The organism is Bradyrhizobium sp. LM2.9 (assembly GCF_054056555.1).
The window spans coordinates 6601767-6715495 of record NZ_JBSRYJ010000002.1 but is presented as its reverse complement, the minus strand read 5'-3'; the positions used below and the strand labels follow the sequence as shown (position 1 = coordinate 6715495).

The following is a 113729-nucleotide window of genomic DNA, read 5'->3' as shown; positions in this document are numbered from 1 at the left end:
GTGATCGTCGAATGCGTCGCGCTCTCCATCATGGTCTCGAACGACCTCGTGATGCCGCTGGTGCTGCAACGACGGCCGGAAGGACGCACCGGCGGCGCCGATTTCAGCGACTTCCTGTTGCGCTCGCGCCGGCTCGCGATCTTCGCCATCATGGTGATGGCCTACTTCTACTACCGCGCGCTCGGCAACACCCAGCTCGCGGCAATCGGCCTGCTGTCTTTTGCCGCCATCGCCCAGCTTGCACCAAGCTTCTTCGGCGGGCTGCTGTGGCGGCGCGCGACCGCGCGCGGCGCCATCGGCGGCATGCTGGTCGGATTCGCGGTGTGGCTCTACACGCTGTTCATCCCGAGCTTCATGGATTCCTCGACTTCGGGCATCCTGCTGCTCCAGCACGGACCGTTCGGGATCGAGGCGCTGCGGCCGCAGGCGCTGTTCGGCGCCGACCTGCCGCCACTGATGCACGGCGTCATCTGGTCGCTGTCGCTCAACATCCTCACCTATGTGCTGCTGTCGCTGGCGCGCCGGCCGTCTTCGATCGAGCTGGTGCAGGCCGATCTGTTCGTGCCCAACACGCTGGCGCCGATCTCGCCGAACTTCCGCCGCTGGCGCACCACGGTCACGGTGCAGGACATCCAGACCACGGTGGCGCAATATCTCGGGCCGGACCGCGCGCGGCATTCGTTCGAGGCATTCACCGCGCGGCGCAATGTGCGGCTGGAGCACGGGGCACCCGCCGATCTCGAGCTGTTGCAGCACGCCGAGCACCTGATCGCCTCCTCGATCGGCGCAGCCTCCTCGCGGCTCGTGATGTCGCTGCTGCTGCGCAAGCGGACGGTCTCCGCCAAGGCTGCACTCAAGCTGCTCGACGATTCCCATGCGGCGCTGCATTTCAACCGCGAGATCCTCCAGACCGCGCTCAACCATGTGCGTCAGGGCATCGCGGTGTTCGACGCCGATCTGCAACTGATCTGCTCCAACCGGCAGTTCGGCGATCTCCTCAACGTTCCCCCGCATTTCATCCAGTTCGGCACGCCGTTGCGTGAAATCCTCGAATTCATGGGCGTGAGCGAGCCGAACGATCCGGTCGAGAGCGCGAGGCCATGCTGGAACGCCGGCTCGCAGCTTACACCACCGACGGCGAGCCTTATCTGGAGCGCCTGCCCGATCGCCACATGGTGATCGAGATTTTGACCAACCGCATGCCCGGCGGCGGCTTCGTCATCACCTTCACCGACGTCACCCCCACCTTCGAGGCGGCCGCAGCGCTGGAGCGCGCCAATGCGACGCTGGAAAAGCGGGTGCGCGACCGTACCGAGGAGCTGACCCGGCTGAATTCCGAGCTGGCTCAGGCCAAGAGCGCGGCCGAAGACGCCAGCATCTCCAAGACGCGGTTCCTTGCCGCCGCCAGCCACGACATTCTCCAGCCGCTGAACGCGGCGCGGCTCTATGTCACGAGCCTGGTCGAGCGCCAGCACAGCGGCGAGGAGACGCGGCTGGTCGAGAACATCGACGAATCGCTGCAGGCGATCGAGGAGATCCTCGGCGCGCTGCTCGACATCTCCCGGCTCGACGCCGGCGCGATGACGACCTCGATCTCGAGCTTCAAGATGGCCGATCTGATGCGTTCGCTGGAGATCGAGTTTGCGCCGATCGCACGCGCCAAGAATTTGGAGCTCGCCTTCGTGCCCTGCTCGCTGCCGGTCGAGTCTGACCGCTTGCTGCTGCGGCGCCTGCTTCAAAACCTGATCTCCAACGCGATCAAATACACACCGCGCGGCCGCGTGCTGGTCGGCTGCCGCCGCCAAGGCCCCTCGCTCAAGATCTGCGTCTACGACACCGGCGTCGGCATCCCGCCGGTCAAGCGCAGCGAGATCTTCAAGGAGTTCCACCGCCTCGAGCAAGGCGCGCGGATCGCGCGCGGCCTCGGGCTCGGGCTGTCGATCGTCGAGCGGTTGGCACGGGTGCTCAATCACGGCATCGCCATCGACTCCAATGTCGGCGGCGGTTCGGTGTTCTCCGTAACTGTGCCGACGGCGAAGGCGATCACCCACACCGCCGCGGTGACGAGCGCGACGCCGCTGGCGCGCGCGCCGATCTCGGGCGCGCTCATTGTCTGCATCGAGAACGACGCGGCGATCCTCGACGGCATGCGCACGCTGCTGAAGGCGTGGGACGCCGAGGTGATCGCGGTCGCCGATCCCGAAGGCGCGATCGCCGCGATCGAAAGTGCCGGCGGCCGCGTCACCGGCCTGCTGGTCGATTATCATCTCGACCGCGGCAACGGCATCGCCGCGATCCGCGACATCCGCCGCCGGTTCGGCGACGGCATCCCCGCAATCCTGATCACCGCCGACCGCAGCCCCGCCGTGCAAATGGCTGCGCGCGAGGAAAAGGTCGCGGTGCTCAACAAGCCGGTGAAGCCGGCATCGCTGCGCGCCCTGCTCGGCCAGTGGCGCACCCAGCAGATGGTCGCGGCGGAGTGACACGCCGCACTCACGGCGCGAGCCGCGTGAAGACGTAATCGCGGCTCCTGACTCGGGCTTCGTGGCAGGCAAAGCAGGTGCGATGCTGGGCCTCGTCGACCGGCTTGCCGTTGACGAAGCGGCCAAAACCCCAGCCGCCGGTCGAGGCATATTTTCTGGAATCCTTCACCATCACCTGGACGGTGGTGGGCTCTCCGGGAATGGTTGCGGACGAAAATTCGGGCGACTGTTTCCGCTTCCAGGCGCGCTTGACCAGAATGGTGCCGTCCGGGAACGGAAGCTTGTTGTCTTGATAAGCATCGATCGCAGTCTTGTTGCCGACGATGGCACGCAGCTCGTCCAAGGGAGCCGCCTCCTCGGCCGGTGCGATCAGCTGCCACTGCTTGTAGCCGGGCGGGACAGTGATGCCGAAGATCGGCGAGGCATCCGCCGGTTCCTCCGCGAAAGCGATCGTGACCAGATACGGCACGCATGTCAGGACAACGACGAGGAGGAGCGCAGCCAGCACAATCATCGTTGTGTAGGACAGAAATTTGGTCTTTTCAGATTTCATCGTCATGACGCTTCATCAAGCTGGGATCACGTGTGAGGCCTCGGCCCAGCCGCGCTGGACCGAAGTGTCGAGCAAATCCTCAGGCGCCGCCGTCGGCATCGATGACGGCCTTGGCAAAGGCTTGTGGAGCTTCCTGCGGCAGATTGTGGCCGATGCCGCCGGTGATCAGACGATAGTCGTACCGACCGGAGAATCTCTTGGCATAGGCGCTCGCGTCGGGATGCGGCGCGCCGTTGGCATCGCCTTCCATTGTGATCGTCGGCACATCAATGGCGGGAGCCGCCGCGATCTTCTTTTCGAGTTGCTCGTATTTCGCTTCGCCCTGGGCGAGCCCGAGCCGCCAGCGGTAATTGTGGATCGTGATCGCGACATGATCCTTGTTGTCCAGCGCCGCCGCGCTGCGGGCGAAGGTGGCGTCGTCGAACTTCCACTGCGGCGAAGCGAGCTTCCAGATCAGTTTTGCGAAATCATGCGTGTACTTCTCGTATCCGGCGCGGCCGCGCTCGGTCGCGAAATAGAACTGGTACCACCATTGCAGCTCGGCCGATGGCGGCAGCGGCGCGTTGCCCGCGGCCTGGCTGGAGATCAGATAGCCGCTGACCGACACCAGCGCGCGACAACGCTCCGGCCACAGCGCGGCGATGATAGCGGCGGTGCGCGCGCCCCAGTCGAAACCGGCGACGACCGCCTTCTTGATGTCGAGCTTGTCCATCAGCGCAATGATGTCGACGGCCATTGCGGCCGGCTCGCCATTGCGGGGCGTCTCGCCGGAGAGGAAGTGCGTCGAGCCGTAACCGCGCAGATAAGGGACGATGACGCGATAGCCGGCCTTTGCCAGGATCGGCGCGACATCGACGAAGGCGTGAATGTCGTAAGGCCAGCCGTGCAGCAGGATCGCGACGGGACCGTTCGCAGGACCGGCCTCCGCGTAGCCGACGTTGAGGACGCCGGCATCGATCTGCTTGATCGCGCCGAACGACGCATTCGTCGCGGAGGAGCGCGGCGCTTCCGATTCGGCGCGGGCGAGGCCGATCACGCCAAGGCCGGCGGCGACGGTTCCCGCCGCCACGCCGAAAAACTGACGCCGGTGCTGGTCAATGATCTGTTTCATGGTGTTGCTACCTTGTTGATGGTTGGTTGGTGTTGGTGCGTCAGATCAGCGCGACCGTGACGTCGATGTTGCCGCGAACGGCCTTGGAATAGGGGCAGGTCTGGTGCGCCTCATCGATGAGGCCGCGCGCGATCTCGCGATCGAGACCGGGAAGGCTGACATCGAGGCGTGCCCTGAGCGAATAGGCGCCCTCGTCGAGCACGAGGTCGATCTCCGCGTCGATCGCGCATTTCCTTGGAAGCTGGATCTTCCGCTTGCGGGCCGCGATCTCCATCGCGCCCTCGAAGCAGGCCGACCAGCCGGCCGCGAACAATTGCTCGGGGTTGGTGCCGATACCCGCGCCGCCCGGCGGCGACAGCTTGACGTCCAGGCGGCCGTCTGAACTGCGCGACATGCCGTCCTGTCGCCCGCCGCTGGTGTGGGTCCGGGCCGTGTAGAGCAATTTTGCCGCTTGGGTCATCGAGGTCTCCTTGCCGTCGCACAACTGACTAGCAGCGGCGGCCTCGGGACACCCGTTTGGACTTGTGAGAAGTTGTGAGGTCTCGGCTCGCACCCCTCGCAAGGCCTGCATCCGCGGTCTGATGCCGATGCAGGGACGGCCTTGCCGGATCGCGATCATCTGGCTATCCGGTCCCTTCGAAACGATCAGGATTCCGCCATGACCGAGCCGGCCGGCACCGCAACGGGAACCCTGTCGTTTGGACCATTCACCGTGATGCCGCATGAAAGACTCGTGATGCGCGATGGCGTCGCGCTGCCGCTCGGTGCAAAGGCCTTCGACACGCTGATCGCGCTGATGTCGCGGCCGAACGAGGTCGTCAGCAAGTTTGATCTGATGGCGCTGGTGTGGCCCGGCATCACGGTCGAGGAAGCCAATCTGCGCTTTCACGTCGCGGCGCTTCGCAAGGTCCTTGGCGACGACGGCACCCGCTACATCGCCACACCCCTCTCCGGCCGCGGCTATTGCTTCGTGGCGCCGATCTCGCGGGTGGAACTCCCGGCACAGCGGCGCGCCGCACGGCGAGCGGAATTGCCGCCCGTCAAACTGCCGAACCGGCTGCAACGGATGGTCGGGCGCGACGATGAAGTCGCCGCCGTCTCCGACAGGCTGATCGGCTCGCGCTTCGTCACGATCGTCGGCCCGGGCGGCGTCGGCAAGACTGCCGTTGCGGTTGCGATCGCTCACGACCTGCTCGAAACATTCTCCGACGCCGCGCACTTTGTTGATCTTGCCGCATTGAGCGATCCCGATCTCGTGATCACCTCGATCCTGCTGATGCTCGGCCTGCCGGCGCAAACCGACGATCCCCTGCCCGCGCTGCTCGCTCATCTCCGGGACAAGCGGATGCTGCTGATCCTCGACAATTGCGAACACGTCGTCGCAGCCGCAGCGCCGCTGGCCGCCGAGATCTTCCACGCCGCACCGCATGTCCATATCCTGGCGACGAGCCGCGAAGCGCTACGCGTCGAGGGCGAGCAGGTCTATCGATTGGCCCCGCTGGCCGTTCCGCCCGACAATCCCGGACTGACGGCGGCCGCGGCGCAGACCTACCCCGCGCTTCAGCTCTTCCTCGAACGTGCCACGGCCGGCGGCGCGCAGATTGCGCTCGACGATGCCAATGCCGCGATCGTCGCCGGCATCTGCCGCAAGCTCGACGGCATGGCGCTGGCGATCGAACTCGCCGCCGGCCGGGTCGAAGCCTACGGCCTGGAGCAGACCGCGACGCTGCTCGACGAGCGCCTCAATCTGCTCTGGCAGGGCCAGCGCACGGCGCCGCCACGACAGAAGACATTGCAGGCGACGCTGGCCTGGAGCTACGGGCTCCTGTCCGACATCGAGCGCGTGGTGCTGCGCCGGCTCGCGGTCTTCGCGGGTCACTTCACCATCGACGCCGCACTGGAGATCGTGCCGGACGAACGGGTCGACCGCTCCCGCCTGTTCGACGCCATCGACGGCCTCGTCGCCAAGTCGATGGTCGTGCCGCGGCCGATCGGCGCCATGATGCGCTATCGTCTGCTCGACACGACGCGCGCCTATCTGCGCGATGTCGAACCTGATGACGCAGCGCTCGCCGCCCGCCACGCAACCTACTACCGGCGATGGCTGGAGCAGGCCGGTACGACATGGGCCACGGTGCCGAGCGCCGACGAGCGCGCGATCCATTTCTCCGCGCTTCACAACGTCCGCGCCGCGCTGGACTGGTGTTTTGGCGTGAACGGCGATGCCGGCATCGGCGTTACACTCGCCGCTGCGGCGGCTCCCATCTTTCTCGCCATGTCGCTGCTGATCGAATGCCGGCGCTGGTCTGAACTGGCGCTGCTTGCAATCGATCCGGCCTCGCGCGGCAGTGCCGAGGAAATGCACATCCAGGCCGCGCTCGGACTGACCTTGATGTTCACGCGCGGCGGCAGCGAAGCGGCACGTGCCGCCCTGAGCCGGAGCCTTGCGATCGCCGAGGCGCGCGGCGACGCGCCGAACCAGCTCCAGCTGCTCGGCCGCGTGCATATCTTCCACGAGCGGATGGGACAGTTCGACGCCGCGCTCGGCTATGCGCAGCAAAGCCTCGCAGTCGCCGAGACACTCGGCGATGCCGCCTCGCTCGCCCTCGCCCATTCGCTGCTGGGTGTCTCCTTGCATCTGGCCGGCGAGCATCGCGACGCGTTGACCATGCTGGAGGCCGCCTGGCACGGGCCGGGCACGGAACGGATCAGCACCGTCTATGGCTTCGATCACCGCAACCGGGCCGGCATCTCGCTCGCACGAGAGTTTTGGTTGCAGGGCCGCCCCGCCGATGCGTTGCAACTGGCCCGGCAGACGGTCATCGAGGCCGCGCAGATGGACCATCCGATCACGCTCTGCATCGCGTTGATCTGGGCGGTCTCGATCGATCTCTGGAGCGGAGACCTCGATGGCGCGGAAGAGAACATCGACCGCTTCATCGCCCATGCCGAATCGCGCTCGATGGGCCCTTATCTTGCGGTCGGCCGCGGCGTCAAAGGCGAGCTGGCGATCCGACGCGGCGCCGCAGCTAGCGGCGTCGAGACGATCGAGGCGTGCCTGCGCGAGCTTCACGATGCCGGCTACGAGCTGCTCACCACGACGTTCAACATCGCGCTTGTGAACGGTCTTCTGGCGCTCGAGCAAGTCGAACAAGGTGCACGCCTGCTCGACGATGCGATCAGCCTCGTCGAGCAGAGCGGCGATCATCTGTACATGCCCGAGCTGCTGCGCATCAGGGGCAGGGTTCTCCTGGCCCGCCCGCAGCCCGAGGCCGATCAGGCAGAAGCCCACTTCGTGCAATCACTGGAATTGAGTCGCCGCAAAGGCGCCAAAGCCTGGGAGCTGCGGGCCGCGATCGATCTTGCCGGATTCCTTGCCGAACGCGACCGGCGCGAGGAAGCGAAACGATTGCTTCAATCGGCGCTCGAAGGTTTTATCGAGGGATTAGAGACTGCGGATATCAGAATAGCCAACGCTTTGCTGCAGACATTATAGGGCGCACCGCATCGTCATTGCGAGCAAGGGGCGGCATCGCCATCCTCCAATGCAGATTTGAACTCGCAGACACGCCTTCGCATCCTCGCGGCGGATTTCACCCGAGCTTTGCTTGGTCGCTTCACCCTCTTGTCCAGGAGGGCGCAGGGAAGGCCGGGTGCCGGCTGGCACCCGCGGTCCGCTGCGCGAAAGGTAGCGCAAGGAAACCGCACAGCAGCATACAGGTGTAGCCAATCACTCGGCCTTCCCTGCGCAGTGGCTTTACGGCTTATGCCGTGCTCTCCCGGGAGCCGAGTTCGTTTTGGCCTCCCTCGCCTTCACGAAAGTCGCGACGCCGCGCCGGTTAACGCAAGTGCCGCATCCGCAAAGGCTTGACCGTAGCAACGACGGCCAGGACCACACGGTTTTGCCGTACGCACGGCTCGCTGCTCACCGCATTATCTCCCGGCGTTGTCGACATTGCCGGAAGAATACTGGCGAGACGAACCTGACAGCGCCGCTCGTCGGCACGAAGTTCTGGGCTCACGAAGAGCAATCCGCCCTGCCCGGACTTTCGCGCCCGACGCTGTCGCGTCCACCGCAAGCCCGGCTCTACGACCATCACGACACATGGTCGCCCCTCAAGGGTGAGCCGGGATGGACGACACATACGTCAAAACCGAATTTCGGTAAAGTGGAATATTTTCGCGCTGGCGGATTGACAGGAGGGCGACACACACGCGGTCGCGCAGCTCGCTCAGGCTCACCCCGTCGGGGTGCCCTGCCTCCACTGGCCGCCGGCGATCTTCGCGGCGGCGATGACGGCTTGGGTGCGGCTTTCGACGCCGAGCTTTTGCAGGATGGCCGAGACGTGCGCCTTGATGGTGGCCTCGGAGACGCCGAGCTCATAGGCGATCTGCTTGTTGAGCAGCCCCTCCGACAGCATCATCAGGACCCGCACCTGTTGCGGCGTCAGCGTCACCAGACGGTCGCGCAGCTTCGTCATGTCCGGGTCGGCGGCGGCCGACAGGTCGGTGTCGGCGGGAACCCAGACGTCACCCTCCATCACCTTGAGGATGGCATCGCGCAGGGTCTCGACGCCGAACCGCTTCGGGATGAAACCCGAGGCGCCGAAATCGAGCGAGCGGCGGATCGTGGCGCTGTCGTCGGAGGCCGAGACAATGACCACCGGGATCGCCGGATATTGGGCGCGCAGATAAATCAGACCGGAAAAGCCGGAGATCCCGGGCATCGAGAGGTCGAGCAGGATCAGGTCGACGTCAGAGGCCTGTTCCAAAAGCTTGGTCAGATCCTCGAACGATCCGGCCTCGTCGATCCTGGCCGAGGTCAGGACGCCCGCCACCGCCTGCCGCAACGCGTCGCGGAACAGCGGATGGTCATCGGCAATGACGAGATGGGTGGAAGGAGCGTTCATCGTTCTCTTGCTGTCGTTCGCGCCGGGCGGCGAGTCAACGCCGCAGCACCCTAATTCTTCCCTGAGCGGCCGTGGCATGCAAGGGCGCATTATTCCTTTAAAGCAAAGGGGTTAATCCGGAGGCCACGCGGCGGCCCGATATCCGCCGTCAGCTGCGCGTCAGTGCGAAAGGCCAAAAGTCGTATTGGGGCGGGTTTCACGCCAATGTTACCTTGAGGGCAAGACCTAGGTTGATCCGGCCCGCCCGGACACCTAGGGCGTGAGGAAACGATTTTTCGGGGAGCGACTCAACATGTCGACAATGGCTGTGTCTCAAGCACGCGAGGGTGGGATGACGAAAGACGAACGGTTCGTCATTCTCGCCTCCTCGCTCGGTACCGTCTTCGAGTGGTACGACTTCTATCTTTACGGGTCGCTGGCCGGCATCATCGGCGCGCAGTTCTTCTCGGCCTATCCCCCGGCAACCCGCGACATCTTCGCGCTGCTGGCCTTCGCGGCAGGCTTCCTGGTGCGCCCGTTCGGCGCGATCGTGTTCGGCCGTATCGGCGACATCGTCGGCCGCAAATACACATTCCTCGTCACCATCCTGATCATGGGTCTGTCGACCTTCATCGTCGGCCTGCTGCCCAACGCGGCGACCATTGGCATCGCGGCCCCGATCATCCTGATCGCGCTGCGCCTCGCCCAGGGCCTGGCGCTCGGCGGTGAATATGGCGGTGCGGCGACCTACGTCGCGGAGCATGCTCCGAACGGCAAGCGCGGCTACTACACGTCCTTCATCCAGACCACGGCGACGCTCGGCCTGTTCCTGTCGCTGCTGGTGATCCTGTTCACGCGCTCCGCCCTCGGCGAACCCGAGTTCGCGGCGTGGGGCTGGCGCATTCCGTTCCTGGTCTCGGTGCTGCTGCTTGGCGTCTCGGTCTGGATCCGGCTTCGTCTCAACGAATCCCCGATCTTCCAGAAGATGAAGGACGAGGGGAAGAGCTCGAAGGCCCCGCTGACGGAAGCCTTCGGCAACTGGCAGAACGGCAAGCTCGTGCTGCTGGCGCTGCTTGGCGGCGTGATGGGCCAGGGCGTGGTCTGGTACACCGGCCAGTTCTACGCATTGTTCTTCCTGCAATCGATCCTCAAGGTCGACGGCTACACCGCCAACCTGCTGATCGCCTGGTCGCTGCTGCTCGGCACCGGCTTCTTCATCGTGTTCGGCATGCTCTCCGACAAGATCGGCCGCAAGCCGATCATCCTCGGCGGCTGTCTGATCGCGGCGCTCACTTTCTTCCCGATCTTCAAGATGATCACCACCAACGCCAATCCTGCGCTGGAAAAGGCGATCGAATCGGTCAAGGTCGAGGTGGTGGCGGATCCCGCAGGTTGCGGCGACCTGTTCAACCCGGTCGGCACCCGCGTCTTCACTTCGCCTTGCGACACCGCACGTGCCTACCTGTCGCAGTCGTCGGTCAAGTACACGACCACGCCAGGTGCGGCCGGCTCCGGCGTGAAGGTGATGGTCAACGGCAAGGAAGTTGCCTACGCCAACGCCAAGGACGGTAATCCGGCGCTCCTCGCCGCCGCGCAGGCAGCCGGGTATCCGAAGGCCGGCGATACGGGCATCGTGAAGATGGCGCATCCGTTCGACATCTTCCGTCCGCAGGTAGCCGCCGTTGTCGGACTGCTGTTCGTCCTGGTGCTCTTCGTCACCATGGTGTACGGCCCGATCGCCGCGATGCTGGTCGAACTGTTCCCGACCCGCATCCGGTACACCTCGATGTCGCTGCCCTACCACATCGGCAACGGCTGGTTCGGTGGCCTCTTGCCGGCGACCGCCTTCGCCATCGTGGCTTCAACGGGCGATATCTATGCGGGCCTCTGGTATCCGGTCATCTTCGCATCGATTACCGTCGTGATCGGCTTGTTCTTCCTGCCCGAGACCAAGGACGTCGACATCAAGGCGACCTGATCGGCGGCAGATCCAAATCAACACCAACCGGCCGCGGATCGCTCCGCGGCCGGTTTTCTTTTGGGCTCTACTGATTGCCGCCGATGAATTGCAGCATGACCTCGCGCCGGTGCGGGCGCTCGCGGTGCTCGATCAGGTAGATCGCCTGCCAGGTACCGAGCATGAGCTTACCGTTCAGGACCGGGACCTGAAGCGAAGTCTGCGTCAGCATGGTCTTGACGTGCGCCGGCATGTCATCGGGTCCCTCGGTATCATGCGTCCATCCGGCGTTCTCCGGCGCGAGCCGGGACAGCGCGGTGGTGAGATCGACGAGCACGGAGGGATCGGCGTTCTCCTGGATCGTCAGCGACGCCGAGGTGTGACGGATGAACAATGTCAACGCGCCGTCTCGCGCGCCCGCCTCGGCGACGAATTTCGCAGCTTCGCCGGTGAGATCGGTGAAGCCGCGGCCCGGCGTCTGCACGGTCAGCAGCGACGATGCGATGGCGGTGACTTGCACAGTCGACGGCGCAGAGCGTGCGAAGCGTTTCTCAGATGCCATTCAAACTCTCAAATCTTCCCCGACACGTCCTTCTGCACGCGGTTGGCCATGTCGATCAGCCGGCGCCAGGCCTTTTCCAGGAACGACATCACGCGATCGACGTCCTGGTCGCTCGGCAGGGGGATCTCGATCCTGCGGTCACCCTCGGCGGCCTTCGGCTCCGCCTTCTTGAACTGATCGGATTTCGGCAGCGCCTCGTCGATCTTGCCTGATACGGTCGGCCCCGCCGCGAGCCGTCCCTTCAGCGTCTCGACTTCAGCCTGGAGCCGGCCGATCTCGGCGTCGAGCGCGGTCCGCTCGTCGGGCACCGCGTAGCAGGCCCAACCTGCGCCGCTCCGGGTACAGGTCGATACCGTGCCGGTGCGGGTGTCGAGCCGCAGCACGCCCTCGGGGATGGGGGTCATGCTGTAGCGGCCGTTTTCACTGTCGGGTGCGGATTGCGCAGCGAGGCAGCCGCCGCTGATGGTCATCACCGCGGCAAACGCCGCAGCCGCAAGCCATGATGTTGTGGATGAATTCGCTGGTCTCATCGCGCTCTCCGCCACGACGCGAAAGGTGGCTCTCGCAAATTCTACACCCCCGCGAGGCGATCCGCCGCCCAAAACGCGCCCCTGATATCAACGAGGGCAGTGCCCTCTTTGATCCCGGCAGCGGGGCGAAATGGCGACGGCATCCGCCGATCATGCGGAGAGCTGCTGCGGTGCGGCGTCACGCTGTGTGCAGCGCTGCCGCGCGCGCCAATATTGTAAAATAAATCAGATACATAACAGGAATGGACACAATCGTGACTTGGCTTGACTTGATTATGGCCCATCAGTATGGTCCGCGCGGCTTTTGAGGGTGGCGGGCGTAATTTCCATTCAGCCGCGGCGTTTCGGGTCTTCGTTGCATGACACAGGGCACGGGACACGGCGAGAATGGAGATCGCGATAGATCGCCCGAGGAAGCTGCGCTTTCCGAACGGCTCGGAAATCTTGATCAGCGGTTGTCCGAATTTCGCGGCCGCCACGTCAAGACCGAGCAACCCGCAGGTGACGGTGAGGACAGAGCGGCCAGAGCCTCGGCGATGGCGCTTGGTTTCCGGTTATCCTCCGAGTTGGTCGCCGGGGTCGTTGTCGGAGCGGGGATTGGCTGGGGTTTCGACCGCTTGCTGTCGACGTCGCCTTTCGGATTTATCGTGTTCCTGCTGCTGGGCTTCGTGGCCGGCGTGGTGAATGTGGTGAGGACGGCAGGCGCGGGTCAAAACAGACGCGGTGGTTCTTAAGCGGTCCACACCAGGAGAGGAATGATCGTGCCGGCTTCGCCGGTACGGGCCGGCCCGACCGGCAGACCGAGACCCGCCGGCATTGCCCGGCAGACCAAGAGATGCTGCGCTGATGAAAATCGACCCGATCCACCAGTTCAACATCGAGCCTCTCTTCACCCTGGGCCATATCGGCAATCACACGATCGCCTTCACCAATTCGTCGCTCTACATGCTGGTGGCGGTCGCGATCATCTCGATCCTGATGCTTGCCAGCGGCACGCAACTGGTTCTCCGGGCGCCTTCAGTCGGTCGCCGAAATCTCCTACGAGTTCGTCGCCTCGACCATCCGTTCGACGGCCGGCGCGGAAGGCATGAAGTTCTTCCCGCTGATCTTCTCGCTGTTCATGTTCCTCTGCGTCTCGAACCTCGTGGGTATCATCCCCTATACCTTCACGATTGCGAGCCATCTGATCGTGACGGGAGCGCTCGCGCTGCTGGTGTTCTTCACCGTCCTGATCTACGGCCTCTACAAGAACGGCCTGAAATTCTTCAAGATTTTCGTTCCCCAGGGCGTCCCGATCTACATCCTGCCGCTGGTCATGTTCATCGAGATCCTGTCGTTCTTCCTGCGTCCGGTCTCCCACAGTGTCCGTCTCTTCGCCAACATGCTGGCCGGCCACATCGCGCTGAAGGTGTTCGCGGGCTTCGTCGCCATGCTCGGCTTCTCGCTCGGCGCCGTCGGCTGGGTCGGCGGCGTGCTGCCGCTGGCGCTCACGGTCGCGCTGTACGCTGTCTCGAGATTCTGGTCGCGTTCCTGCAGGCCTATGTGTTTGCGATCCTGACCTGCATCTACCTCAACGACGCCATTCATCCGGGACACTGAGCGGTCCGGGGAATTTCCACCCACAACCCAATCTTTCTTCCAAGGAGTCTAAAATGGATCCGGCAGCAGCAAAACTTATCGGCGCGGGCATCGCATGCATCGGCATGGGCGGCGCGGGCGTCGGCGTCGGCGTGATCTTCGGCAACTACCTCGCCGCAGCCGTTCGCAACCCTTCGGCTGCTCAGGGCCAGTTCGGCAATTTGATCTTCGGCTTCGCCGTGACCGAAGCGCTCGGCATTTTCTCGCTGCTGATCGCGCTGCTGCTGCTGTTCGTTCCGCTCTGAGGACGTGTTTCGCGCCGCTTCAACCGAAGCGGCGCGCATGACTGCAACAGGAGTACTCCATGGCTGAAAGTCATGGCGGCGCAAAAGGTCCGGCGGCGGGCGCCCACACCGAGGCTGACGGTAGTCACCACGGTGGCGGCTTCCCGCCGTTCGAGAGCAGCAGCTTCGCTTCACAGCTGGTGTCGCTCGCGATCTTCTTCGTCCTGCTTTACGTGATCGTGTCCAAGCTCGCTCTGCCGCGTATCGGCGGTGCGATCGAGGCGCGTCAGAACAAGATCGAGGGTGACCTCGCCGAAGCGCAGAAGCTGAAGGACCAGTCCGACGCCGCGCTGAAGGCCTATGAAAGCGAGCTCGCCTCGGCGCGCACGCGAGCACAGGCGATCGGCAACGAATCCCGCGAGAAGGCGAATGCGCAGGCGGAAGCCGAGCGCAAGACGCTGGAAGAACAGCTGGCGGCCAGGCTCGCCGGGGCGGAGAAGACCATCGCCTCGACCCGCACCGCCGCCATGAGCAACGTCCGCGGCATCGCAGCCGGTGCGGCCGGCCAGATCGTGCAGCAGCTTACCGGCGTCGTTCCCGACGCCGCGTCGGTCAATGCCGCGGTCGATGCGTCCTTGAAGGGTTAGTCGATATGTTCTTCGAACCTGAATTTTGGGTCGCCGTCGCCTTCGTCATCCTGATGCTCGTGTTTGCCTATCTCGGCATCCACAAGACCCTGCTGACGACGCTCGATCATCGCGCAGCCCGCATCAAGGCCGAGCTCGACGACGCGACGCGCCTCAAGCAGGAGGCGGCCAAGGTGCTCGCCGGCTACAAGGCGCGCACCGCGACGGCCGAGCGCGAGGCTGCCGACATCATCGCCAACGCCAAGTCCGAAGCCGAGCGCATCGCGACCGAGGCCAAGGCGAAGATGGAAGACTTCGTCGCCCGCAGAACCAAGACCGCGGAAGGCAAGATCGCGCTCGCCGAGGCCCAGGCGGTGGCCGATGTCCGCGCCGCAGCCGCGGAAGCCGCCGTCCAGGCCGCCTCCACGATCCTGTCGCAGTCGGTCAAGGGCAACGTCGCCGACGATCTGCTCGCCAAGGGCATCACCGAGGTTCGGCAGAAGCTGAACTGAGGGGTCTCGCTTCACCAATCAGAAAGCCGGCGCGATGAGTGCCGGCTTTTTTGTTTGTCGGGCACTGCATCGGCAAACCTGATGTCATCGCCTGAGAAGGCGGGCGATCCAGTATTCCAGAGACAGTCCTGATCAATCGAGAAGCCGCGGCGTACTGGATGCCCCGCCTTCGCGGGGCATGACAACTATCTTTTCGTGGTTACTTCTTCTTTCCTCGCGCCTTCGGCTCGGGCGAGAGCGCTTGCGGGTCGAAGCCGACATAGAAGATGTAGGAATCGGCGGCCTTGGCCGAAGGCATCGGATAGGCCAGATCCTCGGCGACGAACGTGAAGGGCACGCTGCCGCCCTCCGACATCTCGACCGTGGTCCGGTAGGCCTTCGAGGCGATCACCTTCTCGCCGACGCCGCCCTGCACCACGGCGATGCGCAAGGGCACCTCGACGGTCGCAGGCGCACCGGCGGGACCGGCGATGACGCGGCCCTGAATGCCGATCCGGGCCGTGATATCGGCACCGTTCCGGGTACATTCACGCGCCATCTTGGTGATCGTAGCCTGGAAGCGGATCTCATTGCCGACGGCCGGCTTGCCGGTGGCGCCAACCGCGTAGGTCGAGGCCCCCGCGCGCACCGTAACCTGCGGACAATCGATGTCGTCTTCAGCCGCCGGCTGGCCTGGCGCAGGCGCAGGCTTGGGCTGTGCCGGCTCGTCGGACTTGCCGCCGAACAGACCCTTGAATCGATCGGTCAGCGATTGCGCCGCGACCGGCGAGACGGAGACGAGCGCAACCGACAACGCCAGCGCGACCGCTGTCCCCCGCCGCAACGCACTCCGCGATGACCGAAACTTCTGCACCATCAACGCCCATACTCCACAACAACATTCCGGCCGATCGCCGGCCGGCCTTGCGCCGTTATATCGTCAAAACCGGCGAACCCAAGGCAAGCACAACAAGGCAGCAAACAAGGAGACTCTGGCCACATGAATGAACGGGCTCAGCCGCGGAAATCCTCGTGCAGCAGGCCGAACAGCAGATGGTCCTGCCAGACCCCGTTGATGCAGAGATAGCGGCGCGCCAGCCCCTCGCGGGAGAAGCCGCACTTTTCCAGCACCCGGATCGACGGCGCATTGGTCGGAATGCAGGCGGCCTCGACCCGGTGCAGATTGAGTTCGCCGAACAGCGTCGGCAGCAGCACCCGCAGCGCGGCCGTCATGTAGCCGCGCTGGGCGTTAGGCTTCCCGACCCAATAGCCGATGGTGCCGGCCTGGACGATGCCGCGCCGGACATTGGCGAGCGTGATGCCGCCGAGCATGGCGCCGTCGAGCTCGCGGAAGATCAGAAAGGGATAGGAACGGTCCGCGGCGATGTCCTCGGAATAGCGGCGCAGGCGGCGACGGAAGCCGGAGCGGGTGAGATCGTCCGACGGCCAGATCGGCTCCCAAGGCGTCAGATAATCGCGGCTGGACTCGCGCAAATGCGCCCACTGCAAGAAGTCCGACATCTGCGGCGCGCGTAGCAACAGGCCGTTGCCGCGCGGCGCGAGCGCGGCAGGTCCACTGGATGGCAGGCGAAAGAGGGCCATGGTGATGCTTCCCGGGACAGATCAGCCCGTGCGCGGCTCCTAATGCAGCCGCGCTTTGGCGCGTGCCCGGGTCAATCCTTCCGCAAAAGACACCGCCGTGTCCAGACCCCTGCCGCTGCCTAATGCGACAACCGCAGGGCGGCTGCGCGAAAGCAGCGCACGCGCCGCATCCCGGGTCGATTCGACGCTGACGGCGTCGATCCGGGCCACCAGCTCCTCGGCCGTCTGGGGCCGGCCATAGGCCAGCACATGGCGGGCGAGCTGCTCGGCGCGCGACGAGCAGCTCTCCAGCGCCATCAGCAGGCCCGCCTTCATCTGCGCCTTGGCCCGCGCGATTTCGACCTCGGTCAGGGTCTCCACCGAATCGTTCATGATGTCGACCACGACTTCCATCATCTCGGGCGCATCGGCCGGATCGGTGCCGGTGTAGAGGCCGAAGAATCCGGTGTCGGTATAGGGCGCGTGGAACGAGTAGATCGAGTAACAGAGGCCGCGCTTCTCGCGCACCTCCTGGAACAGCCGCGACGACATCCCGCCGCCGAGGATGTTGGTGAAGACCTGGAGCGAGAACAGCGACAGATCGCCCTGCGGCACGCCTTCCAGCGCCAGCGTCAGATGCGCCTGCTCGAGCTCGCGATGCACCACCTTGGTGCCGCCCTTGCCGAACTGTGCGGATTGCGGCTTGGGACCCGGCGTCCCCTCAAAACTGGCAAAGCGGTGCTCGACTTCGGCGACCACCTGCTTGTGATCGACCGCGCCGGCCGCCGCCACCACCATGTCCGGCCCGCGATAATGCGTCGACAGATAGTCGCGCAGCGAGTCGCGGCTGAAGGCACGCAAGGTCTTCGCGGTGCCGAGTAGCGAACGGCCCATCGGCTGGTCGGGATAGCAGAGCTCGTTGAGATGCTCGAACACCACGTCGTCGGGCGTGTCCTGCGCCGCGCCGATCTCCTGCACGATGACGTTCTTCTCGCGCTCGAGCTCGTCGGGCTCGAAGGCGGGATTGGCGAGGATGTCGGCGAGCACGTCGAGTGCGAGCGGCACGTCGGCCTTCAGCACCCGCGCGTAATAGGACGTGGTCTCGGTCGAGGTGCCGGCATTGAGGTCGCCGCCGACCGCCTCGATCTCCTCCACGATCTCGCGCGAGGAGCGTTTCGTCGTGCCCTTGAACGCCATGTGTTCGAGAAGATGCGAGATGCCGTGCTCGTTGGGCTTCTCGTCGCGCCCGCCGACGCCGGCCCAGACGCCGAGCGCCGCCGTTTCGAGATGCGGCATCTTGTCGGTGACGACGGTCAGGCCGGACGCAAGCTTGGAAATCTCGACGCTCATCCGGCAACTCCCTGTTTCGCGGCGCGGCTGACCGACAGCACGAACCGCTCGACCTCGGCCTGGTCGTTCTTCATCACCTTCATGTGTTCGGATTTGGTCATCAGACCGTCGAGCCAGGCCGGCAGTTGCGGCCGCTGGCCGCAGGCCGCCTCGACCGCGTCGGGGAATTTGGCCGGATGGGCGGTGGACAGCACGATGCTGGGAACCGTCGTGTCGGTGGTGTCGCGGTCGGCGACCGCGAGCGCGACCGCGGTGTGGGGATCGACCAGTTCGCCCGCCTCGCGCCAGGCGGCGCGGATCGCGGCCGCGGTCTCGGTCTCGTCGGCGCGGCCCGCGTCGAATTCCGCGCGGATCGCGGCCAGCGTCGCATCGGGCAGCACGAAGCGCCCCGACTGCTTCAGCGAATCCATCAGCCGGCGCACGCCGGCGGCATCGCGCCCGCCAGCCTCGAACAGCAGCCGCTCGAAATTCGAGGAGATCTGAATGTCCATCGACGGCGACGCCGTCGCGTGCACCTCGCGCACCTCGTAGATTCCGGTCTTCAGCGTGCGCGCCAGGATGTCGTTGACGTTGGCGGCGATGCCTAGCGTCCGCACCGGAAGACCCATGCGCTTGGCGACATAGCCGGCAAAGATGTCGCCGAAATTGCCGGTCGGCACGACGAAGTCCACCACGCGCGCCGGTGCGCCGACGGCAACGGCGGAGGTGAAATAGTAGACCACCTGGGAGACGATGCGCGCCCAATTGATGGAATTGACGCCGGACAGCGAGGTCGCATCGCGGAAGCGATGGTTGTTGAACATCCCCTTCACGAGCGCCTGGCAATCGTCGAAATTGCCTTCGATAGCGAGCGCGTGGACATTGGCCGCGCCTGTCGAGGTCATCATCCGCCGCTGCACCTCGGAAATGCGGCCGTGCGGAAACAGCACGATGAGATCGACATTCTCGAGCCCCGCGAACGCGTCGACCGCAGCACCGCCGGTGTCGCCGGAGGTCGCGACCACGATGGTGGTGCGCTGGCCGCGCTTGGCAAGCACATGGTCCATCAGCCGCGAGATCAGCTGCATCGCCACATCCTTGAAGGCGAGCGTCGGACCATGGAACAGCTCCAGCACGAACTGGTGCGCCGCCATCTGGCGCAGCGGCACCACCGCCGGATGGCGGAAGGTGGCGTAGGCCTCGTTCGCCATGCGACCGAGTTCGGCATCCGATATCTCGCCGCCAACAAAGGGGCGGATCACCTCGACTGCGACCTCCCAATAGGGACGACCGAAGAAGCCGGCGATGGCCTCAGTCGAGAGTTGCGGCCAGACGGCCGGCACATACAGGCCGCCGTCGCGGGCAAGCCCGGTCAGCATCACGTCGCAGAAGCCGAGTTCGGGGGCCTCGCCCCGGGTCGAGATATAACGAGTCAAACTGCCCTCCAAAGGCCGGCCGAGCCCGAGCTCGATCCGCAAGCCTTTGATTTTACGAAACTACTTGTTAACAGCCAGAGGCTTGGGCCACCATAAAGTGTTTTGCGGCATCGGGAAACCGCTTCGCGTCCCTGCCGATCCAACGAAAAAGGGCTGCCCAATAAAAAGGGCTGCGGCAATGCCGCAGCCCTCTCCTGGAAGGTCTGTCGTTGATGTGTGCAGACCAGTTTGCCTCTTGGGGTCGCTGACCCGCTAAAACTATTCGCGCAAGCTTTCGTCGCCTGTCACGACATCGTCAAGAGCCAAAACGGCCCGTGAGAGAAGATGTTCCTATTTTTCCCGGCAATGCCTCGGCGTCGACAAATGCTCGCGAGCGATTTCTTGGCGCACATTGCCATTATTTCCCGAATGACCGGACAGTTCCGGAACGAACTGCCGGCTCGGTCCATTGTGTCGGCGGATGGTATCGGCGCTATCCATGCATTGCCCGGCTCAGCGCCGAGACCGCTCCGCCCCGCCGAACCGGCAGCATCCTGGAGCAGCCGGTTCGGCGCTCTGGGCGTCAGCTCATCCCGATTTCCACCGCGATCCGGATCAGATCGGAATGGTTCTTGGCACCGAGTTTCTGCTTGAGCAGGGACGTGGTGTTGGCCACGGTCTTGTAAGAAATGCCGAGCGCCTCGGCGACCTCCACGATCTTGTCGCCTCGCCCCAGCAGGCGAAGAATCTCGAGCTCCCGCGGCGTCATCTGCGAGGCCGGGTTGGCCTTGATCGCCGCGCCGGAAAACGTCACGGCTTCCGCGAGCTGCGGCGAGATGAAATTGTCGCCCGCGACCACCTTGCGCACCGCCTTGAGCAGGATCCGGGGATCGTCGCCCTTGGAGACATAGCCCTGCGCCCCAAGCTCGACCGCCCGCACCACGAAGGCCGGATCGTCATTCATGCTGAACATGATGATCTTGGCGTCCGGATCGTCCTTGCGAATGCGCCGCATGAGTTCGAAGCCGGAGACATCCGGCAGGCTGATGTCGATCACGGTGACGTCGGGCCGCTTGCTGACATAGGCGCGATGCCCGGATTTGGCGTCGGCCGCCTCTTCGATCCGGATCGAATGGTCGGAGGCGAACAGGGTGCGGCAACCGGACAGCACCACGGGATGGTCGTCAACGATCAGGACTCGGGTTGCCGGCTTAGTGGAATCTTGCATCGCAGCTCTCTTGCTTTTCGACTCATAGACCCCCGGGAACAAATGGAAAGAGCAAATCCGGCCGATGCGCGTTAGAATTGACCTAATGTGGCAACGCCTCTCGTTCAGAACCCAACTGTTCCTGCCGCTCGGCACGAGCTTCCTCGCCGCGCTGATCATGGGCGGCGTGCTGCTTCAAACCTTCGCGGCCGGGCAACTGGCCGACGAGAACGAGCCAAGGCGGCGTTTGACCCAGACGGTTGCCGCCGCGCTCAACAACACCCTGCGCACCTCGAACACTCCGCGGCAGACCCTCGACGCCTTTGTCCATTCTCTGGACATCTCCTCTGATATCCAATTCCGTGCTGTGGACGCGGGTCCCGCATCTTCAGCGAAGGACGATCTGCGCAAGCCGCATGGCGTGCCGCAATGGTTTGTCGACCTGCTCACCATTCCGGATATGGACACGGCAACTCCGGTGATGATCGGCGGCCAGCGTGTCGGCGATCTCCTCTTCCTGCCGGACCTGTCGGCCGACCTGTTCGAGAAGTGGATCGGCTTTCTCGCGCTGACCACCCTCGTCGCCGTGCTGATGGTGCTCACCGGCACCATTGCCTATGTTTTCGCCGGATCGGCCCTGCGCCCGCTGCAATATCTCGGCGAAGGCCTCACGCGGATACGGCGCGGCGACTACGCGACGCCGATCCCGGTCGGAGGACCGCCGGAAATCCGGCAAAGCTGCGAGGAGGCCAATGCGCTGGCCGCAACGCTGGCCCAATTGAGCCAGGACAATCGCGACCTGCTGCACCGCCTGGTGTCGCTCCAGGACGACGAGCGGCGCGATCTCGCGCGCGAACTGCACGACGAACTCGGCCCGTTGCTGTTCAGCATTCGCGTCGGCACGATCGCATTGGTCGAGGCCTCGCCTACGGCGGGACATCTCGGCAATTCGGCGGAAGAGGTGTTGCAATCGGTCGAGGCACTCCAGCAGACCAACCGCCGCATCCTCGACCGATTGCGACCGCTCTACATCGAGGAATTGGGTCTGGAGACCAGCGTGCAGACGCTGCTCCGCAACTTTCGCAAGCAAGCCCCGTATGTCGGCCTGACGGACACGATTGATCCGGATCTCAACGGGATCGACGGGCCGCTGGCTCAGACCGTCTATCGCGTGATTCAGGAGGCGCTGACCAACGTGCTGCGCCATGCCGGCGCCAGCAATGCCCATGTGCAGGCGACCTTCGCCGGCGAGACGGTCGTCATCGAGATTTCCGACGACGGCGGCGGCTTTCCCGAAGGCGATTTGTTCGGCCGTGGCCTGACCGGCATGCATGAGCGCGTGCGCGCGCTCAGCGGATCGCTGTCACTGCTGCGCGCGGATGAACGAACCTATGTGCGCTGCCGCCTTCCCGCCGAACCGGCAGGCGAGGCACCGGTCACCGATTAGCACGCACAGCCAAGGTGCGTGTTCTGTCGCGCCGGCTCGCACAGCGTGGTGCGTATCTTGCCGTCCGGGCTGAAGCAAAACGAGGCGCGGATGCGCAGCGCGCCGGCGACGGAATATTCGAGATCGACGCCGTGGGGCGCGGGATGGATTTCCTCCAGCCCGAAACCTGCCGACGAGAAAGCGCTGAGCCGCGGCTGCCAATAGGCTTCGAGCTCGGTGCGGCCGCGATAGCGCTGCGTGCCGTTACATGTGCATTCGACCTGGCCGTCGTCCGCATAGAGGTCGAGCAGCGTCGCGAGATCGCCCTTCCTGCAGGCGTCCACCCAGTCGACGACAATTCCCATCTGGTCGAAATCGCTCACGCCGCAATCCTGTCTGCCGCGAAAAATCACTGGTGGCTTAGGACCACACTCGTGAATGTGCGCTGAATGGTAAACCCCGGGCGATACCGGGTTCCCTCGGGGTATCTGCGGAGCTCAGCTCTGTCGCCGCGCTTTAGCCCACACGGCGAAGGCGATCAGCACGGCGCCTGCGAGCGTGAACCAGGTGATGGCGTATTGCAGGTGATCGTCCTTGAGATGGATGTCGAGGGGCCCCGGCCGCGGAATGCCGTTCTCGGGTGCGGGCTGCTCGAGGTCGATATAGAATGGCGCAACCGCGCCCCAGCCCAGCGTGCTCGCGATCGCCACATGATCGCGCACGAACCAGAGCCGCTTGTCGCGGTTCTCCGCCGGGGTCAGCCAGCCAGGTGCCTCGGGAAAGCGAAGATAGCCGGTGAACGAGACCACCTGCCCCGTGATGAGCTTCTTGACCGCGCGATCCTCGACACTGCGATCCTGCATGGTGTTTTCGACGAAGCCCGCATCGATCACGACCGTTTCGCCGCTTGGCAGCCGCGCCGGCAGGAACGCCCAGGTACCGGGGCTTGCGGCATCCTTGCGCACGGCGGACCCGGGCGAATAGACCATCGCATCGGGCAACGGCGCATACGTCGCGGTAAAGCTGACACGGCGGAATTCATCGCGCGCGGGACTTAGCGCGGCCCATCGTGCTGGCGGCGGCAGCGCGACCGGTGCCTCCGCAAGACGCTCGGTGAGCGCTGTGATCAGCTCGTGCTTGGCGAGGCGGCGCTGCAATTGCCAGAGGCCGAGCGCGACGCAGACCGCGGCCAGGAAAAGCGTGAACAGCGCAAAGCCGGCCACGCGTGGCTTGCGCGCGGTCTCGTTCATTTCGCGCGGTCGACCAGCCGGCCCGGCGCCGCCTTGTGGTGGAATTGCAGCGCGATCAGCAGCGACTTCATCGCGCGCAACGGCAGCAGCGTGGTCGCGAGGATCAGCGGCAGCCACAGCACCGCGTGCAGCCAATACGGCGGCTGATACTTGACCTCGACGACGAGCGCGCAGCCGACCACGATCGCGCCGGCCAGCATGATGATGAAGATCGCAGGACCGTCGCCGGAATCGATGAAGGCGTAGTCGAGGCCGCAACGGTCGCAGGCGGGCGCAAGCGTCAGGAAGCCCGCATAGAGCTTGCCCTGGCCGCAGCGCGGGCATTTGCAGGCAAGCCCGCGCAGCGCGCTTTGCAGGACAGTGGCTTGTGGCTCGGACGTATCGGAGGCTTCGTTCATGATGAAGGAGTCTATCACAGTTCTGCCGAAACCTCCGGCGCGTCGAAAGCGAAAGGGCGGTCCTGCGGCCGCCCTTTCTGATCAATCCAAGGCTGCTCAGTGCGCGCCGTGGGCCATGGACTCGGCGCCGTGTCCCCACACATAGATGCAGAGGAACAGGAACAGCCAGACCACGTCGACGAAGTGCCAGTACCAGGCGGCAAACTCGAAGCCGAGATGCTGCGTCGGCGTGAAGTGGCCGGCATAGGCGCGGAACAGGCAGACCAGCAGGAAGATGGTGCCGATCAGCACGTGGAAACCGTGGAAGCCGGTCGCCATGAAGAAGGTCGCGCCGTAGACGTTGCCGGCGAACGAGAACGCCGCGTGGCCGTACTCATAGGCCTGCACGCAGGTGAAGAGCGCGCCGAGCACGACGGTGATGATCAGGCCGTATTTCAGGCCCTGGCGGTCGTTCTCGAGCAGCGCGTGATGGGCCCAGGTCACCGTGGTGCCGGAGGTGAGCAGGATCAGCGTGTTCAGGAGCGGCAGATGCCAGGGATCGAAGGTCTCGATGCCGTGCGGCGGCCAGGTGCCCGGCACAGTGCAAGCGCCGGCCGCGGTACCGAGACCGCAGCCGAATATCGCATCGCGCGTGGCGTGGACGGCGTCGGCCGGGAACAGCGCTGCGTTGAAATAGGCCCAGAACCAGGCGACGAAGAACATCACCTCGGAGGCGATGAACAGGATCATGCCGTAGCGGTGATGCAGCTGCACGACGCGGGTGTGGTCGCCCTTGTACTGGGCTTCCTTGATCACGTCGCCCCACCAGCTCGCCATGGTGTAGAGCACGCCGACGGTGCCGACGCCGAAGATGATCGGCGCCGCCGAGAACATGTGGTGCATCCAGGCGATCGCACCGACCGCCATGATGAAGGCCGAGATCGAGCCGACGACGGGCCACGGCGAGGGATCGACCAGATGGTAGTCGTGATGCTTGGTGTGCGCCGTTGCCATTTGCGGTCTCGCTCCTCAATCCCGTGCCTGTCCGGCACTTATCCCCTGTTTCCAACCCCCTGAGCGTGAGCCCGGCGATCAGAGATTTCCCTTGCGTTTGTCGCCCTCGCCAGAGGCGACCGGCTTCACTACCGGATCGCGCACCGGATAGAACGTGTAGGACAGCGTGATCGTGTTCAGCCCGTCGTTGTCGTGGTCGTCCGCGATCGACGGGTCGACGTAGAACACGACCGGCATCTCGCGCTTCTCGCCGGGCGCCATGGTCTGCTCGGTGAAGCAGAAGCAGTTGATCTTCTGGAAATAGGATCCGACCGTCAGCGGCGCGACATTGTAGGCGGCCTGGCCTGCGGTCGTCCGCGCGGCCTGGTTGGTCACCGTGTAAAAGACTGTCACGACCTGACCGATATTGACCTCGATCTCGCTCTGCTCCGGCTCGAACTTCCAGGGCAGGCCGGGCGCGACGTTGGAATCGAAGCGCACCGCGATCTTCCGTGCGATCGGACCGCTCGCCGGCGCCGAGGTCGCGACCTGGGTCGTGCCGTTGAAGCCGGTGGCACGGCAGAACCAATTGTAGAACGGCACCGCCGCGTAGGAGGCGCCGACCATCAGCGCGACCACGCCGCCGCAGATCGAGGCGACCAGCACGTCGCGGCCGACACCCCTGAAAGGCCGACGCCCTTTGGTGGCCGTCCGGCTCTGATCCCGCGATATGGTCGGCTTCTGATCCATGTTTCCTACATCGGCCGGATGAGCACGGCCGGTCCCTTGACCATGGTCACGGCGAAGAACAGCACCACGAGCACGCCGAGCGCGAGCGCGATCGCGATCGAGCGCTGTCGACGGCTCTTCTTCTGCGCCTCGGTGAGGACGATTCCATCGATTTCAGGTTTGTCGGCCATTCCTGCGATCATGCGCCCCCTACCATCGGAGCAAGCGCCCGGAACACGACCTCGGCCAGCAAAGTCGCGAACAGCGCGAACAGATAAAGGATGGAGAACGCAAACAGCTTTCGCGTCGCCCGCAACGATTGGCTGCGCTCGCGGCGGATATAGACGTTGATGGCGAACGCCAGCATGCCGGCGCCGAGGATCAGCGAGACGATGCCGTAAATGGCGTCAAAATAGCCGAGCGCCCACGGCGCAGCGGCGACCGCGATCAGCACGATGGTGTAGAGCAGGATCTGAAGCCGCGTCGCGTCGGGGCCGGCGACATTGGGCAGCATCGGGATGCCGGCACGCGCGTAATCGTCGGAGCGGAACAGCGCCAGCGCCCAGAAGTGCGGCGGCGTCCAGAAGAAGATGATGGCGAACAGCAGCAGCGGCTCGACGTCGACCGTGCCTGTGACCGCGGCCCAGGCCACCACCGGCGGCAGCGCGCCGGCGGCACCGCCGATCACGATGTTCTGCGCGGTCCGGCGCTTCAGGCCGATCGTGTAGATCACGACGTAGAAGAAGATGGTGAAGGCGAGCAGCGCGCCCGCGATCCAGTTGACCAGGATGCCGAGCGTCATCACCGAGAAGAAGGCGAGCGTCATGCCGAAGGTCATCGCCTCAGGACGGGTGATACGGCCGCGCGGAATCGGCCGGTTCGCCGTGCGCGACATCTTGGCGTCGATGTCGCCTTCCAGCGCCATGTTGAGCGCGCCGGAGGCGCCGGCACCGACGGCGATGCAGAGCAGCGAGGTGAAGGCCAGCACCGGGTGGAAATGCCCGGGTGCCAGCGCCATTCCGACCAGCGCGGTGAAGATCACCAGCGACATCACGCGCGGCTTCAAGAGCGCGATGTAGTCGCCAACCTCCGCTTCGGAGATGCGGGGATTGATGTCGACGGCGTTGTGGTCGAGGACGGACACTTAGTTTGACTCGCTTTGTTGTAGAGCCGCGGCGCCCGTCACGGGCGCCGCGGGAGATTGATTACTGCACGCGGGGCAGCACTTCGAACTGGTGGAACGGCGGCGGCGAGGGCAGCGTCCATTCCAGCGTGGTCGCACCGGCACCCCATGGATTGTCGCCAGCCGGCACCTTTTTCGCGAAGGCGTCGATCACGCAATAGAGGAAGATCAGCACACCGAAGCCGGAGATGTAGGAACCGAGCGACGAGACCAGATTCCAGCCCGCGAACGCGTCGGGATAGTCGACGTAGCGGCGCGGCATGCCCGACAGGCCGAGGAAGTGCTGCGGGAAGAACACCAGGTTGACGCCGATGAAGGTGACCCAGAAATGAGCCTTGGCCAGCGTCTCGTTGTACATGTAGCCCGACATCTTCGGGAACCAGTAGTACCAGCCGGCAAAGATCCCGAACACCGCGCCGAGCGACAGCACGTAGTGGAAATGCGCGACGACGTAGTAGGTCTCCTGCAGCACGCGATCGACGCCGGCATTCGCCAGCACGACGCCGGTGACGCCGCCGACGGTGAACAGGAAGATGAATCCCACCGCCCAGAGCATCGGGGCGCGGAACTCGATCGAGCCGCCCCACATCGTGGCGATCCACGAGAAGATCTTCACGCCGGTCGGAACCGCGATGACCATCGTGGCAGCGACGAAATAGGCCTGCGTCGCCGAGGACATGCCGACCGTGTACATGTGGTGCGCCCACACCACGAAGCCGATGCCGCCGATAGCGACCATGGCGTAGGCCATGCCGAGATAGCCGAACACGGGCTTGCGCGAGAAGGTCGAGACGATCTGGCTGACCATGCCGAATGCCGGCAGGATCAGGATGTACACTTCGGGGTGGCCGAAGAACCAGAACAGATGCTGGAACAGCACGGGGTCGCCGCCGCCTTCGGGGTTGAAGAATGTCGTCCCGAAATTGCGGTCGGTGAGCAGCATGGTGATGGCACCGGCGAGCACCGGCAGCGACAACAGCAGCAGGAACACCGTCACCAGGATCGACCACACGAACAGCGGCATCTTGTGCAGGGTCATGCCCGGCGCGCGCATGTTGAAGATGGTGGTAATGAAGTTAATGGCGCCGAGGATCGAGGAGGCACCGGCAAGATGGATCGACAGAATCGCGAAATCCACTGCCGGCCCCGGGTGGCCCGAGGTCGACAGCGGCGCATACATCGTCCAGCCCGCGCCGACGCCGTTGGCACCCGGCTCGCCCTCGACGAAGGTCGACATCAGCAGCAGCGCGAACGAGGCCGGCAGCAGCCAGAACGAGATGTTGTTCATGCGCGGGAACGCCATGTCGGGCGCGCCGATCATCAGCGGTACGAACCAGTTGCCGAAGCCGCCGATCATCGCGGGCATGACCATGAAGAAGATCATGATCAGGCCGTGAGAGGTCACGAACACATTGTAGGTGTGCGTCTCGTGGAAGATCTGCACGCCCGGATACATCAGCTCGGCACGGATCGCGATCGACATCGCGGCACCGATGATGCCGGCGATGACCGCGAAGATCAGGTACATCGTGCCGATGTCCTTGTGGTTGGTCGAATAGACGTAGCGCCGCCATCCAGTCGGATGGGCGTGCTCGTCATGTCCGTGGTCTTGCGCGTGATCGCCGTGTGCCGCTGCGCTCGTTGCCATTTTCAAATCCTGCCTTGCGTCCCGATCGGACCCTTTGGAGGTCCCGCCTTTATGTCGCTTTCAGTCCCCTCGCCCGGCGCTTACTGCGTCGGGCCGGCCGTGGAGGCGTAGGTGCTGGTGCCGCCGCTCGCAAATTTCTTCTTCGCCGTCTCAACCCAGGAGGCGAACTCCTGGTCCTCCACAACGCGAATCGCGATCGGCATGAAGGCGTGGTCCTTGCCGCACAGCTCCGAGCACTGGCCGTAGAACATGCCGGTCTTGGTGGCCTTGAACCAGGTCTCGTTCAGCCGTCCCGGAATGGCGTCGATCTTGACGCCGAAAGCCGGCATCGCGAAGGCGTGGATGACGTCGGCGCCGGTGACCTGGACACGAATCACCTTGTTGACCGGCACCACCATCTCGTTGTCGACACCGAGCAGCCGGGGCTGCTTGTCCTGGGCCAACAGCGAGTCGAACTCGAACTTGCCGTTATCAGGATAGGCGTAGGACCAGTACCACTGCTTGCCGGTCGCCTTGATGGTGATATCCGCCTTCGGCACGTCGAGCTCCAGGAACAGCAGGCGGAACGACGGCACCGAGATACCAACCAGAATCAGCACCGGAACGAGCGTCCACGCCACCTCGATCAGCGTGTTGTGCGTGGTCCGCGACGGCACCGGATTGGCCTTCGAGTTGAACTTGACGACCACGATCACGAGCAGCGCCAGAACGAACAGCGTGATCACAGTGATCAGCACGAACAGGAAATTGTGGAACCAGACAATATTGTCCATCACCGGGGAAGCGGACCGCTGAAGCGTCCACTCCCACGGCGCCGGTTGCCCGAGTTCGGCGAATGCCGCGCCGCTCGTCGCCAGCGTCAGACCCGCCACGGCCAATCCCAGCAAGTGCCGGCCCACCGGGCCCATCGACAACTTCATGCCGTTCGCGCTCCCCTAACGAAATCACCCCAAGTGCATTCCCCTAATTTTCGGGAAACGCATTATTCGATCCGCCCGTCTGACAAACCGCCGCGCAAGAATACCTCTAAGAGGAATTGGGGCCGGATCGCTAGAACGCCGAAATCAAGCCTCTCAAACCATAATTCTTGATCTATCGCAATGCAGTCTTAAGCCCGGTCTGTCAGCGATCACCCGCAAGATATTTCCTAGTAACATCAGACAAAAATACCGTTTCCCGGGATGCTGCGGCTTGACAGCGGAATTGCCCGCGTTAGGCACTGGCAGACAGCCGCACCGGAACCTGATTCGTGCGGGCGACGGCGGCCGTGGCGGCGTGGAATTTGCTTGCGAATCGCCTTCAAGACGCCGTCATTCCCGTATCAGTCCGCCAGGTGCGAGCGACCCAGGCGAGCAGAGGGACCGACCCGATGGGGTTTTCGAGATGCATGGCAAGGCCGGCGAGAAGACAGGCTCGCGGCCTCACGAAGCTGGCTGCCCTGCTGGCTGCTGTCGTCGTCCTGGCGTTCCCGGGCCTCGCCCATGCGCAGGGCGCGGTGCGCTCCGTCCATGGCGACTGGCAGATTCGCTGCGACACCCCGCCGGGCGCCCAATCCGAGCAATGCGCCCTGATCCAGAGCGTGGTGGCCGAAGACCGCTCCAATGCCGGCCTGACCGTGATCGTGCTCAAGACCGCCGACCAGAAAAGCCGCCTGATGCGGGTCGTCGCCCCCCTCGGCGTTCTCCTGCCCTCCGGCCTCGGCCTCAAGCTCGACAACCAGGACGTCGGCCGTGCCGGCTTTGTCCGCTGCCTGCCCAATGGCTGCGTCGCCGAGGTCGTGATGGACGACAAGCTGCTCGGCCAGCTCCGCACCGCCAAGACCGCGACCTTCATCATCTTCGAGACCCCGGAAGAAGGCATTGGCTTCCCGCTCAGCCTGAACGGACTCGGCGAGGGCTACGACAAGCTGCCATAGGCGGCTGAGCCGGCCTCGTCTAGTAAATCTCAAGGCAGGCTGTGCCGTTGTCGCTCTCGAAGGATTCGATCGTCTGCGCATGTCGGCGAAGCAGAGCCGCGATTGCCGCCGTGGTTTGATTGCCGGTCCGCAGCCAGATCACCTTCGGCGGAGACCCCAACAAGCTTGCCATGTCGGCAAAATCGACGTCCTGGGTCACAATCGCGAAGCCATTTGCCTTCGCAAACTCCCAAAGCGCGCGGTCCGCAGCTTCCGATAGTCCGTGAGACCGGACGTGACTGGAATCTGGAAAAAGGTCGGCGATCATCTGGCAAAGAATGAAGCTGAGGTTCTGATCGAACAGCAGCCTCATATCGGTGCGGTCACCAATCGCCTCTCGCGGTCGGCGGCATAGGCCAGGCAGGCGCGGATATCGTCCTCGGTCAATTCGGGGAAGTCGTCGAGGATTTGAGCGTGGGTCTGACCAGCAGCCAGCCAGCCGAGCACATCTGCCACAGCGATCCGCATGTGGCGGATGCAGGGTCGCCCCCCACGCTTGCCAGGCTCAATCGAGATGATGTCTCGGTAATTCATGAAAGCAACATAGCATCGATCTGTATCAGCGTCAGGGCCCCTTGCTTCCAGCCCAATCCTATCGTTTCCGTAATGTGACGGCCAAGCCCCTCGCGGAACCGCCGGGAAACCATTATCTTGCCTCACATCCCCCGATAATGGACGGACGCATGACAAATCCTGCCACAACCTCCCTGCTCGACCGCGCCAATCTCGACCGCGACCAGGTTCGCAACGAGCTCGCGCGCGGGCTTGCCGGTGCCGACGACGGCGAATTGTTCCTGGAATATAGCCAGACCGAAGCGCTGATGTTCGACAACGGGCGGCTGAAGCAGGCGACCTACGACACTTCGCAGGGCTTTGGGCTGCGCGCCGTCAAGGACGACGCGGTCGGCTATGCGCATTCCTCCGACGTTTCGCTGGCCGGCGCTGATTCGCGCTGCGGACGCGGTCGCGGCCGTGCGCGGCGGTTATTCCGGGAGCTTCGCGGCGCCTCCAGCGCATACCAACGTGCGGCTTTATAGTGACGACAATCCGCTCGATGCCCCCGGCTTCGAGACCAAGGTAAAACTGCTTGCCGAGATCGACGCCTATCTGCGCGACAAGGATCCGCGGGTACGGCAGGTCAGCGTCAGCCTGGGCGCGACCTGGCAGGTGGTCGAGATCCTGCGGCCCGACGGCGAAAGCTATCGTGACATCCGCCCGCTGGTGCGCGTCAACGTCTCCGTCGTCGCCGGCCAGGGCGACCGCCAGGAGAGCGGCAGCAAGGGTTATGGCGGCCGCGCCGGCTACGCCGAATTCATCGAGAGCAAGAACTGGCGTGACGCCGCCGACGGCGCGCTGCGCGAGGCCCTCGTCAATCTGGAATCGATTCCCGCCCCCGCCGGCGAGATGGACGTCGTGCTCGGAGCCGGCTGGCCCGGCCGTGATGCTGCATGAAGCAGTCGGCCATGGCCTCGAGGGCGACTTCAACCGCAAGAAGACGTCTGCGTTTGCAGGCCTGATGGGCCAGCAGGTCGCGGCCAAGGGCGTCACCGTGGTCGACGACGGCACCATTGCCTCGCGCCGCGGCTCGCTGTCGATCGACGACGAGGGCACGCCGACCAACCGCACCGTGCTGATCGAGGACGGCGTGCTGGTCGGCTACATGCAGGACCGCCAGAACGCGCGCCTGATGAACATGAAGCCGACCGGCAACGGCCGTCGCCAGGGCTATGCCCATGTGCCGATGCCGCGCATGACCAACACCTACATGCTCGCGGGCGACCGCGATCCGGCCGAGATTCTCGCCTCGGTGAAGAACGGCGTCTTCGCCGCGAATTTCGGCGGCGGTCAGGTCGACATCACCTCGGGCAAATACGTGTTTCAGTGCACCGAGGCCTACAAGATCGAAAACGGCAAGATCGGTGCGCCGTTGAAGGGCGCCATGTTGATCGGCAACGGGCCGACCGACCTGCATCGCATTCGCATGATCGGCAACGATCTCGCGCTCGATACCGGCATCGGCACCTGTGGCAAGAACGGCCAGGGCGTGCCGGTCGGCGTCGGCCAGCCGTCGCTTCTGATGGAACGCATTACGGTGGGTGGAACGGGCGGATGAGTGTCGAGAAGGTAACTGTCACCACGAAGCGGAAGAGCAGCGGCTGGGCCGGCCAGCTCGTGCAGCTCGCCGGCATCGTCGCCGCGGTGTTCATCGCCAAGGGCGCGCTGGCCGAGCCGTTCTACGTGCCGTCGGGCTCGATGGAGCCGACATTGTTGATCGGCGACGCCTTGATCGCCTCGAAATTCCCCTACGGCTACGGCACCTCGTCGCTGCCGATCCAGATCAACCTGCCCGAGAGCGGCCGCGTCTTCGCGGAAACGCCGAAGCAGGGCGACGTCGTCGTGTTCCGCTGGCCCGGCGACCGCTCGCAGGCCTGGGTCAAGCGCGTCGTGGGTCTGCCCGGCGACCGCATCCAGTTGCGGCAGGGCCAGCTCTTCGTCAATGACCGTCCCGCCGAGCTGAAGCCGGACGGCGTCGGCGCCGCCGAGGACGACAATGGCGGCAGCGAGCCCGCCTATCGCTATGTCGAGACGCTGCCGAACGGCGTCTCGCATCTGATCTTCAAGATGCGCGACAACGGACCTCTCGACAACACGCAGGAAGTGACGGTGCCGGCAGGCCATCTCTTCGTGCTCGGCGACAACCGCGACAATTCCGCCGACAGCCGCGTGCCCTTGCGCTCCGGCGGCGTCGGCCTGTTGCCGATCGACAATCTGGTCGGCCGTGCCGATGCCGTGCTCGGATCCTGGGATCTCGGCATCCGCGGTCAGCCGGTGTGGACCTGGCTGTCCGGATTTCGCATGGCGCGGTTTTTCACCGCCGTGCATTGAAGGCCGGAATGTCTCGCCCTCTCCCGCGCGCGGGAGAGATTGCTTAGCTACGCCCGCAATAACGGCGGTGAGAGCTGCACGCTAGCGCACCACGCCCGACGTAAACCCCGCCTTCCGGCGCGGCGGCTTGATTTCCTTTTTCAGGAAGCAGCGCGCCTCGCGTCCGGTGTAGCCGGGGCGTGCATAGGTGAAGGCGCGGCATTTGTTGTCGGCGGTGCAGGCGGCCTTGCAGGCCTCTCCGCCTTCGCCGGCCTTGATCTCGAAATTGCGCAAATCGCCGCCGGGACGGTCGATCGAGGTCTCCACGCCTGCGACGCGCGGCTCGATCACGCCGGCGCCACGCACACCGGAGATGCAGCAGCTTTCCGGCACGCGCGCCGGCACCGCGTTCTTGAGCCAGCACACCGCCGAGCCGCCTTCGACGTCGGGATAGCTGAAGCTCCAGGAGCGGCAGCGGCGGTCGCGCTCGCATAGCAGCGCGCAATCCTCGGGATCACCTGACGTGACCGGCGTGCTGAAATAGTCTCCGCCGGGCCGATCGAACGCCGTCCTGGGCGCGCACAGGCCAGCTCGCAAACACGAGCGAAAGCAGCGCGGCACATGCCACGACGCTTGCCAGGACGCTCGCCATGACGGCCAGGCGGCCCTTCCCCATCGAAACAGCTTTCGGGTTATTGACGACGCTCAGGTTTTTCAGGCGGTCATTTGATCGCCGCAAACCTGTATGGGCGATGAACGGCTCGGGTCCTGATCGTTGGCCCTGCTGTGCCCACGGGTCTAGAACGCGTATTCCGCGTAGGCTGGTTCCACCGAGCCGTTCCAGGGACCGTTGAACTTCTCGAGCATCTCCTCGGCCGGCGTGCGGCCGGAATCGATGATGCGATCGAGCGGCTCCAGATGCCGGGTCTCGTCGCGGCCGAGCTGATCGATCCGGCCGCGCCGGCGCAGGCCGGCATGTGCCAGAACGAGGCATTCCTTGGCGATCTCGAACAGATAGCGGTCCTTGATCCGCGACTTGAAGCCGAAGCGCGGCACGTCGTCGCGCAGGCCCCCTGACGCTCATGCGCGGTCCAGTGCTTCACAAGGTCCCAGGCGGCATCGAGCGACACGTCGTCGTAGAGCAGCCCCGCCCAGAACGCCGATAACGCCGGCAGACGGCCCCATGGGCCACCGTCGGAGCCGCGCATCTCGAGATAGCGCTTGAGACGCACCTCCGGGAAGATCGTCGAAAGATGGTTGGCCCAGTCCGACAAGGTCGGACGTTCCCCGGGCAAATTGTTGTTGCGGCCATCGAAGAAGGCGCGGAACGAAGAGCCGGAGACGTCGATGTAATCCTCGTCGCGCTTGACGAAGTACATGGGTACGTCGAGCGCGTAGTCGACATAGCGCTCGAAGCCCATGCCGTCCTCGAACGCCCACGGCATCATGCCCGAACGCGCATTGTCGGTGTCGCGCCAGATCTCGGACCGGAAGGAGAGGAAGCCGTTCGGCTTGCCCTCGGTAAACGGCGAATTGGCGAACAAGGCGGTTGCGACCGGCTGTAGCGCGAGCGAAACACGCAGCTTCTTGACCATGTCGGCTTCGGAGGAAAAGTCGAGATTGGTCTGCACCGTGCAGGTCCGGTACATCATGTCGAGGCCGTATTGGCCGACCTTCGGCATGTAATTGGTCATGATCTTGTAGCGGCCCTTGGGCATCACCGGGATGTCGGCGCGCGACCAGGACGGCGTCATGCCGAGCCCGAGGAAGCCGATGCCGAGCGGCGTTGCGATCTCGCGCACCTGCGCCAGATGCGCCATCAGCTCGCTCTGGGTCTGGTGCACGTTCTCGACCGGCGCACCGGAGAGCTCGAATTGTCCGCCGGGCTCGAGCGAGATCGCGCCGCCGCCGGTGACGTCGTAGAGGCCGATGATGTTGCCCTTCTCCATGATCGGCTCCCAGCCGAGCAGGAGCTTCATGCCTTCGAGCAGCGCACCGATACCGCGCGCGCCTTCGTAGGGCACCGGGCAGTGGCCTTCGAGCGTAAACGGCGTCTTCTCGTGCTCGGTGCCCATGCGGAATTCGGACGGGTCCTTGCAGCCTTCCTCGAACCACGTGACGAGCTCGTCACGTGATTGCAGCGGCGTCATATCGATCTGGTCTCGCGCCATATCAAACTCTAATTAAAAGGGCGCTTCGACAGAAGGCGCGCGGGTGACGGGGACGGTCCGCGCACCCATCGGGTGCACGGACGAGCTGGTGTGCCGCGCGCTCATCGCGACGGCGTGGTTTCGTTGGCGTGGACGACCGGCGGCAGTTTCATCTCGCCGCACGAGCAGCCCAGGCGGTCGAGCAGACCGCTGAGCTTGACGGCATCCGCGTCGGACAGTTTCGAACCGACATATTTCTCGATTGCGGCCGAATAGGCGCCCCACATCCGCTTCTGCAATTCGCGGCCGGCTTCGCTGATCTCCACGAACTGGCCGCGCTTGTCGATCTTGCATTCACGCCGCGAGGCGAGGCCTTCGTCGACCAGACGGTCAATCAGCCGCGATGTCGAATATTGCGGGATCAGCATCTGCCGTTCGAGTTCGACCGGGCGCAGCTCACCCGAAGGCGCCCGCGACAATTCGAGCAGGGCGTCGTACCATGCCAGCGGCGGGAACCCCGCCTTCTTCAGGTCCTGCTCGACGCAATCGAGCACGCGGCTCTGCACCCGCATCAGGCGGATCCAGGCGGAAGTCGCCTCGGTCGATGGTTTGCGTTTCATGGTCCCGCTCAAGCTCGTCGCCCGTCTCTTACCCTACTCGATGCACCTGCATCAATCTTGACTATTTCAAGCAGATGCATGTAGTCGTTCTTTCGCCTGAACCAAGCAACAAGAGGAGGAAATTCCAATGAAATTGTACTATTCGCCCGGTGCCTGCTCGCTATCCCCCCACATCGCGCTCCTGGAAGCCGGCCTGCCCTATGAGCTGGTCAAGGTCGACATCCGGGCGAAGAAGCTCGAAAATGGTGAGGATTATCTGAAGCTGAACCCCAAGGGCCAGGTCCCTGCGCTGGGTCTCGATAGCGGAGAGATCGTGACCGAAGGCCCGGTGATTGTCCAGATCATCGCCGATCAGGCCTCAGCCAAGGCGCTGGCGCCGGCCCACGGCAGCTCAGAGCGCTACAAGCTGCTCGAATGGCTGAACTTCCTCACCTCGGAGGTCCACAAGAGCTTCGGTCCGATGTTCGCGCCGGCGCTGAACGACGAGGCCAAGGCGTTCTTCAGGGATCGCGTCATGGGCAAGCTGAAATACATCGACAGCCAGCTCGCCGGCCGCGATTACCTCATGGGCAAGCAGTTCACGGTGGCTGACGGCTATCTCTTCACGATGCTGACCTGGGGCGACCGGATGAAGTTCGACCTCTCGGCGATGCCGAACCTGGTCGCGTACAAGACCCGCGTCGCGGCGCGGCCGCAGGTGCAGGAAGCGATGAAGAAGGAAGGGCTGATTCAGGCCGCCTGAGACGCAAATGCGAAAGGCCGGATCGAGAATCCGGCCTTTCGTATTTTTCATCCCGGCTACGGGTTCAGAGAATTACGCCGCCGTTTTCTTGGGGGCGAAGCGGCCGTAAAAGGTTTCTCCCTTCGCGGCCATCTCCTCAAGGAGTTTCGGCGGGGTGAAGCGCGAACCGTATTTCGCCTCCAGCTTGTGGCAAAGCTCGACGAAGGTCTTTGGGCCCATGAAGTCGATGTAGGACAGGGTGCCACCGGTGAACGGCGCGAAGCCGAAGCCGAGGATCGAGCCGACATCGGCCTCGCGTGGATCGGTGATGACGTGATCCTCGACCGTGCGGGCGGCTTCCACCGCCTGCACCACCAGGAAGCGCTGCTTCAACTCCTCGATGTCGAGCGTATCGGGATCGAGCTGCTTCGGTTGCAGCGCGGACAAGCCCGGCCACAGGCTCTTCTGGCCCTTGCCCTTCTCGGGGTAGTCGTAAAACCCCTTGCTGTTCTTGCGGCCGAGACGGCCCTGCTTCTCGACGATCTCCACCATCAGCTTCTTCTGATCGGGATTGATGGCGTTGGGACCGAGATCGGCTTCCGTCGCCTTCATGATCTTGAGGCCGAGGTCGAGCGCGACTTCGTCGGAGAGCGAGAGCGGGCCAACCGGCATGCCGGCCATCTTGGCGCAGTTCTCGATCATCGCGGGGGGCACGCCCTCGAGGAACATCTCGTTGCCCTCGGCCACGTAGCGCCCGACGCAGCGATTGGCGAAGAAGCCGCGGCTGTCGTTGACGACGATCGGCGTCTTGCCGATCTGCCGGACATAGTCGAGCGCAGTCGCGATCGCGAGATCGCCGGTGTTCTTGCCCTGGATGATCTCGACCAGCATCATCTTCTCGACCGGCGAGAAGAAGTGGATGCCGACGAACCTGCCCTGGTCCTTGAAGCTCTCGGCCAGCGAGGTGATCGGAAGCGTCGAAGTATTGGACGCGAAGATCACGTCCGGCTTCATATGCTCCTGCGCCTTGGCAAAGGTATCAGCCTTGACCTTGCGGTCTTCGAACACGGCCTCGATGACGAGGTCGACGTCCTTCAACGCGGCATAGTCCGCCGTCGGCGTGATGCGGGCGAGCAGCGCTTCTGCATCAGAAGGCTTGGCGCGTCCCTTCTTGATCTGCTCCTCGATCACCTTTTGCGCATGCGCCTTGCCCTTGTCGGCGCTCTCCTGGTCGCGATCGATCAGAACGACATCGAGGCCGGCACGGGCCGAGACATAGCCGACGCTCGCGCCCATGAACCCGGCGCCGATCACGGCGATCTTCTTCACCTTGGTCGGCGGCACATCCTTCGGACGGCGCGCGCCCTTGTTCAATTCCTGCATCGACAGGAACAGGCTGCGGATCATCGCGGCCGCTTCCTTCGAGCGCAGCACCGAGGTGAAGTAGCGTGACTCCACCCGCAGCGCGGCGTCGATCGGCAGCTGCAGGCCTTCATAGACGCAGCTCATGATCGCGCGCGCGGCCGGATAATTGTCGTAGGTCTCGCGGCGATAGATCGCGTTGCCGGCCGGGAACATCATCATGCCGGCCTTGGAGAACACGGGACCGGCGGGGAGCTTGAAACCCTTCTCGTCCCAGGGCGCAACAGCCTTGCCGCCGCCCTTGATCCAGTCCTTTGCCGCCTTGACGAGATCGGCGGCGGGAACGATGGCATGGATCAGATTGAGGGCCTTGGCCTTCTCAACCGTGACAGGATCGCCCTTGAGCAGGATCGTCATCGCGTCCTGCGGCGGCACCAGGCGCGGCACGCGCTGCGTGCCGCCGGCGCCGGGGAACAGGCCGACCTTGACCTCGGGCAGGCCGAGGCGCGTCTTGGGATTCTCCGCGGCCACGCGATAGTGGCAGCACAGCGTGATCTCGAAGCCGCCGCCGAGCGCGAGGCCGTTGATCGCCGCCGCCCACGGTTTGCCGGAGGTCTCGATGGAGCGCAGCACCAGCGAAAAGCGCCGGCTCTGGTCGAACAGCATCTGGTTCGCGGCGGTCTCGCCCTGCTCCTTGAACAGTTTTGCGTAGGCCTGGTTCATGCCTTCGAGCATGGACAGGTCCGCACCGGCACAGAACGCCTCTTTCGCAGAGGTGATGACGACGCCCTTCACCGCGGCGTCAGCCGTGGTTTCCTTGACGATCGCGTCCAGCTCGCTGGTCGAGGTCTCGTCGAGCACGTTCATCGAACGGCCGGGGATATCCCAGGTGACGAGCGCGATGCCGTCGGAATCGGTCTCAACCTTGAAATTCTTGTAAGCCATGTTGGTTGCTCCCTACCCTTAGACGCGCTCTATGATGGTCGCGGTGCCCATGCCGCCACCGATGCACAACGTCACCAGCGCGGTCGCCTTGTTGGTGCGCTCGAGCTCGTCGAGCACGGTGCCGAGGATCATCGCACCGGTCGCACCGAGCGGATGGCCGAGCGCGATCGCACCGCCATTGACGTTGATCTTGGCGTTGTCGATGTCGAAGGCCTGGATGTAGCGCAGCACCACAGAGGCGAAGGCCTCGTTGAGCTCGAACAGGTCGATATCCGACTTCTTCATGCCGGAGCGTGCGAACAGCTTCTCGGTGACGTCGACCGGACCGGTCAGCATCATCGCCGGCTCGGAGCCGACATTGGCGAAGGCGCGGATTTTCGCACGCGGCTTCAGGCCGTATTTGCTGCCGGCTTCCTTGCTGCCGAGCAGAACCGCGCCGGCACCATCGACGATGCCCGACGAATTGCCGGCGTGGTGCACGTAATTGACGCGCTCGATCTCGGGATGCGACTGCACCGCGACGCCGTCGAAGCCGCCCATCTGCGCCATCATCGTGAACGCCGGCTGCAGCTGTGCCAGCGACTGCATCGTCGTCGACGGACGCATATGCTCGTCCTTGGCGAGGATGGTGAGGCCGTTGATGTCCTTCACCGGGACGATCGACTTGTCGAAGCGGCCTTCATCCCAGGACTTCGCCGCACGCTGCTGGCTCTGCACCGCATAGGCGTCGACGTCGTCGCGCGAGAAACCGTATTTGGTGGCGATCAAATCGGCCGAGACGCCCTGCGGCATGAAGTATGAGGGCACCGCCATCGATGGATCCATCGGCCAGGCACCGCCGGAGGCGCCGATGCCGACGCGGCTCATCGATTCCGCACCGCCGCCGATCACCAGCTCATGCTGCCCGCTCATCACCTGGGCTGCGGCAAAATTCACGGCGTCCAAGCCGGAGGCACAGAAGCGGCTGATCTGCACGCCGGGCACGGCCTCGCCGAGGCCCGCCTTCAGCGCCGCAAAGCGCGCGATGTCGGAGCCGGCTTCGCCGACCGGATCGACCACGCCGAGAATGACGTCATCGACGGAATCTTCCGGGAGGTTATTGCGGTCCTTCAGCGCCTTCAGCGGCACGGTCGCGAGCGCGAGCGCGGTGACTTCGTGCAGCGCGCCGTCCGCCTTGCCGCGGCCGCGCGGGGTGCGGACGTGGTCGTAAATATAGGCATCTGCCATGGGAGCCTCCTGATTGCGGTTATTGGTTACGACCGCCGCGCGGTCGCTATCATTCGTGGGGCGGAAATCCTCAGAACGCTTCCGCGGGCAGTTCCATGATGGTGGCGCAGCCGGCCTGGATGCGCGCAAGATTGGCGGCGGTCTCCGGAAGCATCCGCTCCATGAAGAAGCGGCCGGTGACGAGCTTAGTCGAGAGATAGGGGGTTGCCCCGCTCTCGGCAATCTTCACCTGCGACACCTTCGCCATCTTCGCCCACATGTAGCCGAGAGCGACGAAGCCGAAGAGATTCAGGTAATCGGTCGCGGCGGCACCGGCATTGTCGGGCTTCGCCATCGCGTTCTGCATCAGCCAGGTGGTGGCCTGCTGGAGATGGCCGAGCGAAGCGGAGAGCGGGGTGATGAAGGGCTTCATCGCCTCGTCGCCGCCGTTCTCCTTGGCGAAGGCCATGACCTCGCCGAAGAACGCCATGATGGCGCGGCCGCCGTCGCGCGGCAGCTTGCGGCCTACGAGGTCGAGCGCCTGGATGCCGTTGGCGCCTTCATAGATCATGGCGATGCGGGCATCGCGCACGAACTGCTCCATGCCCTGCTCGGCGATGTAACCGTGGCCGCCATACATCTGCTGCGCCTGCACCGCGTTGGCGAAGCCGTAATCGGTCAGGAAGCCTTTCAGGACCGGCGTCATCAGGCCCATGTGATCGTCGGCGGCCTGGCGGTCCTTAGGGTCCTCGGAGCGGTGGGCGACGTCGCTCTTCAGCGCGGTCCACATCACGAAGGCGCGCGCGGCCTCGTTGAAGGAGCGGATCGACAGCAGCGTGCGGCGCACGTCGGGATGCACGATGATCGGGTCGGCCGGCTTGTCCGGCGCCTTGACGCCGGTGAGCGAGCGGCCCTGGATGCGATCCCGCGCATAGGCCACCGCGTTCTGATAGGCGACCTCGGACTGCGCGAGACCCTGAACGGCGACGCCGAGGCGAGCCTCGTTCATCATCACGAACATGCCCTGCATGCCCTTGTTCTCTTCGCCGATCAGCCAGCCGATGGCGTTGTCGTAGTTCATCACGCAGGTGGAATTGCCGTGGATACCCATCTTGTGCTCGATCGAGCCGCAGACCACGCCGTTGCGTGTGCCCACCGAACCATCGGCATTGACGAGGAATTTCGGCACCACGAACAGCGACACGCCCTTGATGCCGGCGGGCGCGCCCTCGATGCGGGCGAGCACGAGGTGGATGATGTTGGGGGCGAGGTCATGCTCGCCGGCCGAAATGAAGATCTTGGTGCCTGTGATCTTGAAGCTGCCATCGGCCTGGCGCACCGCCTTGGTGCGGAGCATGCCGAGGTCGGTGCCGCAATGCGGCTCGGTCAGGTTCATGGTGCCGGTCCACTCGCCCGCCACCATCTTCGGCACGTAGGTCTGCTTCTGCTCGGGCGTGCCGTGGACGATCAGCGCCGCTGTCGCGCCCATGGTGAGGCCGCCATACATCGAGAAGGCCATGTTGGCGGAGATCTGGAATTCGTTGACCGCCTGGCTCAGCGTCACCGGCAGACCCTGGCCGCCGAACTCGGTCGGGGCCGACAAGCCGAGCCAGCCGCCCTCGGCGACCTGCTTGAACGCGTCCTTGAAGCCCTTCGGCGTGGTGACGCTGCCGTCATCGGCGCGCTTGCAGCCTTCGAGATCGCCCACACGATTGAGCGGCTGGAGCACCTCTTCGGCGAGCTTTGCGGCTTCGCCCAAAATGGCTTCGCGCACGTCGCTCGACGCGTCGGAGAAGCCGGCCAGATTGTCATAGCGGTCGATCTGGAAGACGTCGTTGAGCAGGAAGTTCACGTCTTCGACGGGGGCTTTGTAGATCGGCATGGCGTTCTCCCGGCATAGATTTGAAGTGGTGGGCTTCTTTATGATTGGGCGGCAAGCTGCTCCGCCATCAGGCGATGCAGCATGTTGATCGCCTTGAGCGGCCGCACCATCACCTTGAAATGGGTGATGCGTCCCTCGCCGTCGAAGGTGATGATGTCGACGCCGTTGATCTCGAGGCCGTCGATCAGGGTCTTGAATTCGAGCACGGCGCCGCTCTCACTTGTCCACTCTCCGACATAGGTGAAGCCGGGACCGCCAAGCACCTTCTCGGCACTCGCGAGATATTTGAAGGTGATGTCGCGTCCGCGCTGCGGCGAATGCACGACGGGGCTTTCGAAGACAGCGTCGGGATGCAGGAGGTCCCAGAGCGCTTTACCGTCGTGGGACTTCATGAAGGCGTACCAGGAGTCGAGACCGGTCATTGTCAGAATGCCTCCCGTGGATAAAAAGGCCTTGGCAAAAACTCGAAAACAACCCCATGCACAGTAGCTATGAGATTGATTCCGCTGGGTTTTCGGACTTGGTCTTTTGCCCCGACCTTAGCCGGTCCATATGCACATTGACGCATATGCACCAATACGCATAAAGTCAAGTCAATTGGTCGAGAGACCTCGAACGGGAGCTGGCGCCATGGCACTGGGCGACGCGATCCTCGCATGCCTGACGGAACGTCCGATGACGGGCTACGAGCTTGCCAAGACATTCGACTCCTCGATCGGCTTCTTCTGGAAGGCCGACCACCAGCAAATCTACCGCGAGCTCTCCAAGCTGCGCGACCGCGGCTACATCCAGGGCCGCGAGGTCGTGCAAACAGGCAAACCCAATAAACTGATCTATACGCTGACTCCCGAGGGCCGAACAGCGCTGCGGCACTGGGCCGCGCGGCCAAGCACGCCGCCCTCGATCAAGGACGACCTCCTGGTGCGGCTGCATGCGCTCGACAGCATCGACATCGAGCCCCTGCGCGCCGATCTGATGGCCCGGCTGGAGCACCATCGCGATCGGCACGAGAATTACGAGCGGATCCTCAAGAAGCGATTTCCGGAAGGCGCGGCGTCGGGCGTGCTCGACCTCGGTAATTTGCTCCTGCTTCAGCTCGGTGCCCGGCACGAGCAGATGGTGGCCGATTTCTGCGAAGAGGCGCTTGAGGCCCTGTCGGCCACGAGCGGCAAGGGCACCGTGGTGCCGCTGGAGGAAGGCAAGCGCGAGGGCAAGGACTAGACCGACTTCGAGGGAGGGAGCGCACCTGCTCCTTGGGCTGGTAGGCCCCGCCCAACTTTAAGACACCGTCAACGAGTTCCTTAACCCGTTATTTACCGTAACAGACAAAAGTCGGTTTTCGAGGCAGACGACCCGCGCCAAATCCGATTGTCTTTGCAACCGGCACGCGAGGGAAGACTGGAGGCGCCGGGTGGGGCGCCGGAGTCGGAACCGGGCAGAGTCATGAATTCGCGCGTATCGTGGAGTGTTGACGGAATCGATCCGTCGGTCAGGGAGCGGGCCGAAGCTGCTGCGCATCGCGCCGGCATGTCACTCAACGATTGGCTGAACTCCACGCTCGGCGAAACTGCCCCGCCAAACTTTCGCGGACCTTACGACCAGCGTCCGCAGCAAATGCCTAGCCAAGCACCAAGCCAGGCACCGAGTCAGGAAAGCCGCGAAGTCGCCGACATCCACCAGCGGCTCGACGCCATCACCCAGCAGATCGAGCGGATCTCGAAGCCCGCGCCACGCCAGGACCCTTCACGGCAGGACTCTTCACGGCAGGACTCTTCGCGACCGGACGTCTCGCGCGAGCAGGGCGTGGCACGGCAGCTCAACGATGCGATCTCGCGCCTCGATGCGCGGCTGTCGCAAATCTCAAAGCCGCAGCAGCCCCAACCGCAGCAGCCACAGGTCCCGCGCCCCGCTCCCGTCGACAGCCGCCAACGCCAGGCCGATGCAGTGGAGCGCGCTGCAGCGCAGGTCTATCGCAACTCACCACCCCTGAGCCCCGCTTCGTTCGATGTTGCCGTCGCCGAGATCACCGCACGGCAGAGCGAGCTCGACGGCTTTGCGCCGCGGCAGATGCCGCCGCGCGCCGCGCCCTCGATCGCGCCTGCGGCAGCTCCTTTCGCGCCCCCCATGGCACCGATGGCTGCGCCGCCCGCGCCTGCCTACGCTCCGTCGCCACCGCAGCCGGGGCCGGATTTCTCCGCGCTCGAGCGCCATCTGCTCAAGATCACGAGCCAGATCGAATCGCTGCAGCGCCCCGACAATACCGAGCAGGCGATCAACACGTTCCGCAGCGAACTTGCGGAGATCCGCAACGCCATCACCGAGGCGATGCCGCGCCGCGCGATCGAATCGATCGAGAACGAGATTCGCTCGCTGCATCGGCGCATCGACGAGACGCGTTCCAACGGCACCGACGGGCAGGTCCTGTCCGGCATCGAGCACGCGCTGTCCGACATCAAGCAGGTGCTGCGCACGCTGACGCCGGCCGAGCAGCTCACCGGCTATGACGAGGCGATCCGCAATCTCGGCGCCAAGCTCGATCTGATCCTGCGCGCCAATGACGATCCCTCGACGGTCCGCCAGCTCGAAGGCGCGATCTCGGCGCTGCGCGGCATCGTCTCCAACGTCGCCTCCAACGAAGCGCTGGCACGGCTCTCGGACGACGTGCAGCTGCTGTCGTCCAAGGTCGACCAGGTCACCCGCTCGTCCGGCTCCGGCGATAGCTTTGCGGTGCTGGAGCAGCGCATCGCGGCGCTCACCGCCGCGCTGGAAACGCGCGAGCGGCCTCAGCCATCCGAAAGCAGCGAGCATCTCGAAAGTGCGATCCGCGCGCTGTCGGACCGTTTCGACCGCATGCAGGTCGGCAACGATTCGGCTTCGACCTTCGCTCATCTCGAACAGCGGGTCTCGTATCTGCTGGAGCGGATCGAGACCGCCTCCGATCCGCGCAACGGCAATTTGAGCCGCGTCGAGGACGGGTTGCACGACATCCTGCGGCACCTGGAACGGCAGCAAGCGACCTATTCCGCGCTGGCCGAGAGCCGCAGCTCCGCGCCGGCCGAATCCGGAATGGTCGATATCGTCAAGCGCGAGCTCTCCGACATCCGCTTCAGCCAGGCCGAGACCAACCGCAGCACCCAGGATTCGCTGGAGGCCGTCCACAACGCACTCGGCCACGTCGTCGATCGTCTCTCGATGATCGAGGGCGATCTGCGCAATGTGCGCACCGCGCCGCCGGCCGCCGCGCCGCAGCCGATGCCGATGGCCGCTCCGATGGAGCCCGCGCCGATGGCGCGCGAGCCGCGGCCGCAGCAACAGCCGCCGAAATACGATCCGAAGCCGGAACTGCCCAATCCCGCCGCCGCGCAGGCGGCGCAAGCCGCCTTCGTCGCCGCGCCGCGCGAATTCCACGCCGCTGCACCGGCCGCGCCGCCGCCGATGCCGATCGCGCCGCCCGTTCCGCCCCGCGCGATCAGCGAGATCCTCGAGCCGCATACGGTGCCCACGCGGGCCGCGCTTGCGCCCGAATTGCCGCCGGATCATCCGCTCGAGCCGGGCACCCGGCCGGGTGCACGCGTCGCCACGCCGTCGGAGCGCATTGCCGCGTCTGAAAGCGCAATCAGCGAAATCCCAGCCGCGCCGAAGGAGCCGGTGTCGTCGTCGAGCTTCATCGCGGCCGCGCGCCGCGCTGCCCAGGCCGCCGCCGCACAGCCGGAAAAGCCGGCCCGCGGCGCCAAGGCAGGGGCCGATCGGTCCAAGGGCAAGGACAACGGTAAGGACGGCGGTTCGACCATCACCTCGAAAATCCGCTCGCTGCTGGTCGGCGCAAGCGTGGTCGTGATCGTGCTCGGCACCTTCAAGATGGCGATGAACCTGCTCGATGGCGGCAGCTCGGCGCCGTCGCCGCAGGCAATGGAGAATTCGTCGAGCGCACCCGCGCCGCAGGCGGCGCCGCCAGCCGAGAGCAAGCCCGCCACGCCCGAGCAGGTCACGCCCTCGATGACCTCTCCGACCCCGATCGGGCGCCAATCCCAGAACAATGCCGCGCCGGCTCCCGCCGCCGGTTCGGGCAATTCGGCATCGGTTGAAATTCCGCCGGTGCCCGCCGTAGCCACGCCGCCTGTCACCAGCGACGTCACCGGCGCGCTGTCGGGCACGAGCCGCGCGAAACTCGCGATGATCCAGGTGCCGCCGAGTGAAAAACTGCCTGACGGCATCGGCGGCCCGAGCTTGCGTACCGCCGCGATGAAGGGCGATGCGAACGCGGCCTACGAGCTCGGCGTGCGCTTTGCCGAAGGCAAGGGCGTGGCCGCGAATTACGACGAAGCCGCCAAATGGTACGACCGCGCGGCGCAGGCCGGCGTGGTGCCGGCGACCTTCCGCCTCGGCACACTCTACGAGAAGGGCCTCGGCGTGAAGAAGGACGCCGACATCGCCCGCCGCTACTACACCCAGGCGGCCGAGCGCGGCAACGCCAAGGCGATGCACAATCTCGCAGTGCTCGACGCCGATGGCGGCGGACATGGCGCCAATTACAAGAGCGCGGCGCAGTGGTTCCGCAAAGCCGCCGACCGCGGCGTCGCCGACAGCCAGTTCAACCTCGCCATCCTCTATGCCCGCGGCATCGGTGTCGAACAGAACCTCGCCGAATCCTACAAATGGTTCACCCTCGCAGCCGCCCAGGGTGACGCGGATGCCGCCGGCAAGCGCGACGATGTCGCCAAGCGGCTCGACCCGCAATCGCTCGCGGCCGCCAAGCTCGCGATTCAGACCTTCAGCGCCGAGCCGCAACCCGATGATGCCGTCAATGTCGCGACACCCGCCGGCGGCTGGGACAGCGCGCCGCAAGCAGCCGCAAAACCCGCGCCGAAGCCGGTCGCGAGCAAGCGCTCGGCGTCAGCGGTGCATTGAGGCACACAGCATTAGATCAGACCAAAGGGGCCGCAGGATCGGTGTACCTCTCCCGCTTGCGGGAGAGGTCGGCGCGTAGCGCCGGGTGAAGGCTTTGTCCTCTTGGGGAGTCTTACTGCGGAGACACCCCCCCTCCCCGACCCTCCCCCGCAAGCGGGAGAGGGAGCGCACTTTCTCCGTAGCAATCAAGTCTCATTTGCCTCGCGCGCTAGCCGCGCCCATTCACCACGCCCAAAATTCCTGATCACTCCCGCCAGCGAATTCGGCTATTGAGTGGATGCGGCAATCGATCCGTTTTCGCCGGAGCGTGGTCCTTCGATGCAGCTCTATCTCCCGATCGCCGATCTTCCGGTCAACGTCTTCCTGGTGCTGGCGATGGGCGCGGCGGTCGGCTTCGTCTCCGGCATGTTCGGGATCGGCGGCGGCTTCCTGATGACGCCGCTTTTGATCTTCATCGGCATCACGCCGGCGGTCGCGGTCGCTTCCGTCGCGAGCCACATCGCGGCCTCGTCCTTTTCCGGAGCCCTCGCCTATTGGCGGCGGCGCGCAATCGACCCGGCGCTGGCGAGCGTCCTGTTATGCGGCGGCGTGACCGGGACGGCGCTCGGCGTGTGGACCTTCACGCAGTTGCGCGCGCTCGGCCAGCTCGATCTGATGATCGCACTGTCTTACGTCGTGCTGCTCACCACCGTCGGCAGCCTGATGTTCTCCGAAGGCCTGCGCGCCCTGCTACGGACCCGGCGCGGCGCGGTGCCGCCACGGCGCACGCATAACTGGATCCACGGGCTGCCGCTGAAGATGCGGTTCAAGCGCTCCAAGATCTACCTTTCGGTGATTCCGGTCGTGATCGTCGGCATCGTGATCGGCTTCATCGGCGCCATCATGGGCATCGGCGGCGGCTTCATCCTGGTGCCGATCATGATCTATCTGCTGCGGGTGCCGACCTCGACGGTGATCGGCACGTCGATGGTCCTGACGCTGGTCACGATGCTGTTTGCGACCTTGCTGCACGCTGCGACCAATCACCTCGTCGACGCGGTGCTGGCGCTGATCCTGATGGTCGGCGGCGTCACCGGTGCACAGTTCGGCGCCCGCGCCGGCCAGAAGATCCGCGGCGAGCAGCTGCGGCTGCTGCTCGGCCTCTTGATCCTTTCGGTCGGTGTTCGCTTCGCCATCGAACTGGTGATCCGGCCCGAGGACCTCTTCACCATCCGCGAGCTGGGGGTGAACGGATGATGCGCGCAGCTCTCGCAGTCCTGCTTGTCCTGCTGCTCGGCTCCGCCGCACGCGCCGAGCGGCTGATCGTGTCGGTCTCCAACCATCGTGTCACGGTGACGCCGAACTATTCCGGCGAGGAGCTGGTGTTGTTCGGCTCGGTCGAGAAGGACGCCACCACACCCGCCGACCGCAAGAGCTACGATCTCGTCGTCACCGTGATGGGCCCGCGCGCCGATATGGTGACGCGGCGCAAGGAGCGCACCTTCGGGATCTGGATCAACACCGACTACCGTCAGTTCCTGGAGGTTCCGAGTTATCTCGCGCTGTTCGCCAACCGCTCGTTCGAGGCGATCACCTCGCCCGAGGTCGCGCGGCGACAGCAGATCGGGCTCAACAACGTGCGGCTGACCCAACGCGTCAGCGGGGACTACGCCGACGTGGTGCCGAACGACGCGTTCCGCTCGGCCTTCATTCGCCTGCGCACCGAGCGCGGGCTCTATCGCGAGGATCCGAGCGCGGTGACGTTCCTGACACCGACGCTGTTCCGCACCGGCATTCCACTGCCGGCGGAGGTGCCGATCGGCACCTACCAGGTCGAGATCAAGTTGTTTGCCGACGGCGCGTTCGTCGGCAAGACAGAGACCGCGTTCGAGATCGTCAAGGTCGGCTTCGAGCAGTTCGTCGCCACCACCGCGCGGCAGAACGGGCTGATCTACGGCCTCATCACCGCCGCGATGGCGCTGATGACGGGCTGGATGGCCTCGATCGTGTTTCGGAAGGATTGACTGCATTCTCCGTCATTGTGAGCGCAGCGGTAACTGCCCAGGTGGCCGTTTGTATTCTCTTGACTGACCACATGTGTTTGTGAGTCAAGGTATGGGTGACGCCGCCAAATTCCTCATTGTCTGTGGACGCCCTGCTGGCCCTGATTGGGGAGTTGCAGGAGCGCAACCTGATGTTGGAGCAGCAGAACGCATTGCTGACGGTGCGTGTGGCCGATCTGGAGCGTCGGCTTGGTCTGGACAGCTCCAATAGCAGCAAGCCGCCTTCGAGCGATGGACCGGGCCAGGCTTCTCGCCGGACACAGAGCCTGCGTGAGCGAGGGTTGAAGAAGCCCGGCGGCCAGCCCGGCCATGCAGGCAAACACTTGAAGCGGTCCGAACGGGTCGATCATACGATCATGCATCGCCCTGTCAGATGCGGGCGCTGCCGAATGGCGCTGGAGGGTGAACAGCTGGAACTTGTCGGCAGCCGTCAGGTGTTCGATCTGCCGGCGCCGGCGCCGCTGCTCGTCACGGAGCATCAGCTCTATCGTTGCAAATGCAGCGGCTGTGGCGCGGTCACGACAGGATCGTTTCCACCCGAGGTAAGGGCGCCGGCGCAATATGGCGTCCGGTTGGCCGCTGTGGTGACCTATCTGTCGGCGGGACAGTTTCTGCCTGAAGATCGGCTCGGGCAAATCCTCTCCGATCTGTTTGGCGTGACCATCTCGGCCGGCACGATCGGACAAATGATCGCCCGGGCTGCCAGCCGGACGCAGGATTTCGCTGCGGCAGTCTGCGAGCAAATCCGCCGGGCACCGGTCAAGCATTTGGATGAGACCGGGTTCTGGGTGGGCGCCACGCCGCAATGGCTGCATGTCGCGGGCACCGCCGGGATCAATGGGCTGGTGCATTATCGCGTCTCACCCAGGCGCGGCGAGGTGCTGACGCAAGCGGCGCATATCGTTGTGCACGACCATTGGACATCCTATTTTCAGATGTCCGGTGTCACGCATGCGCTGTGCAATGCGCATCACCTGCGCGAGTTGACGGCGCTGGTGGACATCGATGGCGAGGCCTGGGCCCGGCGCATGCGCGGGTTGCTCCGCTGCCTGTGCCACGAGGTCAATCTGGCGTCAGAGCATCCAACCGACCAGACAGGCGCGCTGCGTCCCAACAGAATCCGCGCCGCCGAGCGACTTTATGACCGCATTATCCGCGCCGGTATCGCCTGGCACGAGGCGCTACCCGCGCTGCCTCGCGACATCAAGCGCGGGCGGATCAGACGGCGCACGGGCCATAATCTCCTGTTGCGCCTCAAGTTACATAAAGCGGCGGTGCTGCTGTTCCTGCACAACTCGGCGGTGCCGTTTACCAACAACGAGGCCGAGCGCGATGCTCGGATGATGAAATTGCGGCAGAAGATCTCTGCCGGCTTCCGCACCTCACAAGGCGCAGACAATTTCGCCACGCTTCGCACCCTGATCGGTACCGCTCGAAAGCGCGGATGGAACATGCTCGAAACATTGTCCCGATGCCCCACACAACTCATCCACAAACTCAGCGTCGCCTAACCGAGCAAACGGACCTGGGCAGTTACGCGCAGCGAAGCAATCCAGACTGCCGCCGCGGATGGATTCTGGATTGCTTCGCTTCGCTCGCAATGACGGCTGTGGTGCTAGCTACGGCGCCTGCACCACCGTCGGCACGCCGGGCTCCAGCAATCGCAGCCGCGTCCCGAAGCCGAGCACGTCAAAGGTCTTGCGCAGATCCTCGCTGTTCTGGCGGAAATGTGCCCAACCCTCCGTATGCACCGGCACGATCATCGCATCGGGGAAGGCGCGTGCGGTCTCGATGGTGTCGTTGGTGTCCATGGTGAGATGGAACGGCCCGCGCGTTTGCGCAGCGCCCGCGAAAGGCATCACCACGCCGCACTTGAATCGGCGTGCGACCTCGGCGACGCCATCGAACCAGGTGGTGTCGCCGCTGATATAGACTGAGGTTGTGTCGGTCCGGCTCGACGACACCACGAAGCCGATGACGTCGCCTGACAGCGGCTCGATGCCGGCCGGGCCGTGACGCGCCGGGGTCGCGGTGATCGTCAGCGAATTGCCGTCACGATCTTTCAGATGCGCCGTGCCCCACGGCACCAGGCCTTCGACATGCAGGCCTTCGAATTGGCCACCGAGGCGCTTGGCGCCGGCGTCTGTGGTCAGGACGCGCTTCGCGTGCCTGAGATACTCGCGGCCGGAATTGTCGAGATTGTCCGAATGCTGATCGTGGCTGAGCAGGACCGCATCGATCGGGCCGATTGCATCAGGCTTGAGCGCAGGGCCGATTGTCTTCTCCAGCTTCACATGCGGCAGCTGATAGGCGGTATTTGCGTCGTCGAAAGTCGGATCGGTGAGCAGGCGGAAGCCGTCGATCTCGATCAGCGCGGTGGGGCCGCCGATCAGGGTAATGGAAATGGGCATAAGAACTCCTCCTACGACACAGGCTTCGCGGCAGGCCGCGTCACCAGATAGATCCCGAGCGCCACTGGAATGATTCCGAGCAGATCGCGGGCCTCGACATGCTCGCCGAGCACGAGATACGCGAACAACATGCCGAGCGGCGGCATCAGGAAATGATAAGCGCTGGCAGCCGTTGCGCCACACACTTTCAGGAGATGAAACCAGAGCCAGTAGGCGAGGATCGAGCCGCCGAGCACGAGGAAGGCGAAGGCGCCGATCAGGCCCGGCGTAAAGTCGATGGCATGAACGTCGGCGAAGGTCAGCGCGACCGGCGTCAGCACGATGCCGGCGGCAAGATTCTGCACGCCATTGCCGATCCACAACGAGCCCTTCGGCGCGAGCAGCTTGAACAGGATCGTGCCGGCGACGATGGAGGCGAGCGAGGCCAGCGTGAACATGATGCCGTGCAGTGAGTCAGTGCCGACCGACAGCCGATGCCAGACGATCAAGGTCACGCCGACGATGCCGAGCAGGAGGCCGCTCGCCTTGCGCCACGTCATGCCTTCGCCGAGCAGGAGCGCGGCGAGGCCCGCCGTGAACACCGGATTGGCGGACACGATCAGGCCGCCGAGGCCCGCCGAGACCGTTTGCAGACCGGTGTAGCCGAGCCCGAGATAGAGCGCGTTGTTGGCGATGCCGAGCACGGCGAAGATCGCGGCGTCGCGCCAGGACAGCGACCAGTCGTCGCCGCGGATCAGCGTGGCACCAAGGATCAGGATGCCGGCGAGCGAGAAGCGCGCGGCGAGCAGGATCAGCGGCGGGCAATGGGTCACGCCGATCTTGTGGTTGCCGGCGACGAAGGCGTAGCTCCAGAGCAGGCAGAACAGGCCGATAGCGAAGGGCAGCGTGTTGAAACGGCTGCGGGGGACGGCAAGCGAGGGGGCGAGCGACATGTGGAATCTCCTGATCCCTCGATCTAGGAACCCGGCTTGTCATTTGGAAATTAAATGATTAACTCACTGCCAGTTGATTTTCGAATGGAGACATCCATGCTCGATCTGGAGCTCCTGCGCAGCTTTGTCTCGGTGGTCGATTCCGGCGGCTTCACCCGCGCCGGGGAGCGCGTCCACCGCACGCAATCGACCGTCAGCCAGCAAATCAAGCGGCTGGAGGAGGATGTCGGCCAGGTGCTGCTGCACCGCGACGGCAAGGACGTGCGTCCGACCGAGGCCGGCGAGCGGTTGCTGTCCTACGCGCGGCGGCTGTTATCGCTCGCCGAGGAGGCGCGCGACGTGCTGAGCCAGCCCGACGGCGAAGGCGCGATCCGGCTCGGCATCCCCGAGGATTTTGCGGCATATCGGCTGGCGAAACTGCTTGGCGCATTTTCGCGCTCGCGTCCGGGCCTGCGGCTCGATGTGCGCGCCGACCAGAGCAAGAACCTGTCGCGCGACCTCGATCGCGGCGAACTGGATCTGGCGCTGTTCAAGCGCGAGGCCGGTGCGAAGGGCGCGATTGCGGTGTGGCCGGAGCAGGTGCACTGGGTCACGAGCAAAAGCCATCCGATCCATGCCGACGTCGCCTCGGTGCCGCTGATCGGCTTTCCGCTCGGCTGCCTCTACCGCGCCGGCGCCATCCACGCGCTGGAAAGCGCGGGCCGCATCTGGCACATGTCCTACACCTCATCGAGCCTCGCCGGCATCCAGGCCGCCGTCGCCGCCGGCATGGGGCTGAGCATCCTGTCGGAGATGGCGATCCAGTCCGACCACCGCGTGCTGACGGCGAAGGATGGTTTTGCGCCGATCAACCGGACCGAAATGGCGCTGATGGCCGCGCCCGGCGCCAGTCCAGCGACGCTACGGCTGGCGGATCGTCTTGCGGAGTTTTGCGATGACGTGCAGGCGAAGGCGGCTTAGCTGCACCGTGACGCCGCGATCGCGTGGACGCGGCGATCGCCGAGCAGGTGCGCGACAAAACCGTTCCTTGGAAAGATTTTTGCGAACGCGGCATCGCGGATGCTGAGGCCGCCGGCATAGGCGCCGAAGGCGGGCATCACGGCGCGCATCCCGTCGGACGCGAAGCAGCGGCGCTCCATCGAGCGGCCGCGCGCGGAGACACGGGCCTTGGGATGCAGATGGCCGGCGATCTCGCCGCACGCGCCGGTCGGCTCATGGCGGAAGGTGATCGGGCCGATCGCGACTTCGTCGGCGACGGTGCCGCCGAGATCATGCGGCAGCGCCGGATCGTGATTGCCTGAGATCCAGATCCAGTCGCGGCCGGCCTGCAAGGCGGCGACCGCGTCGCGATCGTCCGCCGACAGCCGTCCATGTGCAGTGCGATCATGAAAACTGTCGCCGAGCGCGATGACGATTCGGGGATTATGGCGGGAGATGACAGCAGCGAGCCGGCCGAGCGTCGCGATGGTGTCGTAAGGCGGCAGCAGCACGCCGCGCATGGCGAAGCTGGAACCTTTTTCCAGATGCAGATCGGAGACGACGAGCATGCGCTGCTCTTCCCAGAACAGTGCGCCGGAAAGATCGGCCGCGAACGTCACGCCGCTGATGCTGACATTTGAAACGCGCATGTCCTCGATATCCCCTGAAACCAGCGCGCCTATCGTCACGTCCGAACCTGCTCTTATCCCATCGCCTCTTTGACGAGCTCGTCGGCGGCCTCCGCCAACAGCTCGTCTCCAGCTTCGCCATAAACTGACTCGCGGCCGATTTCCAGCATCACGGGGACGGCGAGCGGAGAGACACGGTCGAGTTCCCGATGTGTGATGCGGCCCTGGATGCGGGTGAGCATGTCGCTGAGACGGCGCAGATCGAGCAAGCCGGTGGCGGCATCCGCTCGTGCGGCGCGCAACAGCACGTGATCCGCCTGGTGTTTTCGCAGGACGTCATAAACGAGATCGGTCGAGAACAGCACCTGGCGGCGGCTCTTCTCCTCGCCGGTATGCCGGCGCGCGATCAGGCCGGAGATGATCGCGCAATTGCGGAACGTACGTTTCATAAGAGCGGATTCGGCGAGCCATGCTTCGAGGTCGTCGCCGAGCATGTCGGGATCGAACAGCGCGTCAAGGTCGATCCTGCCGTCCCGGATCATGAAGGACATGTCGCCGAGCGCCCAGACCGCGATCGCATATTCGTTGGCGACGAAGCCGAGCGGCCGGGCGCGGGCCCGCTCCAGCCGGCGCGTCAAGAGCATGCCGAGCGTCTGATGCGCGAGACGGCCTTCGAACGGGTAGCAGACGATGTAATGCTTGTTGGCGCGGGGAAAACTCTCGACCAACAGCTCGCGCACCGCCGGTACGCGGGAGACGTCCTTTTGCAGTGACAGCCAGTCGCGCACCTGCTCCGGCAACGCGCCCCACGCGCGCGCGTCATCGAGCAGGCGACGCACGCGTTCGGCAAGATAGGTCGAGAGCGGAAACTTGCCGCCCATATAGGACGGCACTTTCGGGTCCTTGTCGTTGGCGCGCGAGACGTAGACCTGGTCCTCGACCAGGGTCTCGTAGCGCACCACCTCGCCGCTGAACACGAAAGTGTCGCCCGGACTGAGGCCCTCGATGAAGGCTTCCTCGATCTCGCCGAGCAGCCTGCCGCCGCGGGCGATCACGCCCGTTGACCCGCCTGCTTTTCCCTGACCGCCTCCTTGGCCGCCGCCGCGCGATCGCACCAGCCGCACCTTCAGCATGTCGTCCTCGACGATGGTGCCGACATTCATCCGGTAGCTCTGCCGCACCTTTGGATTGGCGACGCGCCAGCGACCCTGCTTGTCCTGCTTGATGCGCGCGAAGCGCTCGTAGGTTTTCAGCGCGTAGCCGCCGGAGGCGACGAAATCGACGACGTCGTCGAAATCCTGCCGCGTGAGATCGGCATAAGGTGCGGCGGTGCGTACCTCGTCGTAAAGGTCCTCAGAGAGAAACGGCTCGCCGCAGGCGCAGCCGAGCACGTGCTGGGCCAGCACGTCGAGCGCACCGGTGCGCAAGGGCGGCGTGTCCTGCGCGTTCTCGGCGACGGCATCGATCGCGACGCGGCACTCCAGCACCTCGAAGCGGTTCGCCGGCACGAGCACCGCGCGCGAGGCTTCATCAAGGCGGTGGTTGGCGCGGCCGATGCGCTGCATCAGGCGCGAGGAGCCCTTGGGCGCGCCGATATTGACGACGAGATCGACGTCGCCCCAGTCGACGCCGAGGTCGAGCGAGGAGGTGCAGACCACGCCGCGCAATTTTCCCGCCGACATCGCATCCTCGACCTTGCGGCGCTGCGCGACATCGAGCGAGCCGTGATGCAGGGCGATTGCAAGGTTGTCGTCGTTCATGCTCCAGAGATTCTGGAACAGCATCTCGGCCTGGCTGCGGGTGTTGACGAAGACCAGCGTGGTCTTGTTCGCCTTGATCAGCTCGTAGATCTCGGGAAGCGCATGGCGCGCACTGTGACCGGCCCAGGGCAGACGTTCGCGCGTATCCATCATCTCGACCAGCGGCGGCGCCGCGCCGCCGGCGATGACGATCTCGGCCGCCGCTTCCTTGCCGCCGGGCTGCGGCACCAGGAAGCGCGCCAGCGATTCCGGCTCGGCCACCGTCGCCGACAGGCCGATCGCCCGCATCTGCGGCGCCAATCGCCACAACCGCGCGAGCCCAAGCGAGAGAAGATCACCGCGCTTGGAGGTCACCAGCGCATGCAGCTCGTCGAGCACGATGCGCTTCAGCGAGGAGAACAGGAACGGCGCGTCGTCGGAGGAGAGCAGCAGCGCGAGCTGTTCGGGCGTCGTCAGCAGAATGTCCGGCGGATAGCGCCGCTGCCGCTGGCGCCGCGACGTCGGCGTGTCGCCGGTGCGGGTCTCGATCTTGATCGGCAGCGCCATCTCGGCGACCGGCCGCTCCAGATTGCGTGCGATGTCGACCGCGAGCGCCTTGAGCGGGGAGATGTAGAGGGTGTGGAGGCCGCCGCTGCGTTGCAGGGTGCGGCCGGTGGAGACAAGGCTTTGCTTCGCGCCTGTCGTCGGTTCGACCGTCTGCATCGAAAGCTCCACCAGCGTCGGCAAAAATCCCGCCAGCGTCTTGCCGGCACCGGTCGGCGCGATCAGCAGCGCGGAACGGTCCTCGCGCGCTTTCTCCAGCAGCGCCAATTGATGTTCGCGCGGCGACCAGCCGCGGGCTGCGAACCACGCCTGGAAGCGGTCGGGCAACAGCGCGGCCGGCTCGGCCGGCTCGGCCGGAGATTTGAGGATGCGAGGCGGCACGGCATCACAGGTAAGCCGTGGGGGTGAGTTCGTCGAGGGGTGGGTGGGCGGGATGCACCCACAGGCGTCATGGCCGGGCTCGTCCCGGCCATCCACGTTCTTGCCCACACGGAAGCGAAGACGTGGATGCCCGGGACAAGCCCGGGCATGACGAGATTGTATAGAGCTATCGCCCTTCAACGCTCCGCGCATTCGCGGAGACCCCTACTCCGTCACCGGCTTGTCGGACACGGCCCAATCCTTGCCGTTGAAGGTCGAGATATAGAGCGTCTTCATCGGTGTGTAGTCGCCGGGCGTGTAGTTGTAATTGACGCCGTCGAGGAAGAACGGCGAGTGGAAGCCGTTGAGGTTCGCGGCCTGCTTGAGCACGCTTTCGCGCGTGAGCTCATCGCCGCAGCGGCGCAGAATCTCGCCCATGGTCACCGCCTGGCCGTAACCGGCATAGGCGATGGTGTTGTCGGGATCGACGCTCGGCAGGTAATTCTTGCGCAGCGTGTCGAACGCGATCACATCTTTATCGTTCTCCCAGGGGCCGGGGCCGGCATCCTTGGAATAACGGATCGCGACGATGCCGGTGGCGTTCTCCAGCCCCGCGGCATTGAGGATCGAGCGGCCGGTGGATCCGGCCGACAGCAGCTGCAGCGGCTTCCAGCCGAGCTCGGCGACCTTGCGGATCGACTGCGACGACGCCTTGCCGGTGGAGATGTTGTAGAAGACGTCGGCGCCCGATTTCGAGAGATTGATGAGCTGGGAATCGACGGTCGGATCGGTGAGATCGTAGGTCTGCTCCATGATCACCTTTGCGGTGCCGCCGGAGTCTTCCAAGACTTTCTTGAAGGGCCCGAGGAAGTCGCGGCCAAAATCATCGTTCTGGTAGAGGATGCCGACCTTGGCATTCGGCTTCACGCTGAGGACGTGCCGCGCCAGGATGCGCGCTTCCGTCGGATAGAGCGGCAGGCCCGCCATCGTCCATTTGAACTCTTTCGGATTGTTCCACTTGGAGGCGCCAGTGTTGAGCAAAAGCTGCGGCACGCCCTTTGAGTTCAGGTATTTGTGCACAGCCGTCTGCGGCGCGGTACCGAGCGAGCCGTAGAGCGCCAGCACCTCCTCCTGCTCGACCAGGCGCCGCGTCGCCTCGACACATTTCGGTGCGCTGTAGGCATCGTCCATGGTCAGGAATTTGACCTTGCGTCCGTTGATGCCGCCTTTCTCGTTCAGCATCTGGAAATAGGCCTCGCCGATGCGCCCGAGCACGCCGTAGAGCGAACCGGGGCCGGAATGCGGCACGGTCTGCCCGATCTTGATCTCGGTGTCGCTGGCACCGGCATCGTATTTCTTCTCCGCCGCCCAGACGTAGGGCGCGGGCAAGGTGGATGCCGCGATGGTCGCAAGCGCGGCGGCGCTGAAATCGCGCCGCGATGGAATCCTGGTCATTGTTTGTTTCTCCCTTGGCGCGCGCATTGTGCTGGCATCGCCGCACGGCTCGCAAGCGGGAAGTCGCCGCTTTGGGACGCAATGACGTTCAAAGCGTCGCGTATAGCGCCTAGACTCAAGTTTTCTCGGCGACCACGACGAGGCCGCGCACCGCCTCGTTGTTCTCGATGCGTGGCGAGGCCGGCTCCAATGTGAGGAGCTTGAGGCCGGCCTTCGCCAGCGCATCGCGCGCATATTCCGCCGAATGGGCATAGCGCAGGCCTTCGCCGAGAACGATGCCACTGCCGTCATGCGTCTCCAGCGTGAAGGCGAGCACGCCACCGGGCGCGAGCACGCGCCTGGCTTCGCCGAGCACCGGCGCGAGATCGGGAAGATAGACGAACGCATCGGCAGCGACGACGAGGTTTGCACTCGCGTCACTCTTGGCGCGCAGGCCTTCGAGCATGTCGGCGACTTCGAGCTCGGCATAGAGGGCGGTGGCTCGCGCCTCCTTGATCATGCCGGGCGACAGATCGATGCCGATGAAATGATCGACCTGCTTTGCGAAGGCCGCGGCCGCCAGCCCCGTACCGCATCCGAGATCGATGGCGCGCTTGAACAGGGCGGGCTTCTTCGCGGCCACGCGGGCAGCCACCACTGCCTTGAAGATCAGCGACGGTGCGCGATAGTCGAGATCGTTGATCAGGACGTGCTCGAAACGCGGCGCGTATTGATCGAACAAGGCCTGCACGTAGGCCTTTGGCATCTCGGACAATTGCGCGGCGCCGAGGCGTATCAGATGCAGATGAGCACCATGCTGATCGCTCGCGTCGCACTCGCGCGATTTTCGAAAGGCCGCAATGGCCTTGTCGCGCTCACCGAGCTGCACGCGGATTTCGCCGAGCGTGAACCAGGCCGAGGTGAAATTCGGCGCAAGCTCGATCGTCTGCTCGAGCAGGTCGGCGGCGGCCGGCAGATCGCCCTTGAGCTGGAGGTCGCGCGCGAACTCGAAGCGGCGGTCGGCCATGAGATCGCCGGAGGTCAGGAACAGGCGCAGGGGCATTGGGGGAACCAGAAAGCGAAGCGGGCGGGTGACTCGAACACGCGGTGGCGCAACCTATATAACAGGCATGCGTCCGCAAGACATCCTGCTGCCCGTCGCGAGCGGCCTGTGCTGCAAGCCCGGCGGCTTCCACATCGACCCCATCCGGCCGGTCGAACGCGCCGTGATCACCCACGGCCATTCCGACCATGCCCGCGCCGGTCACGGCGCGGTGCTGGCGACGCAGGAAACGCTGGACATGATGCGGCTGCGCTATGGCGAGAATTTCGCCAGCTCGACGCAGGCGATCCGCTATGGCGAGGAGATCCGGCTCGGCGAGACCAGCGTGAAGTTTCATCCGGCCGGCCATGTGCTCGGTTCGGCACAGGTCGCGGTCACGTGCAAAGACACCTGCATCGTCGCCTCCGGCGACTACAAGGACGCGCCCGACCCGACCTGCACGCCGTTCGAGCTGGTGCCCTGCGACGTCTTCATCACTGAGGCGACGTTCGGCCTGCCGGTGTTTCGCCATGGCGACGCCGCCGACGAGGTCAAGAAGCTGCTGGCGTCGGTGGCGTTGTTTCCGGACCGCGCGCATCTCGTCGGCGCCTATTCGCTCGGCAAGGCGCAACGCGTGATCGCGCTGCTGCGCCAAGCGGGCTACGACGCGCCGATCTACCTGCATGGCGCGATGGAGAACATCACGCATTACTATCAGAGCCGCGGGATCGCGCTCGGCGAGTTACGGCCGGTGAAGGGCGTGAAGAAGGCGGCGCTTGCCGGCACCATCACGCTGGCACCACCATCGGCGACCTCGGATATCTGGACGCGGCGGTTTCCCGATCCGGTCACCGCATTCGCCTCGGGGTGGATGCGGGTGCGCGCCCGCGCGCGGCAACGCGGCATCGAGCTGCCGCTGGTGATTTCGGATCACGCCGATTGGGACGGCCTCACCGCCACGATCGCCGCGACCGGCGCCGGCGAGATCTGGGTCACCCACGGCCAGGAAGATGCGCTGGTGCATTGGTGCCAAAGCAAAGGCTTGCGGGCAAAGCCGCTCGATCTCGTCGGCTATGGCGACGAGGAGGAGACCGAGACACCGCTCGCTGACGAGGCCGAAGCATGAACCGCTTCGCCGAACTTCTCGACCGCCTCGCCTACGAGCCCGGGCGCAACAACAAGCTGCGGCTGATCACCGGCTATTTTCGCGAGGTTGCCGATCCCGACCGCGGCTATGCACTGGCCGCGCTGACCGGCGCGCTCAGCTTCAAGCACGCCAAGCCCGCGCTGATCCGCGACCTGATCGCGTCGCGCACCGATCCGGTGCTGTTTGGATTGTCCTACGACTATGTCGGCGACCTCTCGGAGACGGTGGCGCTGATGTGGCCGAAGTTGCATGGTAACGCGCCGTCTTTTCCGGGCTACCCCTCTCCCCCGCCCTCCCCCACAAGGGGGGAGGGAGCGCAGTTGCGCGCGGCGCTGTCAGTGAGCACGACAACTGGTAGCGATTCCCAAAGTGATGGACGCACGAACCTAACCGTTCCCTCCCCCCCTGTGGGGGAGGGTCAGGGAGGGGGGTACTCCGGAAGAGATGGCGATGAGTCCCCTCATGCCCGCAACCACAACAACCCACCGCCGCCGACACTGACCGAGGTCGTCACCACGCTGCGCACGCTCGGCAAGACCGAGCTGCCAAAGCAGCTCGAGCGCTGGCTCGACGAATTGGATGAGACCGGCCGCTGGGCGCTGCTGAAGCTCGTCACGGGCGCGTTGCGCATCGGCATCTCTGCGCGCCTGGCAAAGACCGCGGCTGCCGCGCTCGGCAACAAGGATCCGCATGAGGTCGAGCTGATGTGGCCCGGTCTCGCGCCGCCCTATCTCGACCTGTTCGCCTGGCTGGAAGGCCGCGGCGACAAGCCGGTCAACCGCGATCCCGCGCCGTTCCGCCCCGTGATGCTGGCGCATGCGATCGAGGACACCGATTTCGCACCACTCGATCCGGCCGACTACATCGCCGAATGGAAATGGGACGGCATCCGCGTTCAGGCAGTCGCCGGCCGCGACGAACGCGGCCACATCACCGCGCGGCTCTATTCGCGCACCGGCGAGGACATCACGGGCAGCTTTCCGGACCTCGTTCCGTCGTTGCGCATGCCCGGCGCCATCGACGGCGAGCTTCTGATCCTGCGCGAGGGCCGGGTACAGAGCTTTAACGTGCTGCAACAGCGGCTCAACCGCAAGGTTGTGTCTCCGAAGCTGATCAAGGAATTTCCGATTCACCTGCGCGCCTACGATCTGCTCGGCGACGACGAGAACGATCTGCGCGAACTGCCGTTCGCGGAGCGGCGGGAACGGCTGGAAGCCTTCATCGGGAAGCTCGACGATCCACGCATCGATCTCTCGCCCACCGTCCCGTTTGCGAGCTGGGAGGCGCTGACCGCCGCACGCGCCGATCCCGCCGGCGCCGGTGCCGGCGACGACGCGGACGCCGTCGAAGGCGTGATGCTGAAGCGGCGCGATGCGCCCTATTTGCCGGGACGGCCGAAGGGCCAATGGTGGAAGTGGAAGCGCGACCCGCACATCATCGACGCCGTGCTGATGTATGCGCAGCGCGGTCACGGCAAGCGCTCGTCCTATTATTCCGACTACACCTTTGGCGTCTGGACCGCAGGCGCGGGCGGCGACGAGCTGGTGCCGGTCGGAAAGGCCTATTTCGGCTTCACCGACGAGGAGCTGTTGCAGATCGACCGCTTCGTGCGTCGTCATACCACCGAAAAATTCGGCCCCGTCCGCCACGTCGTGCACGAGGGCGACAAGGGGCTGGTGCTGGAGGTTGCCTTTGAGGGGCTGCAGCGCTCGCCGCGGCACAAATCCGGCGTCGCGATGCGCTTTCCCCGCATCAGCCGCCTGCGCTGGGACAAGCCGCCGCGGGAGGCCGATCGGCTGGAAACGCTGGAAAAGATGCTGAAAGCGGAGGCGGCAGAGGTTGATGCGTGAGGGGAGACGGAGATCGGCCCGAGCGCCACCACGAAGGCAGCGCGCCCCCTCGCCCGCTTGCGGGAGAGGGTTGGGGTGAGGGTAGCTCCGCAGTGGGATTCCCCAAGAGAATAGAGCCCTCACCCGCGCCTTTGGCGCGACCTCTCCCGCAAGCGGGAGAGGTTGCAGCGAGCCTGCGGCACGATCATCCCACAACCAAGGCGAACCCGCCTGCCCGAATTAAAATCCCGTAAGCCGATTGACGCGTCGTTGCGGGTTCCCCATGTCCCCCGCCGTGCCTTATGATACGGTCGAATCCGCCCAAGGAGTTTGAGATGGCTCACGACGTCAGAGATTTGCCGGCCGGCCGCACGGATGGCCTGAACCGCTTTCTCGGCGGCTCGCCGCTGGCGGTCGCGTTTCGCCTGGTCCTGCTCTCGATCCTCGTCGGCGTCGTGCTGGCGGCGATCGGTTTCGATCCCTGGAATATCATCACCAGCATTCGTCTCTTGTTCCAGCGTTTGTGGGATCTCGGCTTCGACACCGTGAACTGGCTGTGGCGCTACTTCCTGCTCGGCGCGGTCATCGTGATCCCGATCTGGCTGCTGATGCGCGTCTTCGGCACGCCGCGCAGGTAAGTCGTTGTTTTGAGCATGATCTTGTCGGAAACCCGCTTCACACTTTTCCGGATCACGCTCTAGGGAGCTAGCGGCCGATGCAACTGCGCTTTGTCGGCTGCGGCGACGCCTTCGGATCCGGCGGCAGGCTCAACACCTGCTTCCACGTCTCGGGGCGCGAGGTCAACTTCCTGATCGATTGCGGCGCGTCGGCTCTGCCGGCGCTGAAGCGACTCGAGATCGACCGCAACGATATCGATCTCATCCTGATCACGCATTTCCACGGCGACCATTTTGCCGGGCTGCCGTTTGTCCTGCTCGACGCGCAATTCTCGCGGCGGACGCGGCCGCTCACCATCGCGGGCCCCAAGGGCATCGAGACGCGGCTGCGTGCGGTGATGGAGGCTCTGTTCGAGCACTCATCGAAGACGAAACAGCGCTTCGAGCTGTCCGTCGTCGAGCTCGCGCCCGAGCAGAGCCGAAGCTTCGGCGCGGTGACGGTGACGCCCTACCCCGTCGTGCACGGCGAATCCGGCGGTCCCTTCCTCGCCTATCGCGTCGAGGCCGAGGGCCGCACGCTGGCCTACAGCGCCGATACCGAATGGACGGAGATGCTCATTCCACTGGCGCATGGCGCGGATCTTTTCATCGCCGAAGCCTATATGTACGAGAAGGTGGTCAAGAATCACCTCAGCCTGAAGACCTTGGAACAGCACCTTCCCGAAATCGGCGCAAAACGCCTCGTCCTCACCCATATGAGCGAGGACGTGCTGTCCCGCCTCGACGACATCGCCCATCTCGCCGCCGAAGACGGCATGGTGCTCGTGTTCTGACATGCACGCCCCCGTTCACTTAGGGATCGGCTCCCGCCAGGTCTTCGCCATCGCAGGTCCCGCGATGGTCGCGAACCTCACCACGCCGCTGATCGGCGTGGTCTCGACCACCGCGATCGGACGGCTGGACGATGCCGCGCTGCTCGGCGGCGTCGCCATCGCGTCCGTCATCTTCGATTGCCTGTTCTGGCTGTTCGGATTCCTGCGCATGAGCACGCTCGCCTTCACGGCGCAGGCGCTGGGCGCCGGCGAGACGCGCGAGCTGACCGCTATCCTGGTGCGCGGCTTCATCGTGGCCGGCCTGATCGGCGTAGCGCTGATCGTGCTGCAACTGCCACTGGCCGCCGTGCTGTTCAACCTGATGGGCGGCAGCGAAGGCGTCACGCGCGCGGCGAAAACCTACTTCGTGATCCGGATCTGGTCGGCGCCGCTGGCGCTCGCGAACTACGTCATCCTCGGCTGGCTGGTCGGCCAGGCCCGCGCCAATCCGGCGCTCGCGCTCCAGGTCGTCATCAATCTCGTCAATGCGGCGGCGACGATCCTGCTGGTGCTGGTCTACGATACCGGCATCGCGGGTGCTGCGATCGCGGCGCTGCTGTCTGAAGCGGCCGGATTCGGACTCGGCCTGGTCGTCTGCCGCCGCCATGCGGACAGTGGGTTCGCGGTGCCATACGCGGCCCTGTTCGACCGGGCCAAGCTGATGCGGCTGCTGGCGGTGAATTCCGACATCCTGATCCGCACCGCGGCGCTGATCGCCGTGTTCCTGTTTTTCACCGCCAAGGGCGCGCGGGCCGGCGACGTCACGCTGGCCGCCAATTCCGTGCTCAACAACTTTCTGCTGGTCAGCGCCTTCTTCCTCGACGGTCTTGCGAACGCAGCCCAGCAGCTTTGCGGCCGCACGCTTGGCGCACGCGACGCCAAGGGATTTACGGATTCGACCCGGCTGGTGCTGCTATGGGGGCTCGGCTTCGCGTTGGTCGTGTCCGCGCTGTTCGCGCTGTTTGGGCCGAGCTTGATCGATTTCATGACGGCGAGCGAAGCCGTCCGTCGCGGCGCGCGGGAATTCCTGCCGTTCGTCGTGCTTGCACCCATTCCCGGCGTGTTCGCCTTCGGCTTCGACGGCATCTATATCGGCGCGACCTGGGCGCGCGAGATGCGCAATCTGATGCTGGCCTCGCTCGCGATCTTCTTCGCCGCATGGTGGGCGCTGCAATCGTTCGGCAATGCCGGACTGTGGAGCGCGCTGATTGCCTCCTACGTCTCGCGCGGTGGCTTGCAGGCCGCGCGCTATCCGGCGCAGTTCAGGAAGACGTTTCCGAAGCCGTAGCCCGATTGGCTACATCCCCGGCCAGTCTTCCGCCGTCAGCGTCGCGGCGTCGGCGCCGACGATCTCGGAGAGAGAATCCCTCCCGGTGCGCAAGAGCGTCGAGGTGAGGTCGCGCTTGATCTCGTCGACGAGGCCGAGGCCCTTGTAGATCAGCGACGAATAGAGCTGGATCAGGCTCGCGCCGGCGCGGATTTTCGTCAGCGCGGCGCCGCCCGAATCGACACCACCGACACCGATCAAGGGGAATGCGCCCTCGACCCGCACATAGGTCTCCGCGACCATCCGCGTCGACAGCCGGAACAGCGGCCGGCCGGACAGCCCGCCCTGCTCCTTTGCGCGCATCTCCTCGCGCAACGTGCTCGGCCGCGCGATCGTGGTGTTCGACACGATCATGCCGTCAACCCGGCGCGAGCGCGCGACCTGCACGACGTCGTCGAGCTGGGCGAGGCTGAGGTCCGGCGCGATCTTGAGCAGCACCGGCGTGTCGCCGGCCTTCTGGCGCACCCGCTCGCGCGCGTCGATCACCCTGGCGAGGAGATCGTCGAGCAGCGCGCCTTCCTGCAAATTGCGCAGGCCTGGCGTGTTCGGCGAAGAGACGTTGACGGTGAAATAGCTCGCCACCGGCGCAAAAGTCTCGATCAGCTTGACGTAATCATTGACGCGGTCCGGCGAGTCCTTGTTGGCGCCGACATTGACGCCGACGATACCGCCATGCTGCGCGCGCGCCGCGAGCCGGCGCAACGCGACTTCCGCGCCGTCATTGTTGAAGCCCATGCGGTTGATGACGGCCTCGTCGCGCTCCAGACGAAACAGCCGCGGCCGCGGATTGCCGCTCTGCGGTTTCGGCGTCACCGAGCCGATCTCGACGAAGCCGAAACCGAGCCGCAGCAGCGCATCCGGCACTTCGGCGCTCTTGTCAAAGCCCGCGGCCATGCCGATCGGATTGGAAAAATTGAGCCCGAAAGCGCGCACCGCGAGCTTGGGATCGTCAGCGCGCGGCTTGACCGGCGGCAGGAAACGCAGGCCCTGGATGGCGAGGCGATGGGCATCCTCCGGATCGAGCCAGCGCAACACCGGCAGCGAGAAAGCGTCGAAAGCGCGGATCACGGGGCAAGCTCCGGGACGTCATGGCCGCCATCGGAGCGCGTGTTGAGGTTGATCACCGCGATCACCGCGCCGAAATCGAGCTCGCCATAAAGATGCGGAAACAGCTCCTCATTGCGCGAGCGCTCCCAGCGCAATTCGCTGCCGAGCGCATCGCCGTCAACCTCGACCAGGAACAGCGCGCGCTGCCCGAAATAATGCTTGCGCAAGGTCTCGGGAACCTGGGTCGCGGTGGAGAAATGGATGAATCCGTCGCGCGCATCGTCCGCGCTGCCGCGGTAGACACCCTGCCGTTCCGCCTCGCGCCAGGCCGAGGCCGGACAGATTTTGTAGATCTTGACCACCGCTTACGGAGCCCTTTGAGTTGCTTGGGTTTTTTCGTCTCTTGCGGGTCTTAAAACCCGGGCGCGACCGTAATGGCGCCCCCGTCCGAACTCAAGAGTTAGAGCCATTTCCGGTCCGATGAAATCGAACCGGGACTCTAAATTCTTGTTTGACGCGTTTTCTTTGCGCGAACCGGCATCCACTTCGCTTGAAAACGCTTTCCCGCCCCCTTGCGCGAAAAACGGAAAACCGGTTGATTTGAGGATAGTTTTCCTGAGTTGCGACGGGCTGGACCTTCCATGGTCAGGCAGGCCAAAGCGCAGAGGATGCTCACTCACGACCAGATCTGGGTCGCACTGGATCGGCTGGCGGCGCGCGCCGGCTTGTCGCCGTCCGGCCTCGCCAAGCGCGCCGGGCTCGACCCCACCACCTTCAACAAGTCCAAGCGCGTCACCGCCGACGGCCGCGAGCGCTGGCCCTCGACCGAATCGATCGCGAAAGCGCTGGCGGCGGCGGATTCGTCGATCGACATTTTTGCCAGGCTGGTCGACGACGAGGCCGGCGACGGCCGCTCGGTACCGCTGCTCGGCTTCGCGCTGGCGGGCGCGAGCGGCGCCTTCGACGAGTCCGGCTTTCCCATCGGCAAGGGCTGGGCCGAATTTGCGCTTCCCACCGCCGAGGACAGCCGCAGCTTCGCGCTGCACATTTCCGGCGAAGCGCTGCAGCCCGCCTATCGCGACGGCGACGTCATCCTGGTCTCACCCGGCGCGCCGATCCGCAAAGGCGATCGCGTGGTGGTGAAGACAAGAGCGGGCGAGGTCACGGTGGCGACGCTGAAGCGCCGCACGGCAAAGGCCCTGGAGTTGCAGCCGCTCGATCCGACACAGGCCGAGCGGACGATGGCGGCGAGCGAAGTGGCGTGGGTCGCAAGGATCGTATGGGCAAGCCAGTGAGGGAGCGTTATGCGCCGCACACTCGGCGTCGTCCTGGCGAAAGCCAGGACCCATTACCCCAGGGAGCAGTAGTCACGAGAGGTGGTCACTCCGAATCCCCGTAACCACATCCGACGGTGGTTATGGGTCCTGGCTTTCGCCAGGACGACATTGTGGAGAGATCACGCAAACAACAAATTGGACACCCTCACGCACTCCGCGCCAGCGCGCCGTCGATCATGTTCATCGCGTTCTGCACGCCATAGACCGCGACAAAGGAGCCGAAGCGCGGGCCCTTTTCCTGGCCGAGCAGCACCTGGTAGAGCATGTTGAACCAGTCGAGTGTCACGCCCGGACGACCGTCCTTGCCCTTCTTGACCTGGTCGAGGAAGGGATCGCGGCGGCCGATCTCGTAGACGACGTTCTGGATGTCCTCCGGCGTTGCGTCCTGGGAAAGCTGCGACAGCGCGTCGCGCAGATCCTGGAGCGCTGCGCGCTCTGTCTCGGTCGGTTCGCGGAACGTCTTCGTCGGCGCCACGAAGTCGCGATAATAGTTGATGGCATAGCCGACCATCGCATCGAGCTTGGGATGCGTCTGCGGCGACACGCCCGGACGATAACGGCCGATAAAACCCCACAGCGTCTCGGCATTCTCCGCGTTCGACGACGACACCAGCGTCAGCAAGAGCTGGAACGTGACGGGCATATCGAACTTCGGCGGGTTGCCACTGTGGACATGCCAGACCGGATTGCCGAGCTGCTGCTTGGCGTCCTGCTTGGCGAAGCCGTCGATGAACTGCTGATAGTCGTCGACGTTGCGCGGGATGACGTCGAAATACAGCCGCTTGGCCGCCTTCGGCTCGCGATACATGAACAGCGACAGCGATTCCGGCGAGGCGTAGCGCAGCCATTCGTCGATGGTCAGACCGTTGCCCTTCGACTTCGATATCTTCTGGCCCTTGTCGTCGAGGAAGAGCTCGTAGTTGAAGCCTTCCGGCGGCGTGGCGCCGAGCGCCCTCGCGATCGCGCCGGAGGAGTTTTACGGAGTCGATCAGGTCCTTGCCGGCCATCTCGTAATCGACGCCGAGCGCGACCCAGCGCATCGCCCAATCGGCCTTCCATTGGCACTTGACGTTGCCGCCGGTCACGGGCGTCTCGACTTCCTGGCTGGTGTCGGGGTCGACATAGGTCACCGTGCCGGCAGCGACGTCGCGGCGGATCATCGGCACCTGCAGCACGACACCCGTGATCTTGCTGATCGGGAGAAACGGCGAATAGGTCGCGCGGCGGTCGGGTCCGAGCGTCGGCAGGATGATCGCCATCACCTTGTCGTAAGCCGCCAGCATCTTGAGCAGCGTCGCGTCGAAACGGCCGGACGTATAATAGTCGGTCGAGCTCGCGAATTCGTAGTCGAAGCCGAAATGATCGAGGAAGGCGCGCAGCCGCGCATTGTTGTGGTGCCCGAACGACGGGTACTCGTTGGAGAACGGATCCGGCACGCGCGTCAGCGGCTTGCCGAGATGCGCAGCCAGCATCTCCTTGTTGGGGACGTTGTCTGGCACTTTCCGAAACCCGTCCATGTCGTCGGAGAACGCGAGCAGGCGCGTCCTGATCTTGTTTTCGGTCAGCACATGGAAGGCGTGCCGCACCATCGATGTGCGCGCGACCTCGCCGAAGGTGCCGATATGCGGCAGGCCGGACGGGCCGTAGCCGGTTTCGAACAGCACCTCGTCCTTCGGGCTTTTCTTCAGCCGCGCGACAATGGCCTTCGCCTGCTCGAACGGCCAGGCGTTGGATTGTTCGGCGAGCGCACGCAGATCGCTCGGGTTTGCGGCAAGATCGATAACGGACATCTAGGAGCCTCCGGGCCGCGGAAAATAGCGATTTCCGGGCAGAATGCAATTTTGCGAGACCCTCACCCTGAGGAGCGCGCTCTTCGCGCGCGTCTCGAAGGGCGAGGCCACCAGCGGGGCCTTCATCCTTCGAGACGCTTGCTGCGCAAGCTCCTCAGGATGAGGAATTGGTAACGGCGCGTGGGACTAAAACGGGCTCACCGAGAAATACCGCAGCCACAGATCCGTGTAGCGGCCTTTTTCCCAGACACGGAACATCGCCCAGTTCAGGGCCTGGCGCAGCACGTCGTTGCCCTTGCGCACGGCGATGCCGATGCCCTCGCCGAAGAAGCGGCTCTCGACGAAGGGACCGCCGGAGAAGGCGCAGCAATCGCCGGAATCGGAGCCGTTGATCCAGAACGCGAGCGAGATGGCGTCGCCGAAGATGAAATCGACCTCGCCCTTGCGTAAAGCACTCCGCATAACGTCGTCATTGGGATACGGGTGCAGCTCGGCGTCGGTGAACATCGCCTTGAGATAGGCTTCATGCGCGGAGCCGGCGATGACGCCGACCTTCTTGCCCTCGAGATATTCGGGCCGGATCTCCGGCATCACCGCGTCCTTGCGCGAGGCGAAGCGCGCCGGCACGCGGTAATAGGGATCGGTGAAGTCGACGCGGGCGCGGAGCTGCGGGCTCACCGCCCCCATCGAGGCAATGATGGCATCGCCCCGGTTGGAAGCGAGCGCGTCCACCAGCGTCTCGAAGCGGCGCATCTGCACCGTGCAGGTGACCTTGATCTCCTCACACAGCGCGCGGGCGAGATCGACGTTGAAGCCGGCCGGATTGCCGTCGGCGCCGGTGTAGTTGAAGGGCGGATAGTCGGTCTCGGTCAGGAAACGGATCACGGTCAGACGCGACAGGTCCGGCCGCTCCGGCCGCCGCCGCGGGTCCCAGAAGCCGGGCACGGCCTGCGGGGCCGCCTGGGGTCTCGCCTGCGGTGCGGCTTCGGGCGCCGCGGAAGGCTGCTTGGCCGGAGTCTGGGCTTTTGCGCCGGACAGGCCCGCGAGCAGACAAACGCCGGCCGCCAGCCCAAGCAGGACACGGCGCACGGTCTGAAGCGGTTTTACCTGTCGCGGTGCGGCCATTGGCGGGAAATGAACGAATTTCGTTGAGATCGGAGGGCCTTATAGACCATCCCGCCGGGGAACGCGAGCGCCGATTGCGGTTAGACAAGGACCTTCAGAGATACCGCTTCAGCTCCACCGCGGCCTCTTCCGGCGTGCGCTTCAGGTTGAATGGCGAGACGAAGCGGCCGTCGCGGTCCATCAGATAGATCAGCGCGGTGTGGTCCATGGTGTAGTCGCCGTCCTTGGTTGGGACCTTCTTGGCGTAGACCCGGTAGGAGGTGATCACCTTGGCGGTCTCGGCGGGATCGCCAGAGAGGCCTTCGAGGTGCGGGTCGAAGCTCGACAGATAGTCCTTCATCGCCGCGGTCGTATCGCGCTCGGGATCGACCGAGATGAAGACCGCGTTGACCTTGTCGGCATCCTTGCCCAGCGCGCGCAGCACTTCCGAGATCTCGAACAGCGAGGTCGGGCAGACATCGGGGCAATGGGTGTAGCCGAAGAAGATCAGGGTCGGCTTGCCCTTCAGGTTCTTGTCTGTGAAGGCCTTGCCGTTCTGGTCGGTGAGCTGGAACGGGCCGCCGATCGCGGCCGGCTGCGCCACCTTGCTGACCCCGCCCATGGCCCAGAATACGATCAGGAGCCCGAGGACGAGGCTTGCAGCGAAGGCGGTCGCGATTACCAGCGGACGGGCGGCTGAACTCATGAGCGGAAAACTTCCTGTCGCGGGTCAGAAGCAGGCGGAAAAGCCAGTCCTGATCATTTCGAAGAACACCTGGCTGCCATAGTGGAACCAGAGCGCGAGCACGCCGAGCACGACCAGGCCGCCGACGCCAGCACCTGCCAACAGCAGCACGAACGGCGTCCGGCCGGCAGTGGGCGAATTGTCCGATACAGGATGGGTAGGGTGCAGTGGTTGAGCCATGACAACGATCGGGGCGAAGGCCCTGGTTCCCAGGCTTTCAGATAGGCTTTGAGCCGCCTGGGGGCAAGGCGCCGCTGGCGACCCAAAAGGATCCCGTCATGCTGAGGATCTCAGTGAAAGACCTGGCCCCGAGCGGACTCGAGCTGTTCCGCTTCCGGCAGAGACCGGCGCGACGGCGGCTTGATCGCCGACGCCTGCGCGTCCAGGTAGCAGGGCTTGTACATGGCCTGGAGCTGTCTGCCCCTCAGGAACAGCATATGCGGGGTGAGGCCGCCGCGCTGATTGATCCAGCGTTTCACCTGCGACGGATACATCGCATAGAGCATCTGGGTCGCTTCGGAATTGGTCACGGCGCGGCCATTGGTGCCGAAATCCCAGGCGGCGTGGAAGCCCAGCGTCGCATGCGAGGTCACACAGATACGGTCATGCGGGATGGCCCCGAGGACGATGGTGCAGGCCGAGGCGCAGAGGCCGTCGATGATGACGGTATCACCGGACTGGCGCAGGTCCTGGTATTTGTCGACGTAGGTCCCGATCCGGCCGCCGCGGTCATCCGCGATCCGGACCACCGCGTGAGAAGCCCCCATGCTCGCGATCAGGAGAACCGCCGCGAGCAACCCCGTCAGAAATTTCATTATCCCCCGCCCCAGTCGAATTCGAATCTGTGTGTCAGGTGGTGATGCCCTGCTAGGGTCCGTCGTAACCGCGGTTTTGTCTAGGCATGCCGGCTCGCTCAAAACAAATTCAAATCCAGTGTTGCGCCCGCGCTGCACTCGGGCGGTCTTTTCCCGAAGTGGAACAAGTTAACGATGGCTTCCGCGCCATACTCTTGATCTCAGTTGCAACCGCTGGCTTCAATCCGGGCAACTACAGGGGGAACCGATGGAGGGGGAACACTTGGCTAAACACTTGGCTGAAGAGACAGACGTCATCGTCGTCGGCGCAGGATTGTCGGGCCTCGTGGCCGCAACCGAGATCGCCGATGCGGGCAAGCGTGTGATCGTGGTCGACCAGGAGGGCGAGCAGTCGCTCGGCGGCCAGGCGTTCTGGTCGTTCGGCGGATTGTTTCTGGTCGATTCGCCGGAGCAGCGCCGGCTCGGCATCAAGGATTCCTACGAGCTTGCGATGCAGGACTGGCTTGGCACCGCCGGCTTCGACCGCGACGAGGATTTCTGGCCGCGCCAATGGGCCGAGGCTTATGTGGCATTCGCGGCCGGCGAGAAGCGCAACTGGCTGCGTGCGATGGGCCATCGCATCTTCCCCGTGGTCGGATGGGCCGAGCGCGGCGGCTATGACGCGATGGGCCACGGCAATTCGGTGCCGCGCTTTCATGTCACCTGGGGCACCGGGCCCGGCATCGTCGAGCCGTTCGAGCGCCGCGCGCGTGAGGCCGTCAGAGGCGGCCGGCTGAGCTTCAGGTTCCGCCATCGCGTCGATGCGCTGTCCGTCACCAACGGCACGGTGGATGGCGTCAGCGGCGCCGTTCTCGCCCCCGACAATGTCGAGCGGGGCAAAAGCTCGACGCGCAATGTCGTCGGCGAGTTTGCGTTGAAGGCGCAGGCCGTGATCGTGGCGTCCGGCGGCATCGGCGGCAATCACGAGCTGGTGCGGCAGAACTGGCCGAAGCGACTCGGCGCGCCGCCGAAATTCATGATCTCCGGCGTGCCCGAGCATGTCGACGGCCGCATGATCGGCATCACCGAGAAATCAGGCGCGCGGCTGATCAACCGCGACCGCATGTGGCATTATGTCGAAGGCATCCAGAACTGGAATCCGATCTGGCCGCGCCACGGCATCCGCATCCTGCCCGGCCCGTCCTCGATGTGGTTCGACGCCACCGGCACGCGATTGCCGGCGCCGCTCTTCCCCGGCTCCGACACGCTCGGCCAGCTCCAATACATCATGTCCACCGGCTATGATTATTCCTGGTTCATCCTGACCCAGAGCATCATCAAGAAGGAGTTTGCGCTGTCGGGCTCGGAGCAGAACCCCGATCTCACCGGCAAGAGCTGGGGGATGACCTTGCGCCGCGCCATCAACAAGGGCGCGCCGGCGCCGGTGGAAGCGTTCAAAAACCATGGTGTCGACTTCATCGTGCGCGACAAGATCGAGGATCTCGTTACGGCGATGAACAAGCTCGCTGGCAGCGACCTCCTCAAGCTGGAGCACATCAGGATGCAGATCGAGGCGCGCGACCGCGAGATCGCCAATCCTTACGTCAAGGATGCGCAGGTGATGAACATCCACAATGCGCGGCGCTATATCGGCGACAGGCTGATCCGCACGGCTCCCCCGCACCGCATCCTCGATCCCGCGCAGGGACCGCTGATCGCGGTCAAGCTCAACATCCTCACCCGCAAGACGCTGGGCGGTTTCGAGACCGACCTCTCCTCACGCGTGTTCGGCGAGGAGGGCAGCGTCATTCCGGGCCTCTACGCAGTGGGCGAAGCCGCCGGCTTCGGCGGCGGCGGCGTGCACGGCTATCGCTCGCTCGAAGGCACGTTCCTCGGCGGCTGCCTGTTCTCGGGCCGCAATGCCGGACGCGCGGCGGCGAAGGCGGTGAGCTAGATCATGCGGCGGTGGATGCGCATCGCGGCGCTTGTTGCGGCATTGGCCGCCGCCTCGGCTGCGTCCGCCGATACGATCGACATCGACGGCGTGAAGCGGTCCTACACCGCGCAACTTCCGGCGAAGCGGCTTGTGCCGCTCGTGGTCGTGCTGCATGGCAAGACCCAGCGCGGCGCCGACATGATGACGCGGACGGCATGGCCGCAGGTCGCAAAGCGCGAAGGGTTTGCCGTGGTCTTTCCCGATGGCCTCAACCATGCATGGGCCGACGCGAGGACCAAGGCGGGACCCGCGCTCCGTGGCCCGCCCGCAGGCACCGACGACGTCGCCTTCATCGCAAAGCTCGTCGAGAAGCTGGTGGCGAACGGCACCGCGGACCCTCGCCGCGTCTATGTCACCGGCATCTCCAATGGCGGCGCCATGGCGATGACGCTGGTCTGCGCCCGCGCCGATCTGTTTGCTGCCGGCGCGAGCGTGATCATGAATCTCACCGACGAGGCCGCCGTCACGTGCCATCCGTCGCGGCCGCTGCCGATGCTGTTGATGAACGGTACGGCCGACCCGCTGGTCCCCTACGAGGGCGGCCGCGGCAGGATCGAGCTATTATGCCGCAGACGGGTTCTGGTCCACCGACGAGACGCTGGCGTTCTGGCGCAAGCTCAACGGCTGCGAGACCGACAACGCCGACATGACCGATTTGCCCGACAGGGCGCCCGCAGACCAGTCCACGGTCACACGGATCTCCTCGCGCTGTCCTGATGGGCACGACGTCGTGCTTTATCGCATCAATCGAGGCGGTCACCGCATGCCCGGATTTTCTCCGGATGCCCGCTTCCCGAAGGTCGCAGCCGGCCTGCTCGGGCCGCAGAACGGCGACATCGACGGTGCCGAGACGATCTGGACTTTTTTCAGCCAGTTTCCGTAGGGAGTGCATGCATCGACGGCGGCGCATGCGTGCTCGGGGTGGCACGGAGCAAGCCGCTGCGCTAGACAGGGCCGCCATTCAAAGGAGATCCCCCAATGAGCATTCAGCGTCTTGAAGCCGGCCCGCGCATGAGCCAGGTCGTCGTGCACGGCAACACCGTCTATCTCGCCGGTGTCGTCGCCAACAACGCCGCCGGCGAAAGCGTGACCAAGCAGACCCAGGACATCCTGGCGACCATCGACAGCCATCTCGCCAAGGCCGGCACCGACAAATCGAAACTGCTCTCGGCCACGATCTACATCACCGACATGAAGACGTTCGGCGAGATGAACGCGGTGTGGGACGCCTGGGTCTCGCCCGGCAATACCCCGGCGCGCGCCACCGTCGAAGCCAAGCTCGCAGCGGCGCAATACACCGTCGAGATCATGGTCACCGCGGCGAAGTAAGCTTACGACAACATTTACGCGCGGCTGAAGCGCGATGAAATATCATCGCGCTTCAGAGCGACCGCTGCAATCACGCCAACCGATACGCAGCCTTCGCATTCACGCCGAACGCCTTGTCGCGCACATGCGCGCCGAGCCTCATCAGGCACGCCTCCAGCGCCCCCTTGATCTCGCCGTAGCTGCCCGCGAGCAGGCACACCGGCCAATCCGAGCCAAAAATCAGGCGATCCTCGCCAAAGCATTTCGCGGCGTGCGCGACGAACGGAAACAGCCGCTCCGCATCCCAATCGTTCCACACCGCTTCCGTCGCCAGCCCCGAGACCTTGCACCAGACATTGCCGCAGGCCCCAAGTGCTGCGATGCGATCGGACCATTCGTTGCTTCCACCGTCCGCGATCGGCGGCTTTGCGGCGTGGTCGAGCACGAAGCGCGCCTGCGGGAAGGCCTGTGCGGTTGCGATCGCCGCCGGCAGCTCGCGGATGCGGACGAGGAAATCGTAGGCGAGATCGCGTGCGAACAGCGCCGTGAGGCCACGCTGGACGTCCTCGCGCAGCAGCCAGTCCGGATCGGCCTCGTCATGCACCTGGTGGCGGATGCCGACCAGCTTGTCCCCGCCGGGCGAAGCGCGCAGCCGGTCGAGCGTTTCACCAAGTGCAGCATCGGTCAGATCAACCCAGCCGACGACGCCAACGACAAATGGGTTTTCATGCGCGATCCGCAAAAAATCCTCGGTCTCCTCCAGCGCGGAGCGGCATTGCACCACGATGCTGGCGTCGATGCCGTTCGCTTCCAACAACGGCGCGAGATCGGCCGGACCGAGGGCGCGGCGAATCGGCTTGAGCTCGGGCGCGTCCATCCAGGGATAGTCGGCGCGCGCCGGGTCCCAGAAATGCTGATGGCCGTCGATGATCATGCCTTACGCTCCGCCCGGCAATGGTGCGCGGACGTCGACGAGGTTTCGCGCACGCAGCTCCTGCCAGAACGCCGCCGGCACCGCCTTTTCCGACATCGCGATGTTGTTGGCAACTTCCGCGGCATTGCGGGCGCCCATCACGGCGACCGTCACGGCCGGCTGGGCCATGCAGAACTGCAGCGCGGCGGCTTTCAGCTCGGTGCCGTGCTTGCGGCAGAGCTCGTCGAGCGCGAGCGCACGGGCAACGAGTGCCGCATCGGCGTCCTGATAGTCGAACTTCGCGCTCGAGTGCGGATTGGCCAAAATGCCCGCTGTTGTAGATGCCGCCGAGCAGGATGCCGATGTTCTTGGCGGCGCAGACCGGCAACAGCGCATCCAGCCCGCCCTGATCGAGCAGCGTGTAGCGGCCGGCGAGCAGGAAGCAGTCGACCGGAACGGCCTCCGCAAACCGCACCAGCATTTCCGACTGGTTCATGCCGGCGCCGATTGCCTTGACCGTGCCGTCGGCGCGCAGGCGCTGGAGCGCGCGGAAGGCACCGGCCACGGCGTCGTCATAGTGATCGTCGGGATCATGCACCAGCAAGACGTCGACGCGGTCGAGCCCAAGACGCGCCAGACTCTCCTCCACCGATCGCATCACGCCGTCATAACTGAAATCGAACACCGGCCGCTCGCGCGACGTGCCCTTGTAATGCGCGTCCTCGGCGGCAGCGCCATCGGGCGCACGCAGCAGACGGCCGACCTTGGTGGAGATGGCGTAGGAGTCACGCGGCTGTTGCCGCAGGAATGCGCCAAGGCGTCGCTCCGCGAGGCCAAAGCCGTACAGCGGCGCGGTGTCGAAGAAGCGGATTCCGAGCGACCAGGCGCGGGCGATCGTCGCTTCCGCATCGGCATCGCTGACGGGGGTGAACAATCCGCCGAGCGGGGCGGAACCGAGGCCGAGTGACGTGACGTCGAGAGAGCCGAGCCGCGACCTTTTCATTCCCATTGCCTTCCAAGAGCCTGCTTTCGAAAGTCCCGCTTCCGAAAGTATCGGTTCCAACAGCCAAGATCATCTCTCCCGCTTGCGAAAACCGCAAGCGGGAGAGGCACGCAGGAGCGCGGGGCTGGGGCCGCTCCTATTTCAACATCTGCGCAACGTTGTCCTTGGTCACGAGATCGAGGCCGGTATAGACGATCTCCGGCACCTTCTCGCCTTTCTTGATGGCGAGCAGCGTATCCATCGCCTTCTCGCCCATCTCCAGGGGACGCTGACCAACCAGCGCATTGGCATAGCCATCGCGCAACAGCTCGAGCTGCATCTTCAGCGTATCGGCGACGACAAGCGTGAACTTGCCGGAATCGATATCCTTCTTGTACCTGGAGGCGAAGGCCTTGAAGCCTTCGGGGGCGAACATCGGCCAGCCGCCGATGGGAACGATCGCGGCGAGGTCGGGCGTTGCAGTGCGCATGTCAGTCATCTGCTGAACCGCCAGCGCGGGATCGTCGTTGCAGAACGTCGGAGAGCCCGCGACTTCGGTCCATTTCGAGCCCTTCAGCGCCTCGCGGACGCCGTCGACGCGTTCGGCGAGGTTCTTGGCGCCGGGACCACCCGAGACCATGGCGTATTTGCCGCCGTCGGGCCGCAGCTTCAACAGTTGCTTGCCGAGTGCGACGCCGAACTCCTTGTTGTTGGTGCCGATATAGGCGATCCGCTTGGAGCCAGGTGCATCGGCATCGAAGGTGATGACCGGGATGCCGGCCGCGGTCGCCGCCTCGATCGACTTCGACATGGCCGCGACATCGGCGACCGAGATCGCGAGGCCGTCGACCTTCTGAGTGACGAAGTCCTGAATGATCTGGGCCTGCGTCGCCGGCTCGTGCTCCACCGGCCCCTTGTAGATACACTCGATATTGCCGAGCTCCTTGGCACGCTTCAGGCAGCCGTCGCGCGCGAAGTCGAAGAACGGATTGTTCATCGCCTTGGGCACGATCACGAAACGGTAGTTCGCAGCAAACGCCGGCGTTGCCATCATCACGACGGCGATGCCGGCAAGAAGAAATTTCTTCATCGTCTCCTCCACCCTTCTCTGGCGCCCATCCTCTTAAGATCGTCCGGGAAGCGGACAGGCGGCATTTTCGTTGCCTTCCCGGAACGACGTCATTTCAGATCATCCGCGAGCGGATGCGGTCGACCAGCACGGCCAGGATGATGATCACGCCCACCAGCGTCTGCTGCCAGTAGGAGCTCACCTGGGCGAGCACGAGGCCGTTGCGGATCACCTCGAGCAGCACGCAGCCGACGATGGCCCCTAACGGACCGCCGATGCCGCCGGCGAGATTGGCACCGCCGATGACGGCCGCGGCGATCACGTTGAGCTCGTAGGATGTCGCCATGTTGGCCGGCGCCGACCCAAGCCAGCCGGAGATGATGATGCCCTGGAGGCCCGCGGCGAGCGCGCAGGTCACATAGACCTCGATCTTCACCCGCACGACCGGGATGCCGGTGAGTTCGGCCGCCTTCTCGTTGCCGCCGAGCGCGAACACGTGGCGGCCGAAGCCCGTGTGGTGCAGCACCACAGCCATCGCCAGCGCGAGGACCACGAGATAGATGAAAGGCACGGGCACGCCGAGCACGTCGCCCGAGGTGAGCGCATAGAAATAATCGGCATCCGGTCCACCAGGAAAGCTGCCGCGGCCGTTGGAGACGACATAGCCGAGCCCGCGCACGATCGAGAGCATGCCGAGCGTGGTGACGAAGGGCGACAGGCCGAGCACAGCGATACAGAAGCCGTTGACGAGGCCGGCGAGCAGCGCGACGCCGAGGCCGGCGAGGATCGAGAGCAGCAGGATCAGGCCGGGGACATTGGCCAGCACGGTCTTGCCGTCGGCCGCCATGTGGACGAACAGGGAGCCTGCGGCCGAGCCGGGTGACGACAGCTCGGTCATCACCATCGAGGTGATCATGGCGGAGAAGCACATCATCGAGCCGACCGACAGATCGATGCCGCCGGTGATGATCACGAAGGTGACGCCCAGGGTGGCGATGGCGATGAAGGAAAAGTTCTTCGCCACGTTCTGGATGTTGCCTTCGGTAAAGAAATACGGGCTGGCGAAATGCATGACCACCAGCAGCACCGCCAGCGCCAGCAGGACATAGCCGGTCTGGGAGGCAAAGATGCCGCGCTGCCACCATCTGATCCGGCCGACATTGGTGAAGCTGATCGGGGATTCCAAGGGCATGGCCATCACGCCGCCTCCTTCGCGCCGGTGATCAGGGCGGTGACTTCCTCAGGCGAGGTCTGGTGGATCGGCTTGTCGGCCCGTTTCTCGCCGCGGCGCATGACGACGACGCGATCGCACACCGCGAACACGTCGGGCATGCGGTGCGAGATCAGCATCACGGCAACGCCCTGCTCCTTCAACCGGTGGATCAGGCCGAGCACCTGCTCGACCTGGCGGACCGAGATCGCGGCCGTAGGCTCGTCCATCATCACCAGCCTGGCGTTGGAGAGCCGCGTCCGCGCGATCGCAACCGCCTGGCGCTGTCCGCCCGACATCTGCTTGACGAGATCGTCGGGGCGGGTTTCCGAGCGCAGCTCGCCGAACAGCTCCAGCGCACGCGCCGCCATCGCCTTGTGATCGAGCAACGCGAGCGGGCCGAAGCTGCGCTTCAGCTCGCGGCCGAGGAAGACGTTGGCGGCAGCCGTCAGATTGTCGGCGAGCGCAAGGTCCTGGTAGACGACCTCGATGCCGACGCCGCGGGCATCGACGGGCCGGTTGAAATGAACCGCGCTGCCGGCGAAGCGGATTTCGCCGTGGCTGGGGCGGAAATTGCCGGCGATGATCTTGACCAGCGTCGACTTGCCCGCACCGTTGTCGCCCATCAGGCCGACGACCTCGCCGGGGAGGACCTGCAGGTCGACGCTGTGAAGCGCGCGGATTGCGCCGAACTCCTTGCCGATGCCGGTCAGCTCGAGGACCGGTGTCGCTTCAGTATTTGTCATCAGCGGCCTTCCTCAGACGTAGCGGTTGACCAGGGATTCCAGATATTCCTGCCGGCCCGAGCGCGGCTGCGGGTCGAAGCCCGGGCCGAGCGCGCGGTCGGCAAGTTCGGCGAGCGAGCGCTGGCCGCCAAGAATGGCGCGGCCCTCGGGCCCGGCCCATCCCTCGTAGCGTTTCGCAAGCGGCGCAGTGAGGGCGCCGGCGTCGAGCATGTCCGCGGCGGCGAGGAGGGCGCGCGCGCAGGCATCCATCGAGCCGACATGGGCATGGATCAAATCATCGGGGTCGATCGACTGGCGGCGGATCTTGGCGTCGAAATTCAGGCCCCCCGAGGTGAAGCCGCCACGGTTCAGCACCTCGTGGAACACCAAAGCGAGCTCCGGCACGTTCATCGCGAACTGGTCAGTGTCCCAGCCGAGCAAATCGTCGCCACGGTTGATGTCGAGCGAGCCGAACACACCCAGCGCCTCGGCAAGCGCGACCTCGTGATGGAAGGAGTGACCGGCGAGGATCGCGTGGTTCTGCTCGATGTTGAGCTTGACGTCCTTCAGCAAATCGTAGCGCGCGAGGAAGCCGTAGCAGGTGGCGACGTCGAAATCATATTGATGCTTGGTCGGCTCCTTCGGCTTCGGCTCGATCAGGATCGGGCCCTTGAAGCCGATCTTGTGCTTGTGCTCGACGACGAGGGAAACGAAGCGGCCGAGTTGGTCGAGCTCACGCTTGAGGTCGGTGTTGAGCAGCGTCTCATAGCCCTCGCGCCCGCCCCACAGCACGTAGTTCTGGCCGCCGAGCCGGTGCGTCACCTCCAGCGCGGCGCGGACCTGGACCGGCGGCATAGCTGAAGATCTCAGGATCCGGATTGGTGGCCGCGCCCGCCATGTAGCGGCGATGCGTGAACAAATTGGCGGTGCCCCAGAGCAGGCGCACTTTGCTTGAGGCCATCTTCGCTTCGAACAGGTCGGCGATCGCATTGAGATTGGCGACGGACTCGCCGAGCGAAGCGCCTTCCGGCGCCGCATCGACGTCGTGGAAGGTGAAAAAGGGCACATCGAGCAGGCGAAACAGCTCGAAAGCGACGTCGGCCTTGGCGCGCGCCTGCGCCATCGCATCGGTGCCCTGGTGCCAGGGCCGCAGGAACGTCTCGCCGCCAAAGGGATCGCCGCCCGGCCAGCACAACGAGTGCCAGTAGCAGACCGCAAAGCGCAGATGGTCCTCCATCCTGCGGCCATGGACGAGGCGGTCCTTGTCGTACCAGCGGAAGGCGGACGTGTTTCCCGCATCCTTGCCGGCGAAGGCGACAGGCGCGCTTGCATCGAAGAATTTCACTGACGCGTTCACTCAGGCACACTCCTTCAACGCAGGATAAAGCTCGCGCCAGCGGCGATAGGCCTCGTCATAGGCTGCACTGACGGATGCGCGAGGCGTAAAGCTCGCAAGCCGCCGCGGACGGGTGCAAACCGCAGCAGCGTCTTCGCCGGTGGCGGCGAGCCGGCCGAGCCTGGAGGCGCCGAGCGCCGCGCCGACCTCGCCTTCCTCAACGCGGTGGACGGGAATGCCGAGCACATCGGCGCAGATATGCGCCCACAGCGGCGAGCGCGAGCCGCCGCCGACGAGATCGACCTCGGAAAGCGGCCCGCTCGCCGCGCTCAGCGCCGCCAGATTGTCGCGCGCGGCGAAGGCGACTCCTTCGAGCACGGCCTGAACGATCTGGGAGCGGCCGGTCGCACCGCGCAGGCCGACGAAGGCGCCGCTGACGGCGGCATCGTTGTGCGGCGTGCGCTCGCCGTCGAGATAAGGCAGGAATTTGACCGGGCTCGGTCCATCGACGCGCTCGCCGAGCGGCGCCAGCAGCGCAGGCGCAGGCGTCTCCATCACGCCCGCGAGCCAAGCCAGCGATGCCGCAGCCGACAGCATCACGCCCATCTGATGCCAGCGGCCGGGCAGCGCATGACAGAACGCATGCACCGCCGAGGCCGGCGCCGGCGCGAACCGATCGGTTACGCGGAACACCACACCTGAGGTTCCCAGAGACAGGAACGCATCGCCCGGTGCGATTGCGCCGAGCCCGATCGCGCTCGCGGCGTTGTCGCCGGCTCCTCCGGCCACCACGACATCCCGAGCCATGCCCCAGCGTTGCGCGTAGTCCGGCGCGAGCACCGCGCTGACATCGCTGCCTTCGACGAGGCGCGGCATATGGTGCAGATCGAGCCCCGTGGCATGCAGCAGCAGGGCCGACCAGCGGCGCAGACCGACGTCGAGCCACAGCGTGCCAGCCGCGTCCGACATGTCCTCGACCATCTCGCCGGTCAGGCGATAGCGCACATAGGCCTTCGGCAGCAGCACCTTTGCGATCCGCGCGAAGATTTTCGGCTCGTGCCTGGCGACCCAGAGCAGCTTCGGCGCGGTGAAGCCGGGCATGGCCAGATTGCCTGATATCGTGTGCAGCGACGGGCAGCGACGCTCCAGCGCGACGCATTCGGCGTGCGAGCGGCCATCGTTCCAGAGGATCGCGGGACGCAGCGGCCGTCCATCCTCATCCAGCAGCGTCGCGCCGTGCATCTGGCCGGATAGCCCGATGCCGCGCACCTGCGCGACCTCACGCGGATGGCGGGCGGCAAGATCGTCGACTGCGCCGACCGCCGCATCGACCCAGGCATCGGGATCCTGCTCGGACCACAGCGGCGCGGGATGCGACAGCGCCAGCTCGCGCGCCGACGTCGCGAGGACCGCGCCGGCTTCGCTCACGAGCACCGCTTTCACACCGGATGTGCCGATGTCGATTCCGAGATCCACGCCATCCTCCCTGTCGCCTGTTGCGGTGCGCGAACTCAGAGTCGCCTTGCCACAACGGGTCGTTTTGGATCCACTTGCCGCTAAGGCAGATTGTCCCGCATCACGATGTCGATCCTGATCTTCTCCTGTTCGCGCAAGATCGGCTCACCACGGGCGAGCGCAAGCAGCACGCGCACGGCGGCGCGCGCTTCGTGTCCGGGATTTTGCGAGATCGCGGCATCCATCACGCCTTGCAGCAGCAGCCGGCGCGTCAGCGCGGTGACGTCGTGTCCGACGAATACCACCTGCCTGTCGCGACCGGCATCGCTCAGCGCCTTCTCGCTCAACGCGTTGGCCACGCCCTGCGTGCCGGCGCCGACGTTATAAAGGCCGACAATGTCAGCATGCCTGCCCAACAGTCGCGCCAAGACCTGTTCCGAACGCGCGTCCTCGTCGCGCCCTTCCAATACCGGCAGCACGCTGAGCCCGGGGAATTCCGACGCCATCACCTGGATGAAGCCAAAAATGCGCTCGGCATGGTCGCGCAGGCCCCTGCGATCCCGCGATGATCGCGACCTTGCCCGACCTTTGTCCGACCAGCCGCCCGACCAGCGCGCCGGCGGTGCGCCCCGCGGCGATGTTGTCGATGCCGATATAATGGTGGCGGCGCGACGACGGCACGTCCGAGACCAGCGTCACGACCTTGGTCCCGGCATCAACGAGATCGTCGATCGCGGCGCGGACGCCGGGATGATCCAGCGCCACCACGGCGATGCCATCATAATCGTCCGAGAGCCCTTCCAGCGAAGCAGCTAGCACCGACGGATCGAACACGTCGGTTGCGACCATCTCGACGCTCAGCCGCCGGGATGAGAGCCAGGCCGACATCTCGCCGAGATAGGCCTCGATCTGCTGCATGAACGGGTTCGGTCCCGACGGAATCACGAAGGCGAAACGGCGGGCGCGGCCGCGGGCGAGCTCGGCCGCGGCGACATGCGGCTGAAAGGCGTTGCGCTCAATCGCTTCCTTGACGCGCCGGACCGTATCCGGCCGCACACCCGGACGATTGTGCAGAACGCGGTCGACCGTCGCGAGGCTGACGCCCGCCTGGCGGGCGATGTCCTTCAGCGTCAGCGCGGTCGTGGTGAGTGTCTCGGCCATGGCTGAAGGCTAGCAGAGGTTTTTTGAGGTACGCAACTCATTTTGAGGGGCAGCAGGCATTTTTCAGTCGCTGTTGCTAGGAACGGCCTCTTCGGTCGGCCGTTGCCGCCGCGTGCATAACGACATCACCCATGATCCCGGCGAGGGATTGAGCCCGACGCTCGAGCGCAACATCCAGGCGTTGGTCGAGCGCCGCCTCCGGGAGCGGCGCGCGGCCAGGGGGCAGGAAAAGCTTGCCGACGCCATCACGGCCTTCACCGGCAGCATGATTTTCGTCTACCTGCATCTCGCGGTGTTCGGCTTCTGGATCATCGCCAATCTGCATTGGCTGCCGGGGATCCCGGCCTGGGACGAGAGCTTCGTGATGCTGGCAATGATTGCTTCGGTCGAGGCGATCTTCCTGTCGACATTCGTGCTGATCTCGCAGAACCGCATGAGCGCAGCAGCGGACAAGCGCGCCGATCTCGATCTCCAGATCAGCCTGCTCGCCGAGCACGAGTTGACCAAGGTCGCCCGCCTCCTCACGCAAATCGCCGAGCGGCTCGATGTCCAGCCCGACTCGAAGCGCGATCTGGAGGAGGCAAGCCGGGACATCGCCCCCGAGCGCGTGCTCGACAGGATCGAGGAGACACGCTCCTGAGCTATCGGCCCGCCGACAGATCCAGGGTCAGGAACAGGCTGTTGGGATCCTCGACATAGCCCTGGAACGGGCCGCAGAGGACAAAGCCATGCGCCCGGTAGAGCGCGAGCGCCGGCTTGAAATAGTCCCACGAGCCGGTCTCGAGGCTGAGCCGCGCCATGCCGCGCGCGCGGGCTTTCGTGATGATGTGGCGAAGCATCTCACCGCCAAAGCCGCGCCGGCGCGTGGTCTGGAGCGTGTGCATCGACTTCACCTCGCCATGCTCGGCCGAGAGCGTCTTCAGCGCACCGACGGCGGCCAGCGTCTCGCCGTCCCAGCCGGTCCAGAACGCGACGTCGGACGCGCGGAGCCCGAAGAGATCGAGCGCATGGGCGCTGCCCGGCGCGGTCTGCGCCCGCGCGGCGGTGACGTGATGATCGAGCAGCGCGATGACGCGCGGATCAAAGGTGTCGCCGGTGCGGATCTGCATTGTCAGGTTCACTCCAGGATTTCATATCGCATCAGCACTTACATCTTCCCGTAGGAAGCGCCGCGGCGCGTGATGATGACGTAGCGATGTGCACGGCGATCGCGCCCTCCAGCATCAGGAGCTGCTGGGTGAAGGCATTGCGGCCCCACGGGCTGTACGGCACCCGCGTGCCGGCCGGCAGGTCGATGGCTGGCTGACGCCGGAGCGCGCCGCGAGTTCATTCAGCGTCATGCCGGCCTGCGTCCGAAGCGTCTTCAAGCGACGACCGATCGCGCGATCGCGCTTTTGCTGGTCCATTTTTTGTGGGTCCTGGCTTTCATCCGAACATGCCCCGGCGCGGTGACCGCAAGCCACCAGGCGAGAGAAGCTTAGCCGAGAGAGCAGCGGGTGCCGGTCACGATGGGCTAATATATTGGAAACTCACGCACTGCGCGATGTGCGCTTGCGCCTGTCAGGTCGATCGGAAGGAAAATCTCAATCGGAGAAGCCTGGAGCGGGCGAAGGGAATCGAACCCTCGTATGCAGCTTGGGAAGCTGCCGTTCTACCATTGAACTACGCCCGCGGACGCGCGGTAACCGACGCCCGCTCTGATTAGCCGAGACGGCGCTTCCCGCCAAGCGCTTTGGCGCGCCCGGCCGGACGCTTGTTAACGTCTCGGTAAGATTTTGGGTGCGCCGGATTGTGGCGGTGTTATGATCTCGGGTCTGGGGAGAGACGTGCACTGAGTGGGGCGTGTGCATGGTGGGGCGTGGCTACGCGATATTCGACACGACCATAGGGCGCTGCGCCATCATCTGGAGCAGCACCGGCGTGGTCGCTGTGCAATTGCCGGAGGCGCGGGAGATCGACACCCGCCGCCGGATTTTCCAAGTCCATCCCGAGGCGCGCGAACAGCGGCCGTCCGCGAACGCCGAGCTTGCGATCGAGGGCATCGTGGGCTTGCTGCAAGGCAACGATCCTGATTTTTCCGAGGTCAGCCTGGATGCGGGCGGCGTGCCCGACTTCAACCGGCGCGTCTACGAGTTCGCCTGCACGATTCCGCGCGGGGAGACGCGCACCTATCACGAGATCGCCAAGGCGCTGGGCGTCTCCGGCGCCGCGCATTCGGTGGCGCAGGCGATCGCGAAAAATCCCTACATGCTGATCGTGCCCTGCCACCGGGTGCTGGAGGCGGGCAATTACACCGACCGGCTCTCGCCCTATGGCGGGGTGATCTCCAAGCGGCGGCTGCTGTCGCTCGAGGGCGCTCATCCGGTCGCCAGCAAGACGCTATTCGAGGTGCTGCTGCCCGTTGCCCCGCCCCGTGCGCCCACCTAGATAGGCGGCATGGATGCGACCACGCTGCTGACGACGCCCTCGATGACGGTCTCCGAGTTTCGCTGCGATGCGGGACCGGACGACGCGTCGTTTGCGGAGTGCCGCACCGGCCATTCCATCGCCTATGTCCGCGCGGGCAGCTTCGGCTGCCACTGCCGCGCCGGCTTCTTCGAGCTGGTGGCGGGCTCGATGCTGGTCGGCGCACCTGGCGAGGAATACACCTGCACCCATGAGCATGTCGCCGGCGACGTCTGCCTGTCCTTTTTCCTGGGCGAGGATCTGGTTGACGCCCTCGGGGGACGTCGCGACATCTGGCAGGTCGGCGCGACGCCGCCGCTGCCCGAGCTGATGGTGCTGGGCGAGCTCGCCCAGACGGCGGCAGATGGCAACAGCGATCTCGGTCTCGACGAGGTCGGTCAAATCCTCGCCGGCCGCTTCATTGACGTCGTCTCGGGCAAGGCGCGCAAGCCGACAACGCCCACTGCGCGCGATCGCCGCCGCGCCGTGGAAGCCGCGCTGTGGATCGACGCCAACTCGCATGCCGAGGTCGACCTCGAACAGGCCGCGCGGCAGGCAGGCCTCAGCCCGTTCCATTTCCTGCGGGTGTTTTCGAGCGTGCTCGGCGTCACCCCCCATCAATATCTGGTGCGCTCACGGCTGCGGCATGCGGCGCGGCTGCTCACTGACGATGACATCGCGGTCACCGACATCGCCTACGACGTCGGCTTCGGCGACCTCTCCAACTTCGTCCGCACCTTCCACCGCGCCGCCGGCGTGTCGCCGACCAAGTTCCGTCAGGCTTCGAGGGGGAAGCGCAAGATTCTCCAAGAGCCGCTCGCCCTCAACTGACTAGGTTCGTCTCCGGCGCGCGCCAGTTGCGGCGCGCTTTGGAAATGGAGACGACCATGTACGATCACATCGGGTTGCGCGTTGCCGACCTCGACGCCGCCACGCGCTTCTACACCGCGGTGCTGGCGCCGCTCGGCTACGTCCTGTGCTCGAGCGGCGACGGCTACGCCGGCTTCGGGCCGAAGGGCGAGCCGGCGTTGTGGCTGCACCTGAACAAGGGACGGAAAGCCGATGGCGCGCATATCGCGTTTCGCGCCGGGAATCATGACGCGGTCAAGGCGTTCCACGGCGAAGGCCTGAAGAGCGGCGGCCGCGACAATGGCGGTGCCGGCCCGCGCAAGGATTACAGCCCGACTTACTACGCGGCATTTTTGATCGATCCCGATGGCAACAATGTCGAGGCGGTCTGCACGTGAGTTCTCTTCGTCATTGCGAGGGCTCTTGCGACGAAGCAATCCAGACCGTAGCCGCGGAAGCATTTCTGGATTGCTTCGCTGCGCTCGCGATGACGGAGTCCACGGCCAACACCTAACATAATCAAGGACACTCTCATGGCCTCCATCCACAATGACATTCCCCTCCCCGCCTCGGCGCACCACGTCTGGGACGCGGTGCGCGATTTCGGCGCGCTGCATCAGCGGCTGGCGCCGGGCTTCGTCACCGCCTGCACGATCGACGGCGATGCGCGCGTCGTCACCTTTGCCAATGGCTCGGTGGCGCGCGAAGTGCTGGTCGATTGCGACGATGCGCGGCAACGGCTGGTCTACGCGATCAACAGCGAGCGGCTGAAGCATTACAGCGCCTCGGTGCAGGTGATCGCCGAGGGCGATGCGAGATGCCGCCTGGTCTGGATCATCGACATGCTGCCGAACGAGCTTGCAGCTTACGTACAGGGCCAAACCGGGGATGCCGTGATCGCCATCCACAAAGCGTTTCCGGCTTAGTTTACTTATTTGAGCATGATCCTTTCGGAAAACCGCTGCACACTTTTCCGGATCATGCCCGCAGCTGCGTGATCTTTTTCACAGACCCAGCCCTCGTCCGCCGTAACCATGGCGGCGTGCGTCCGGTTGGCTCCGCTCTCCCGGCGGCGCCACGCACGCGAGGAGCAGGCCATGAGAGGTGCGGACAAGGTGATCTGCCAGGCGGCCGCCGTGCTGCTGACGTTTTCGATTTCGAGCGCACCGGCAAAGGCGCAATTCCTCGGCGGCGGAGGTGCCGGCGGCGAGGACATGATGACCCAGATGGCGCCGATGCTGGAGATGATGAAGGCGAAGATGGGCAAGCGCCGCTTCGCCATGATGATGCAGACCATGGGCCCGATGATGAGCCGCATGATGGAGAATGGCGGCGGCGGATTTAGCGGCCTCAACGCCGGTAATCTCGGCGGCGGTTTCGGTGCGCCCAATTACGGCGGCACCATGCCAACCGGAATGGGCGGCATTGGCGGCGGCGATATCATGGGCATGCTCGGTGGCGCCGGCGGCGGCGACATGATGGCGATGATCCCGCAACTGATGCGGCTCGCCAATGTCGGCGGCGGTGGCGGCCATCGCCGCCACCGACATCGCTAGTCCGCCGCGGCCGAAAGAGCGCGCCTGATCGCATCCTTGCTCTCGCGCGGTCCCCAGCGGGTCAGCACCACGCTGGAGCACGAGAGCAGGCCGAGCACGACCATCGAGCTGGCGGCCAGCCAGAAGAAGTTCTGCGCAGTGGCATCGTGCGTCGACAGCCACCAGCCGACCGCCGCGATGTAGATCAGCCGCGCGGTCTGCGCCAGCACCGGGCCGATCACCTTCGCAGCCCCCTGCGACGAGAAATACATCGTCGAGGCGAGGCCAATGAACGCGTAGAACGGCGCCACCGTCGACAAATATTGATGGCTGGTGGCGCGCACGATCTCGCTGTCCGTGAAGATATTGACCCAGAGATCAGGGAAGAGCGCGACCAGGCACGCAGGTGCGCCGACGGCGACGAAGGCGCTCGCGCCCGCGATCCAGGCGATGCGCCGGGCGCGGGCGATGCGGCCGGCGCCGACCGCCATGCCGATCATCGGCACCGAGGCGATGCCGAACGCGAACGCGATCGAGGTCAGCAAAAATTCCAGCCGCGCACCGATGCCGTAGCCGGCGAGGATCGCGGTGCCGAATTTCGCCAGCATGTGGGTGAAGATCGAGATCGTCAGCACCGATTGCAGCGGCGAGAAGCAGGCAATGGCGCCGACTTTGAGGATGTCGAAAAACATCGCCCACTGGATGCGCAGGCCGCGCAGCTTCGGCGTAACGCGGGCGCGGCCGGAAAACAGGTACCAGCCCATCACGCAGATGTTCATGGAATAGGCGATCAGCGCGCCGGCCGCGACGCCACGCATGCCGAGCTGTGGCACGGGGCCGAGGCCGAGGCCGAGCGCGCCGCCGAGCAATATCTGCCAGACCGCGGAATTGAGGATCAACAGCGACGGCAGCTTCATGTTGCCGGTGCCGCGCAGGACGCCCGCCATGGTGTTGAGCAGCCAGGGCAGCACGGCGCCCCCGAAAAACACCTGGGTGTAGGCAATCGCATGTGTCAGCACATCGCCGCGGCCGCCGAGCATTTCCAGAAGGCGCGGCCCGAAGATCAGCATGCCCAGCATGAAGACGAGGCCGAAGCTGATGCCGATCAGCAGCGCATGCGCGGCGAGCGTGCCGGCGCGCTCGCGATCGCCGGCGCCGAGCGCACGCGCGATGGCGGAGGCCACCGCGCCGCCCATCGCGCCGCCCGACATTGTCATGGTCAGGATCACGGTCGGAAACACCAGCGCCATCGCGGCAAGCGCTTCCACACCGAGACGTCCGATATAGGAGGTCTCCGCAATCACGGTGCAGGTGCCGGCGGAGAGCGCGACCACGTTGGGCCAGGCCAGCCCGAGCAGCGTGCGCAGAATCGGGCCGTCCAACAGCGCGCTCTTCACGGGGCGTGGAGGCGGCGGCAGCGGACGCTCTTGTTCATCGACCGGGATTTCGGCGATGTCGGACATGTCCTCTCCGGGGCACGAGCGCCATTTGCGGCGCCGCAATGAGTAGGTGTGTCAATAAATTTATTCGCGCACAGGGCGCAACGAGGGGCTTGTTAGCACACCACGCAGCGATTCCTCCTGCGTCAGATGCAGGCGTGCCCTGCGGCGTCGCGTTTCAAAGTGGAATTACCCGATGCGCCAGAGCAACGGCGGGCGGCCGCCTGCGGGCGCGCGCAGGTGAACGCCGATGTGCCGCCCGCATCCTGCAGCGAGGCCCTCGAACAATCCCTCCAGCACCTTGGCGCAGGCGGGGTGACAGTCGGCGACGTCGTCCATCAACTTCCAGCTCTGCTGACGGATTTCGAAGGTGCCTTCGGATGGCGTTACCTCGGCCGCATCGCCCTGCGCGGCAAACAGCGCGTTGAGGAACGTCGCGAATTCGCTCGCCCCGCCACGGCCCATCGACAGCGCCGCAGCGACCTCATCGAAATATTGCATCCCTATCAGCTTACCCGTGAGATGCAGGAGATAGCCGGCATCCTCCGGACCGAACAGCTGCACCATCACGGGCGCGGCGGTGCGCACATATTCCATCGCATAGTTGCGGTAGGCTTTTTCGAGCCGCGGCTTTGGCCAACTCGCGACAGGAAGAGCCGGCGCGGACTTCGCATCGAACAATGGCGCTTCGAGATGCCGCGCGAACACGAGGCGCTGGTCGAGCTCGAGCGGTTGGTCGTATTGATGGTAATAGCCTTCGAGCCCATCCTGGCCATCGACGCTCTGCTTGGTGCAGACGAAGCCCAGGCGGAGATCACCGAGCGCGACACCGTTGTTGGCGTGCCAGCCGCGCAGCATCGCGCGCGAAACTTCGCCCGGCACGCCGCAGATCGCGGTGCCCTTCCAGATCCAGCGCGGCGGCGGATAGCGGATCCAGGCTTTGGTGTCGCTCTCATGCATGTATTCGACATGCACGCCGCCGATCCAGTTCGAGAGGTAGTGATATTGCGCAGCGGCGACGGCCGGCGGCAGATGGCCCAGCCCGAGCTTTTCCAGCCCCGGCAGGAAGCGCTCCTGCTGCTGGCGGCGGAACACGCGGAAGACGAACTCCGCCGCATCCGCCGTGCCGCGCCGCGTGACGACGGTGAGGATCAGGCCGGTGAAGTAGGCGTGATAGAGATCGGCAACCGCGCGCCAGCGTTTCCATTGAGCTTCCTGCGCGGGGTCTGATGCGGCGGACATGTTCGCTCCCGATCGTTATTTTGATCGAGTGTGTCACTGCATTGGGTGACGGACAACCTGAACCGCACGCAGGGCGCCCTGCGTGCCGGCCCGCCAATTCCGCATCACGAATTGTGCGTGGCTTTGGCGGCGCGCTCGCGCTCGACGCGCTCGGTTACGTCGCGCGCCATGGCGACCGATCCCTGCACCGCGCCGCCGGCGTCCCGCACCAGCGCGAATGTCATCTCGATGTAGAGCTTGCGGCCGCTCTTGTGCAGCGCGCGGGTCAGTGTCGGCTTGCCCGCGAGCTTCATTGCGCCGCTGGCAAACGCGGCCTCGAAGCCCTTCCAGTGCGCGGCGCGCAGATGTTCGGGAATGATGAGGTCGAGATTCTGGCCCAGCGCTTCGTCGGCGGCGAAGCCGAACAGCGCGGTCGATGCACGATTCCAGCGCGTGATCGTGCCCGACGGATCGGAATAGATCAGCGCGTCGGCGACGTCGTTGACAATATGTGCGTCCAGTTGGGATGAATTGGTCATGTCAACACCTTGTGGCCCCGGATGATCACTACACCCGAAAGTGCTTGCTCAGCTTCAGGCCCTGTGCCTGGTAGTTCGAGCCGATGCGCTGACCGTACATGGCGTCGGGGCGGGCCAGCATCTTCTCGTAGACGAGCCGGCCGACGATCTGGCCGTGCTCGAGAATGAAAGGCACTTCGCGCGAGCGGACCTCGAGCACGGCGCGCGATCCCAGCCCGCCCGCACCGGCATAGCCGAAGCCGGGATCGAAAAATCCGGCGTAATGCACGCGGAACTCGCCGACGAGCGGATCGAACGGCACCATCTCTGCGGCGTAATCGGGCGGCACCTGCACGGCCTCTTTCGACGCGAGGATGTAGAACTCGCCGGGATCGAGGATCAAATTGCCGTCGGGACGCGCCGCGATCGGCTCCCAGAAATCGTCAACCGCGTAGCCGGCGCGGCGATCGACGTCGATGACGCCGGTGTGGCGCTTGGCGCGGTAGCCGACGAAGCCGCCGCTCTTTTCGCCGGAGAGATCGACAGACACCGCGACGCCGCCGGTGAGATCGGCATCGTCGACGTCGACGAGACGCTCGGTCGCGTGCAGCGCCTCGAGCTCGTCGATGTTGAGGATGGCATCGCCGGTGCGGAAGCGTACTTGCGACAAGCGCGAGCCCTCGCTGACCAGCACCGGGAACGTCTTCGGGCTGATCTCGGCATAGAGCGGGCCGTGATAGCCGGCGCCGATCATGTCGAAGCGGCGGGTGCCGTCGGCGATCACGCGGGTGAAAACGTCGAGCCGGCCGGTCGAGCTCTTCGGGTTGGCGGCCGCGACGATTTCCGGCGGCAGCGCGAGGCTTTCGAGCAGCGGCACAATGTAGACGCAGTTTGTCTCCAGCACCGCGCCGTCGGCAAGGCTGAACTCGTGCAGCTTCAACTCGTCGATGCGCTCGGCGACGGTGGCGCCGGGACCGGGCAGGAAGCTGGCGCGAACGCGATAGGCGATGTCGCCGAGGCGAAGGTCGAGGCTTGCCGGCTGGATCTGGCTTTCGACGAAGTCGTATGCGGGCAGGATGAGACCGCCCTCCGCCATTGCCGCGATCATGCGGTCGGGCAGGATACCATTGGCGTCGGCGGCAACCGTGAACGTCAACCGAGGGTCCTCATCAGGGGGGCAAATGCATCCCGACATGCGGGAAATACTAGCGTTTTACGGCTATCCGATGGACGTCTTGACGGAAAGGGCATTGCGGAATATGAGCATGACTTATCCCGTGGTGATTTGAGCCGGCCGGCTTGCAGCCACGTTAAATAAGTCGCTAAACAGGCCGGGGACCTCTGTGATCCCGGCCCGTGGAAGTATTCCAGGCCGGTTTTTTTTTGTGACCATTTTCGATGGTCACGCAGAGGAGGTCCTATGTCGAAGTCCCCGGCGCCAACCGCACAATACCGTCCCGAAACCCGTCTGGTCCATTCCGGTACCCTGCGCTCGCAATATGGCGAGACGTCGGAGTCACTGTTCCTGACCCAGGGCTACGTCTACAACAGCGCCGAGGAGTGCGAGGCGCGGTTCAAGGGCGAGGACCCCGGCTTCATCTATTCACGCTACTCCAATCCGACCATCCAGATGTTCGAGCGGCGCATGATCGAGCTCGAAGGCGCCGAAGCGGCGCGGTCGGCCGCGACCGGCATGGCCGCGGTGACGACCGCGATCCTGGCGCCGCTCAAGGCCGGCGATCACGTGGTGGCCTCGCGCGCGCTGTTCGGCTCGTGTCTCTACGTCGTGCAGGATTTGCTGCCGCGCTATGGCATCGAGACGACGCTGGTCGATGGGCTCGATCTCGACCAGTGGCAGCGCGCGGTGAAGCCGAACACCAAGACGTTCTTCCTGGAGAGCCCGACCAATCCGACGCTCGACGTGCTCGACATTCCCGGGATTGCCGAGATCGCGCACAAGGGCGGCGCGCGGCTCGTCGTCGACAACGTGTTCGCCACGCCGATCTGGCAGAGCCCGCTCGCGCTCGGCGCCGACGTCGTGGTCTATTCCGCGACCAAGCACATCGACGGCCAGGGCCGCTGTCTCGGCGGCATCATCCTGTCCTCGGAAGCGTTCATCGCCGAGCACATCCACAATTTCATGCGCCAGACCGGGCCGTCGATCTCGCCGTTCAACGCCTGGGTCCTGCTCAAGGGCTTGGAGACGCTGGGCGTGCGCGTGCGCGCGCAGACCGAGACGGCGGCGCGCATCGCGGACGTGCTGGCGAGCCATCCGAAGATTTCGCGGCTGGTGTTTCCCGGCCGCGCCGATCATCCGCAGGCGGCGCTGGTGAAGAAGCAGATGCGCGGCGGCTCGACGCTGGTCGGCTTCGAGGTCAAGGGCGGCAAGCAGGGTGCGTTCCGCGTGCTCAACGAGCTCAAGCTGGCGAAGATCTCGAACAATCTCGGCGACGCCAAGAGCCTCGTCACGCATCCCGCCACGACGACGCATCAGCGCCTGAAGCCGGAGGATCGTGCCGCCCTGGGCATCAGCGAGGGTTTTATCCGCTTCTCGGCGGGGCTCGAGCATCCGGATGATCTGATCGAAGATCTGACCGCAGCGCTGGAGAAGGCGTGAGGTGCTGGTCGTCCCGGCCCCCGTGCGCAATTGCGCACTAGGCCGGGACGACAATTACATCGGCCGGTACGTCCGCACGTCCGCCGGCACGTTCACACCGAGCTTGATCTGGCCGACGGAACGGATGATGTCGTCGCCGAGGAGCTGGGCGAAGCAGGCGTAGCCCCAATCGTTCATGTGCAGGCCGTCGGCGATCACAAAACTCTCGACCGGAAGCGATTGCTTCTCGTGCCAGTCGCGCATCACCTCGAAGCGCGGGAAGATGCCGACGTGACGGAGCTCGGCGACCTTGCCGAGCAGCTTCACCATCTTGCCGGCGCTCTCCGCGCGCTGGTTGACGGCGGGCGAATATTGCGGATCGACCAGCACGACGTCGGCATCGCCGGCGGCCTGGATGCGGCCGATGCCGTCCTCGACCATCTTCGCGGTCTCGCCGGGATCGAGATTGCGCAGCACGGCATTGGTGCCGACCTGCCAGATCACCAGATCCGGATGCACGTCGATCACCGCCTTCTGGAGCCGCTTCATCATCTCGGGCGCGTCCTCGCCGCCGACGCCGGCATTGACGACCGTGATGTCGGCGGTCGGATAATGCCGGTGCAGCTGCGCGGCAAGGCGATTGGGATAGTTGAACTCCGGCGAGCTCGCGCCGAATCCTGCGGTCGACGACGAGCCGAACGCGACGATGACGACTGGCTGGCCGGCGACGAGCTTGCCCGCGACATGCGGCAGCGTGCCCATCGCCTTCGCGCCGCCCTTCGGCGACAGGCAGGGGACGCGGCTGAAGATGTCGCCGGCGGATTTCGCGACCTGCTTCACCTTGTCGATGGCGCGCGCCGTGATGCCGCGCTGGTCGGGGGACGTCGCGGCGACGGTGGTCTGGGACGGTGAAGCGGAAGCGGGATTAGCCGATTGCTGCGGGGCCGGCGTTGCCTGCGCGGCCGGCTCCTGCGCGCGCGACTGCGATACAGGCGTTAGCAACAGCAACGCCGCCGCAGCGGGCGCAGCCAGCCATGCCGTCAGGCAAAAAGGGCGGAGAGAACTCATTAACGCTAGACCTCAATTTTGCTGCTGGGCCGGCTCCAGATGGGCAGCGTCGATGACGAACTGTGCCAACGCCCGGCCAAGGCAATCATGGACCTGTTTCGCCAGCTCAAGCCCGCGCGACGGGCTGAACAGGTCGAACTGCCCCTGATCATTCCACTGCCGCATGATCGCGAAACGATCGAACAGCGGGATATCGTGCTCCTGCGCCACCACCCGCATATATTGTCGAGGTATGGCGGCACCGAGATCATGGTTTCGGTGCGCGGGCTGTACTGCAAATTCATCAAGACGACGTCGGCCCCTGCCTTTTGCAGCGCAGCAACCCCTTCGGTTACCGCGCCACGAAAATCATCGGGATCGATGGCTCGGATAGCATCGACAGTCCCGGTCTGCCAGATGACCAAAGTAGGCGTTTTTGCTTCCATCAGCTTAACGAAGCTGGCGGCCGCTTCCTCTGCCGTCTTCTTGCTCTGTATTTCTACGGAGACGTGCACGGTCTCGGACGGCGGCAGCTTGTCCTTCAGGATGGCCTGCATCCGCGCCGGATAGGAGGCGTCCTCGGAGGCTGGAATCGTGGTCGAGCGGCTGCCGATCACCAGGATTTCGAGCGGCTTGCCGGCCTTGACGGCATCGGCGACCTTGGGAAGCTGGCTTTCGCTGGTGAGCAGATAGGACGGCAATTCGCAGGCTGGAGGCGCGGCTGAAGCAGCAGGCGCAACATCGCCCGCGCGCGCCGAAGGCGCGGCGAGACCACCGCACAGCAGGATCAGGCTCAGGAAAACCTTCGCCTTCATCAGCCCCCTCCCGCCATATCGGCGCTGCCGACGGCGCTTTTGGTTTTCGAACCGCTTTTGTCAGCCACGCGCTTGTACCACGAAATCACCCAGGCCATGGCCCACATGATCAGGATTCCCGAGAGGCTAATCAGCGCATGCAGGACCGGCCCCCCCGCGACCTCGGCCAGGATGAAATGGCCGGCAAAGGCAAGGAAGACGCCGAGACAGAATATCTCCAGGGAATGCGAGCCGCACAGGATCAGCGGCCGCAGCCAGCGCGATTTCAGGCCCGGCCAGTCCCGCGGCAGGACGCGCACGGTGAGCGCGGCCAGCGCCAGGAAATGTGTGAAGCGCAGCACGTCGAGATCGGCCTTGTCGATCGGATACATCCACTGCTCGAGCAGCTTCGGCATGAATTGGGACAGCTGCGGCACATACCAGGTCAGCGTCACGTAGAATGCCGCGACCAGATACGCGATCGAGATCCACATCGTCACCCGCGAAGCCAGAATGCGCGACATGCGTCGTGCGCCCCCGAGCGCACACCAGGCACCGAACACGAACAGCAATTGCCAGGCGAAGGGATTGAACGCCCAGAAGCCGTTCGGATAGGCCGACAGATAGAGGTCGTATTCCCAGGTCACCGCGTAGAGCAGGACCGAGAGGCCGAGCGTCACGTCGGGGCGCCATTTCATCAGCCACAGGATCAACGGCAGCGCCAGCATCAGCACGATGTAGAGCGGCAGCACGTCCATGTTGACGGGACGAAAGCGCAGCAGCAGCGCCTGCACGATCGTGACGTCGGGCTGCTTGAGGAAATCCATGATGCCCATCTCTTCGGTGTAGAGCGGGTTCTCGAACCTGGTCGCGACGTAGGAGATTTCGGCAAGGAAGATCGTGAACAGGAAGACGTGGGCGACATAGATCTGCCAGACGCGCCGCAGGATGCGCGCGGTGGCGACGACGACGCCGGACTCCAGCATCGCCCGACCGTAGACGAAGGCGGCGGTATAGCCTGAGATGAAGATGAAGATCTCGGTGGCGTCGCTGAAGCCGTAATTGCGGATCGTGAACCAGGTCAGAAGACTCGGCGGCAAATGGTCGATAAAAATCAGCCACAGCGCGAGGCCACGGAACAGATCGAGCCGAAGCTCGCGCTCGCCGATGGCCGGCAGCGAAATAGCCGGCGAGGCCGTGCGCGGCCTGGCACCTGCAGGGTTGGCCTGCACAGGCTTGGCGGTTCCCGCGATCATCGATCCCGTCACTTGGTCGGCAATGGTCATCGGGGCCTAAAAACCCTTCCGCAAAATCGCGACTTGGTAAGACGTGGCAAGGAGTGTACCGGTCCGGCCGTCATCTCGCAAAGCGACCGGATCACATGCAAGTACACTTGCAAATACACCTGAAAATACACCTGGATGTGTACTTCCTTTCGAATTCTGGCGGGACGATGTCACCAAGGCCGCCTCCGGCGTTTGGTTCCCCGGCGGATTTCGGTATGATGGCAATCATGTACCGCGCCGTGACCCACCAGATCGAAGTGACCGTCGAGCCGAACTTTGTTCCGGAGCAGTCGTCGGCCGACCGCTCCCGCTATTTCTGGTCCTACACCATTGTCATCATCAATTCCGGCGACGAGACCGTGCAACTCAAGACGCGACACTGGATCATCACCGATGCCACGGGCCGGCAGCAGGAAGTGAAGGGCGAGGGTGTCGTCGGCGAGCAGCCGACGCTCGCCCCCGGCGAACGCTTCGAATACACCTCCGGCGTGCCACTCACGACCGCCTCGGGCTTCATGACCGGCCGTTACCAGATGGTCAGCGCCAGCGGCGAACGCTTCGAGGTTGAGGTGCCGACATTCTCGCTGGACAGCCCGGACAACAAGCGGGTGTTGAACTGAGGTAGGCGGCGGCGCGGCCTTTTGGGGCGCGGCTTCCCCGACGGCGTCATTACTCTCGTGTCCCGGACGCGCTGCAACGCGCGAGCGTTGCTGCGCGGAGCCGGGACCCGGATGGCGACACGGTCCAATGCCTCAAGCGTCTTCCACGCCCGCCTCGGCCGGCGTGAAATCGTACACCGAACTGCAGAACTCGCAGGTCACGACAACCTTGTCGTCCTTGACCATGGCGGCGCGATCGTCGGACGAAAAGCTCTTCAGCATCGATGCGACCGCATCGCGCGAGCAGGAGCATTGCGCCTTCAAGGACAGTGGATTGAACACGCGCACGCCGCGCTCGTGGAAGAGACGGTAGAGCAGCCGCTCGCCGGAGAGCTCGGGATCGATCAACTCGACGTCTTCGACGGTTTCGATCAGCGAGCGCGCCTCGACCCAGGCATCGTCTTCAGCGACGCTATGCACCTCGACGCCTTCGGGCGCATCGCCGGGATGCAGATCGGCCTGCCGCGCGCGCTCAGGTGCCTTCGGCAAGAACTGCATCAGCATGCCGCCGGCACGCCAGCGATGCTTGCCGCCATCGTTCGAACGCCACTCCTCGCCGACGGCGAGACGCACGCGCGTCGGGATCTGCTCGGAGCGCAGGAAGTACTCGTGAGCTGCGTCTTCCAGGCTGCCGCCGTCGAGCGCAACCAAGCCCTGGTAGCGGCTCATCTCGGGCCCCTGGTCGACGGTCATGGCGAGATGGCCGTGGCCCAGCAGCGCGCCGGAATCTTTGGCATCGCCGAGGCGCGCGGCGTCGAAACGTGCGTAGGCTCGCAGGCGATCCGGCGCCATGTAATCGACGACCAGGAACGACACCGGACCGTCGGTCTGGGCCTGGAGGATGAAGCGGCCTTCAAACTTCAGCGCCGAGCCGAGCAGCGTGGTCAGCACGATGGCCTCGCCGAGCAGCTTGCCGACAGGCGCCGGATAATCGTGCCTAGTCAGGATATCGTCGAGCGCCGGACCAAGCCGCACCAGACGACCGCGTACGTCGAGCGCGTCGACCTCGTAGGGCAGCACGGCGTCGTCGACCGGAACCGCGGATGGTGCGCGAACCGGGCCTTCGGGCCCGGTTTTCATGTCAGGGGATTGGGAAATCATGGCGCTTTATCTGGGGTCGGAGGGCGGAAATGGAAGGGGGCGCGGGCCGCGTGTTCCGGGCGCAGTTATGGTTACACACGATACTGCAAGTTCGGTGCCGTCCTGGCGAAATCCAGGACGGCGAAACAAACCGACTTCGCCTTCACCGCGCGCCCCGCGCCTACTTCACCGCGTCGAAGCACCAGGCCAGAATGCCCTTCTGCGCGTGCAGGCGGTTTTCGGCCTCGTCGAACACGACGGATTGCGGACCGTCGATCACCTCGTCGGTGACCTCCTCGCCGCGATGGGCGGGCAGGCAGTGCATGAACAGCGCATCGGGCTTGGCCAGCGACATCAGCTGGGCGTTGACCTGATAGGGCTTGAGCACGTTGTGGCGATGCTCGCCTTCCTTGTCGCCCATCGACACCCAGGTGTCGGTGACGACACAATCGGCGCCGCGCACGGCGGCTTCGGCATCGCTGCCGAGCATGATCGGCGCTCCGGTCGCCTTGATGAAATCGCGCATCGCCTTTTTCGGCGCGAGCTCCGGGGGCGTCGCGACGTTGAGCTGGAACTTGAAGCGTTCGGCGGCGTGCGCCCAGGAGGCGAGCACGTTGTTGTCGTCGCCGGTCCAGGCCACAGTCCTGCCCTCGATCGGGCCGCGATGCTCCTCATAGGTCATGAGATCAGCCATCACCTGGCAGGGATGCGAACGCCGCGTCAGGCCGTTGATGACAGGAACGGTGGCGTTCGCCGCGAGCTCGAGCAGGGCATCGTGATTGAGAATGCGGATCATGATGGCGTCGACATAGCGCGACAGCACGCGCGCGGTGTCGGCGATGGTCTCGCCGCGGCCGAGCTGCATCTCCGCGCCGGTGAGCATGATGGGTTCGCCGCCGAGCTGGCGCATGGCGACATCGAACGACACCCGCGTCCTCGTCGAGGGGCGCTCGAAAATCATCGCCAGCGTCTTGCCTTCAAGTGGCTTGACCGGCTGATGCGCCTTCTGCTTCGCCTTCATCGCGGAGGACGCAGCCAGCATGCTCTTGAGCTCCGACAGCGGCAGCGCGTCGATATCGAGGAAGTGCTTCGGTGCTTTATTGGGCGACTTGCTCATCAGCTTGCCGCCCGCTTGTTGCCGGACAACGCGGTGCAGGCGCGTTCGAGCCGCCCAACGCTGTCCTCGATCTCGGCTTCGGTGACGATCAAAGGCGGCAGGAAACGTACGACATTGTCGCCGGCGCCGACGGTGAGCAGCTTTTCGTCGCGCAAGGCTGCAACGAGATCGCCTGAAGGCACCACGGCCTTGATGCCGATCAGCAGGCCCTCGCCGCGCACTTCGCTGACGACATCGCTATGACGATCGATCACGGAGGCGAGCTTCTGCTTGAGCAGCAGCGACATTCTCTGCACGTGGTCGAAGAAAGCCGGGCTTGAGCATGACGTCGAGCACGGCGTTCGCAGCCGAAATCGCGAGCGGATTGCCGCCGAAGGTCGAGCCGTGCGAGCCGGGCCCCATGCCAGCCGCCGCATCCGCGGTCGCCAGCACTGCGCCGATCGGAAAGCCACCGCCGAGCGCCTTCGCCAGCGACATCACATCGGGCGTCACGCCGAGACGGCGGTGTGCGAACAGATCGCCGGTGCGGCCCATGCCGGTCTGCACCTCGTCGAACGCGAGCAGCAAGCCCTTGTCGTCGCAGAGCTGGCGCAGTGCCTTGAGGAAGGCCGGGGTTGCCGAGCGCACGCCGCCCTCGCCCTGGATCGGCTCGATCAGGATGCCGGCGGTCTGCGGACCGATCGCTTTCTTCACGGCCTCGATATCGCCATGCGGGATTTGGTCGAAGCCATCCATCGGCGGACCAAAACCTTCCAGATATTTTGCAGATCCCGTCGCGGCCAGCGTCGCCAGCGTGCGGCCGTGGAACGCGCCTTCGAAGGTGATGATGCGGTAACGTTCCGGATGCCCTTGGGAGAAGTGATGATGGCGGACCAGCTTGATCACGCCCTCCAGCGCCTCGGCGCCGGAATTGCAGAAGAACACGAAGTCCGCAAAACTCTCATGGCAGAGGCGGTTGGCGAGCTTCTCGCCATCCGGGCTCTGGAACAGGTTCGACATGTGCCAGAGCTTCGTGGCCTGCTCCTGCAACGCTTTGACCAGCGCGGGATGGGCATGGCCGAGCGCGTTCACCGCGACACCCGAGGTGAAATCGAGATAGCGCTCGCCATTGGTCGCAATCAGCCAGCAGCCTTCGCCGCGCTCGAAACCGAGGTCGGTTCTGGCGAAAACGGGGAGCAAATGCGGCGCTGCGCTGTTGGTCATGATGTCACTTGGATGTTGCGGACGGTGTGACGCGTGCATTGCGCAACGCACCATTGACCGGCCCGGAAAACGAAACGTGCCGCCTTTTCGGGGCGGCACGTGTCACTATCTTATGCTTGGGAAGACGGGTGTCAATGCCGCCCGGAAAGCCTCGCGAAACGCTGAATCCGTAGTCTTGCGGTGCCGATTTCGCGGATTTCACCACGGAACATGTGGAAGCGAGTCGGCGGACTCTTGCGCGGGAGTCACGCCATATTGTAGCGTTTGGATTGTCAGATACGACATCTCGTGCAGTGGTTCTGATCTCTAAGTCCTTATGTACCGGCGTAAACGTTCGGGCGTTCTAGTCACGCCCGGCGAGCCTTAAGGGATTCTGGCGGCACGGGTTTTTAAAGGCTTAGGCATTCGCTGCGAGGCGCCAGGATGGCAGGCCGGCAGCGAGGGAAAGGGTGCAATGACAGTTTTGACCTGGTCCGATGATCGCGTCGAGCAGCTTAAAAAGCTCTGGGAGGCCGGACTTTCGGCCAGCCAGATCGCGGCTGAGCTCGGTAATGTGACCCGCAATGCCGTGATCGGCAAAGTGCACAGGCTCGGCCTGTCGGGTCGCGCCAAGAGCCCTTCATCGGCAGCGCCCCGGCCGCGCAAGGCGCGCCCCGCGCAGCATATGATGCGGGTGACCCGCCCGATCTCGCGCGGCAACACCGCGCTGGCACAGGCCTTCGAGGTCGAAGTGGAGGCCGAACCGGTCACCTACGACAACGTGGTGCCGATGAGCCAGCGGCTGACGCTGCTCGAGCTGAACGAGGCGACCTGCCACTGGCCGGTCGGCGATCCCTCGACCCCGGACTTCTTCTTCTGCGGCGGCAAGGCGCTGTCCGGCCTGCCCTATTGCGCACAACACTCGCGCGTCGCGTATCAGCCGGCGTCGGATCGGCGCCGCGCACCGGTGAAGCCGAGCCCGCGCTGAGCTAGCGGATTTAGCTGACTGCAAGGGCGGCGCCGTCACACGATGACGCCTCGGCCCACTTGATGTCGTCCCGGACAAGCGTGCCAAAAGCGCGTGTCGATCCGGAACGACGGCGGAGCTTGAAGCGAGTTACGCCTGCTGCTCCGCCTTGGCAAAACGATCATCCAGCGCGTAGCCGGCGCCGCGGACGGTGCGGATCGGGTCCTGCTCGCGGCCGAGATTGAGCAGCTTGCGCAGGCGGCCGATATGCACGTCGACGGTACGCTCGTCGATGTAGATGTCGCGGCCCCAGACGCTGTCGAGCAGTTGCTCGCGCGAGAACACCCGCCCCGGATGCTCCAGGAAGAACTCCAGCAGGCGATATTCGGTCGGGCCGAGATCGATCGGCCGGCCCGAGCGCGCCACGCGGCGCTTGTCGCGGTCGAGCTCGATGTCGCCAAAGGCGAGCACGGCGGCGAGCCGCTCGGGGCTTGCGCGCCGCAGCAGGCCCTTCACGCGCGCCAGGAGCTCCGGCACCGAGAACGGCTTGACGATGTAATCGTCGGCGCCGGTCGCAAGACCCCGCACCCGCTCGCTTTCCTCGCCGCGCGCGGTAAGCATGATGATCGGGAGCTGCTTGGTCTCGGGACGGGTGCGAAGCCGCCGGCACAATTCGATGCCTGACAGGCCCGGCAGCATCCAGTCGAGCACGATCAAATCGGGGATGTGCTCCTTGAGACGGGTGTCGGCGTCGTCGCCGCGCATGACCGTCTCGACGTCATAGCCGTCGCCTTCGAGGTTGTAGCGGAGAAGCTCGGTCAGGGCTTCCTCGTCCTCAACCACCATAATGCGTGCGCCCATCTCGGTCGTTGCTCCCTAGGTGTTTGGTATCGAGCTGGCGAAGGTCGTCATATCGCCCTTCGGCCGCTTGTCGGTGATTGCCTGGCCCTCGATCATGTAGAACACGGTCTCGGCGATGTTGGTGGCGTGGTCGCCGATCCGCTCGATGTTCTTGGCGCAGAACATCAAATGGATGCAGAACGAGATGTTGCGCGGATCCTCCATCATGTAGGTGAGGAGCTCGCGGAACAGCGAAGTGCAGATGGCGTCGACTTCCTCGTCGCCCTTCCACACCGCCATCGCCGCCGGCAAATCATGCGCGGCATAGGCGTCCAGCACCGACTTGACCTGCTGCTGCACGAGGTCGGTCATGTGCTCCAGGCCGCGGAACAGCTTGAGCGGATGGAAATCCGTCTCCAGCGCCGCGACGCGCTTGCCCATGTTCTTGGCGAGGTCGCCGATGCGCTCGAGATCGGTCGCGACGCGCATGGCACCGACGATCTCGCGCAGATCGACCGCCATCGGCTGACGGCGGGCGATGGTGAGCACGGCGCGCTCCTCAATGCGCTTCTGCAGCGCGTCGAGCTCGATGTCGATGGTGACGACGCGCTGGCCGAGCGGAACGTCACGGCGGATCAGCGCGTCGACGGAATCGACGATCATGCGCTCGGCGATGCCGCCCATCTCGGCAACCAGCCGGGTGAGTTCCTGGAGGTCGGTGTCGAAGGCCTTTGCGGTATGTTCAGAACCCATGTCGCGTCTCCTCAGCCGAACCGGCCGGTGATGTAATCCTGCGTGCGCCGGTCGGTCGGCGACGTAAAGATCTTGTTGGTGTCGTCGAACTCGATCAGCTCGCCGAGATACATGAAGGCGGTCTTGTCGGAGACGCGCGCCGCCTGCTGCATGTTGTGGGTGACGATCGCGATCGTGTAGTCCTCGGAGAGCTCCTGGATCAGCTCCTCGACCTTGGCGGTCGAGATCGGGTCGAGCGCCGAGCAGGGTTCGTCGAACAGGATCACCTCGGGCCGCACCGCGACGGTGCGGGCGATGCAGAGGCGTTGCTGCTGGCCGCCGGAGAGCGACAGGCCGGAGGCGTTGAGCTTGTCCTTGACCTCGTTCCACAGCGCGCCGCCGCGCAGCGCCTTCTCGACCCGGCCGTCCATCTCGGACTTTGATATCTTCTCGTAGAGACGGATGCCGAACGCGATGTTTTCGTAGATCGTCATCGGGAACGGCGTCGGCTTCTGGAACACCATGCCGACGCGGGCGCGCAGCAAATTGAGGTCCAGCCTGGGGTCGAGGATGTTGGTCTGGTCGAGCATGAGCTGACCGGTGGCGCGCTGGCCCGGATAGAGGTCGTACATCCGGTTGAAGATGCGCAGCAGGGTCGACTTGCCGCAGCCCGACGGGCCGATGAACGCCGTGACGCGATTGGCGCCGAGCGTCAGGTTGATGTTCTTCAGCGCGTGGTGCTCGCCGTAATAGAAGTTCAGGTTGCGAACGGTCACCTTGGGGGGGGCCTCGGGCAGCACCGGCGCGTGGGGCAGCCCGCCGGCCGCGCTCATCGATACGGAAAGATCACTCATTTTGCGGTCCTCTCGGCGCCAAGGATGCGCGCGCCAATATTCAGGGCAAGAACGGTCAGGGTGATGAGCAGCGCGCCGCTCCAGGCCAGCTGCTTCCAATAGGCGTAGGGGCTCTGCACGAAGTTGTTGATAGTGACCGGCAGGTTCGCCATCGTCTTGTTCAGGCCGAGGCTGAAGAACTGGTTCGACAGCGCGGTGAAGAGCAGCGGCGCGGTCTCGCCGGCGACGCGGGCAGTCGCAAGCAGCACGCCGGTGATGAGACCCGATCGGGCAGCACGATAAGCGATGCGCTTGATCACCAGCGAGCGCGGCAGGCCAAGCGCCGAGGCCGCCTCGCGCAGTGCGTTCGGCACCAGCAGCAGCATGTCCTCAGTCGTGCGCAGCACCACCGGGATGACGATGACCGCGAGCGCGAGACTGCCGGCGATCGCCGAGAAGCCGCGCATCGGCACCACCACCGCGCCGTAGATGAACAGGCCGATGATGATCGAGGGCGCCGACAGCAGGATGTCGTTGATGAAGCGGATCACCGAGGTCAGCCGGTCGTTGCGGCCGTATTCGGCGAGATAGGTGCCGGCGAACATGCCGAGCGGCGCGCCGATGCCGACGCCGATCACGGTCATGATCAGCGAGCCGACGATGGCGTTGAGCAGGCCGCCCTCGTTCGATCCGGGTGGCGGTGTGTTCTCGGTGAACAGCTGGACATTGAGGCCAGCCAGGCCGTTGTAGAGCAGCGTGATCAGGATCAGCGCAAGCCAGGTGACGCCGAAGGCGGTCGCGGCGATGCAGAGCCCGCGGATGACGAAGTCCTTGCGGCGGCGGCGTGAATAGATCGGGTTCATGGCGTTAGTTCCCCGCCTTCTTTTCCAAACGCATCAGCATCAGCCGCGCGCCCGCGAGCACGAAGAACGTCAGCACGAACAGCAGCAGGCCAAGCAGGATCAGGCCGGACTGGTGCAGGCCGTCGCTCTCGGCGAACTCGGATGCGATCGCCGCCGAGATCGTGGTGCCCGGCGAAAAGATCGACGTCGAGATGCGGAACGAGTTGCCGATGATGAAGGTCACCGCCATGGTCTCGCCGAGCGCGCGGCCCAGCGCCAGCATGACGCCGCCGATGACGCCGACGCGGGTGTAGGGGATCACCACGCTGCGGACGACTTCCCAGGTGGTGCAGCCGACGCCGTAGGCGGCTTCCTTCAGGACCGGAGGCACCGTCTTGAACACGTCGACCGAGATCGAGGTGATGAAGGGCAGCACCATGATGGCGAGGATCAGCGCGGCATTGAACAGGCTGAGATAGGACGGGGGACCTGCGAAGATCGCGCCCAGCACCGGCACGCCGTCGAAGATCTTGATCATGAAGGGCTGGAATGTGTTGGCGAGGAACGGACCCAACACGAAGAAGCCCCACATGCCGTAGATGATCGAGGGGATGCCGGCGAGCAGCTCGATCGCCATGCCGATCGGGCGGCGCAGCCATTGCGGGCAGAGCTCGGTGAGGAAGATCGCAATGCCGAGACCGACCGGGATGGCGATCAGCATCGCGATGAAGGAGGTGACGAGCGTGCCGTACATCGGCCCGAGCGCGCCGAGCACCGGCGGATCGGCGGACGGCGCCCAGCGCTGCGTCCACAGGAAGGAGAGACCGTATTCCTTCATCGCCGGAAAGGCGCCGACGATCAGCGACAGGATGATGCCGCCGAGGATCAGAAGCACCGAGATCGCGGAGAGCCGCGTGATCCAGTAGAAGGTGACGTCCCCGACTTTGAACGCGCTCAAGGCCTTGGCGCGATCATACGGTCCGGCGTCGTCGATTATATCGCTCTGAACGGCCATCTCTGCCACGCCGATCCCCTGTACCAAATAGTATACGTTTTTTGTTGGTCCGCGCCCCGGATGCGACGCTGATCCGGGGCACAGGTGTGGGTCCCGGCTCGGCGCGGCAGCGTTTCACGCTGCAGCGCGTCCGGGACACGAGGATCGCGAGCTTAGCTCTTGATCTCGGCAGCCCAGGTCTTCTCGACCAGGGTCACGACGCCCTCGGGCATCGGGATGTAGTCGAGCTCTTCAGCCGCCTTGCCGCCGTTCTTGAAGGCCCAGCGGAAGAACTTGATGGCTTCCTGCGAGGCCGCCTTGTCGGTGGCGTCCTTGTGCATGAGGATGAAGGTCGCCGCCGTGATCGGCCAGGACTTCTCGCCGGGCTGGTCGGTCAGGATGACGTAGTAGCCGGGAGCCTTGGCCCAGTCGGCGTTGGAGGCGGCTGCCTGGAAGGCTTCGACGGTCGGCTGCACCGGCTTGCCGGCCTTGTTGACGAGACCGGTGTAGGTCAGCTTGTTCTGCTTGGCATAGGCGTACTCGACGTAACCGATCGAGTTCTTGGTCTGGCTGATGTTGCCCGACACGCCTTCATTGCCCTTGGCGCCGACGCCGACCGGCCACTCGACGGCGGTACCTTCACCGACCTTGCTCTTCCAGTCAGCGCTGGCCTTGGCGAGGTAGTTGGTGAAGTTGAAGGTGGTGCCCGAACCGTCCGAACGGCGGACCACGGTGATCGCCTCCGACGGCAGCTTCAGGTTCGGATTGAGCTTCTTGATCGCGGCGTCGTCCCATTTGGTGATCTTGCCGAGATAGATGCTGGCGAGGGTCTCGCCGTCGAACACCATCTCACCGGGCTTCACGCCCTCGATGTTGACGACGGGAACGATGGCACCCATCACCATCGGCCACTGGACGAGGCCGTCCTTTTCGAGCTGCTCGGCCTTGAGCGGCGCGTCGCTGGCGCCGAAGGTCACGGTCTTGGCCTGGATCTGCTTGATGCCGCCGCCGGAACCGATCGACTGGTAGTTCAGGCCGTTGCCGGTCTCTTTCTTGTAGGTGTCAGCCCATTTCGAATAGATCGGGAACGGGAACGTCGCACCGGCACCGGTGATATCGGCGGCAAAGGCCGCCGTCGTCGATGCGGCGACCAAGCCAGCAGCGACGATCGTTTTGAGGAAATTCATGTTGGTCTCCATGCAGGGGAGCGAAGCGCCGTCCGCGCCCGATCGCGCTCCCCGTGCCGCTCCTTTAGGAGCGGACAGCTGCGCTTTTACGAAGCTTTCGTGACAGCTGGATGACGGAGACAAGCAATTGGAATCGCTTGTATTTCAGCTCTGGATCAAGGCCTTCACCTGGGGAAAACAGGCGGTAAAAGTGGCGCCCTGCTTGGGCACGCTTTCGATCAAAAGCCGGCCGCGATGGCGGTTAAGAATATGTTTCACCAGCGATAATCCGAGGCCGGTGCCGCCCTGCGAGCGGCTGTCACCGATATCCACCCGGTAGAAGCGCTCGGTCAGCCGCGGCAAATGCTCCGGCGCGATGCCGGGGCCGAAATCCCGGACCAAGACCCGGATTTCATGAGTTCCATCAATGGCAGGACTGGACGTCAGCGACACGACGACACGGCCACCCGAGGCGCCGTATTTGAGCGCGTTCTCGATCAAATTTTCGAACAGGCGGAGCAGCTCCTCGCGGTCGCCCGCGATCATCACCGGCGTCTCGGGCAGATGGGTCTCGACCTCGACCCGGCGTTCCCGCGCCAGCGGTTCGAGCCCGTCGGCGACCTGGAAGATAATCGGCAGCAGGTCGACCAGGGTGTCGGGGCGCACATGGGCTGACAGTTCCACCCGCGACAGCGACAGCAGATCGTCGATCAGGCGCGCCATGCGGGTGGCTTGGTTGTGCATGATGCCGAGGAAGCGCTCGCGCGCCTTGGGATCGTCCTTGGCCTGGCCCTGGAGCGTGTCGATGAAGCCGGACAGTGCGGCCAGCGGCGTGCGCAGCTCGTGGCTGGCATTGGCGACGAAATCGGCGCGCATTTCCTCGACCCGGCGCAGCGGCGTCTGGTCGTGGAAGGTCATCAGCATGCATTTGTCGGCGCCGCCGAAGGTGGTCGGCACCGGCACCGGCGTGATGGTCAGCTCCATCCAGCGATCGACCGGGACATGGTCGAGATAGGTCGCGCGCCGCGGCTCGGTAGTCGCGATCGACTCGCGCAGAGCGGTGATGATCTCCGGCGAGCGCAGTGCGAACTGGGCCAGCTCGTTCCGGCGCAGCGCCGGCGCGAGTTGGGCGGCCGCAGCGTTGAGATGGATGACGCGGCCGGCACGGTCGAGCAGCACCGCAGGATCGGGCATGCCGGCAACGACCGCGGCCACCGCCGCGCTCTCGACGGGGGTGACGCGACGGGTGTCTTCGCGCGAGGCGGCAGTATCGTGCAGGCGCCACGGGATCAGCGCTGCGGCCGCGATGCAGAGGAACACTGTCGCCGCCCGCATCACCGACAATTCGCCGAGCGAGACCACCACCGACAGCGCCAGCGCTGCGGCGATCAGGATGATGGTCGAGTGCCGCAGCCGGTCGGACCAGGGCCGGGCGGTGGGAGACGATGGGGCGTCGATCGCCATCGGGGCGGGCTTCTCCAAGGGGCTTTTAGGCTCAAGACTTGCGCCGGTCAGGCGCCGCTGTCGCTGCGCTTTCTCACATAAGCGGCTTTAGGCGCGGGGCCGGGGTCGAGCTTGAGCGCGGCCTGCTGCAAGCGTTTCGATCGTGCGCCGATGATAACCTCGCGAAACGTCAGCAAGACTACAGATATGACGAAGGGCGACAGATAATAGAGCACACGGAACAGCAGCATGCCGCCCAGCAGTTCCTCGCGGTCCATCTGCCAGAGGCCGACCAGCATGGCGGCGTCGAACACGCCAAGGCCCCCGGGCGAATGGCTCGCAAAGCCGAGCAAGGTGGCCGAGACGAAGATCACCGCGACCACCACGAAGCCGAGATTGGGCTCGTCCGGAACCAGCACGTACATCGCGAGCGCGCAGAAGCCGAGATCGATGATGCCGATCGTGATCTGGAGCAGCGTCAGCGGGCCGCCCGGCAGCATCACGGTCCAGGGTCCGCGACCGACCATCCGCGGCTGGGTCCAGACCCAGACCACATAGGCGACCAGCCCGACGATGATCATCATCGCCAGCGTCCGGTTCAGCCAGGGCGGCAGCTGGTCGATCGCCGCGGCGGCCTCCGGATGATAGGAGATGCCGAGGCCCAGCACGGCGGCATTGCCGAGCCAGAAAGTCAGGCCGGCGAGGAAACAGATTTTTGCGACGTCGATCGCGTTCAGGCCGTAGGCCGAATAGATGCGGTAGCGCACTGCGCCGCCGGTGAAGACGCTGGCGCCGACATTGTGGGCCGATCGAATAGCTGGTAAAGGCGGCGAGCGCGTTGATGCGATAGGGCACGTGCGCGTGGCCGATCGCGCGCACGGCGAACAAATCGTAGAAGGTCAGCGTGAAATAGCCCGCGGCGACGAACAGCCCCGCCATCGCAATCTGGCTCGGCTCGGTGCTCTTGATCGCTTCAAGGACCTCGTTGACATCGATGCCGCGCAGCATGTGGTAGAGCACGTAGCAAGCGATGCCGATGACCGCGACGCTGATCACAACTCCAAGCTTATGCAGGATTTGCTTCTGGCGCAGAAACGACATCGCTCTGCGTATGGCTTCCAGCATCTAAACCTCGAACAACGCTTCAGCGGCCAGGGAGGCCGGCGAACAGGCGGACGACACGCAGGCGCTCAACGAACCTTCGCCGCCGGCTCCGGCATCGCGCAGGCCCCCTTCCTCTCCCCTAGCGCGTTTTCGGGCGGAGTGGAATTCGGCAATTCGAACAAAAACTCGTGCCTTCAGTATTTTAGGCAGGGTTATGGGCTCCTGGTGCACGGTTTGGCGCTTTCGGCGGCAAGACTGACGCGAATCTCCATGGCGATCCTGCGCAGTCGCCATGAAGTTTTGATGATTTCGACCGCACAATGTTCCGTCACGGCTTAAGCCGACGTCAATCTATGGGCCGCACCCACCTCTTGAAAGAGGGGTGACTTGAGCGCTTGATCGCGGTTTTCCGATGTGCCGAACGGCCGCGCAGCCCGACCCTGACTCCCGTGGTCAAGGGGGCACGGCAACATCACAGAGCGGCCGGCGGCGCGGTGCGCGAGACCACGCGGTCGCGCAGCCAGGCGCCGATGGTGCAGCCGACAAGGTAGCAGGCGAACATGATCAGGGCGAGGTCGAGCCAGTAGCCGAAACGGCCGGGGACCACATGCGCGAACGAGACGGCGACCAGGGCGGCCGCAAGCACGGCGAGCCAGCGCGCGGTCACTTTCGAGGTGCCGTTGCCGCGCTGGACCACCGAGATCCAGCCCATGCAAAAGCCGAGCAGTAGCGAGCCGATCAACCAGCCGAGATGAAACGAGACGAGATAGGGCATCGTTACCTCACCAGAAATTCGATGCGGCGGTTCTGCGCCTTGGCGTCTTCGGTGGCGTTACCGGCGACGGGCTGCGTGCTGCCATAGCCGACCGCGGTGAAGCGGCTGGCGGGCAGCCCGGCCTTGACCAGATAATCGATCACCGCCTGCGCGCGCTTCTGCGAGAGAGCCTGGTTGAAGGCGTCCTCACCGTCGGCATCGGTATGCCCGGCGACCTCGATATTGGTGGTGGGGCATCGCAGCGCCGTCTCGATCAGATGATCGAGAATGCCGGCGGAATCCGGATCGATGTCGGCGCGCTTCGCCCCGAAGCGGATCTTGGCCTTGGCCAGCAGCTCCGAGAACAATTGCTGGCACACGGTGCCGTCGACCGGGCCGGCCGCGGGTTTCACCGTGATTTCCGGCTTGTACTGCCAGTTTTTCGGGAAATCCTTGCCGAGACCTGCCCGGATGTCGTTGGCGGCCCCTTCATAGAGCGCATCGCCCGACAGCTTTACCTCACGATCGGATAAGACGAGCGTGCCGGTCGACAGTCGCGACAGCCCGCCGAGCGCTGCGACCACGGCGGGGTTGAAGGCGCCGGGCGCGCCGAGGCTGGCCTTGAGATTGTCGACGACCTTTTCGTTGAAGAATTTCCGCGACGCGCTGGTGACGATTGCCGTGTGGACATTGTTGTCGGGAACATAACCGGTCAGCGTCACCGTCGCGGCCACCGGATCCTTGTAGGCCTGGAAGACGTAGGGCGGCGCCTTGACGTCGTTGGCAGCAATCGAGAAGCCCTCGGGCAGGTTCTTGAGCGCGGCTGCGACCGCTTCGCGGCCGCCGAGGTCGCGCGCCATGCCCGACAGATTGACCTTGGTGTCCGTTATCGTGATCTTGCCGTCCTTGAGCTTGCCGATCTGGTCGAGCAGCAGCGTCGCAGCCGCCTCGAACCGCGGCGGCGCGCCGCGCGCCAGCCCCATTTGATCGGCCACCTCGACGCCGCCGAGCTCCTTGCGGGCCGCCTCGGTCAGGCGGCCCTTGATCGACGGCAAGGGCGCGGAGCCTGACAGCGTCACCCGCACCACGTCGCGTTCGGCGTTCCAGACGAAGGGTTTGGCCTCGGGAACGAGGCGGGTCCGGTCGTCGACCAGGCGCACGCCGGGGACGGTCTCGACCGCCACCACGGCGTCGCGCCGCCCCTCCTCGGAAAACGCGTCCGCGGCCAGGCTGACGTCGCGGCCGTCCACCGCGATCCGGGTCTTGTCCAGAACGGTGTCCTTGAGGGCGGCCGAACTCCGGGCGGAAAGGTCCGCCTCGACCGGCAAGGTATTATTCCAGGCCGCAAATCCCCACATGACGGCCAGCGGGATTAACCCCGGCCACCATTTGCTGGCCCACCTGAAAAGCTTCTGCATTCGACGACCCGAACTCTGGAACCGGAGACAAAACAAACCCTTGGCAGGCTGTCAAACCGGAAATGACGCCCTTCCAAAGGCCCTGCATGGACAATTGGAATAACTTTTTCTTCAAGGGTTCTTCCGTAAGTTGAATCCGGAATGCCAGAGTCCGCCCGCCGGTCATGAAACAACTCCGAAACAACGTCATCCGCGCCGGGCTGGGAGCACTCTATTTCAGCGGGGCGCACCATCTGTTGCGCCCGCTTTTATCGGGCGTCGGCGCTATTTTCATGCTGCACCACGTGCGGCCGGGCCGCGACGCCGCCTTCCAGCCGAACCGGCATCTCGAAGTCACCCCCGAATTCCTGCGCGCCACGCTCAGCCATTTGCGCTCGCACGAGATCGACATCGTCAGCATGGACGAGCTGCATGAGCGGCTGGTGCGGGGCCGGTTCGACCGCCGCTTCGCCGCCTTCACGCTCGACGACGGCTATCGCGACAATCTCGACTATGCGCTGCCGGTTCTGCGCGAATTTGACGCGCCTCTGGCGGTCTATGTCGCCAGCGATTTCGCCGAGGGCACGGGGCGGCTGTGGTGGGAGGCGCTGGAAGCCGTGATCGCCAAGACCGAGCAGATCGAGGTCAAAATCGGCAATGCCGCGCTGCGGCTCGATGCGACGACGCCGGCCGCCAAGCAGGCGGCGTTCGACCGCGTGCACGACTGGCTCCGCGCATTGCCGGGCGAGCACGATCTCAAGCGCGAGATCGAAGCGCTCTGCACCAGGTACGGCGTCGATATGACCGCGTTGTGCCGCGGCCTCTGCCTGTCCTGGGACGAGGTGAAGCGATTTGCCGCCGACCCCCTGGTCACGATCGGTGCCCACACCATCAGCCATTGCAATCTCGCCAAGCAAAGCGAAGAGATCGCCACGCAAGAGATAGCCGTGAGCCGCGCGCGGATCGAGCAGGCGCTCGGCCGCAATGTCCAGCATCTTGCCTATCCCTATGGCGACCGCCAAGCCGCAGGCGAGCGTGAATTCGCCCTTGCGGCGACCGCCGGTTTCAAGACCGCGGTGACGACGCGGCCCGGTATGCTGTTCGCCGAGAACGCCGGCCACATGACCGCGCTGCCACGCGTCTCGCTCAACGGCAATTACCAGGACACGCGAATTTTGC

At 64.8% G+C, this 113729-nt stretch carries 96 protein-coding genes, 1 tRNA gene, 13 pseudogenes and 1 riboswitch (2 of these 111 cut by a window edge); of the genes and pseudogenes, 38 read left to right on the top strand and 72 right to left on the bottom strand.

The features are described 5' to 3' along the window. A pseudogene (locus tag ACVWW3_RS34350) lies at positions 1-2483 on the top strand (PAS domain-containing hybrid sensor histidine kinase/response regulator) (it extends 1029 nt beyond the left edge of the window). Between the two features lie 10 nt (positions 2484-2493). Here ACVWW3_RS34350 and ACVWW3_RS34345 read toward each other — a convergent pair. From ACVWW3_RS34345 to ACVWW3_RS34335, 3 genes are all read right to left on the bottom strand, one after another. Further along, positions 2494-2997, bottom strand: coding sequence for a cytochrome P460 family protein (locus ACVWW3_RS34345; RefSeq protein ID WP_456652130.1), 504 nt, complete (start codon positions 2995-2997; stop codon positions 2494-2496). 118 nt (positions 2998-3115) lie between these two features. Beyond that, a complete protein-coding gene (locus ACVWW3_RS34340) occupies positions 3116-4147 on the bottom strand; it encodes an alpha/beta fold hydrolase (RefSeq protein ID WP_456651736.1) in 1032 nt (343 codons plus the stop codon). Positions 4148-4187: 40 nt separating this feature from the next. Then, positions 4188-4607, bottom strand: a complete 420-nt coding sequence (locus ACVWW3_RS34335; RefSeq protein WP_456651737.1) for an organic hydroperoxide resistance protein — start codon at positions 4605-4607, stop codon at positions 4188-4190. Between the two features lie 198 nt (positions 4608-4805). Here ACVWW3_RS34335 and ACVWW3_RS34330 point away from each other — a divergent pair, with 198 nt between their 5' ends. After that, a complete protein-coding gene (locus ACVWW3_RS34330) occupies positions 4806-7643 on the top strand; it encodes an ATP-binding protein (protein WP_456672290.1) in 2838 nt (945 codons plus the stop codon). A 742-nt stretch (positions 7644-8385) separates the two neighbouring features. Here ACVWW3_RS34330 and ACVWW3_RS34325 read toward each other — a convergent pair. Next, the gene (locus ACVWW3_RS34325) at positions 8386-9057 is read right to left on the bottom strand and encodes a response regulator (RefSeq protein WP_247352380.1); all 672 of its coding nucleotides are present in this window, start codon (positions 9055-9057) and stop codon (positions 8386-8388) included. Positions 9058-9388: 331 nt separating this feature from the next. Here ACVWW3_RS34325 and ACVWW3_RS34320 point away from each other — a divergent pair, with 331 nt between their 5' ends. Continuing rightward, positions 9389-11014, top strand: coding sequence for an MFS transporter (locus ACVWW3_RS34320; protein ID WP_247352379.1), 1626 nt, complete (start codon positions 9389-9391; stop codon positions 11012-11014). 67 nt (positions 11015-11081) lie between these two features. Here the strand turns inward: ACVWW3_RS34320 and ACVWW3_RS34315 are convergent, their stop codons facing one another. Both ACVWW3_RS34315 and ACVWW3_RS34310 read right to left on the bottom strand, forming a co-directional pair. After that, entirely contained in the window at positions 11082-11555 is a 474-nt protein-coding gene (locus ACVWW3_RS34315; RefSeq protein WP_456651738.1) for a secondary thiamine-phosphate synthase enzyme YjbQ, read from the bottom strand. Between the two features lie 8 nt (positions 11556-11563). After that, a complete protein-coding gene (locus tag ACVWW3_RS34310) occupies positions 11564-12085 on the bottom strand; it encodes a hypothetical protein (protein WP_354103173.1) in 522 nt (173 codons plus the stop codon). Between the two features lie 359 nt (positions 12086-12444). On the opposite strand from ACVWW3_RS34310, the gene ACVWW3_RS34305 reads away from it, so the two are divergent. The 5 genes and pseudogenes from ACVWW3_RS34305 (at position 12445) to ACVWW3_RS34285 (ending at position 15085) form a co-directional block, all read left to right on the top strand. After that, complete coding sequence (locus ACVWW3_RS34305; RefSeq protein ID WP_018459992.1) at positions 12445-12819, top strand: AtpZ/AtpI family protein; 375 nt, start codon at positions 12445-12447, stop codon at positions 12817-12819. 112 nt (positions 12820-12931) lie between these two features. Continuing rightward, positions 12932-13684 (top strand): annotated as a pseudogene (locus ACVWW3_RS34300) (F0F1 ATP synthase subunit A). A gap of 53 nt (positions 13685-13737) precedes the next feature. Next, the gene (locus tag ACVWW3_RS34295) at positions 13738-13968 is read left to right on the top strand and encodes a F0F1 ATP synthase subunit C (RefSeq protein ID WP_007599451.1); all 231 of its coding nucleotides are present in this window, start codon (positions 13738-13740) and stop codon (positions 13966-13968) included. A gap of 59 nt (positions 13969-14027) precedes the next feature. Then, positions 14028-14594, top strand: a complete 567-nt coding sequence (locus ACVWW3_RS34290) for a F0F1 ATP synthase subunit B family protein (RefSeq protein ID WP_456651739.1) — start codon at positions 14028-14030, stop codon at positions 14592-14594. A gap of 5 nt (positions 14595-14599) precedes the next feature. Next, a complete protein-coding gene (locus ACVWW3_RS34285; RefSeq protein ID WP_456651740.1) occupies positions 14600-15085 on the top strand; it encodes a F0F1 ATP synthase subunit B family protein in 486 nt (161 codons plus the stop codon). A 199-nt stretch (positions 15086-15284) separates the two neighbouring features. Here ACVWW3_RS34285 and ACVWW3_RS34280 read toward each other — a convergent pair whose 3' ends face one another. The 5 genes from ACVWW3_RS34280 to ACVWW3_RS34260 all read right to left on the bottom strand — a co-directional run bounded on the left by ACVWW3_RS34280 (position 15285) and on the right by ACVWW3_RS34260 (position 20617). Next, positions 15285-15941 carry a hypothetical protein gene (locus ACVWW3_RS34280; protein WP_456651741.1) on the bottom strand — a complete coding sequence of 219 codons (657 nt, stop codon included), beginning with the start codon at positions 15939-15941 and terminating at the stop codon, positions 15285-15287. Between the two features lie 137 nt (positions 15942-16078). Then, the gene (locus ACVWW3_RS34275) at positions 16079-16666 is read right to left on the bottom strand and encodes a GNAT family N-acetyltransferase (protein ID WP_247448411.1); all 588 of its coding nucleotides are present in this window, start codon (positions 16664-16666) and stop codon (positions 16079-16081) included. A 39-nt stretch (positions 16667-16705) separates the two neighbouring features. After that, a complete protein-coding gene (locus ACVWW3_RS34270; RefSeq protein ID WP_247352364.1) occupies positions 16706-17995 on the bottom strand; it encodes a M16 family metallopeptidase in 1290 nt (429 codons plus the stop codon). Next, a complete protein-coding gene (thrC, locus tag ACVWW3_RS34265; protein WP_456672289.1) occupies positions 17992-19410 on the bottom strand; it encodes a threonine synthase in 1419 nt (472 codons plus the stop codon). The genes ACVWW3_RS34270 and thrC overlap by 4 nt, the downstream gene beginning before the upstream one ends. 562 nt (positions 19411-19972) lie before the next feature. Then, positions 19973-20617: a response regulator transcription factor gene (locus ACVWW3_RS34260; RefSeq protein WP_247352361.1), complete on the bottom strand. Its 645-nt coding sequence runs from the start codon at positions 20615-20617 to the stop codon at positions 19973-19975. 85 nt (positions 20618-20702) lie between these two features. On the opposite strand from ACVWW3_RS34260, the gene ACVWW3_RS34255 reads away from it, so the two are divergent. Further along, positions 20703-22043 carry an ATP-binding protein gene (locus ACVWW3_RS34255; protein WP_456651743.1) on the top strand — a complete coding sequence of 447 codons (1341 nt, stop codon included), beginning with the start codon at positions 20703-20705 and terminating at the stop codon, positions 22041-22043. Here the strand turns inward: ACVWW3_RS34255 and ACVWW3_RS34250 are convergent. The 9 genes from ACVWW3_RS34250 to coxB form a co-directional block, all read right to left on the bottom strand. Next, the gene (locus ACVWW3_RS34250) at positions 22040-22405 is read right to left on the bottom strand and encodes a nuclear transport factor 2 family protein (RefSeq protein ID WP_247352356.1); all 366 of its coding nucleotides are present in this window, start codon (positions 22403-22405) and stop codon (positions 22040-22042) included. The two genes, ACVWW3_RS34255 and ACVWW3_RS34250, sit on opposite strands and share 4 nt — an antisense overlap. Positions 22406-22519: 114 nt before the next feature. Further along, complete coding sequence (locus tag ACVWW3_RS34245; protein WP_456651744.1) at positions 22520-23272, bottom strand: SURF1 family protein; 753 nt, start codon at positions 23270-23272, stop codon at positions 22520-22522. Next, positions 23269-23670, bottom strand: a complete 402-nt coding sequence (locus ACVWW3_RS34240) for a DUF983 domain-containing protein (protein WP_456651745.1) — start codon at positions 23668-23670, stop codon at positions 23269-23271. The genes ACVWW3_RS34245 and ACVWW3_RS34240 overlap by 4 nt, the downstream gene beginning before the upstream one ends. Positions 23671-23766: 96 nt before the next feature. Beyond that, positions 23767-24663, bottom strand: coding sequence for a cytochrome c oxidase subunit 3 (locus tag ACVWW3_RS34235; RefSeq protein ID WP_456651746.1), 897 nt, complete (start codon positions 24661-24663; stop codon positions 23767-23769). 78 nt (positions 24664-24741) lie between these two features. Continuing rightward, complete coding sequence (locus ACVWW3_RS34230) at positions 24742-25392, bottom strand: cytochrome c oxidase assembly protein (RefSeq protein WP_456672288.1); 651 nt, start codon at positions 25390-25392, stop codon at positions 24742-24744. Between the two features lie 5 nt (positions 25393-25397). Beyond that, positions 25398-25574 carry a CoxF protein gene (locus ACVWW3_RS34225; RefSeq protein ID WP_247352347.1) on the bottom strand — a complete coding sequence of 59 codons (177 nt, stop codon included), beginning with the start codon at positions 25572-25574 and terminating at the stop codon, positions 25398-25400. Next, entirely contained in the window at positions 25571-26515 is a 945-nt protein-coding gene (locus ACVWW3_RS34220) for a heme o synthase (protein ID WP_354051308.1), read from the bottom strand. Before ACVWW3_RS34220 ends, ACVWW3_RS34225 begins: the two co-directional genes overlap by 4 nt. Positions 26516-26576: 61 nt before the next feature. Further along, positions 26577-28202, bottom strand: a complete 1626-nt coding sequence (ctaD, locus tag ACVWW3_RS34215) for a cytochrome c oxidase subunit I (RefSeq protein WP_354051306.1) — start codon at positions 28200-28202, stop codon at positions 26577-26579. Between the two features lie 80 nt (positions 28203-28282). Beyond that, entirely contained in the window at positions 28283-29122 is an 840-nt protein-coding gene (gene coxB / locus ACVWW3_RS34210) for a cytochrome c oxidase subunit II (RefSeq protein WP_247352342.1), read from the bottom strand. A gap of 449 nt (positions 29123-29571) precedes the next feature. Here coxB and ACVWW3_RS34205 point away from each other — a divergent pair, with 449 nt between their 5' ends. Continuing rightward, a complete protein-coding gene (locus tag ACVWW3_RS34205) occupies positions 29572-30117 on the top strand; it encodes an invasion associated locus B family protein (RefSeq protein ID WP_456651747.1) in 546 nt (181 codons plus the stop codon). A 19-nt stretch (positions 30118-30136) separates the two neighbouring features. On the opposite strand, the gene ACVWW3_RS34200 is transcribed toward ACVWW3_RS34205, so the two are convergent. Next, the gene (locus ACVWW3_RS34200; RefSeq protein WP_456651748.1) at positions 30137-30469 is read right to left on the bottom strand and encodes a DUF5615 family PIN-like protein; all 333 of its coding nucleotides are present in this window, start codon (positions 30467-30469) and stop codon (positions 30137-30139) included. Next, positions 30466-30690 (bottom strand): DUF433 domain-containing protein, encoded by a 225-nt coding sequence (locus tag ACVWW3_RS34195; RefSeq protein WP_007599426.1) that lies wholly within the window; start codon positions 30688-30690, stop codon positions 30466-30468. Before ACVWW3_RS34195 ends, ACVWW3_RS34200 begins: the two co-directional genes overlap by 4 nt. Before the next feature lie 149 nt (positions 30691-30839). On the opposite strand from ACVWW3_RS34195, the pseudogene tldD reads away from it, so the two are divergent. Then, a pseudogene (tldD, locus tag ACVWW3_RS34190) lies at positions 30840-32269 on the top strand (metalloprotease TldD). Next, positions 32266-33042, top strand: a complete 777-nt coding sequence (lepB, locus tag ACVWW3_RS34185) for a signal peptidase I (protein WP_247352333.1) — start codon at positions 32266-32268, stop codon at positions 33040-33042. The pseudogene tldD and the gene lepB overlap by 4 nt, the downstream one beginning before the upstream one ends. Before the next feature lie 81 nt (positions 33043-33123). Here the strand turns inward: lepB and ACVWW3_RS34180 are convergent. The 3 genes and pseudogenes from ACVWW3_RS34180 to ACVWW3_RS34170 all read right to left on the bottom strand — a co-directional run bounded on the left by ACVWW3_RS34180 (position 33124) and on the right by ACVWW3_RS34170 (position 35791). Next, positions 33124-33697: pseudogene (locus tag ACVWW3_RS34180) on the bottom strand (PAN domain-containing protein). Between the two features lie 122 nt (positions 33698-33819). Continuing rightward, positions 33820-35192 (bottom strand): annotated as a pseudogene (locus ACVWW3_RS34175) (glutamate--cysteine ligase). A gap of 101 nt (positions 35193-35293) precedes the next feature. Beyond that, positions 35294-35791, bottom strand: coding sequence for a MarR family winged helix-turn-helix transcriptional regulator (locus ACVWW3_RS34170; protein WP_247352328.1), 498 nt, complete (start codon positions 35789-35791; stop codon positions 35294-35296). Between the two features lie 127 nt (positions 35792-35918). On the opposite strand from ACVWW3_RS34170, the gene gstA reads away from it, so the two are divergent. Then, positions 35919-36533 carry a glutathione transferase GstA gene (gene gstA, locus ACVWW3_RS34165; protein ID WP_247352326.1) on the top strand — a complete coding sequence of 205 codons (615 nt, stop codon included), beginning with the start codon at positions 35919-35921 and terminating at the stop codon, positions 36531-36533. A 72-nt stretch (positions 36534-36605) separates the two neighbouring features. Here the strand turns inward: gstA and ACVWW3_RS34160 are convergent, their stop codons facing one another. The 4 genes from ACVWW3_RS34160 to ACVWW3_RS34145 all read right to left on the bottom strand — a co-directional run bounded on the left by ACVWW3_RS34160 (position 36606) and on the right by ACVWW3_RS34145 (position 42329). Beyond that, positions 36606-38819, bottom strand: coding sequence for an FAD-dependent oxidoreductase (locus tag ACVWW3_RS34160; RefSeq protein WP_456651749.1), 2214 nt, complete (start codon positions 38817-38819; stop codon positions 36606-36608). Positions 38820-38837: 18 nt separating this feature from the next. Then, positions 38838-40046, bottom strand: coding sequence for an acetyl-CoA C-acetyltransferase (locus ACVWW3_RS34155; protein ID WP_456651750.1), 1209 nt, complete (start codon positions 40044-40046; stop codon positions 38838-38840). Between the two features lie 70 nt (positions 40047-40116). Then, complete coding sequence (locus ACVWW3_RS34150) at positions 40117-41907, bottom strand: acyl-CoA dehydrogenase C-terminal domain-containing protein (RefSeq protein ID WP_354103184.1); 1791 nt, start codon at positions 41905-41907, stop codon at positions 40117-40119. Between the two features lie 38 nt (positions 41908-41945). Further along, the gene (locus ACVWW3_RS34145) at positions 41946-42329 is read right to left on the bottom strand and encodes a nuclear transport factor 2 family protein (RefSeq protein WP_247448394.1); all 384 of its coding nucleotides are present in this window, start codon (positions 42327-42329) and stop codon (positions 41946-41948) included. A 208-nt stretch (positions 42330-42537) separates the two neighbouring features. On the opposite strand from ACVWW3_RS34145, the gene ACVWW3_RS34140 reads away from it, so the two are divergent. The 5 genes from ACVWW3_RS34140 to tnpC all read left to right on the top strand — a co-directional run bounded on the left by ACVWW3_RS34140 (position 42538) and on the right by tnpC (position 50368). Continuing rightward, positions 42538-43128 (top strand): PadR family transcriptional regulator, encoded by a 591-nt coding sequence (locus tag ACVWW3_RS34140; protein ID WP_247448393.1) that lies wholly within the window; start codon positions 42538-42540, stop codon positions 43126-43128. 222 nt (positions 43129-43350) lie between these two features. Next, the gene (locus ACVWW3_RS34135) at positions 43351-46815 is read left to right on the top strand and encodes a hypothetical protein (protein ID WP_456672287.1); all 3465 of its coding nucleotides are present in this window, start codon (positions 43351-43353) and stop codon (positions 46813-46815) included. A 318-nt stretch (positions 46816-47133) separates the two neighbouring features. Further along, positions 47134-48051, top strand: coding sequence for a sulfite exporter TauE/SafE family protein (locus ACVWW3_RS34130; protein ID WP_247352313.1), 918 nt, complete (start codon positions 47134-47136; stop codon positions 48049-48051). Continuing rightward, on the top strand, positions 48048-48818 hold the full coding sequence (locus ACVWW3_RS34125; protein ID WP_456661444.1) for a TIGR02186 family protein: 771 nt from the start codon (positions 48048-48050) through the stop codon (positions 48816-48818). The genes ACVWW3_RS34130 and ACVWW3_RS34125 overlap by 4 nt, the downstream gene beginning before the upstream one ends. Before the next feature lie 95 nt (positions 48819-48913). Next, positions 48914-50368, top strand: coding sequence for an IS66 family transposase (gene tnpC / locus ACVWW3_RS34120; RefSeq protein ID WP_456649588.1), 1455 nt, complete (start codon positions 48914-48916; stop codon positions 50366-50368). A 108-nt stretch (positions 50369-50476) separates the two neighbouring features. Here the strand turns inward: tnpC and ACVWW3_RS34115 are convergent, their stop codons facing one another. After that, positions 50477-51268 carry an MBL fold metallo-hydrolase gene (locus tag ACVWW3_RS34115; protein ID WP_456651751.1) on the bottom strand — a complete coding sequence of 264 codons (792 nt, stop codon included), beginning with the start codon at positions 51266-51268 and terminating at the stop codon, positions 50477-50479. A gap of 11 nt (positions 51269-51279) precedes the next feature. Then, a complete protein-coding gene (locus ACVWW3_RS34110) occupies positions 51280-52200 on the bottom strand; it encodes a DMT family transporter (protein ID WP_456672286.1) in 921 nt (306 codons plus the stop codon). A 96-nt stretch (positions 52201-52296) separates the two neighbouring features. On the opposite strand from ACVWW3_RS34110, the gene ACVWW3_RS34105 reads away from it, so the two are divergent. Continuing rightward, complete coding sequence (locus ACVWW3_RS34105; RefSeq protein WP_456651753.1) at positions 52297-53160, top strand: LysR family transcriptional regulator; 864 nt, start codon at positions 52297-52299, stop codon at positions 53158-53160. On the opposite strand, the gene pdeM is transcribed toward ACVWW3_RS34105, so the two are convergent. The 4 genes from pdeM to ACVWW3_RS34085 form a co-directional block, all read right to left on the bottom strand. Next, a complete protein-coding gene (gene pdeM, locus ACVWW3_RS34100) occupies positions 53157-53828 on the bottom strand; it encodes a ligase-associated DNA damage response endonuclease PdeM (RefSeq protein ID WP_247448387.1) in 672 nt (223 codons plus the stop codon). The genes ACVWW3_RS34105 and pdeM overlap by 4 nt on opposite strands. Before the next feature lie 53 nt (positions 53829-53881). Next, positions 53882-56491, bottom strand: a complete 2610-nt coding sequence (locus ACVWW3_RS34095) for a ligase-associated DNA damage response DEXH box helicase (protein WP_456651754.1) — start codon at positions 56489-56491, stop codon at positions 53882-53884. Positions 56492-56695: 204 nt separating this feature from the next. After that, positions 56696-57925 (bottom strand): ABC transporter substrate-binding protein, encoded by a 1230-nt coding sequence (locus tag ACVWW3_RS34090; protein ID WP_456672285.1) that lies wholly within the window; start codon positions 57923-57925, stop codon positions 56696-56698. Positions 57926-58040: 115 nt separating this feature from the next. Further along, positions 58041-58967 (bottom strand): methyltransferase domain-containing protein, encoded by a 927-nt coding sequence (locus tag ACVWW3_RS34085; RefSeq protein WP_456651755.1) that lies wholly within the window; start codon positions 58965-58967, stop codon positions 58041-58043. A 67-nt stretch (positions 58968-59034) separates the two neighbouring features. On the opposite strand from ACVWW3_RS34085, the gene ACVWW3_RS34080 reads away from it, so the two are divergent. From ACVWW3_RS34080 to ACVWW3_RS34060, 5 genes are all read left to right on the top strand, one after another. Next, positions 59035-60072, top strand: coding sequence for a ligase-associated DNA damage response exonuclease (locus ACVWW3_RS34080; protein WP_456651756.1), 1038 nt, complete (start codon positions 59035-59037; stop codon positions 60070-60072). Further along, positions 60069-61943 (top strand): ATP-dependent DNA ligase, encoded by a 1875-nt coding sequence (locus tag ACVWW3_RS34075; protein ID WP_456651757.1) that lies wholly within the window; start codon positions 60069-60071, stop codon positions 61941-61943. The genes ACVWW3_RS34080 and ACVWW3_RS34075 overlap by 4 nt, the downstream gene beginning before the upstream one ends. A 314-nt stretch (positions 61944-62257) precedes the next feature. Next, positions 62258-62560, top strand: a complete 303-nt coding sequence (locus ACVWW3_RS34070; RefSeq protein WP_354053125.1) for a DUF6460 domain-containing protein — start codon at positions 62258-62260, stop codon at positions 62558-62560. A 77-nt stretch (positions 62561-62637) separates the two neighbouring features. Continuing rightward, entirely contained in the window at positions 62638-63372 is a 735-nt protein-coding gene (locus tag ACVWW3_RS34065; protein WP_456651758.1) for an MBL fold metallo-hydrolase, read from the top strand. Between the two features lies 1 nt (position 63373). Next, positions 63374-64699, top strand: coding sequence for an MATE family efflux transporter (locus tag ACVWW3_RS34060; protein ID WP_456651759.1), 1326 nt, complete (start codon positions 63374-63376; stop codon positions 64697-64699). 9 nt (positions 64700-64708) lie between these two features. Here the strand turns inward: ACVWW3_RS34060 and ACVWW3_RS34055 are convergent, their stop codons facing one another. Both ACVWW3_RS34055 and ACVWW3_RS34050 read right to left on the bottom strand, forming a co-directional pair. Beyond that, complete coding sequence (locus tag ACVWW3_RS34055; protein WP_247338637.1) at positions 64709-65806, bottom strand: quinone-dependent dihydroorotate dehydrogenase; 1098 nt, start codon at positions 65804-65806, stop codon at positions 64709-64711. Further along, positions 65803-66147 carry a DUF952 domain-containing protein gene (locus ACVWW3_RS34050; protein ID WP_456651760.1) on the bottom strand — a complete coding sequence of 115 codons (345 nt, stop codon included), beginning with the start codon at positions 66145-66147 and terminating at the stop codon, positions 65803-65805. Before ACVWW3_RS34050 ends, ACVWW3_RS34055 begins: the two co-directional genes overlap by 4 nt. A gap of 279 nt (positions 66148-66426) precedes the next feature. On the opposite strand from ACVWW3_RS34050, the gene ACVWW3_RS34045 reads away from it, so the two are divergent. Then, on the top strand, positions 66427-67080 hold the full coding sequence (locus ACVWW3_RS34045; protein ID WP_456651761.1) for a S24 family peptidase: 654 nt from the start codon (positions 66427-66429) through the stop codon (positions 67078-67080). A gap of 187 nt (positions 67081-67267) precedes the next feature. Here ACVWW3_RS34045 and ACVWW3_RS34040 read toward each other — a convergent pair. From ACVWW3_RS34040 to ACVWW3_RS34020, 5 genes and pseudogenes are all read right to left on the bottom strand, one after another. After that, positions 67268-68912 (bottom strand): annotated as a pseudogene (locus ACVWW3_RS34040) (lysine--tRNA ligase). A 186-nt stretch (positions 68913-69098) separates the two neighbouring features. Further along, positions 69099-70037 carry a transporter substrate-binding domain-containing protein gene (locus tag ACVWW3_RS34035; protein WP_456672284.1) on the bottom strand — a complete coding sequence of 313 codons (939 nt, stop codon included), beginning with the start codon at positions 70035-70037 and terminating at the stop codon, positions 69099-69101. 94 nt (positions 70038-70131) lie between these two features. Beyond that, positions 70132-70722 (bottom strand): SCO family protein, encoded by a 591-nt coding sequence (locus ACVWW3_RS34030; RefSeq protein WP_354103201.1) that lies wholly within the window; start codon positions 70720-70722, stop codon positions 70132-70134. A 24-nt stretch (positions 70723-70746) separates the two neighbouring features. Beyond that, positions 70747-70941, bottom strand: coding sequence for a hypothetical protein (locus ACVWW3_RS34025; protein WP_456651764.1), 195 nt, complete (start codon positions 70939-70941; stop codon positions 70747-70749). Between the two features lie 110 nt (positions 70942-71051). Next, on the bottom strand, positions 71052-71576 hold the full coding sequence (locus ACVWW3_RS34020) for a hypothetical protein (protein ID WP_247338649.1): 525 nt from the start codon (positions 71574-71576) through the stop codon (positions 71052-71054). Between the two features lie 274 nt (positions 71577-71850). Here ACVWW3_RS34020 and ACVWW3_RS34015 point away from each other — a divergent pair, with 274 nt between their 5' ends. The 3 genes and pseudogenes from ACVWW3_RS34015 (at position 71851) to ACVWW3_RS34005 (ending at position 74880) form a co-directional block, all read left to right on the top strand. Next, positions 71851-73509: an FAD-binding dehydrogenase gene (locus ACVWW3_RS34015; RefSeq protein WP_456651765.1), complete on the top strand. Its 1659-nt coding sequence runs from the start codon at positions 71851-71853 to the stop codon at positions 73507-73509. A gap of 3 nt (positions 73510-73512) precedes the next feature. Beyond that, positions 73513-74434 (top strand): annotated as a pseudogene (locus ACVWW3_RS34010) (alpha/beta hydrolase family esterase). A 95-nt stretch (positions 74435-74529) separates the two neighbouring features. Beyond that, the gene (locus ACVWW3_RS34005) at positions 74530-74880 is read left to right on the top strand and encodes a RidA family protein (protein WP_247338655.1); all 351 of its coding nucleotides are present in this window, start codon (positions 74530-74532) and stop codon (positions 74878-74880) included. Between the two features lie 70 nt (positions 74881-74950). Here the strand turns inward: ACVWW3_RS34005 and ACVWW3_RS34000 are convergent, their stop codons facing one another. The 8 genes and pseudogenes from ACVWW3_RS34000 to ACVWW3_RS33965 form a co-directional block, all read right to left on the bottom strand. Further along, positions 74951-75793 (bottom strand): amidohydrolase family protein, encoded by an 843-nt coding sequence (locus ACVWW3_RS34000; RefSeq protein ID WP_456651767.1) that lies wholly within the window; start codon positions 75791-75793, stop codon positions 74951-74953. 3 nt (positions 75794-75796) lie between these two features. Then, positions 75797-76775, bottom strand: a pseudogene (locus tag ACVWW3_RS33995) (aldo/keto reductase). 136 nt (positions 76776-76911) lie between these two features. Then, the gene (locus ACVWW3_RS33990) at positions 76912-77844 is read right to left on the bottom strand and encodes a sugar-binding protein (protein ID WP_354053111.1); all 933 of its coding nucleotides are present in this window, start codon (positions 77842-77844) and stop codon (positions 76912-76914) included. Between the two features lie 94 nt (positions 77845-77938). Continuing rightward, a complete protein-coding gene (locus ACVWW3_RS33985; RefSeq protein ID WP_456651769.1) occupies positions 77939-79021 on the bottom strand; it encodes an ABC transporter permease in 1083 nt (360 codons plus the stop codon). Continuing rightward, positions 79021-79779, bottom strand: a complete 759-nt coding sequence (locus ACVWW3_RS33980; protein ID WP_456651770.1) for an ATP-binding cassette domain-containing protein — start codon at positions 79777-79779, stop codon at positions 79021-79023. Before ACVWW3_RS33980 ends, ACVWW3_RS33985 begins: the two co-directional genes overlap by 1 nt. Positions 79780-79791: 12 nt before the next feature. Beyond that, positions 79792-81115: pseudogene (gene xylA, locus ACVWW3_RS33975) on the bottom strand (xylose isomerase). Continuing rightward, positions 81116-82570 (bottom strand): xylulokinase, encoded by a 1455-nt coding sequence (gene xylB / locus ACVWW3_RS33970; RefSeq protein WP_456651772.1) that lies wholly within the window; start codon positions 82568-82570, stop codon positions 81116-81118. It lies immediately after the preceding pseudogene. 80 nt (positions 82571-82650) lie between these two features. After that, positions 82651-83710, bottom strand: a pseudogene (locus ACVWW3_RS33965) (LacI family DNA-binding transcriptional regulator). Positions 83711-83822: 112 nt separating this feature from the next. Between ACVWW3_RS33965 and ACVWW3_RS33960 the strand changes: the two are divergent. Beyond that, the gene (locus tag ACVWW3_RS33960; protein ID WP_456651773.1) at positions 83823-84350 is read left to right on the top strand and encodes a DUF1003 domain-containing protein; all 528 of its coding nucleotides are present in this window, start codon (positions 83823-83825) and stop codon (positions 84348-84350) included. Position 84351: 1 nt separating this feature from the next. Here ACVWW3_RS33960 and ACVWW3_RS33955 read toward each other — a convergent pair whose 3' ends face one another. Together ACVWW3_RS33955 and ACVWW3_RS33950 are read right to left on the bottom strand one after the other, a co-directional pair. Continuing rightward, complete coding sequence (locus tag ACVWW3_RS33955) at positions 84352-84819, bottom strand: GNAT family N-acetyltransferase (RefSeq protein WP_354103405.1); 468 nt, start codon at positions 84817-84819, stop codon at positions 84352-84354. 489 nt (positions 84820-85308) lie between these two features. Further along, a tRNA-Gly gene (locus ACVWW3_RS33950) sits at positions 85309-85382 on the bottom strand. Positions 85383-85558: 176 nt separating this feature from the next. Between ACVWW3_RS33950 and ACVWW3_RS33945 the strand changes: the two genes are divergently transcribed. The 5 genes from ACVWW3_RS33945 to ACVWW3_RS33925 all read left to right on the top strand — a co-directional run bounded on the left by ACVWW3_RS33945 (position 85559) and on the right by ACVWW3_RS33925 (position 88560). After that, positions 85559-86137, top strand: a complete 579-nt coding sequence (locus ACVWW3_RS33945) for a methylated-DNA--[protein]-cysteine S-methyltransferase (RefSeq protein WP_456651774.1) — start codon at positions 85559-85561, stop codon at positions 86135-86137. Between the two features lie 9 nt (positions 86138-86146). Then, the gene (locus tag ACVWW3_RS33940; protein WP_456651775.1) at positions 86147-86986 is read left to right on the top strand and encodes a helix-turn-helix transcriptional regulator; all 840 of its coding nucleotides are present in this window, start codon (positions 86147-86149) and stop codon (positions 86984-86986) included. Between the two features lie 56 nt (positions 86987-87042). Next, complete coding sequence (locus tag ACVWW3_RS33935) at positions 87043-87402, top strand: VOC family protein (RefSeq protein WP_279667063.1); 360 nt, start codon at positions 87043-87045, stop codon at positions 87400-87402. 135 nt (positions 87403-87537) lie between these two features. After that, positions 87538-87930 (top strand): SRPBCC family protein, encoded by a 393-nt coding sequence (locus tag ACVWW3_RS33930; RefSeq protein ID WP_456651776.1) that lies wholly within the window; start codon positions 87538-87540, stop codon positions 87928-87930. 171 nt (positions 87931-88101) lie between these two features. After that, positions 88102-88560 (top strand): hypothetical protein, encoded by a 459-nt coding sequence (locus ACVWW3_RS33925; RefSeq protein ID WP_456651777.1) that lies wholly within the window; start codon positions 88102-88104, stop codon positions 88558-88560. On the opposite strand, the gene ACVWW3_RS33920 is transcribed toward ACVWW3_RS33925, so the two are convergent. The 4 genes from ACVWW3_RS33920 to ACVWW3_RS33905 form a co-directional block, all read right to left on the bottom strand. Then, complete coding sequence (locus tag ACVWW3_RS33920; protein WP_456651778.1) at positions 88557-90002, bottom strand: MATE family efflux transporter; 1446 nt, start codon at positions 90000-90002, stop codon at positions 88557-88559. The two genes, ACVWW3_RS33925 and ACVWW3_RS33920, sit on opposite strands and share 4 nt — an antisense overlap. Positions 90003-90167: 165 nt before the next feature. Next, positions 90168-91220, bottom strand: a complete 1053-nt coding sequence (locus ACVWW3_RS33915) for a hypothetical protein (protein WP_456651779.1) — start codon at positions 91218-91220, stop codon at positions 90168-90170. 104 nt (positions 91221-91324) lie between these two features. Continuing rightward, a complete protein-coding gene (locus ACVWW3_RS33910) occupies positions 91325-91738 on the bottom strand; it encodes a PAS domain-containing protein (protein ID WP_456651780.1) in 414 nt (137 codons plus the stop codon). Positions 91739-91766: 28 nt separating this feature from the next. After that, positions 91767-92912, bottom strand: coding sequence for a 2'-deoxycytidine 5'-triphosphate deaminase (locus ACVWW3_RS33905; protein ID WP_456651781.1), 1146 nt, complete (start codon positions 92910-92912; stop codon positions 91767-91769). A 72-nt stretch (positions 92913-92984) separates the two neighbouring features. Then, a riboswitch (SAM riboswitch) is annotated at positions 92985-93064 on the top strand. Positions 93065-93137: 73 nt separating this feature from the next. Between ACVWW3_RS33905 and ACVWW3_RS33900 the strand changes: the two genes are divergently transcribed. Next, positions 93138-94334 carry an O-succinylhomoserine sulfhydrylase gene (locus tag ACVWW3_RS33900; RefSeq protein WP_247338689.1) on the top strand — a complete coding sequence of 399 codons (1197 nt, stop codon included), beginning with the start codon at positions 93138-93140 and terminating at the stop codon, positions 94332-94334. Between the two features lie 54 nt (positions 94335-94388). Here the strand turns inward: ACVWW3_RS33900 and ACVWW3_RS33895 are convergent, their stop codons facing one another. From ACVWW3_RS33895 to ACVWW3_RS33885, 3 genes and pseudogenes are all read right to left on the bottom strand, one after another. After that, positions 94389-95381 (bottom strand): SGNH/GDSL hydrolase family protein, encoded by a 993-nt coding sequence (locus ACVWW3_RS33895; protein ID WP_247338691.1) that lies wholly within the window; start codon positions 95379-95381, stop codon positions 94389-94391. Positions 95382-95393: 12 nt separating this feature from the next. Beyond that, positions 95394-96175 (bottom strand): annotated as a pseudogene (locus ACVWW3_RS33890) (SGNH/GDSL hydrolase family protein). Then, complete coding sequence (locus ACVWW3_RS33885; RefSeq protein WP_456651783.1) at positions 96175-97440, bottom strand: OpgC domain-containing protein; 1266 nt, start codon at positions 97438-97440, stop codon at positions 96175-96177. The pseudogene ACVWW3_RS33890 and the gene ACVWW3_RS33885 overlap by 1 nt, the downstream one beginning before the upstream one ends. A gap of 227 nt (positions 97441-97667) precedes the next feature. Between ACVWW3_RS33885 and apaG the strand changes: the two genes are divergently transcribed. Then, the gene (gene apaG, locus ACVWW3_RS33880; RefSeq protein ID WP_456651784.1) at positions 97668-98060 is read left to right on the top strand and encodes a Co2+/Mg2+ efflux protein ApaG; all 393 of its coding nucleotides are present in this window, start codon (positions 97668-97670) and stop codon (positions 98058-98060) included. A 132-nt stretch (positions 98061-98192) separates the two neighbouring features. Here apaG and ACVWW3_RS33875 read toward each other — a convergent pair whose 3' ends face one another. From ACVWW3_RS33875 to ACVWW3_RS33865, 3 genes and pseudogenes are all read right to left on the bottom strand, one after another. Beyond that, positions 98193-99200 carry an Hsp33 family molecular chaperone gene (locus tag ACVWW3_RS33875; RefSeq protein WP_247443545.1) on the bottom strand — a complete coding sequence of 336 codons (1008 nt, stop codon included), beginning with the start codon at positions 99198-99200 and terminating at the stop codon, positions 98193-98195. A gap of 160 nt (positions 99201-99360) precedes the next feature. Then, entirely contained in the window at positions 99361-100296 is a 936-nt protein-coding gene (gene argF / locus ACVWW3_RS33870; protein ID WP_456651785.1) for an ornithine carbamoyltransferase, read from the bottom strand. After that, a pseudogene (locus ACVWW3_RS33865) lies at positions 100296-101499 on the bottom strand (acetylornithine transaminase). The gene argF and the pseudogene ACVWW3_RS33865 overlap by 1 nt, the downstream one beginning before the upstream one ends. Before the next feature lie 454 nt (positions 101500-101953). On the opposite strand from ACVWW3_RS33865, the gene ACVWW3_RS33860 reads away from it, so the two are divergent. Next, positions 101954-102466 carry a GcrA family cell cycle regulator gene (locus ACVWW3_RS33860; protein ID WP_247443547.1) on the top strand — a complete coding sequence of 171 codons (513 nt, stop codon included), beginning with the start codon at positions 101954-101956 and terminating at the stop codon, positions 102464-102466. Positions 102467-102595: 129 nt separating this feature from the next. On the opposite strand, the gene phoB is transcribed toward ACVWW3_RS33860, so the two are convergent. The 10 genes and pseudogenes from phoB to ACVWW3_RS33810 form a co-directional block, all read right to left on the bottom strand. Beyond that, positions 102596-103306 (bottom strand): phosphate regulon transcriptional regulator PhoB, encoded by a 711-nt coding sequence (phoB, locus tag ACVWW3_RS33855; protein WP_247338705.1) that lies wholly within the window; start codon positions 103304-103306, stop codon positions 102596-102598. A 15-nt stretch (positions 103307-103321) separates the two neighbouring features. Then, positions 103322-104038: a phosphate signaling complex protein PhoU gene (phoU, locus tag ACVWW3_RS33850; RefSeq protein ID WP_456651786.1), complete on the bottom strand. Its 717-nt coding sequence runs from the start codon at positions 104036-104038 to the stop codon at positions 103322-103324. Positions 104039-104049: 11 nt separating this feature from the next. After that, positions 104050-104871 (bottom strand): phosphate ABC transporter ATP-binding protein PstB, encoded by an 822-nt coding sequence (gene pstB / locus ACVWW3_RS33845; protein ID WP_247443550.1) that lies wholly within the window; start codon positions 104869-104871, stop codon positions 104050-104052. After that, the gene (gene pstA / locus ACVWW3_RS33840) at positions 104868-105713 is read right to left on the bottom strand and encodes a phosphate ABC transporter permease PstA (RefSeq protein WP_247338711.1); all 846 of its coding nucleotides are present in this window, start codon (positions 105711-105713) and stop codon (positions 104868-104870) included. The genes pstB and pstA overlap by 4 nt, the downstream gene beginning before the upstream one ends. A 4-nt stretch (positions 105714-105717) precedes the next feature. Next, complete coding sequence (gene pstC, locus ACVWW3_RS33835) at positions 105718-106707, bottom strand: phosphate ABC transporter permease subunit PstC (protein ID WP_247338767.1); 990 nt, start codon at positions 106705-106707, stop codon at positions 105718-105720. Positions 106708-106859: 152 nt separating this feature from the next. Further along, positions 106860-107873 (bottom strand): phosphate ABC transporter substrate-binding protein PstS, encoded by a 1014-nt coding sequence (gene pstS, locus ACVWW3_RS33830; protein WP_354103226.1) that lies wholly within the window; start codon positions 107871-107873, stop codon positions 106860-106862. Between the two features lie 144 nt (positions 107874-108017). Beyond that, a complete protein-coding gene (locus ACVWW3_RS33825; RefSeq protein WP_456651787.1) occupies positions 108018-109316 on the bottom strand; it encodes an ATP-binding protein in 1299 nt (432 codons plus the stop codon). A gap of 47 nt (positions 109317-109363) precedes the next feature. Then, positions 109364-110420, bottom strand: a pseudogene (locus ACVWW3_RS33820) (UPF0104 family protein). 451 nt (positions 110421-110871) lie between these two features. Beyond that, on the bottom strand, positions 110872-111174 hold the full coding sequence (locus ACVWW3_RS33815; RefSeq protein WP_247338718.1) for a hypothetical protein: 303 nt from the start codon (positions 111172-111174) through the stop codon (positions 110872-110874). Between the two features lie 2 nt (positions 111175-111176). Next, positions 111177-112571, bottom strand: a complete 1395-nt coding sequence (locus ACVWW3_RS33810; RefSeq protein WP_247443557.1) for an OmpA family protein — start codon at positions 112569-112571, stop codon at positions 111177-111179. A gap of 164 nt (positions 112572-112735) precedes the next feature. Here ACVWW3_RS33810 and ACVWW3_RS33805 point away from each other — a divergent pair, with 164 nt between their 5' ends. Next, positions 112736-113729: the 5' portion of a polysaccharide deacetylase family protein gene (locus ACVWW3_RS33805; RefSeq protein ID WP_456651789.1), read on the top strand. Its footprint extends 65 nt past the window's final position; the window shows 994 of its 1059 coding nt (coding positions 1-994); it begins with the start codon at positions 112736-112738; its stop codon lies beyond the right edge, outside the window.

Excerpts from the sequence above, each read along its gene's own strand:
- ACVWW3_RS34200 (WP_456651748.1), bottom strand. The coding sequence starts at position 30,469 with ATGAGGCTGCTGTTCGATCAGAACCTCAGCTTCATTCTTTGCCAGATG.
- ACVWW3_RS34075 (WP_456651757.1), top strand. The coding sequence starts at position 60,069 with ATGAACCGCTTCGCCGAACTTCTCGACCGCCTCGCCTACGAGCCCGGG.
- ACVWW3_RS34140 (WP_247448393.1), top strand. The coding sequence starts at position 42,538 with ATGGCACTGGGCGACGCGATCCTCGCATGCCTGACGGAACGTCCGATG.
- ACVWW3_RS34160 (WP_456651749.1), bottom strand. The coding sequence starts at position 38,819 with ATGGCTTACAAGAATTTCAAGGTTGAGACCGATTCCGACGGCATCGCG.
- ACVWW3_RS34230 (WP_456672288.1), bottom strand. The coding sequence starts at position 25,392 with ATGGATCAGAAGCCGACCATATCGCGGGATCAGAGCCGGACGGCCACC.
- ACVWW3_RS33920 (WP_456651778.1), bottom strand. The coding sequence starts at position 90,002 with ATGTCCGACATCGCCGAAATCCCGGTCGATGAACAAGAGCGTCCGCTG.
- ACVWW3_RS33925 (WP_456651777.1), top strand. The coding sequence starts at position 88,102 with ATGAGAGGTGCGGACAAGGTGATCTGCCAGGCGGCCGCCGTGCTGCTG.
- pstA (WP_247338711.1), bottom strand. The coding sequence starts at position 105,713 with ATGAACCCGATCTATTCACGCCGCCGCCGCAAGGACTTCGTCATCCGC.
- pstS (WP_354103226.1), bottom strand. The coding sequence starts at position 107,873 with ATGAATTTCCTCAAAACGATCGTCGCTGCTGGCTTGGTCGCCGCATCG.
- ACVWW3_RS34005 (WP_247338655.1), top strand. The coding sequence starts at position 74,530 with ATGAGCATTCAGCGTCTTGAAGCCGGCCCGCGCATGAGCCAGGTCGTC.
- ACVWW3_RS34290 (WP_456651739.1), top strand. The coding sequence starts at position 14,028 with ATGGCTGAAAGTCATGGCGGCGCAAAAGGTCCGGCGGCGGGCGCCCAC.
- ACVWW3_RS34235 (WP_456651746.1), bottom strand. The coding sequence starts at position 24,663 with ATGGCAACGGCGCACACCAAGCATCACGACTACCATCTGGTCGATCCC.
- ACVWW3_RS34330 (WP_456672290.1), top strand. The coding sequence starts at position 4,806 with ATGACCGAGCCGGCCGGCACCGCAACGGGAACCCTGTCGTTTGGACCA.
- lepB (WP_247352333.1), top strand. The coding sequence starts at position 32,266 with ATGAGTGTCGAGAAGGTAACTGTCACCACGAAGCGGAAGAGCAGCGGC.
- ACVWW3_RS33945 (WP_456651774.1), top strand. The coding sequence starts at position 85,559 with ATGGTGGGGCGTGGCTACGCGATATTCGACACGACCATAGGGCGCTGC.
- ACVWW3_RS34325 (WP_247352380.1), bottom strand. The coding sequence starts at position 9,057 with ATGAACGCTCCTTCCACCCATCTCGTCATTGCCGATGACCATCCGCTG.
- ACVWW3_RS33815 (WP_247338718.1), bottom strand. The coding sequence starts at position 111,174 with ATGCCCTATCTCGTCTCGTTTCATCTCGGCTGGTTGATCGGCTCGCTA.
- phoU (WP_456651786.1), bottom strand. The coding sequence starts at position 104,038 with ATGGGTTCTGAACATACCGCAAAGGCCTTCGACACCGACCTCCAGGAA.
- ACVWW3_RS34340 (WP_456651736.1), bottom strand. The coding sequence starts at position 4,147 with ATGAAACAGATCATTGACCAGCACCGGCGTCAGTTTTTCGGCGTGGCG.
- ACVWW3_RS33935 (WP_279667063.1), top strand. The coding sequence starts at position 87,043 with ATGTACGATCACATCGGGTTGCGCGTTGCCGACCTCGACGCCGCCACG.
- ACVWW3_RS34025 (WP_456651764.1), bottom strand. The coding sequence starts at position 70,941 with ATGGCTCAACCACTGCACCCTACCCATCCTGTATCGGACAATTCGCCC.
- ACVWW3_RS34195 (WP_007599426.1), bottom strand. The coding sequence starts at position 30,690 with ATGAATTACCGAGACATCATCTCGATTGAGCCTGGCAAGCGTGGGGGG.
- pstB (WP_247443550.1), bottom strand. The coding sequence starts at position 104,871 with ATGAGTGATCTTTCCGTATCGATGAGCGCGGCCGGCGGGCTGCCCCAC.
- ACVWW3_RS34020 (WP_247338649.1), bottom strand. The coding sequence starts at position 71,576 with ATGAAATTTCTGACGGGGTTGCTCGCGGCGGTTCTCCTGATCGCGAGC.
- ACVWW3_RS34295 (WP_007599451.1), top strand. The coding sequence starts at position 13,738 with ATGGATCCGGCAGCAGCAAAACTTATCGGCGCGGGCATCGCATGCATC.
- ACVWW3_RS34240 (WP_456651745.1), bottom strand. The coding sequence starts at position 23,670 with ATGAACGAAGCCTCCGATACGTCCGAGCCACAAGCCACTGTCCTGCAA.
- ACVWW3_RS33875 (WP_247443545.1), bottom strand. The coding sequence starts at position 99,200 with ATGATTTCCCAATCCCCTGACATGAAAACCGGGCCCGAAGGCCCGGTT.
- gstA (WP_247352326.1), top strand. The coding sequence starts at position 35,919 with ATGAAATTGTACTATTCGCCCGGTGCCTGCTCGCTATCCCCCCACATC.
- ACVWW3_RS34315 (WP_456651738.1), bottom strand. The coding sequence starts at position 11,555 with ATGGCATCTGAGAAACGCTTCGCACGCTCTGCGCCGTCGACTGTGCAA.
- ACVWW3_RS33915 (WP_456651779.1), bottom strand. The coding sequence starts at position 91,220 with ATGTCCGCCGCATCAGACCCCGCGCAGGAAGCTCAATGGAAACGCTGG.
- ACVWW3_RS34260 (WP_247352361.1), bottom strand. The coding sequence starts at position 20,617 with ATGCAAGATTCCACTAAGCCGGCAACCCGAGTCCTGATCGTTGACGAC.
- ACVWW3_RS34145 (WP_247448394.1), bottom strand. The coding sequence starts at position 42,329 with ATGACCGGTCTCGACTCCTGGTACGCCTTCATGAAGTCCCACGACGGT.
- ACVWW3_RS34135 (WP_456672287.1), top strand. The coding sequence starts at position 43,351 with ATGAATTCGCGCGTATCGTGGAGTGTTGACGGAATCGATCCGTCGGTC.
- ACVWW3_RS34085 (WP_456651755.1), bottom strand. The coding sequence starts at position 58,967 with ATGCCCCTGCGCCTGTTCCTGACCTCCGGCGATCTCATGGCCGACCGC.
- ACVWW3_RS33985 (WP_456651769.1), bottom strand. The coding sequence starts at position 79,021 with ATGGCCATGCCCTTGGAATCCCCGATCAGCTTCACCAATGTCGGCCGG.
- ACVWW3_RS34270 (WP_247352364.1), bottom strand. The coding sequence starts at position 17,995 with ATGAGCGTCGAGATTTCCAAGCTTGCGTCCGGCCTGACCGTCGTCACC.
- ACVWW3_RS34035 (WP_456672284.1), bottom strand. The coding sequence starts at position 70,037 with ATGGCCGCACCGCGACAGGTAAAACCGCTTCAGACCGTGCGCCGTGTC.
- ACVWW3_RS34305 (WP_018459992.1), top strand. The coding sequence starts at position 12,445 with ATGACACAGGGCACGGGACACGGCGAGAATGGAGATCGCGATAGATCG.
- ctaD (WP_354051306.1), bottom strand. The coding sequence starts at position 28,202 with ATGGCAACGAGCGCAGCGGCACACGGCGATCACGCGCAAGACCACGGA.
- ACVWW3_RS33990 (WP_354053111.1), bottom strand. The coding sequence starts at position 77,844 with ATGAAGAAATTTCTTCTTGCCGGCATCGCCGTCGTGATGATGGCAACG.
- coxB (WP_247352342.1), bottom strand. The coding sequence starts at position 29,122 with ATGAAGTTGTCGATGGGCCCGGTGGGCCGGCACTTGCTGGGATTGGCC.
- ACVWW3_RS34280 (WP_456651741.1), bottom strand. The coding sequence starts at position 15,941 with ATGGTGCAGAAGTTTCGGTCATCGCGGAGTGCGTTGCGGCGGGGGACA.
- argF (WP_456651785.1), bottom strand. The coding sequence starts at position 100,296 with ATGAGCAAGTCGCCCAATAAAGCACCGAAGCACTTCCTCGATATCGAC.
- ACVWW3_RS34245 (WP_456651744.1), bottom strand. The coding sequence starts at position 23,272 with ATGAACGAGACCGCGCGCAAGCCACGCGTGGCCGGCTTTGCGCTGTTC.
- apaG (WP_456651784.1), top strand. The coding sequence starts at position 97,668 with ATGTACCGCGCCGTGACCCACCAGATCGAAGTGACCGTCGAGCCGAAC.
- ACVWW3_RS34065 (WP_456651758.1), top strand. The coding sequence starts at position 62,638 with ATGCAACTGCGCTTTGTCGGCTGCGGCGACGCCTTCGGATCCGGCGGC.
- ACVWW3_RS34115 (WP_456651751.1), bottom strand. The coding sequence starts at position 51,268 with ATGCCCATTTCCATTACCCTGATCGGCGGCCCCACCGCGCTGATCGAG.
- pstC (WP_247338767.1), bottom strand. The coding sequence starts at position 106,707 with ATGGCCGTTCAGAGCGATATAATCGACGACGCCGGACCGTATGATCGC.
- ACVWW3_RS34125 (WP_456661444.1), top strand. The coding sequence starts at position 48,048 with ATGATGCGCGCAGCTCTCGCAGTCCTGCTTGTCCTGCTGCTCGGCTCC.
- ACVWW3_RS33825 (WP_456651787.1), bottom strand. The coding sequence starts at position 109,316 with ATGGCGATCGACGCCCCATCGTCTCCCACCGCCCGGCCCTGGTCCGAC.
- ACVWW3_RS33980 (WP_456651770.1), bottom strand. The coding sequence starts at position 79,779 with ATGACAAATACTGAAGCGACACCGGTCCTCGAGCTGACCGGCATCGGC.
- ACVWW3_RS33860 (WP_247443547.1), top strand. The coding sequence starts at position 101,954 with ATGACAGTTTTGACCTGGTCCGATGATCGCGTCGAGCAGCTTAAAAAG.
- ACVWW3_RS33905 (WP_456651781.1), bottom strand. The coding sequence starts at position 92,912 with ATGTCGGGATGCATTTGCCCCCCTGATGAGGACCCTCGGTTGACGTTC.
- phoB (WP_247338705.1), bottom strand. The coding sequence starts at position 103,306 with ATGGGCGCACGCATTATGGTGGTTGAGGACGAGGAAGCCCTGACCGAG.
- ACVWW3_RS33810 (WP_247443557.1), bottom strand. The coding sequence starts at position 112,571 with ATGCAGAAGCTTTTCAGGTGGGCCAGCAAATGGTGGCCGGGGTTAATC.
- ACVWW3_RS34070 (WP_354053125.1), top strand. The coding sequence starts at position 62,258 with ATGGCTCACGACGTCAGAGATTTGCCGGCCGGCCGCACGGATGGCCTG.
- ACVWW3_RS34225 (WP_247352347.1), bottom strand. The coding sequence starts at position 25,574 with ATGATCGCAGGAATGGCCGACAAACCTGAAATCGATGGAATCGTCCTC.
- ACVWW3_RS34335 (WP_456651737.1), bottom strand. The coding sequence starts at position 4,607 with ATGACCCAAGCGGCAAAATTGCTCTACACGGCCCGGACCCACACCAGC.
- ACVWW3_RS34130 (WP_247352313.1), top strand. The coding sequence starts at position 47,134 with ATGCAGCTCTATCTCCCGATCGCCGATCTTCCGGTCAACGTCTTCCTG.
- ACVWW3_RS34310 (WP_354103173.1), bottom strand. The coding sequence starts at position 12,085 with ATGAGACCAGCGAATTCATCCACAACATCATGGCTTGCGGCTGCGGCG.
- ACVWW3_RS34105 (WP_456651753.1), top strand. The coding sequence starts at position 52,297 with ATGCTCGATCTGGAGCTCCTGCGCAGCTTTGTCTCGGTGGTCGATTCC.
- ACVWW3_RS34255 (WP_456651743.1), top strand. The coding sequence starts at position 20,703 with ATGTGGCAACGCCTCTCGTTCAGAACCCAACTGTTCCTGCCGCTCGGC.
- ACVWW3_RS34155 (WP_456651750.1), bottom strand. The coding sequence starts at position 40,046 with ATGGCAGATGCCTATATTTACGACCACGTCCGCACCCCGCGCGGCCGC.
- ACVWW3_RS34150 (WP_354103184.1), bottom strand. The coding sequence starts at position 41,907 with ATGCCGATCTACAAAGCCCCCGTCGAAGACGTGAACTTCCTGCTCAAC.
- ACVWW3_RS34345 (WP_456652130.1), bottom strand. The coding sequence starts at position 2,997 with ATGATTGTGCTGGCTGCGCTCCTCCTCGTCGTTGTCCTGACATGCGTG.
- ACVWW3_RS33930 (WP_456651776.1), top strand. The coding sequence starts at position 87,538 with ATGGCCTCCATCCACAATGACATTCCCCTCCCCGCCTCGGCGCACCAC.
- ACVWW3_RS34000 (WP_456651767.1), bottom strand. The coding sequence starts at position 75,793 with ATGATCATCGACGGCCATCAGCATTTCTGGGACCCGGCGCGCGCCGAC.
- ACVWW3_RS34285 (WP_456651740.1), top strand. The coding sequence starts at position 14,600 with ATGTTCTTCGAACCTGAATTTTGGGTCGCCGTCGCCTTCGTCATCCTG.
- ACVWW3_RS34205 (WP_456651747.1), top strand. The coding sequence starts at position 29,572 with ATGGGGTTTTCGAGATGCATGGCAAGGCCGGCGAGAAGACAGGCTCGC.
- pdeM (WP_247448387.1), bottom strand. The coding sequence starts at position 53,828 with ATGCGCGTTTCAAATGTCAGCATCAGCGGCGTGACGTTCGCGGCCGAT.
- ACVWW3_RS33895 (WP_247338691.1), bottom strand. The coding sequence starts at position 95,381 with ATGAGTTCTCTCCGCCCTTTTTGCCTGACGGCATGGCTGGCTGCGCCC.
- ACVWW3_RS33885 (WP_456651783.1), bottom strand. The coding sequence starts at position 97,440 with ATGACCATTGCCGACCAAGTGACGGGATCGATGATCGCGGGAACCGCC.
- ACVWW3_RS34275 (WP_247448411.1), bottom strand. The coding sequence starts at position 16,666 with ATGGCCCTCTTTCGCCTGCCATCCAGTGGACCTGCCGCGCTCGCGCCG.
- ACVWW3_RS33900 (WP_247338689.1), top strand. The coding sequence starts at position 93,138 with ATGTCGAAGTCCCCGGCGCCAACCGCACAATACCGTCCCGAAACCCGT.
- ACVWW3_RS34170 (WP_247352328.1), bottom strand. The coding sequence starts at position 35,791 with ATGAAACGCAAACCATCGACCGAGGCGACTTCCGCCTGGATCCGCCTG.
- ACVWW3_RS34110 (WP_456672286.1), bottom strand. The coding sequence starts at position 52,200 with ATGTCGCTCGCCCCCTCGCTTGCCGTCCCCCGCAGCCGTTTCAACACG.
- ACVWW3_RS34045 (WP_456651761.1), top strand. The coding sequence starts at position 66,427 with ATGGTCAGGCAGGCCAAAGCGCAGAGGATGCTCACTCACGACCAGATC.
- ACVWW3_RS34090 (WP_456672285.1), bottom strand. The coding sequence starts at position 57,925 with ATGACCAGGATTCCATCGCGGCGCGATTTCAGCGCCGCCGCGCTTGCG.
- ACVWW3_RS34060 (WP_456651759.1), top strand. The coding sequence starts at position 63,374 with ATGCACGCCCCCGTTCACTTAGGGATCGGCTCCCGCCAGGTCTTCGCC.
- ACVWW3_RS34030 (WP_354103201.1), bottom strand. The coding sequence starts at position 70,722 with ATGAGTTCAGCCGCCCGTCCGCTGGTAATCGCGACCGCCTTCGCTGCA.
- ACVWW3_RS33940 (WP_456651775.1), top strand. The coding sequence starts at position 86,147 with ATGGATGCGACCACGCTGCTGACGACGCCCTCGATGACGGTCTCCGAG.
- ACVWW3_RS34320 (WP_247352379.1), top strand. The coding sequence starts at position 9,389 with ATGACGAAAGACGAACGGTTCGTCATTCTCGCCTCCTCGCTCGGTACC.
- ACVWW3_RS33910 (WP_456651780.1), bottom strand. The coding sequence starts at position 91,738 with ATGACCAATTCATCCCAACTGGACGCACATATTGTCAACGACGTCGCC.
- ACVWW3_RS33955 (WP_354103405.1), bottom strand. The coding sequence starts at position 84,819 with ATGCAGATCCGCACCGGCGACACCTTTGATCCGCGCGTCATCGCGCTG.
- ACVWW3_RS34080 (WP_456651756.1), top strand. The coding sequence starts at position 59,035 with ATGCGTCCGCAAGACATCCTGCTGCCCGTCGCGAGCGGCCTGTGCTGC.